The organism is Neisseria mucosa (genome assembly GCA_003028315.1).
Lineage (GTDB): Bacteria > Pseudomonadota > Gammaproteobacteria > Burkholderiales > Neisseriaceae > Neisseria > Neisseria mucosa.
Genome location: CP028150.1, coordinates 1,150,310 through 1,265,652, shown reverse-complemented (window position 1 = coordinate 1,265,652; position 115,343 = coordinate 1,150,310). Strand labels below are relative to the sequence as shown.

Annotated in this window: 97 protein-coding genes and 9 pseudogenes (1 of these 106 cut by a window edge); 44 read left to right on the top strand and 62 right to left on the bottom strand. The window is 51.5% G+C overall.

Going from position 1 to position 115,343, the window contains the following annotated elements:
• Positions 1-125 precede the first annotated feature (125 nt).
• Together NM96_06235 and NM96_06230 are read right to left on the bottom strand one after the other, a co-directional pair.
• Entirely contained in the window at positions 126-602 is a 477-nt protein-coding gene (locus NM96_06235; GenBank protein ID AVR78990.1) for a transcription elongation factor GreA, read from the bottom strand.
• A 199-nt stretch (positions 603-801) separates the two neighbouring features.
• Complete coding sequence (locus tag NM96_06230) at positions 802-3,942, bottom strand: cell division protein FtsK (protein AVR78989.1); 3,141 nt, start codon at positions 3,940-3,942, stop codon at positions 802-804.
• A 148-nt stretch (positions 3,943-4,090) separates the two neighbouring features.
• Between NM96_06230 and NM96_06225 the strand changes: the two genes are divergently transcribed.
• Entirely contained in the window at positions 4,091-4,768 is a 678-nt protein-coding gene (locus NM96_06225; protein AVR78988.1) for a hypothetical protein, read from the top strand.
• Between the two features lie 57 nt (positions 4,769-4,825).
• Here the strand turns inward: NM96_06225 and NM96_06220 are convergent, their stop codons facing one another.
• A complete protein-coding gene (locus NM96_06220) occupies positions 4,826-6,601 on the bottom strand; it encodes an assimilatory sulfite reductase (NADPH) flavoprotein subunit (GenBank protein AVR78987.1) in 1,776 nt (591 codons plus the stop codon).
• Between the two features lie 316 nt (positions 6,602-6,917).
• Here NM96_06220 and NM96_06215 point away from each other — a divergent pair, with 316 nt between their 5' ends.
• A complete protein-coding gene (locus NM96_06215) occupies positions 6,918-7,346 on the top strand; it encodes a hypothetical protein (protein AVR78986.1) in 429 nt (142 codons plus the stop codon).
• A gap of 152 nt (positions 7,347-7,498) precedes the next feature.
• On the opposite strand, the gene NM96_06210 is transcribed toward NM96_06215, so the two are convergent.
• The 4 genes from NM96_06210 to NM96_06195 form a co-directional block, all read right to left on the bottom strand.
• A complete protein-coding gene (locus NM96_06210) occupies positions 7,499-8,881 on the bottom strand; it encodes a phosphomannomutase/phosphoglucomutase (GenBank protein AVR78985.1) in 1,383 nt (460 codons plus the stop codon).
• A 121-nt stretch (positions 8,882-9,002) separates the two neighbouring features.
• Entirely contained in the window at positions 9,003-9,842 is an 840-nt protein-coding gene (locus NM96_06205; protein AVR78984.1) for a hypothetical protein, read from the bottom strand.
• A gap of 142 nt (positions 9,843-9,984) precedes the next feature.
• Positions 9,985-10,419, bottom strand: a complete 435-nt coding sequence (locus NM96_06200; protein AVR78983.1) for a hypothetical protein — start codon at positions 10,417-10,419, stop codon at positions 9,985-9,987.
• Positions 10,412-11,719, bottom strand: coding sequence for a homoserine dehydrogenase (locus NM96_06195; protein AVR78982.1), 1,308 nt, complete (start codon positions 11,717-11,719; stop codon positions 10,412-10,414). The genes NM96_06200 and NM96_06195 overlap by 8 nt, the downstream gene beginning before the upstream one ends.
• A gap of 242 nt (positions 11,720-11,961) precedes the next feature.
• On the opposite strand from NM96_06195, the gene NM96_06190 reads away from it, so the two are divergent.
• Both NM96_06190 and NM96_06185 read left to right on the top strand, forming a co-directional pair.
• Positions 11,962-12,336, top strand: coding sequence for a rod shape-determining protein RodA (locus tag NM96_06190; GenBank protein ID AVR78981.1), 375 nt, complete (start codon positions 11,962-11,964; stop codon positions 12,334-12,336).
• A 152-nt stretch (positions 12,337-12,488) separates the two neighbouring features.
• The gene (locus NM96_06185; protein AVR78980.1) at positions 12,489-12,983 is read left to right on the top strand and encodes a thiol peroxidase; all 495 of its coding nucleotides are present in this window, start codon (positions 12,489-12,491) and stop codon (positions 12,981-12,983) included.
• Positions 12,984-13,215: 232 nt separating this feature from the next.
• Here the strand turns inward: NM96_06185 and NM96_06180 are convergent, their stop codons facing one another.
• The 3 genes from NM96_06180 to NM96_06170 form a co-directional block, all read right to left on the bottom strand.
• Positions 13,216-14,121 (bottom strand): oxygen-dependent coproporphyrinogen oxidase, encoded by a 906-nt coding sequence (locus NM96_06180; protein AVR78979.1) that lies wholly within the window; start codon positions 14,119-14,121, stop codon positions 13,216-13,218.
• A gap of 163 nt (positions 14,122-14,284) precedes the next feature.
• Positions 14,285-15,535, bottom strand: a complete 1,251-nt coding sequence (gene glyA, locus NM96_06175) for a serine hydroxymethyltransferase (GenBank protein AVR78978.1) — start codon at positions 15,533-15,535, stop codon at positions 14,285-14,287.
• A gap of 132 nt (positions 15,536-15,667) precedes the next feature.
• Complete coding sequence (locus NM96_06170) at positions 15,668-16,045, bottom strand: hypothetical protein (GenBank protein AVR78977.1); 378 nt, start codon at positions 16,043-16,045, stop codon at positions 15,668-15,670.
• A 135-nt stretch (positions 16,046-16,180) separates the two neighbouring features.
• On the opposite strand from NM96_06170, the gene NM96_06165 reads away from it, so the two are divergent.
• A complete protein-coding gene (locus NM96_06165) occupies positions 16,181-17,338 on the top strand; it encodes a sugar transporter (protein AVR78976.1) in 1,158 nt (385 codons plus the stop codon).
• Between the two features lie 63 nt (positions 17,339-17,401).
• Here the strand turns inward: NM96_06165 and NM96_06160 are convergent.
• Positions 17,402-17,509: pseudogene (locus NM96_06160) on the bottom strand (transposase).
• A 194-nt stretch (positions 17,510-17,703) separates the two neighbouring features.
• On the opposite strand from NM96_06160, the gene NM96_06155 reads away from it, so the two are divergent.
• On the top strand, positions 17,704-20,151 hold the full coding sequence (locus NM96_06155; protein ID AVR80283.1) for a TonB-dependent receptor: 2,448 nt from the start codon (positions 17,704-17,706) through the stop codon (positions 20,149-20,151).
• A 202-nt stretch (positions 20,152-20,353) separates the two neighbouring features.
• Here NM96_06155 and NM96_06150 read toward each other — a convergent pair whose 3' ends face one another.
• Positions 20,354-20,770, bottom strand: a complete 417-nt coding sequence (locus NM96_06150) for an IS200/IS605 family transposase (GenBank protein ID AVR78975.1) — start codon at positions 20,768-20,770, stop codon at positions 20,354-20,356.
• A gap of 44 nt (positions 20,771-20,814) precedes the next feature.
• Here NM96_06150 and NM96_06145 point away from each other — a divergent pair, with 44 nt between their 5' ends.
• Positions 20,815-21,951, top strand: coding sequence for a transposase (locus NM96_06145; GenBank protein ID AVR78974.1), 1,137 nt, complete (start codon positions 20,815-20,817; stop codon positions 21,949-21,951).
• Positions 21,952-22,117: 166 nt separating this feature from the next.
• Here the strand turns inward: NM96_06145 and NM96_06140 are convergent, their stop codons facing one another.
• From NM96_06140 to NM96_06125, 4 genes and pseudogenes are all read right to left on the bottom strand, one after another.
• A complete protein-coding gene (locus NM96_06140) occupies positions 22,118-22,444 on the bottom strand; it encodes a protein tyrosine phosphatase (GenBank protein AVR78973.1) in 327 nt (108 codons plus the stop codon).
• 71 nt (positions 22,445-22,515) lie between these two features.
• The gene (locus NM96_06135) at positions 22,516-22,731 is read right to left on the bottom strand and encodes a hypothetical protein (GenBank protein ID AVR78972.1); all 216 of its coding nucleotides are present in this window, start codon (positions 22,729-22,731) and stop codon (positions 22,516-22,518) included.
• A 168-nt stretch (positions 22,732-22,899) separates the two neighbouring features.
• Complete coding sequence (locus NM96_06130) at positions 22,900-24,213, bottom strand: replication-associated recombination protein A (protein AVR78971.1); 1,314 nt, start codon at positions 24,211-24,213, stop codon at positions 22,900-22,902.
• An 826-nt stretch (positions 24,214-25,039) separates the two neighbouring features.
• Positions 25,040-25,678 (bottom strand): annotated as a pseudogene (locus NM96_06125) (hypothetical protein).
• Positions 25,679-25,829: 151 nt separating this feature from the next.
• Between NM96_06125 and NM96_06120 the strand changes: the two are divergent.
• The 5 genes from NM96_06120 to NM96_06100 all read left to right on the top strand — a co-directional run bounded on the left by NM96_06120 (position 25,830) and on the right by NM96_06100 (position 30,026).
• Positions 25,830-26,213: a hypothetical protein gene (locus NM96_06120; protein AVR78970.1), complete on the top strand. Its 384-nt coding sequence runs from the start codon at positions 25,830-25,832 to the stop codon at positions 26,211-26,213.
• A 143-nt stretch (positions 26,214-26,356) separates the two neighbouring features.
• Complete coding sequence (locus NM96_06115; protein AVR78969.1) at positions 26,357-27,769, top strand: threonine synthase; 1,413 nt, start codon at positions 26,357-26,359, stop codon at positions 27,767-27,769.
• A 208-nt stretch (positions 27,770-27,977) separates the two neighbouring features.
• Positions 27,978-28,754: a ferredoxin--NADP reductase gene (locus tag NM96_06110; GenBank protein AVR78968.1), complete on the top strand. Its 777-nt coding sequence runs from the start codon at positions 27,978-27,980 to the stop codon at positions 28,752-28,754.
• A gap of 345 nt (positions 28,755-29,099) precedes the next feature.
• Positions 29,100-29,300, top strand: a complete 201-nt coding sequence (locus tag NM96_06105) for a hypothetical protein (protein AVR78967.1) — start codon at positions 29,100-29,102, stop codon at positions 29,298-29,300.
• 45 nt (positions 29,301-29,345) lie between these two features.
• A complete protein-coding gene (locus NM96_06100; protein ID AVR78966.1) occupies positions 29,346-30,026 on the top strand; it encodes an NAD-dependent protein deacylase in 681 nt (226 codons plus the stop codon).
• Between the two features lie 408 nt (positions 30,027-30,434).
• On the opposite strand, the gene NM96_06095 is transcribed toward NM96_06100, so the two are convergent.
• Together NM96_06095 and ribB are read right to left on the bottom strand one after the other, a co-directional pair.
• On the bottom strand, positions 30,435-32,429 hold the full coding sequence (locus NM96_06095) for a DNA mismatch repair endonuclease MutL (protein AVR78965.1): 1,995 nt from the start codon (positions 32,427-32,429) through the stop codon (positions 30,435-30,437).
• 97 nt (positions 32,430-32,526) lie between these two features.
• The gene (gene ribB / locus NM96_06090) at positions 32,527-33,864 is read right to left on the bottom strand and encodes a 3,4-dihydroxy-2-butanone-4-phosphate synthase (GenBank protein ID AVR78964.1); all 1,338 of its coding nucleotides are present in this window, start codon (positions 33,862-33,864) and stop codon (positions 32,527-32,529) included.
• Positions 33,865-34,189: 325 nt separating this feature from the next.
• Here ribB and NM96_06085 point away from each other — a divergent pair, with 325 nt between their 5' ends.
• The 7 genes from NM96_06085 (at position 34,190) to NM96_06055 (ending at position 41,457) form a co-directional block, all read left to right on the top strand.
• Positions 34,190-34,792: a DUF4230 domain-containing protein gene (locus NM96_06085; protein ID AVR78963.1), complete on the top strand. Its 603-nt coding sequence runs from the start codon at positions 34,190-34,192 to the stop codon at positions 34,790-34,792.
• A gap of 182 nt (positions 34,793-34,974) precedes the next feature.
• Positions 34,975-35,814: a protease HtpX gene (locus NM96_06080; protein ID AVR78962.1), complete on the top strand. Its 840-nt coding sequence runs from the start codon at positions 34,975-34,977 to the stop codon at positions 35,812-35,814.
• A gap of 126 nt (positions 35,815-35,940) precedes the next feature.
• Positions 35,941-36,696 (top strand): 5'/3'-nucleotidase SurE, encoded by a 756-nt coding sequence (locus NM96_06075; GenBank protein AVR78961.1) that lies wholly within the window; start codon positions 35,941-35,943, stop codon positions 36,694-36,696.
• A 175-nt stretch (positions 36,697-36,871) separates the two neighbouring features.
• Positions 36,872-37,768, top strand: a complete 897-nt coding sequence (locus NM96_06070; GenBank protein AVR78960.1) for a LysM peptidoglycan-binding domain-containing protein — start codon at positions 36,872-36,874, stop codon at positions 37,766-37,768.
• A 234-nt stretch (positions 37,769-38,002) separates the two neighbouring features.
• On the top strand, positions 38,003-38,341 hold the full coding sequence (locus tag NM96_06065) for a hypothetical protein (GenBank protein AVR78959.1): 339 nt from the start codon (positions 38,003-38,005) through the stop codon (positions 38,339-38,341).
• 150 nt (positions 38,342-38,491) lie between these two features.
• Positions 38,492-39,604 carry a hypothetical protein gene (locus NM96_06060; protein ID AVR78958.1) on the top strand — a complete coding sequence of 371 codons (1,113 nt, stop codon included), beginning with the start codon at positions 38,492-38,494 and terminating at the stop codon, positions 39,602-39,604.
• A 398-nt stretch (positions 39,605-40,002) separates the two neighbouring features.
• Positions 40,003-41,457, top strand: coding sequence for a TolC family protein (locus tag NM96_06055; protein AVR78957.1), 1,455 nt, complete (start codon positions 40,003-40,005; stop codon positions 41,455-41,457).
• Positions 41,458-41,509: 52 nt separating this feature from the next.
• Here NM96_06055 and NM96_06050 read toward each other — a convergent pair whose 3' ends face one another.
• A complete protein-coding gene (locus NM96_06050; GenBank protein AVR78956.1) occupies positions 41,510-42,718 on the bottom strand; it encodes a uracil-xanthine permease in 1,209 nt (402 codons plus the stop codon).
• A 589-nt stretch (positions 42,719-43,307) separates the two neighbouring features.
• Here NM96_06050 and NM96_06045 point away from each other — a divergent pair.
• The 3 genes from NM96_06045 (at position 43,308) to NM96_06035 (ending at position 46,638) form a co-directional block, all read left to right on the top strand.
• A complete protein-coding gene (locus tag NM96_06045; GenBank protein AVR78955.1) occupies positions 43,308-44,195 on the top strand; it encodes a FrpC operon protein in 888 nt (295 codons plus the stop codon).
• Between the two features lie 326 nt (positions 44,196-44,521).
• The gene (locus NM96_06040; GenBank protein AVR78954.1) at positions 44,522-44,995 is read left to right on the top strand and encodes a hypothetical protein; all 474 of its coding nucleotides are present in this window, start codon (positions 44,522-44,524) and stop codon (positions 44,993-44,995) included.
• A gap of 299 nt (positions 44,996-45,294) precedes the next feature.
• The gene (locus NM96_06035) at positions 45,295-46,638 is read left to right on the top strand and encodes an aldehyde dehydrogenase (GenBank protein AVR78953.1); all 1,344 of its coding nucleotides are present in this window, start codon (positions 45,295-45,297) and stop codon (positions 46,636-46,638) included.
• A 347-nt stretch (positions 46,639-46,985) separates the two neighbouring features.
• On the opposite strand, the gene NM96_06030 is transcribed toward NM96_06035, so the two are convergent.
• The 4 genes from NM96_06030 to NM96_06015 all read right to left on the bottom strand — a co-directional run bounded on the left by NM96_06030 (position 46,986) and on the right by NM96_06015 (position 51,562).
• Positions 46,986-47,834, bottom strand: coding sequence for a ferredoxin (locus NM96_06030; protein ID AVR78952.1), 849 nt, complete (start codon positions 47,832-47,834; stop codon positions 46,986-46,988).
• 243 nt (positions 47,835-48,077) lie between these two features.
• The gene (locus NM96_06025; GenBank protein AVR78951.1) at positions 48,078-48,839 is read right to left on the bottom strand and encodes a hypothetical protein; all 762 of its coding nucleotides are present in this window, start codon (positions 48,837-48,839) and stop codon (positions 48,078-48,080) included.
• A gap of 162 nt (positions 48,840-49,001) precedes the next feature.
• Positions 49,002-50,555, bottom strand: coding sequence for a glycosyl transferase (locus tag NM96_06020; GenBank protein AVR78950.1), 1,554 nt, complete (start codon positions 50,553-50,555; stop codon positions 49,002-49,004).
• Positions 50,556-50,602: 47 nt separating this feature from the next.
• Positions 50,603-51,562, bottom strand: coding sequence for a nucleoside hydrolase (locus NM96_06015; protein ID AVR78949.1), 960 nt, complete (start codon positions 51,560-51,562; stop codon positions 50,603-50,605).
• Between the two features lie 88 nt (positions 51,563-51,650).
• Between NM96_06015 and NM96_06010 the strand changes: the two genes are divergently transcribed.
• The 3 genes and pseudogenes from NM96_06010 to NM96_06000 all read left to right on the top strand — a co-directional run bounded on the left by NM96_06010 (position 51,651) and on the right by NM96_06000 (position 53,115).
• On the top strand, positions 51,651-52,616 hold the full coding sequence (locus NM96_06010; protein ID AVR78948.1) for a tRNA-dihydrouridine synthase C: 966 nt from the start codon (positions 51,651-51,653) through the stop codon (positions 52,614-52,616).
• 69 nt (positions 52,617-52,685) lie between these two features.
• Positions 52,686-52,868: pseudogene (locus tag NM96_06005) on the top strand (hypothetical protein).
• Positions 52,869-52,896: 28 nt separating this feature from the next.
• Positions 52,897-53,115: a tautomerase gene (locus NM96_06000; protein AVR78947.1), complete on the top strand. Its 219-nt coding sequence runs from the start codon at positions 52,897-52,899 to the stop codon at positions 53,113-53,115.
• A 194-nt stretch (positions 53,116-53,309) separates the two neighbouring features.
• On the opposite strand, the gene NM96_05995 is transcribed toward NM96_06000, so the two are convergent.
• Positions 53,310-53,768 carry a cytochrome C gene (locus tag NM96_05995; protein AVR78946.1) on the bottom strand — a complete coding sequence of 153 codons (459 nt, stop codon included), beginning with the start codon at positions 53,766-53,768 and terminating at the stop codon, positions 53,310-53,312.
• 126 nt (positions 53,769-53,894) lie between these two features.
• On the opposite strand from NM96_05995, the gene NM96_05990 reads away from it, so the two are divergent.
• Entirely contained in the window at positions 53,895-54,722 is an 828-nt protein-coding gene (locus NM96_05990) for an SDR family NAD(P)-dependent oxidoreductase (protein AVR78945.1), read from the top strand.
• Between the two features lie 61 nt (positions 54,723-54,783).
• Here NM96_05990 and NM96_05985 read toward each other — a convergent pair whose 3' ends face one another.
• The 12 genes from NM96_05985 to leuB form a co-directional block, all read right to left on the bottom strand.
• Entirely contained in the window at positions 54,784-55,452 is a 669-nt protein-coding gene (locus NM96_05985; protein AVR78944.1) for a DUF3108 domain-containing protein, read from the bottom strand.
• A 72-nt stretch (positions 55,453-55,524) separates the two neighbouring features.
• Positions 55,525-56,331: an IS481 family transposase gene (locus NM96_05980; GenBank protein ID AVR78943.1), complete on the bottom strand. Its 807-nt coding sequence runs from the start codon at positions 56,329-56,331 to the stop codon at positions 55,525-55,527.
• 57 nt (positions 56,332-56,388) lie between these two features.
• Positions 56,389-57,426, bottom strand: coding sequence for a hypothetical protein (locus tag NM96_05975; protein AVR78942.1), 1,038 nt, complete (start codon positions 57,424-57,426; stop codon positions 56,389-56,391).
• 37 nt (positions 57,427-57,463) lie between these two features.
• Positions 57,464-58,090: a phosphoribosylglycinamide formyltransferase gene (locus NM96_05970; protein ID AVR78941.1), complete on the bottom strand. Its 627-nt coding sequence runs from the start codon at positions 58,088-58,090 to the stop codon at positions 57,464-57,466.
• Between the two features lie 224 nt (positions 58,091-58,314).
• Positions 58,315-59,136, bottom strand: a complete 822-nt coding sequence (locus tag NM96_05965) for a peptidylprolyl isomerase (GenBank protein AVR78940.1) — start codon at positions 59,134-59,136, stop codon at positions 58,315-58,317.
• A gap of 127 nt (positions 59,137-59,263) precedes the next feature.
• Positions 59,264-59,704 carry a DNA polymerase III subunit chi gene (locus NM96_05960; GenBank protein ID AVR78939.1) on the bottom strand — a complete coding sequence of 147 codons (441 nt, stop codon included), beginning with the start codon at positions 59,702-59,704 and terminating at the stop codon, positions 59,264-59,266.
• A 124-nt stretch (positions 59,705-59,828) separates the two neighbouring features.
• Positions 59,829-61,439, bottom strand: coding sequence for a twin-arginine translocation pathway signal (locus tag NM96_05955; GenBank protein AVR78938.1), 1,611 nt, complete (start codon positions 61,437-61,439; stop codon positions 59,829-59,831).
• Between the two features lie 79 nt (positions 61,440-61,518).
• Complete coding sequence (speD, locus tag NM96_05950; protein AVR78937.1) at positions 61,519-61,899, bottom strand: adenosylmethionine decarboxylase; 381 nt, start codon at positions 61,897-61,899, stop codon at positions 61,519-61,521.
• A 161-nt stretch (positions 61,900-62,060) separates the two neighbouring features.
• On the bottom strand, positions 62,061-63,476 hold the full coding sequence (locus NM96_05945; GenBank protein AVR80282.1) for a DUF4178 domain-containing protein: 1,416 nt from the start codon (positions 63,474-63,476) through the stop codon (positions 62,061-62,063).
• A gap of 377 nt (positions 63,477-63,853) precedes the next feature.
• A complete protein-coding gene (locus NM96_05940; protein AVR78936.1) occupies positions 63,854-64,876 on the bottom strand; it encodes a hypothetical protein in 1,023 nt (340 codons plus the stop codon).
• Between the two features lie 86 nt (positions 64,877-64,962).
• Positions 64,963-65,319 (bottom strand): hypothetical protein, encoded by a 357-nt coding sequence (locus tag NM96_05935; GenBank protein AVR80281.1) that lies wholly within the window; start codon positions 65,317-65,319, stop codon positions 64,963-64,965.
• Between the two features lie 420 nt (positions 65,320-65,739).
• The gene (gene leuB / locus NM96_05930; protein ID AVR78935.1) at positions 65,740-66,810 is read right to left on the bottom strand and encodes a 3-isopropylmalate dehydrogenase; all 1,071 of its coding nucleotides are present in this window, start codon (positions 66,808-66,810) and stop codon (positions 65,740-65,742) included.
• A gap of 133 nt (positions 66,811-66,943) precedes the next feature.
• Between leuB and NM96_05925 the strand changes: the two are divergent.
• Positions 66,944-67,021, top strand: a pseudogene (locus NM96_05925) (transposase).
• A gap of 30 nt (positions 67,022-67,051) precedes the next feature.
• Here the strand turns inward: NM96_05925 and NM96_05920 are convergent.
• The 7 genes from NM96_05920 to leuC form a co-directional block, all read right to left on the bottom strand.
• Complete coding sequence (locus tag NM96_05920; protein ID AVR78934.1) at positions 67,052-67,513, bottom strand: YhcH/YjgK/YiaL family protein; 462 nt, start codon at positions 67,511-67,513, stop codon at positions 67,052-67,054.
• 35 nt (positions 67,514-67,548) lie between these two features.
• Positions 67,549-68,274 carry an SH3 domain-containing protein gene (locus NM96_05915; protein AVR78933.1) on the bottom strand — a complete coding sequence of 242 codons (726 nt, stop codon included), beginning with the start codon at positions 68,272-68,274 and terminating at the stop codon, positions 67,549-67,551.
• A 132-nt stretch (positions 68,275-68,406) separates the two neighbouring features.
• On the bottom strand, positions 68,407-69,048 hold the full coding sequence (gene leuD, locus NM96_05910; protein ID AVR78932.1) for a 3-isopropylmalate dehydratase small subunit: 642 nt from the start codon (positions 69,046-69,048) through the stop codon (positions 68,407-68,409).
• A 76-nt stretch (positions 69,049-69,124) separates the two neighbouring features.
• Positions 69,125-69,262, bottom strand: coding sequence for an entericidin (locus tag NM96_05905; GenBank protein AVR78931.1), 138 nt, complete (start codon positions 69,260-69,262; stop codon positions 69,125-69,127).
• Between the two features lie 32 nt (positions 69,263-69,294).
• Positions 69,295-69,432, bottom strand: a complete 138-nt coding sequence (locus tag NM96_05900) for an entericidin, EcnA/B family (protein ID AVR78930.1) — start codon at positions 69,430-69,432, stop codon at positions 69,295-69,297.
• A 226-nt stretch (positions 69,433-69,658) separates the two neighbouring features.
• Positions 69,659-69,883 carry a hypothetical protein gene (locus NM96_05895; protein AVR78929.1) on the bottom strand — a complete coding sequence of 75 codons (225 nt, stop codon included), beginning with the start codon at positions 69,881-69,883 and terminating at the stop codon, positions 69,659-69,661.
• A 93-nt stretch (positions 69,884-69,976) separates the two neighbouring features.
• Positions 69,977-71,386 carry a 3-isopropylmalate dehydratase large subunit gene (gene leuC, locus NM96_05890; GenBank protein ID AVR78928.1) on the bottom strand — a complete coding sequence of 470 codons (1,410 nt, stop codon included), beginning with the start codon at positions 71,384-71,386 and terminating at the stop codon, positions 69,977-69,979.
• A gap of 267 nt (positions 71,387-71,653) precedes the next feature.
• Here leuC and gshA point away from each other — a divergent pair, with 267 nt between their 5' ends.
• Entirely contained in the window at positions 71,654-73,006 is a 1,353-nt protein-coding gene (gene gshA / locus NM96_05885) for a glutamate--cysteine ligase (GenBank protein AVR78927.1), read from the top strand.
• A gap of 138 nt (positions 73,007-73,144) precedes the next feature.
• The gene (locus NM96_05880) at positions 73,145-75,370 is read left to right on the top strand and encodes a DNA internalization-related competence protein ComEC/Rec2 (GenBank protein AVR78926.1); all 2,226 of its coding nucleotides are present in this window, start codon (positions 73,145-73,147) and stop codon (positions 75,368-75,370) included.
• Between the two features lie 344 nt (positions 75,371-75,714).
• On the opposite strand, the gene clpP is transcribed toward NM96_05880, so the two are convergent.
• The 4 genes from clpP to NM96_05860 all read right to left on the bottom strand — a co-directional run bounded on the left by clpP (position 75,715) and on the right by NM96_05860 (position 81,476).
• Positions 75,715-76,335 (bottom strand): ATP-dependent Clp endopeptidase proteolytic subunit ClpP, encoded by a 621-nt coding sequence (gene clpP / locus NM96_05875; GenBank protein AVR78925.1) that lies wholly within the window; start codon positions 76,333-76,335, stop codon positions 75,715-75,717.
• Between the two features lie 87 nt (positions 76,336-76,422).
• Positions 76,423-77,733 (bottom strand): trigger factor, encoded by a 1,311-nt coding sequence (locus tag NM96_05870; protein ID AVR78924.1) that lies wholly within the window; start codon positions 77,731-77,733, stop codon positions 76,423-76,425.
• A gap of 329 nt (positions 77,734-78,062) precedes the next feature.
• Complete coding sequence (locus NM96_05865) at positions 78,063-78,680, bottom strand: LysM peptidoglycan-binding domain-containing protein (GenBank protein ID AVR80280.1); 618 nt, start codon at positions 78,678-78,680, stop codon at positions 78,063-78,065.
• Positions 78,681-79,091: 411 nt separating this feature from the next.
• Positions 79,092-81,476, bottom strand: a complete 2,385-nt coding sequence (locus NM96_05860; GenBank protein AVR78923.1) for a phosphoenolpyruvate synthase — start codon at positions 81,474-81,476, stop codon at positions 79,092-79,094.
• Positions 81,477-81,894: 418 nt separating this feature from the next.
• On the opposite strand from NM96_05860, the gene NM96_05855 reads away from it, so the two are divergent.
• Positions 81,895-82,716: a kinase/pyrophosphorylase gene (locus tag NM96_05855; protein ID AVR78922.1), complete on the top strand. Its 822-nt coding sequence runs from the start codon at positions 81,895-81,897 to the stop codon at positions 82,714-82,716.
• A gap of 83 nt (positions 82,717-82,799) precedes the next feature.
• Here NM96_05855 and NM96_05850 read toward each other — a convergent pair whose 3' ends face one another.
• A complete protein-coding gene (locus NM96_05850; GenBank protein AVR78921.1) occupies positions 82,800-83,765 on the bottom strand; it encodes an IS30 family transposase in 966 nt (321 codons plus the stop codon).
• Between the two features lie 251 nt (positions 83,766-84,016).
• Here NM96_05850 and NM96_05845 point away from each other — a divergent pair, with 251 nt between their 5' ends.
• On the top strand, positions 84,017-84,856 hold the full coding sequence (locus NM96_05845) for a DUF4198 domain-containing protein (protein AVR78920.1): 840 nt from the start codon (positions 84,017-84,019) through the stop codon (positions 84,854-84,856).
• A gap of 52 nt (positions 84,857-84,908) precedes the next feature.
• On the opposite strand, the pseudogene NM96_05840 reads toward NM96_05845, so the two are convergent.
• Positions 84,909-85,100: pseudogene (locus NM96_05840) on the bottom strand (hypothetical protein).
• Entirely contained in the window at positions 85,081-85,929 is an 849-nt protein-coding gene (fghA, locus tag NM96_05835) for an S-formylglutathione hydrolase (GenBank protein ID AVR78919.1), read from the bottom strand. The pseudogene NM96_05840 and the gene fghA overlap by 20 nt, the downstream one beginning before the upstream one ends.
• A 449-nt stretch (positions 85,930-86,378) precedes the next feature.
• On the opposite strand from fghA, the gene NM96_05830 reads away from it, so the two are divergent.
• The gene (locus NM96_05830; GenBank protein ID AVR78918.1) at positions 86,379-88,091 is read left to right on the top strand and encodes a proline--tRNA ligase; all 1,713 of its coding nucleotides are present in this window, start codon (positions 86,379-86,381) and stop codon (positions 88,089-88,091) included.
• Between the two features lie 133 nt (positions 88,092-88,224).
• On the opposite strand, the gene NM96_05825 is transcribed toward NM96_05830, so the two are convergent.
• The 5 genes and pseudogenes from NM96_05825 to NM96_05805 form a co-directional block, all read right to left on the bottom strand.
• Complete coding sequence (locus tag NM96_05825; GenBank protein AVR78917.1) at positions 88,225-88,665, bottom strand: Sterol-binding domain protein; 441 nt, start codon at positions 88,663-88,665, stop codon at positions 88,225-88,227.
• On the bottom strand, positions 88,652-89,569 hold the full coding sequence (locus NM96_05820) for a U32 family peptidase (GenBank protein ID AVR78916.1): 918 nt from the start codon (positions 89,567-89,569) through the stop codon (positions 88,652-88,654). Before NM96_05820 ends, NM96_05825 begins: the two co-directional genes overlap by 14 nt.
• 11 nt (positions 89,570-89,580) lie before the next feature.
• Positions 89,581-90,588: a U32 family peptidase gene (locus NM96_05815; protein AVR78915.1), complete on the bottom strand. Its 1,008-nt coding sequence runs from the start codon at positions 90,586-90,588 to the stop codon at positions 89,581-89,583.
• A gap of 278 nt (positions 90,589-90,866) precedes the next feature.
• Positions 90,867-91,475 (bottom strand): methyltransferase type 11, encoded by a 609-nt coding sequence (locus tag NM96_05810; protein AVR78914.1) that lies wholly within the window; start codon positions 91,473-91,475, stop codon positions 90,867-90,869.
• A pseudogene (locus tag NM96_05805) lies at positions 91,468-91,660 on the bottom strand (hypothetical protein). The gene NM96_05810 and the pseudogene NM96_05805 overlap by 8 nt, the downstream one beginning before the upstream one ends.
• 199 nt (positions 91,661-91,859) lie before the next feature.
• Between NM96_05805 and NM96_05800 the strand changes: the two are divergent.
• From NM96_05800 to NM96_05790, 3 genes and pseudogenes are all read left to right on the top strand, one after another.
• Positions 91,860-92,066: pseudogene (locus NM96_05800) on the top strand (DNA helicase UvrA).
• Between the two features lie 28 nt (positions 92,067-92,094).
• On the top strand, positions 92,095-93,147 hold the full coding sequence (locus NM96_05795) for a DUF262 domain-containing protein (GenBank protein ID AVR80279.1): 1,053 nt from the start codon (positions 92,095-92,097) through the stop codon (positions 93,145-93,147).
• 36 nt (positions 93,148-93,183) lie between these two features.
• Complete coding sequence (locus NM96_05790) at positions 93,184-93,837, top strand: hypothetical protein (GenBank protein ID AVR78913.1); 654 nt, start codon at positions 93,184-93,186, stop codon at positions 93,835-93,837.
• A 457-nt stretch (positions 93,838-94,294) separates the two neighbouring features.
• On the opposite strand, the gene NM96_05785 is transcribed toward NM96_05790, so the two are convergent.
• Positions 94,295-96,919: an alanine--tRNA ligase gene (locus NM96_05785; protein AVR78912.1), complete on the bottom strand. Its 2,625-nt coding sequence runs from the start codon at positions 96,917-96,919 to the stop codon at positions 94,295-94,297.
• Between the two features lie 228 nt (positions 96,920-97,147).
• On the opposite strand from NM96_05785, the gene NM96_05780 reads away from it, so the two are divergent.
• Complete coding sequence (locus NM96_05780; GenBank protein ID AVR78911.1) at positions 97,148-98,278, top strand: polyamine ABC transporter substrate-binding protein; 1,131 nt, start codon at positions 97,148-97,150, stop codon at positions 98,276-98,278.
• Between the two features lie 250 nt (positions 98,279-98,528).
• Here the strand turns inward: NM96_05780 and NM96_05775 are convergent, their stop codons facing one another.
• Together NM96_05775 and NM96_05770 are read right to left on the bottom strand one after the other, a co-directional pair.
• Positions 98,529-102,839: a 4-alpha-glucanotransferase gene (locus NM96_05775; GenBank protein AVR78910.1), complete on the bottom strand. Its 4,311-nt coding sequence runs from the start codon at positions 102,837-102,839 to the stop codon at positions 98,529-98,531.
• Between the two features lie 278 nt (positions 102,840-103,117).
• Positions 103,118-103,597, bottom strand: coding sequence for a peptidylprolyl isomerase (locus tag NM96_05770; GenBank protein AVR78909.1), 480 nt, complete (start codon positions 103,595-103,597; stop codon positions 103,118-103,120).
• Positions 103,598-104,187: 590 nt separating this feature from the next.
• Between NM96_05770 and NM96_05765 the strand changes: the two are divergent.
• From NM96_05765 to NM96_05745, 5 genes and pseudogenes are all read left to right on the top strand, one after another.
• Positions 104,188-104,545, top strand: a pseudogene (locus NM96_05765) (hypothetical protein).
• A 37-nt stretch (positions 104,546-104,582) separates the two neighbouring features.
• Positions 104,583-105,950, top strand: coding sequence for an FAD-binding oxidoreductase (locus NM96_05760; GenBank protein AVR78908.1), 1,368 nt, complete (start codon positions 104,583-104,585; stop codon positions 105,948-105,950).
• Positions 105,951-106,089: 139 nt separating this feature from the next.
• A complete protein-coding gene (locus NM96_05755) occupies positions 106,090-107,076 on the top strand; it encodes a malate dehydrogenase (GenBank protein ID AVR78907.1) in 987 nt (328 codons plus the stop codon).
• Between the two features lie 67 nt (positions 107,077-107,143).
• On the top strand, positions 107,144-108,316 hold the full coding sequence (locus NM96_05750) for a hypothetical protein (GenBank protein AVR78906.1): 1,173 nt from the start codon (positions 107,144-107,146) through the stop codon (positions 108,314-108,316).
• A 115-nt stretch (positions 108,317-108,431) separates the two neighbouring features.
• Positions 108,432-109,733: an HlyC/CorC family transporter gene (locus tag NM96_05745; GenBank protein ID AVR78905.1), complete on the top strand. Its 1,302-nt coding sequence runs from the start codon at positions 108,432-108,434 to the stop codon at positions 109,731-109,733.
• A gap of 266 nt (positions 109,734-109,999) precedes the next feature.
• Here the strand turns inward: NM96_05745 and NM96_05740 are convergent.
• A pseudogene (locus tag NM96_05740) lies at positions 110,000-110,752 on the bottom strand (IS30 family transposase).
• A gap of 34 nt (positions 110,753-110,786) precedes the next feature.
• On the bottom strand, positions 110,787-112,202 hold the full coding sequence (gene cobA / locus NM96_05735; GenBank protein AVR78904.1) for a uroporphyrinogen-III C-methyltransferase: 1,416 nt from the start codon (positions 112,200-112,202) through the stop codon (positions 110,787-110,789).
• Positions 112,203-112,405: 203 nt separating this feature from the next.
• On the opposite strand from cobA, the gene NM96_05730 reads away from it, so the two are divergent.
• Both NM96_05730 and NM96_05725 read left to right on the top strand, forming a co-directional pair.
• Entirely contained in the window at positions 112,406-112,603 is a 198-nt protein-coding gene (locus tag NM96_05730) for a hypothetical protein (protein AVR78903.1), read from the top strand.
• Positions 112,579-113,493, top strand: coding sequence for a sulfate adenylyltransferase subunit CysD (locus NM96_05725; GenBank protein AVR78902.1), 915 nt, complete (start codon positions 112,579-112,581; stop codon positions 113,491-113,493). Before NM96_05730 ends, NM96_05725 begins: the two co-directional genes overlap by 25 nt.
• 143 nt (positions 113,494-113,636) lie before the next feature.
• Here the strand turns inward: NM96_05725 and NM96_05720 are convergent, their stop codons facing one another.
• Positions 113,637-114,395 (bottom strand): carbonate dehydratase, encoded by a 759-nt coding sequence (locus tag NM96_05720; protein AVR78901.1) that lies wholly within the window; start codon positions 114,393-114,395, stop codon positions 113,637-113,639.
• Between NM96_05720 and NM96_05715 the strand changes: the two genes are divergently transcribed.
• Entirely contained in the window at positions 114,395-114,514 is a 120-nt protein-coding gene (locus NM96_05715; GenBank protein AVR78900.1) for a tyrosine protein phosphatase, read from the top strand. The genes NM96_05720 and NM96_05715 overlap by 1 nt on opposite strands.
• A gap of 199 nt (positions 114,515-114,713) precedes the next feature.
• On the opposite strand, the gene NM96_05710 is transcribed toward NM96_05715, so the two are convergent.
• Positions 114,714-115,343 carry the 3' portion of a phosphoadenylyl-sulfate reductase gene (locus NM96_05710; GenBank protein ID AVR78899.1) on the bottom strand. The gene runs 102 nt beyond the window's last position, so only the last 630 of its 732 coding nucleotides appear in the window; its start codon lies off the right edge, out of view; it ends in the stop codon at positions 114,714-114,716.

Genomic DNA, 115,343 nt, shown 5'->3' with positions numbered 1-115,343 from the left:
TTGTGTCGGAACTTTGATTTATCTTTCCTTTTAAGCAGCAATTAGGGAGAATGCTGAAAAGGTCGTCTGAAAACCATTTTCCTTGATTTTCAGACGACCTTTTATATTAATAATATTCAGGGCAATCAGATATATTGAACCGAAATAATGTCGTATTCGCGTACACCACCAGGGGCTTGTACTTCAGCGACATCGCCTTCCTCTTTGCCGATTAGGGCTCGGGCAATGGGGGAGCCGACGTAGATTTTGCCTTCTTTGATGTCTGCTTCGTCTTCGCCGACGATTTGATAGGTAACGTGTTCTTCGGTTTCCAAATCTTCCAGCGTTACGGTCGTGCCGAAGACGATTTTGCCTTCTGCGTGGATTTCAGCGGGATTGATGATGTGCGCCATGGACAATTTGTGTTCCAACTCGGAAATTCGTCCTTCGATAAAGCCTTGTTTTTCTTTGGCAGCTTCGTATTCTGCGTTTTCGGACAAGTCGCCGTGCGAACGGGCTTCGGCGATGGCTTCGATGATTTCGGGGCGGGCGACGCTTTTGAGGCGTTGCAATTCTTGTTTGAGCAATTCTGCGCCGCGTACGGTCAATGGAATTTTTTGCATGGTTTGTCTTCTCCGCAAAAGCGTTTGGGCTGCTTTTGCTTGGTAAATATGCGGTAAATATAATCCGCAAAAAATGAAAATAAAAATACAAGCCGCCTAAATCTCGGCGGCTTGTCTGTGTAAGAATGAATGGCGGTATTGTACCAAAATCAGGGGAAACTGCAACGGCAATCGGCTTTTTCCCTGCTCTGGTGTGGCTTTAGTCCAAATGTTCGCTGCTTTGCGCCAAAACGGTACGGTTGCCGTTGGTTTCGGCAGGCGAAACGATGCCGTCTGCTTCCATTTGGTCAATCAGGCGGGCGGCGCGGTTGTAGCCGATGCGTAATTGACGCTGAATGCCGGAAATGCTGGCTTTGCGCGTTTTCAGAACGACAGAGACGGCATCGTCATACATCGGATCAACTTCGCTGTCGCTGCTGCGGCTGATACCCGGCAGATCGTCGGTTGTGCCGCTCATCAGAATATCGTCGATGTAATCGGGTTCGCCGAATTGTTTCAAATATTCGACTACGCGGTGTACTTCGTCGTCTGAAGCGAATGCGCCGTGGACGCGTTGCGGATAACCTGTACCAGGCGGCAGGAACAGCATATCGCCTTGTCCGAGCAGGTTTTCCGCGCCCATTTGGTCGAGAATCGTACGGCTGTCGATTTTGCTGGATACTTGGAAGGCGATGCGTGTCGGGATGTTGGCTTTAATCAGACCTGTGATGACATCGACGCTGGGGCGTTGTGTGGCAAGAATCAAATGGATGCCTGCTGCGCGGGCTTTTTGGGCAAGGCGGGCAATCAGTTCTTCGATTTTCTTGCCTGCGGTCATCATCAAATCGGCGAACTCGTCAACCACGACTACGATAAACGGCAGTTTTTCCAAAGGTTCAGGATCGTCAGGCGTCAGGCTGAACGGGTTGGCAATTTTCATGCCTTGTGTGGCAGCTTCCATGATTTTTTGATTGAAGCCAGCAAGGTTGCGAACGCCTACATGGCTCATCAGACGATAGCGTTTTTCCATTTCGTTGACGCACCAGTTGAGCGCATTGGCCGCCAGCTTCATATCGGTAACGACAGGCGCGAGCAGGTGCGGAATGCCTTCGTAAATGCTCAATTCCAGCATTTTCGGGTCAATCATAATCATGCGCACGTCTTCAGGCGTTGCTTTGAAGAGCATAGATAAAATCATGGCATTAACGCCGACCGATTTACCCGAACCGGTTGTACCGGCAACCAACAAATGCGGTGCTTTGCCCAAGTCGGTAACGACGGGCTGACCGGTAATGTCCTGACCGAGCGCGAGCGTCAGCTTGGATTTGGATTCGGCAAACGCGGGCGAATTGAAGATTTCGCTCAGGCGTATCATTTGGCGTTTCGGGTTCGGCAGCTCCAAGCCCATGCAGGTTTTGCCGGGTATGGTTTCGACGACGCGGATAGAGGCAACACCGAGCGAACGGGCAAGGTCTTTTTCAAGGTTTATAACCGAATTGCCGCGCACGCCGACATCAGGTTCGATTTCGTAACGCGTAATCACCGGACCGGAATAGGAATCCACGACTTTGACTTTGACCTTAAATTCTGCCAGTTTCTCTTCGATGGTGATGCTGTTGTTTAACAATTCTTCTTCGGTCTGCGTGGCGGCCGGGTCGAATTGGGGCGGGAGGAGCAGGGCGGTAGTCGGCAGATGGATGCTGTTCGTCTGCGGGGCGGTGAGGTCGTCTGAAGCCGCGTCCCAATCATCGTCGCCGTCAAACCACGGTGTTTCATTGGTTTCAATGTTTTCAGACGACGTTTGCTCGTGTGGCAGGTCGCGTCCGAATACATCCGCGGTATCGTTGTCTGTTTCGGAATCAACGTCCTTAATTGTGTCGCTTGCCGATTCGCGAATCAGGTAATCATGTATAGAGATTTCCGGATTGTTGCTGATGTGTGCGTTAACTTCCGACTCAAATACGGAAACGGACGGATGATTACGGAACACGGGTGGTTCGGGAATGTCGATTTTGTTTTCGGGTAAATCGAATTTGGGCGGTTTCGGAATATCGACCGCAGGTGCCGGTACGGGCGGTACGGGAGGCGGTTCGATGACGGTTGCGTCAGGAGCGGGCGGCCGGGAAATAAAAGTGTTTTCACGAACGGCGCGGGACAGTTTGGCGGGAACCGCCGCTTTTCGGCTGAGAACAGGAGCTTGGCTTCTTGCTGTAAAGGATGAGGTGGGTTTCGCCGTTGATTGTTCAACACTTTCTGCTTCTTGTTTAGACAGTTGACGACGGGTTATTTTTTCTGCGGCAGCTTCGGAGTGCTTGAGTGTGCGGCGGCGGTTTGCAGGCAGTTTCAGATTGGCAAAAATATCTTCATCTTCAATAATTTGAGGCTGGTATCCGCGCACAGGGGCAACGGCTGCGGCAAGTTTGTCGCGAGCGGCACGGCGCATGGCGAGATTGTTTTGGATGTCGATGACGTTGATTTCGTCTTTTTGACCGTAATAGTTGGCCGTAGAGGGGATGGATTCACGTTCGGCAGTACGCAAAGCGGTTTGTGCCGTTTCGATATGGGGACGGCCGGCTTTTTCCAGATGGATGCTATCCACATAAGATTTGACGCGTTCGCGCGTACGGCGTAAGACAGGGTCGTTGAAATCAATGACTTCCAAACCTTTCATCGGTGTAACCGATGTCCGTACCAAACGGATTTCCGGTTCGCTTTCAGTAGTGATGGCAACGGGGTTTTGTTTGGCGGTTTGATGCTCTTCCCATTCTTGGACGGCAGCTTCAGTCAGCGAGCGGGTGGCTTCTTCCAAAGTAATCTCTTCGAAGGCACCGCCTGTTACCAAGCCGGGCGTATATTCCGGCGTATCGGACGTTTCGAACGGTACGATTTCCGGATATTGCTCAGGTTTGTGGGCATTTGGACGGACTTTTTTGGGGGGGATGTCGGGTGTTTGGGGAAATTCAGGCTCGTGGAGGTATTCCGGCTCGAAATCGGTTTCAGACGACGTTTCGTATGCGGGCGATGAATCTGCCGCATCTTCTTGTACGGAAGGGGAAACTTGGAATGCGCCCATAGCCTCCGCCAGCGAGCTTGGAGAGAAAGAGGAGTCGTCTGAAAGCGTTTGCGTACGTTTCTTGTAGTCGTGTTGCGCAGCCAAAAGACGCAGGCGGGCGATGGTTTTGTTGCCTGCGGTTTTTGCTTCTTCCGTAAGTTCGTACGCTGCGTCCGGATTTTCGTCAAAATCCCTGCCGCGTTTCAGACGGACCAGCTCGCGTTTCCAATCTTGTTCTTGTTTTTTATGCAGTAAAAACACGATGCCGATGGCAAGCAATAAAATAATAATCAGCACGCTCCACAACATATTGAAATTTTCCCGAGTCAAAAAAGCAAAGTCCGTTATTCTAACGCTTTTCAGGATGAAACAAAACCGACAAGGCTTTGTTTCCTTTCGGTTGTGCGAATCCACTATAATCAGGTCGTCTGAAACGCTTTTTAAACATTGAGGATATATGCTTTTCCAAACGGGATGGTTTTCGGGTTTGATTTTGGCCGCTGCGTGGTGCGTGTTGGTTTTATTGTTGGCATTATCCGCACCGAAGGCTTATCGTGATTTTCGAAAACATGGCTCGGCTGCCGCATTGGCAGGGATTATTTTGGCGTCGGTCTGGAGCTTGAATGCCACCCCTGATGGCGGGCAGCTTGCGGGGATGAGTTACCATCTTTTGGCGGTCAACCTGATTGCCTTGATGCTCGGTGTCCCGCTGGCATTTTGGGTCTGTGCGTTGCTGTATTTGCCCTATGTTTGGATATTCGGCTCAGATTGGCAGGCTTATCCGGTCAATGCGCTTGCGTTGTTTCTGCCTGCGCTGGCGGTCAATTTGCTGTCACGCGCCTGGGTCAACCGGCTTCCCGCCAATATTTTTATCTTCATTTTCGTCAATGGTTTTTTAGCATCCGCAGCGGGCATGCTGCTGACCGGGGGTGTTTTGGTCGGCATATTGGACAGGGTGCGGGCTTTTCCTGAAACGGCATTGTGGAGTATGGCATTTCCCGTGTTTTTCCTCATTGCATGGGCGGAAGCGTTTTTAAGCGGTATTACCGCTGCTATTTTTATTGCGTTAAGGCCGCAGTGGATTAATACATTTGATGACGGACGCTACCTGAAACCGTCGAATAAGATTTGGTAAAAGGTCGTCTGAAAACCTGATTTGGGCTTTTCAGACGACCTTTTGTTTGGGGCGGTATCAATAAACGTCGCGTTGGTAGCGTTTGTCTTCGCGCATTTCGTTGAGATAGTCTTCGGCATCGTCACGGCTGAGTTTGCCTTGGGTTTCGATGACGTTGATCAGGGCGGTTTCTACGTCGCGTGCCATGCGGGTGGCGTCGCCGCAGACGTAGAGGTGTGCGCCTTGTTGCAGCCAGTTCCAAACTTCGGCGGCGTGTTCGGCGATTTTGTGTTGGACATAGACTTTGTGTTCGCCTTGTCTGCTCCATGCCAAGTCGGCGCGGGTGAGGATGCCGTCTTTGCGGTAATCGCTCCATTCGAGCTGGTAGAGGAAGTCGTCGGCGAGGCGTTGGTTGCCGAAGATGAGCCAGTTTTTGCCATTGTCGCCGTTGGCGTCGCGTTGCTGCATGAAGGCGCGGAAGGGGGCGATGCCTGTGCCTGCGCCTATCATGATGACGGGGGTGTTGCCGTCGGCGGGCAGGCGGAAGTTGGGGTTGGGTTCGACGAAGACGCGTACTTCTCCGCCTTCTTCAAGGCGTTCGCCCAGATAGCCTGACGCTGCGCCGGTGTAGGTGTTGCCGTGGTGTTCGAAGCGGACGACGCCGACGGTCAGGTGGACTTCTTCGCCGACTTCGTCTTGCGCGGAGGCGATGGAGTAAAGGCGCGGGGTTTGGGGGCGGAACAGTTGGAACAGGGTTTGCGCGTCCAGCGGATGGGGGTGGGCGGCGAAGACGCCGACGGGCGGGGTGGCGGCGAGGTAGGCGTCCAATCGGGCTTTGTCGGCGGCTGTGGTTTTGAGTTCTTCGCTGCCGGACAACTCGGCATATTGCTGCACGAGCGCCGGCGTGTTTTGTGTGATGTCGGCGGACTCGGTCAGGGCGGTGCGGATGTCGGTTTCGAGGTCGTCTGAAAGGCGGATTTTTTCTTCGCCGCTTAATTGGTGCAAATCGAGGATTTCTTGAACCAAAGCGGGAGCGTTGAGCGGGAGTACGCCCAATGCGTCGCCTGCCTGATAGTGCAGCCCGGAACCGGACAGGTCGATTTCGATGTGCTCCACGTCTTTCTCGGCAGAGCGGGACGTGATTTTTTGGCGGACGGACAGGGTGGCGGTATAGGGTTTGTCTTTGGTATAGACAGTGCCTGCGGTTTGAAGGGCAGCAGGTGTTGCAACGGATGCTGCGGCGGTTTGCACGGCAAGCTCGGCAACTTGTGGGACGACGGCTTCTATCCACGCGTCGGCGGCGCTTTGGAACTCTAAATCGCAGATGCCCAAGTCGTTCAGACGACGTGCGCCCAGTTCGGCGAATTTGGCGTCAAAGTCTTTGCCCGCTTGGCAGAAATTAGGATAGGAAGAATCGCCCAAACCCAAGACGGCAAAAGTGAGTTTGCCCAAATCGGGGGCTTTTTTGCCGAAGACGAATTTATACAGCGGCAGGGCTTCTTCGGGCGGCTCGCCCTCGCCTTGCGTGGATGTTACCAATAACACGATGTCTTCATCGGGCAGGGTTTTGCTTTTGAAGTCCCCCGCGCTGCTCAATACGGCTTCTACGCCGGCGTTTTTGAGTTTGGCGTGTAAAGATTCGGCAACGCCGCGCGCATTGCCCGTTTGCGAGGCGGATAAGACCAACACGCGTCGCGCGGGGGCTGCAACGGCAGGAGCGGCGGAAACACTCAAACCGCCCGCCGCCCCTTGACTTTGCGCCCAGCAGTAGCCGGAAAGCCAAGCGAGCTGTGTAGGCGAGAGGGCGGCGAGTTGTGCGGAAAGTTCGGTGGGAAGCGGGTTGGCTGGGGTCATGTCGGTTCCTTTGTACGGACGGCTGCTTGAGGCAGAACGTTTGCCTGCGCGGCTTTAATTGTTTGGTTGAATGGTGATTTTTCTGAAAACAGTGGCGATACTGTAAACAGGTCGTCTGAAAAACGGAAAGAATGCTTGGTTTTAATTTAATGCGATTTCGTTATATTCTGGATTGGGAGAGGGGGAGAGGGTTGATATCGGTTTTCAGACGACCCGACTATAATCTTTTGAGATTTTTAAGGGGCAGCAAAAGCGCAGATGTCCATCGGACAACTAATCAAGCAGCTTATATAAAGCTGCCGTCGAAGGTAATCAGATGATTGAATTTAATGATTTCATAAAAGAAGTAAATAAAAAATTTCAAGATGAGCTATGGGCTGATTTTGAATCCAAATTTTTTGGAGATGATTTATTTATTAAAGTAGGAATAGATTTTTCTTATGGCCATCAGTTTGAACTGTATATTCAAAATGCACGCATGAATAAATCGATTGAGGAATGGACGGTAGATTTGAAGAGAAATCAAATCATATATCTGAAAGATAGGGAAATTTATTTTATAACGGATGTCGATGAAAAAATAATGGTAAAAGGGGAAAGGTTTTTTGTTAATGTTTTGACGACTATTTACCATTTGAATCCTTCTGATAGTTTGACAAATTACATAATCAACCCAGAACTGATGGATTTTCCTACTGTTTCAAATGTTACGGTAAGTAACCATTTTGAAGAGTTGCGATTGTAATAAGCGCTAGTCATGACTGACATGAAATTGAATTCGTCTCTAGGGGAAGGGATATTAAATTCAGAAAACAGCAAAAGGCCGTCTGAAAACAGTTTGGCAGTATCTGCATTTCTGTTTTCAGACGACCTTTTGATCTTTAAAGCGTTAACCGTTTACAGCGGCCATTTCAGCGCAGGATTGCTTTCGATGACGGCTTTGAATTGGTTTTGAATCCGCTCGATGGCTTCGTCGGAATCTGCCTCGAAGCGCAACACCAAAATCGGCGTGGTATTGGAGGCGCGCATCAGACCGAAGCCGTCGGGGAATTCTACGCGCAGGCCGTCGATGGTGATGATTTCGGTCGCGCCTTCGAATTTGGCTTTGGCGGCGAGTTCGTCGATAACCTGATGGCCGTTGCTGCCTTCGGGCAGGTCGATGTTGAGTTCGGGCGTGGAAATGCTTTGCGGTAGGCTGTTCAACACTTCGGACGGATTGTCGAAGGCAGACAGGATTTCCAAGAGGCGTGCGCCGGCGTACATGCCGTCGTCGAAGCCGAACCAGCGTTCTTTGAAGAAGATGTGTCCGCTCATTTCGCCGGCAACCAGCGCGCCGGTTTTTTTCATGGTGGACTTGATGAAGCTGTGGCCGGTTTTCTCCATAACGGGTTCGCCGCCGTGTTCTTTAATCCACGGAGCCAGCAGGCGGGTGGATTTGACGTCGAAGATGACTTTCGCGCCGGGGTTGCGGCTCAAAACGTCTTGGGCGAACAGCATGAGCTGACGGTCGGGATAAATAATGTTGCCGTCTTTGGTCACGACGCCCAAGCGGTCGGCATCGCCGTCAAAAGCCAAGCCGATTTCGGCGTCGCTGTTTTTCAGCGCGGCAATCAAATCTTGCAGGTTTTTCGGTTTGGAAGGGTCGGGATGGTGGTTGGGGAAATTGCCGTCCACTTCGCAGAAAAGTTCGGTCACTTCGTTGCCCAAACCTTTGTAGAGTTTGCCTGCGAATGCGCCGCCTACGCCGTTGCCCGCGTCGATGGTGATTTTCATGGGGCGTTTGAGTTTGACGTGGCCGACGATGTGGTTGTGGTATTCGCCGGAAATGTCTTTTTCGGTTACGCTGCCTTTTTTATCGGAAGCGGTCAGTTTGTCGGCTTCGATCAGGGCAAGCAGTTCTTGGATGGCTTCGCCTGCGAGGGTATCGCCGCCGAGCATCATTTTGAAGCCGTTGTAATCGGGCGGGTTGTGGCTGCCGGTAATCATCACGCCGCTGCCGCCGCATTCGTTGATGGCGGCGAAATACAGCATGGGGGTGGCGACCATGCCGACATTGAGGACGTCGATGCCGCTGTCGGTAAAGCCGTGCTGGATGTGTTCCATCAGTTCGGGGCCGCTCAAGCGTCCGTCGCGTCCGAGTGCGATGCGGGTAATGCCTTTTTCGGCGGCTCGGGTGGAGATGGCTTTACCGATAAGGTAGGCGGCTTCGTTGGTCAGGGTTTTGCCGACAATGCCTCGGATGTCGTAGGCTTTGAAGATGTCGCGGGCAATGTTTGCCATGATGGTTTCCTTTGTGATTGTGAATGGAAAACGGGCTTATTCTAACATAGGCAAAGGTCGTCTGAAGGCTTTCAGACGACCTTTGGGGGTTATATCAAATAACCATTCACTACGGTTTCGATCAATTGCCGAAAGTGTTGCATTGATTGATGTCGCCGCTGTCCAAACCGCGTTTGAGCCATGCCATGCGCTGTTCGGACGAGCCATGTGTAAAGCTGTCGGGAACAACATAGCCCTGCCCGTCTTTCTGCAGGCGGTCGTCGCCGACGGATTCGGCAGCCAGCATGGCTTTGGTGATGTCTTCGGCTTTGAAGATATTGTTGTTGACGGCGTAATGCCCCCAAATACCCGCGTAGCAGTCCGCCTGCAATTCGAGTTTGACGGAAAGGGCATTGGCTTCTTTTTTGTCGACCTGCTGCTGCATTCTGTGGACTTTAGGCAGGATACCGAGCAGGTTTTGGACGTGGTGTCCGACTTCGTGCGCGATGACGTAGGCAAACGCGGCATCGCTGGCGGAATTGAGTTTGGTCTGCATATCCCTATAAAAGTCTAAGTCGAGATAGACTTTTTGGTCGCCCGGGCAGTAAAACGGGCCCATTGCCGATTGGCCCATGCCGCAGGCGGTGGATGTGCCGCCGTTGTATAACACCAGCGTGGTCGGGGTGTAGGTCCGTCCGATTTGTTTGAAATAGCTGCCCCAAGCTTTTTCCGTATCGGCGAGGACGACGCGGGCAAGTTCGTTCAGTTCGGCTTCTTCTTGAGGTTTGAGTTGGGAGGTTTGGGTTGAACCCGTACCCATGGAAGGCGTGCCGACCAAGCCGCTCAAATCGACGCCGTAATAAGCGCCGATCAAAACGACGATGATGCCGAGGATGCCGGGCGTTCTACCGCCGCCGCCTCCACCGCTGCTGCCGCGTCGGTCTTCTACGTTTTGACTCTGTTCGCGTCCTTTCCAATCCATCTTGTGTGTTCCTTGTTGTGAAGTGATATGGGCTGATTATACCGTGAAGGGGCGGAGTGATGCCTGCCTATATGAGAAAAGGTCGTCTGAAAACACCAAACGGAGTTTTTTCAGACGACCTTTTTGCTATGTTAAAACCGGATTATTCCGCCTTCAAACCTGTCACACACTGCTTGTCGCGATCTTCAAACGCTTGCGCGCCGCCGAGCAGGTCGAGCTGCTCTTGAGGGCTGAGTTTGCCCAATGAACGGATTTGCTCTTCGGAAAGTTTGTCCAAAGGCTTGTCCCACATACAGGTGCAGTAATCGGTGGCGAGTTTGCTGTTGTTTGAATCCAAGCCCCTTTCTTTCAAATCGTTTTGCCATTTTTCGGCAAAGGGGATGTTTTTCACGCAAGACTCAAAGATGTTCTGCTTTGCCTGCGGTTTGGACATGGCGCATTGGGAGAGCAGGGCGGTGGCGGCGAGCAGCGCCAAAATGACCCACGCCCAAATGCGGATGGTGCGGATTTTGGCTTTTGCCTTTTTACGCGCCGCGGCTTGCTCTTCGGCGGACATTTCGTTTTTCGGTTCAGTCATGCAGGCTTTCCATGCGGATCATGGTGATTGGTTTTTCCACGCAGCTTAATGCTTCGATGGCTTCGATGGCGCGCTTGATGTTTTTCTCGACCGTGCTGTGGGTCAGAATCACGATTTCGGCGGTGGTTTGGTCGATGACGCCTTTTTGGATTAAGGCTTCGATGGACACGTTTTCTTTTGCCAAAAGCGCGGCGATTTGCCCCAGCGTACCCGGTTCGTCTTTGGCTTGGACGCGCAGGTAGTAGCTGCTGGTGATTTCGTCCATAGGCAGGATGGTCTGCGCTTGGACTTGGGCGGGCTGGAACGCTAGGTGCGGCACGCGGTGGCCGGTATCGGCGTCAATCAGGCGGGCGATGTCGATGATGTCGGCGACCACGGCGGAAGCGGTCGGCAGTGCGCCCGCACCCGCGCCGTAATATAAGGTTTCGCCGACCATATCGGCGTTGACGCGCACGGCGTTCATCACGCCGTTGACGTTTGCCAAGAGGCGGCTTTCGGGAATCAGGGTCGGATGGACGCGCAATTCGATGCCTTTGTCGGTTTTGCGGGTGATGCCCAGAAGTTTGATGCGGTAGCCGAGTTCTTCGGCGTATTTGATGTCGCGGCTGTCGAGTTTGCTGATGCCTTCGAGGTAGCAGGCGGGGAAGTTCATCGGCGTGCCAAATGCCAGCGCGCTCATGATGGTGATTTTGTGGCCCGCGTCGTTGCCTTCGATGTCGAAGGTCGGATCGGCTTCGGCGTAGCCCAATGCTTGCGCTTCTTTCAATACGTCGGCAAACGCGCTGCCTTTTTCGCGCATTTCGGAGAGGATGAAGTTGCTGGTGCCGTTGATGATGCCGGCGATGCTGCGGATGCGGTTGGCGGCGAGGCCTTCGCGCAGGGCTTTGATAATCGGGATGCCGCCCGCTACTGCCGCTTCAAATTGCACCATGACGTTTTTTTCTTCCGCCAGCGGGAAGATTTCGTTGCCGTATTCGGCGAGCAGTTTTTTGTTGGCGGTAACGATGTGTTTGCCGTTTTCAATGGCTTTCAATACCGCATCTTTGGCGATGCCGGTACCGCCGAACAATTCGACGACGACATCGACGTCTTCACGCGCGACCAGTTCGAACGGGTCTTTGACAAAGGCTGCGGACGGACAGGTTTGGCGGGCTTTTTCTTCGCTCAAGTCGCATACGGCACTGATGCGCACTTCGCGTCCCAAACGACGGCTGATTTCCGCCGCATTGTCCTGCAACACGGCAGCCGTACCGCCGCCGACCGTACCTAAACCTAAAAGACCGATGTTTACTGGCTTCATTGTGCCTCCTTGTGAGCCGATTCTCTTAAATCAAAAAGTAAAAACAGAAATTCAGAAAGCCCGAAACGCACCGCCGCCGCAGATTGATATAATGCTGATTTTGCAAGGGCGGAAGGCGCAGGCTAAAGTCGCCCATCCTACCTGAAATTGCCTGATTTTGCACCTTTTTTACGGAACGCGGCGAAAGGGCGGCAAGCCTGTTTGAAATTGATATATCAAGCCGAGAAAGAAACGGAAGAAAAATGCTGATTGAAGAAAACAAAACCGATGAAACCCTAAGCCTGACCGCTTATCGGGCGGGCGCAATCGAAGCGGGCGGCAAAACCTACACCGCGCCCATCATCTGGCGCAACGGCAAAATTGAAGCAATGAACGTGCAAACGCCGTCTGAACTGACTGCCGCCGACCTGTTTCAGACGACCTCCGATTCGGACGGCTTGCCCGAAGTCATCATTATCGGCACGGGGGAGAAGCAGCAGTTCCTCCATCCGAAAATCGCCGCCGAACTTGCCGCACACGGCATCGGGTTGGAATGTATGAACACAGCCTCCGCCTGCCGAACGCTGGTGTTGCTGCAAGGCGAAGGGCGCAGCGTTTGGGCTTGGCTGTGGGTGTGAGCGGGCATAAGGCGCATATAAAACAGGTCGTCTGAAATTTTTCAGACGACCTGATTTGAGCATATTGCCCTTAATTATGTATCACTTGGCAAATAGATAAAAACCTTCTATCCTCGTCAATATTTTTCGTCAACCTAAAAAAGGAAACTCTTATGGCTCAAATTACCTTCCACGACAACCCTGTCCACACTTCCGGCGACCTGCCAGCCGTCGGTCAAACCGCGCCTGCATTCAGCCTGACCGCTGGCGATCTATCCGACAAAACTTTGGCGGATTTTGCGGGCAAACGCAAAGTGTTGAACATTTTCCCAAGCGTCGATACCGGCGTATGCGCCCAATCCGTGCGTACGTTTAACCAACGCGCGTCTTCTTTGGATAACGCGGTCGTTCTGTGCATTTCAGCCGACCTGCCGTTTGCCCAAGCACGTTTCTGCGGCGCGGAAGGTTTGGACAATGTTATCAACCTGTCTACGTTCCGCAGCAGCTTTGCCGCCGATTACGGCGTCGCCCTGACCGACAGCCCGTTGCGCGGACTGACTGCGCGTGCCGTTGTGGTTTTGGACGAAAACGACAAAGTCCTGCACAGCGAACTGGTTGCCGAAATCGCCAACGAGCCTGATTACGACGCGGCTTTGGCTGTTTTGTAAACAAGGGTTTTAAAGCTGAAAAAGGTCGTCTGAAAAGTTTCAGACGACCTTTTATCTTTCTTCCTAAACTATTTCGCAGGCGGCTTCAATTCAAACACTTCGGGATGCGCCTTAAAATATTCTACGGCGATAAATCCGCCGCCGATGATGATCACCAGGAACACCGCCATGACAATCATGGCAAGGATGAATTTGTCCGAAGGATGGGCGTCGGGCTTGCGTTTATCCGCCATTATTGGATCTCCGAGAGCCAGTCGCGGGCGGTGAGAAACTCGTTCAGCCGCGCTTCGGGCGAACCTTCTTCGGGCGCGTATTGATACTCGAAACGCACCAAAGGCGGCATGGACATCAAAATGCTTTCCGTGCGCCCGCCGCTTTGCAGGCCGAACAGCGTACCCCTGTCCCAAACCAAATTAAATTCTACATAACGCCCGCGCCGGTAAAGCTGGAAATCGCGCTCGCGTTCGCCATACGGCGTGTTTTTGCGTTTCGCCACAATCGGCAAATACGCTTCGATGTAGCCTTCGCCGACCGCCTTGATGAAATTCAGGCAGGTGTCGAAATTCCAGCGGTTCAAATCGTCGAAAAACAAACCGCCCACGCCGCGCGTTTCGCCGCGGTGTTTCAGGTAAAAATACTCGTCGCACCATTTTTTGAACTCGGGATAAACCGCTTCCCCAAACGGCGCGCACACGTCCCGCGCGACCGTGTGCCAGTGCAAAATATCTTCTTCAAACGGATAAAACGGCGTCAAATCAAAGCCGCCGCCGAACCACCACACAGGCTCGCCGCCTTCCGGATACGCGATAAAAAAGCGCACGTTCGCATGGCTGGTCGGTACATACGGATTTTTCGGATGAATCACCAGCGACACGCCCATCGCCTCAAACGCCGCGCCCGCCAGTTCAGGGCGGTGCGCCGTTGCCGAAACGGGCATTTTACTGCCCTTCACATGCGAAAAATTCACGCCCGCCTGCTCGAATACCGCGCCGTTTTTCAATACGCGGGTTTCGCCCACGCCCAACTTGCCCGTCCATTCTTCACGCGCAAACACCGCCCCGCCGTCTTCTTGCTCAAGCGCGGTGCAGATTTGGTTTTGCAGGTTTTTCAATACGGTTAAAACGGCTTCGGTATGCATGGGTATTCCTTGCTTTTATGATGAGACGGAGTTCGTCGGGTTGATGAGAGAATTTAATTCGGTATTGTAGTCTGAAATGAGAAATTAAGGTCGTCTGAAAACCCTTTTTCAAGATTTTCAGACGACCTTTCCGTGTGACAAGATGCTTAAACGGGCAAGCCGGTTACGCGCCGTAAACGGGATATTTGTCGCAAAGCGCGGTGATTTGTTTGCGGACGTTTGCCAAATTCGCTTCGTCTTCAGGATTTGCCAAAACATCGGCAACGAGGTTGGCGAGGACTCGGGCGTCGGCTTCGTTAAAGCCGCGCGTGGTCATGGCGGCGGAGCCGATGCGGATACCGGAGGTAACGAACGGTTTTTCCGGGTCATTCGGAATGGCGTTTTTGTTGACGGTGATGTTTGCTTTGCCCAATGCGGCTTCGGCGGCTTTGCCGGTGATTTTCATCGGTTGCAGGTCAACGAGGAAAACGTGGCTTTCGGTGCGGCCCGAAACGATGCGCAAGCCGCGTTTGACCAATTCTTCCGCCATCGCTGCGGCATTGATTTTCACCTGTTTTGCGTATTGTTTGAACTCGGGTTGCAGGGCTTCTTTGAACGCAACGGCTTTGGCGGCGATGACGTGCATCAGCGGGCCGCCTTGCAGGCTTGGGAAGATGGAAGAGTTCAACGCTTTTTCATGCGTGTTGTCACGACACAAAATCACGCCGCCGCGCGGGCCGCGCAGGGTTTTGTGGGTGGTGGTAGTCACGAAGTCGCAGAATGGGACGGGGTTGGGGTATTCGCCGCCGGCAATCAGACCTGCGTAGTGCGCCATATCGACAAAGAGGTAGGCACCGACTTTGTCGGCAATTTCACGGAATTTCGCCCAGTCGATTTGCAGGGCGTAGGCAGATGCGCCGGCAACGATCATTTTGGGTTTGTGTTCGAGCGCGAGGCGTTCGACTTCGGCGTAATCGAGGACTTCGTTTTCATCCAAGCCGTAGGTAATGGCATTGTAGAGTTTGCCGGAAATGTTGACGCTGGCGCCGTGGGTCAGATGGCCGCCGTGGGCGAGGCTCATGCCGAGGATAGTGTCGCCGGGTTTGAGGACGGAGGCGTACACGGCTTGGTTGGCTTGGGAGCCGGAATGGGGTTGGACGTTGGCGTATTCCGCACCGAAGAGTTCTTTGACGCGGTCGATTGCCAACTGTTCGACGATATCGACGTATTCGCAACCGCCGTAGTAGCGTTTGCCGGGGTAGCCTTCGGCGTATTTGTTGGTCAATTGCGAACCTTGTGCCTCCATCACGGCGCAACTGACGTAGTTTTCGGAAGCAATCAGTTCGACGTGGTCTTGCTGGCGTTGGTCTTCTTGGGCGATGGCGGCTGCCAGATCCGGATCATATTGGGCTAGGTTGACGCTTTTTGAAAACATCTTCTCGACTCCTTTGTCGGTTGGGAAACGGGGATTGATAAGTGGTGAACAATGTACCAAATCGGTTTGGATTGTCAACGATTTTATCTTTCAGACGACCCCTTAGCGACTTGTGAGGTCGTCTGAAAAGTTTTATTTGAACAGATTGTCCTGTTTTAAATGAAAGTCGATTTTTTCGAGCAGGGCTTCGAGGTCGGTCTCGGCTTGGGCGGCGGCGAGGTTTTTGCCCAACTCCTCCAAAGCCAGCGCATCGAGCCTGCGGCGTTCGAGTTTGCGTGCTTCTTCGTTGAAGATTTTGATGTTGTCGGGCAGGATGAGCGGCGGCACGCTGCCATCGGTCGTATAGAACGCTTCGTCCGCAAACACAAACCCCTCCGGCAATGCGGGTGCGTTGTCGTAGTCGGCATCGTTGACCGGCATCCACTCGGAATGCTGTTCCAACAGGACAAATTGCCCGTTCATGCCGTAAATATGGGCAAAACGGGAGAGCTTGGGGTGTTTGGTGTTCATGCGAAGATTGTATGCTGATGATGCGGGAGCGTCTAGAGTGGAAATTTGCGTCGTCGCAGTAAGAAGGTCGTCTGAAAGTAGTATAATTACAAAATTGATAAATTTTTGAAGACAAATATAAAAAAGGAAACTCCAATGTCAGCAAACACAAACAAACAATGGCTAAGCGTCATCGCCCTGGCAGTCGGCGCATTCATTTTCAACACCACCGAATATATCCCGATTGCCCTATTGAGCGACATCGGTGCGACCTTCAATATGCCGCCGACCGAAGTCGGCATCATGATTACCGTGTATGCGTGGATTGTCGCGCTGCTGTCACTGCCGCTGATGCTGGTAACGAAAAACATCGAACGCCGAAAGCTGCTGCTCGTCCTCTTCGCGTTCTTTACCCTCAGCCACATCGTTTCCTATTTCGCCCGAAGTTTCGAAATCCTGCTCGTCAGCCGTATCGGCATCGCCCTGACGCACGCCGTGTTTTGGTCGATTACCGCCTCGCTGGCGGTACGTGTCGCGCCGCAGGGTAAAGGCAATCAGGCTTTGGGGCTGCTCAGTACGGGGACGGTCATGGCGATGGTAGCGGGCATCCCGCTGGGGCGCGTTATCGGGCAACATTCAAGCTGGCAGTTCAGCTTTTTGCTTATCGGACTTTGCGCGGCAGCGGTCATGGGCATATTGGCGAAAAACCTGCCGCTGCTGCCCAGCGTGAACACAGGTTCGCTCAAAAGCCTGCCCGGATTGCTCAAGCGTAAAAACCTCATGCTGCTCTACGCGCTGACCGTCCTCCTGATTACCGCCCACTTTACGGCATACAGCTATATCGAACCCTTCGTCCTGCAAGCCGGCGGCTTCGCGCCCGAACAAGTGACCATCGTCTTGAGCCTGTACGGGCTGGCGGGGTTTGCCGCGTCGTATCTGTTCGGCAAATGGTTTGCCAAACACCAGCGCGCATTCCTGATGACCTCGGTATCCGTCATTATGGTTTCAACGCTCTGCCTGCTTCCCCTTGCCGCTTACCCGATAGCCGTTTACGCGCTGGTGTTTGTCTGGGGTATCGCCATCGTCGTCTTGAGCCTCGGCATGGTATCCAAAGTATTGGACTTTGCCTCGGATGCAACCGATGTTGCCAACTCGATTTACTCAGGTCTCTACAACGTTGGTATCGGCGGCGGTGCGCTTTTGGGGCATTACGTTACCGTGTGGGCAGGCATTTCCAACATCGGCTTTGCCGCCGCAATCTTAGCGGCGGCAGGATTGGTCGTGTGTCGGATGTTGGTTGAGATGCGGAAATAAGGGGGGTGTATAAAAAAGAGGTCGTCTGAAAACAAACGTTTTCAGACGACCTCTTTTTTATTCTTATAGTGGATTAACTTTAAACCAGGACGGCGTTACCTCGCCTTGCCGTACTATCTGTACTGTCTGCGGCTTCGTCGCCTTGTCCTGATTTAAATTTAATCCACTATATAATTAATTCTTTATGTGTACTTAATAGAATTTTTACCATTCTTTGTAACTATTGACAAAAATCAAAGTTCATAAAGAAAGATAAAGTTATCCGCATTCTAGGTAAAGAAAATGATATATCATATCGCCTTTCGTGATGTGTTATCTAAAAAGGATGAACGGTGAAACAAAATATCTTTTTCAATAAAAATAAAATGTTGTGTGCTGTTTTGGCTGTTTTTTCAGGACAAGTGTTTGCGGATGATGTTCAACAGGTGGATTTGCCTGAAGTTAAAGTCAGTGGAAAAGCACCTTCTAACAACTGGCGTTTGCAGCCTGGGGCAAAAGACTACCTGAAAAACGGTGAAGTCTTGACCACGAATGATCTGAAGACGAAGCGCGCCGTATCGCTCGGACAGACTGTGGAACAAGTCTCCGGCGTTCAAAACAACGCTTACGGTCCGAATACGGGCGTGCCGCAAATCCGCAGTTTGAGCGGTTCGCGCGTGTATGTCAGTGAAAATGGATTGGGTATTTCGGACGCTTCTTCTTTAAGCCCTGATTTGCCGTTGATGGTCAATCCGTTTATGGCGGAAAAAATTACCATTTTGAAATCATCGGCTTCTGTACTGTATGGCGGTAATGCGATTGGCGGTGCGGTCGATGTCGATACAGGCGTGATTGCGAGCCAACTGCCTGAAAAAGACGTGGGCGGCAAAGTGGAAGTGAGCGGCGGTTACAATACGCCGCGCGTCGCCGCGTTCAAATTAAACGGTAAGGTAGGCAATGTGGCTTGGCATTTGTCGGGCGCGGACACCCATTCGGATGATTACCGCATCCCCGGCGATTCCAAGCCGGCAGCCTGTTACGATCCTTCTAATATTTACAGCTCGCGTCTGATGTGGGCATGTCAGGTTACCCCGGACATTAGCGAGACTTTAAATAAAGGCCATTTCCGTTATGTCGCGAAAGATATTCCGGCTTTTATCGCCCAGTGGAAACGCTATAACGATGGGTCGGAGCCTGACGAGTCTGAGCTGTACAAAGTGAATAAGCCATCTTGGGGCGATTGGGTAGAGAATCCGCTTTACGACGGCAGCAAAGATCGCAGGATTAAGGTCGTCAATGCCATGAAGGATGATATGCCTGTTGAAAAAGGTCGTCTAAAAAACAGCCACTTGAGCAATCAGAACTTTGCTTTCGGTTTGAGCCATATCGGCGAGCGCAGCTATGTCGGTTTGTCTGTCAGCCGCTTCTTAAGCAAATCAGGCATTGCCGGATTCGGCTATTACAATTTTGCTTCATCCGGACACAATCATCATGGCGGCTCTTCTAACAAAACCGGACGCGAGTATGCCTCCGTGCGCGCCCAGCAAACCCGTTGGCAGGCTGAGGCCATGTACCGTCCGTTGGCTCAGTGGATAGAGAACATCAAGTTCCAAGCTGCTTATACGCAAACGCCTACCTCAGAATATTTAGGCGATACCAAAATGCAAACGCTGGACAGCAAAACCTTCCAGAGCCGTTTGGAGTTTAACCACAAAGTTGACTCTTGGCTGAAAGGTACGCTGGGCGCGGATTGGAAACAGCGCAGCACGGAATCTTCCGGTATCAACGGCAAACGTACCGGAAACTACGCCTATCTGCCTGATACCGACAGCAAAGAATACGGTATTTTCGCGTTGGAAAACTTCAAGTGGAAAAACTGGGATGCTTCGTTGGGCTGGCGGCACGGACAGGTTCGCCACTCGGTCGATATCGGCGATTACAAACCTGGACGCAACAGCTCGACAGTCAAAGGTTTGGAAGAGCGGGGTCGTCTGAAATACAGCTTGAACCATTATCATGCCGGTATAGGCGTGGATTTATTTGACTTCTGGAAGCTGGGCGCACGATACAGCCGTTCGCAACGCGCTCCTGAAGTCAATGAGTTGTACGCAGGCGGCGATCACTATGCCCTGATGGCTGCCGAATCACACTGGGCGGTCGATGTCCTCCGTCCTGAAACCGCCAGAACTTGGGAATTTAACAGCGAATTCGGTTGGAAAGACGGACGGCTTCGCGCAAGCTGGTACAGAACCCAATTCAAAGATTATGCTTTCTTGGTCGATGCGGCACACGATGGCGGTCAACGCCTTCCAACCAAATATTGGCGCGCCGGCAATACCCAACTTCACGGTTTAGAGTTGGAATTGAATCAGTGGTTTGACCTGAACAAATACGGCACATTGGAAGCACGACTTTTCGGCGATTTCGTACACAACCGCGCCGATTTGGACGACGAGCGCAACACTTCCTTAGAACACGGCAGCCGCGTCCGCAACAACGGCTATTACATGCCCAATATGCCTGTTTCCCGCTACGGAGCAGGTTTGACATGGAACAAAGGCGGCTGGCAAGTGGGCAGCAGCCTGACGCGCTACCGTCCTGCCAAACATACCGGCCATATGGCTGCCAACTACAAAGAGCCTGTGTTGGGCGGCTATACCATGTGGGATGCGTATTTGAGTCATACGCTCAAACACGGCAAGGTAACATCCGAATGGTTTGTCGATGCGCGCAACCTTGCCAACCGCACCGCACGTCCGCAAAACTCCATGTTGAAATATATCGCACCGCTGCCGGGCCGCTCCGTCCGCGTAGGCGTCAGAATGAATTTCTAAGTTTGGAATAAAATAAACCGGATTCCTTTGATGGGAATCCGGTTTTTCTTTTCGATGATTGGATTTTCAGACGACCTTTGGGGTCGTCTGAAACCTTATTTATGCCCTTTACCTTCTTTTATCCGAATGCGCCGTAAAACTTCGCCGTTTACGGCGGAGATATCAGGCGAGGACTGCGAAGCAGTCCTAAAAACGTTCAATTTCAGTCAGGCGTATTTTGCTGCTCAATATATTGCCGAATAATGGAAATAGGTGCACCGCCACAACTACCTGCAAAATAAGACGGCGACCACAACGCACCACCCCAAAGTTTCTCACGAATACTGGGATAATTTTTTTGCCTAATCATACGACTAGATACACCTTTCAAGCTGTTCACGAGTTTTGAAATAGACACTTTGGGTGGATAGTTTACAAGCAAATGAACATGGTCATTTTCACCGTCAAATTCCACTAGTTGTGCCTCAAAATCGGTGCAAACGCTTTCAAAAATTTGTCGCATATCGTCTAAAATTTCTTTTGTGAACACTTTTCGGCGATATTTTGCGACAAAGACTAAATGAACATGTAAGTTAAAAACAACGTGTCTACCACGTCTTAAATCGGTTTCTTTTTCCATAGACCAAGTGTAGAATAATCAAAAATTCCATTATCTACGAAACCATGCAAATACTCAAAGCGTTCAAATTTGAATTAATACCCAACGGCGCACAAGTCCGCAAAATGAAACAATTTTGCGGCTGTTCGCGTTTCGTATTCAATCGCGCTTTGGCGTATCAAAATGAACAATATCAAAAAGATAACTCTTTCAAATTCAGTTACGCCAAAATTGCGAATTTGCTGCCTGAATGGAAACGTGAGCTAGTTTGGCTAAAAGATTGCCACAGTCAGGTTTTGCAGCAATCTTTGAAAGATTTAGAAGCCAGTTTCAAAAACTTTTTCGCCAAACGTTCGGACTTTCCAAAATTTAAACGCAAGGGTGAAAAAGACAGTTTTCGCTTTCCGCAAGGCTGCAAATTGGAACAACAAAATAATCGTATCTATTTACCAAAAATAGGTTGGGTGCGTTATCGCAATAGCCGAGCTATTTCAGGCAGCCTGAAAAATGTAACCGTCAGCCAAAAATGCGGTAAGTGGTATGTTTCCATTCAAACAGAATTTGAGACGGAAACGCCAAAACCCAACGGCGGAGAAATCGGTATTGATATGGGCATCGTTCGTTTTGCTACTTTGTCCAACGGCGAATATTTTGAACCGATTAACGCATTTAAGAACCTAAAAGGCAAATTAGCTAAACTACAAAAACGTTTCAAAAACAAGACCAAATTTTCTAAAAATTGGCAAAAGTTAAAAGCCAAAATTGCCAAATTGCACCATAAAATCAGCAATATCCGTAAAAACTACTTGCATCAAATCAGCAGCCAAATCAGCAAAAACCACGCGATTGTGTACGTTGAAGATTTGCAAGTGGCGAATATGTCTAAATCGGCAAAAGGTAATGCTGAACAACATGGCAAAAATGTGAAACAGAAATCAGGCTTAAATCGGGCGATTTTAGACCAGTCTTGGGCGGAATTTAGGCGACAGTTAGCGCATAAATTGGCTTGGAATGGTGGGTTTTTGTTTGCTGTTCCACCACAAAATACCAGCCGATGTTGTCCTAGTTGTGGACATACGACAAAAGACAACCGCCAAACGCAGGCGAATTTTGAATGCGTAGAGTGTGGCTATCAAAACAATGCCGATGTTGTTGGTGCAATCAATGTGTTAAAACGTGGGCAAGCCATTCAGGCTGCCTGAAAAACAAAAATCAGGGCAGGACGTGTCCGTAGCGCGTGTGAAGTGAACAATGCAGTCAGGTTGTCAGCAGCACGAACCCACCGAAGCGAGTTGGTAGAACATCACTAACCGCCGTAGGAATCTCCTTGCTTTAGCAAGGGGAGGATGTCAATCAGAGCCTTATATGCTAGCTGTCAGACAAATACGGCTCGACGCTTTCCTTCAATATCTCGATCAATTCTTCGTCCATATAGCGGTAATCGTCAGGAATGTCCAAAACAATGATTTCCTTATGCTGCAAAGCGCGGGGAAACTGCGCCGACAGGCGGTTTTTATGCTTTTGTTCCATCACAAAAATCTTATCCGACCATGCGATGTCGTTGATGGAAACGGTGTGCCGTGCGTTAGGGCTTGTGCCTGCGGAACGGGTCTGTACGTTCGGATAGCGTCGGAATACCGCTTCAGCAGTGGGGCTGCGCCATTGGTTGCGGCTGCAAATAAAAAGTGCGTTCATAGAAATTAAAAAAGGCGGAGAAATATCCGCCTTGTGAAAATCATCTCGATTGAGTCGAAATGTGTTTTAAGTTAATCAAACCATTCGGCTTCAAATTCATGCTGCCTGAAGGGGTAAACAAAGCCCAGTTTTTGCGCGCGTTTGACTTTATTCCTGCGGAAATACATCAAATCCCACTTTTTCTCGAGCTTACCCTCAGAAGGGTTTTTGCCGTGTACGCGATGGCTGGGTCGTTTTGCTTGATGCCGCCGCCATGCACGGCTGCGACTGTGGTCTAAATTGTCCATTATCTGCTTTCTAACTTCGTTTCGGAAATCGGGTTCAGCAGCCGCGATTTTTTCTGTGTTCGATTATTCAGCAAGAAAAAGGAAAATCGGATTGTAGCCAAATTAGCTTGACGATACAAGCATTTGACCGTCGTTGTGGAACAGGTCGTCTGAAATGCGAGACGCCATTTACTTCTGCTTATCCAACGCTTCCTCATCCAGCGATTTCAACCATTCCAGCTTTTCGCCGATTTTGATTTCCAGCCCGCGCGGGACGGGTTGGTAGAAATCCGGTTCGTCCAAGCCGTCGGGCATATAGCTTTCGCCGGCGGCGTAGGCGTTCGGTTCGTCGTGGGCGTAGCGGTATTCGCGTCCGTAGCCCAATTCTTTCATCAACTTGGTCGGGGCGTTGCGCAGGTGGACGGGCACTTCGTCGCTGGCGTTTTCTTTGACGAAGCGGCGCATTTGGTTGTATGCCTTGTAGCCCGCGTTGGATTTCGCGGCGGCGGCAAGGTACAACACGGCTTGCGCCAGCGCGAGTTCGCCTTCGGGCGAGCCTAAGCGTTCAAAGGTGGCGGCGGCATCATTGGCGATTTGGAAGGCGCGCGGGTCGGCAAGCCCGATGTCCTCCCACGCCATGCGCACGATGCGGCGGGCAAGGTAGCGCGGGTCGGTGCCGCCGTCGAGCATACGGCAGAACCAATACAGCGCGGCATTCGGATGCGAACCGCGTACTGATTTATGCAGGGCGGAGATTTGGTTGTAGAAACTCTCGCCGCCTTTGTCGAAACGGCGGATTTGCGCGCCGAGGCTGTCGGCGAGAAATTCGGCGGTCAGGGTTTTCAGACGACGTGTGTCGGCGGCGCGTAAAAGTTGCTCCAATAAATTCAACAATCTGCGCGCATCGCCGTCGGCGGTATTGACGAGCAGCTCCTGCGCATCGGCTTCAATCGTGAAATCCCGGTATTCGGGCAATGCCAATACTTTGGCAATCAGTTTCTTGAGGTCGTCTGAAGACAAGGATTGCAAAACATACACCTGCGCGCGGCTCAACAGCGCGGGATTGACTTCAAACGACGGATTTTCCGTAGTCGCGCCGATAAAGGTCAGCAAACCGCTTTCGACATGGGGCAAAAACGCGTCCTGCTGCGCCTTGTTGAAGCGGTGGACTTCATCGACAAACAAAATCGTCGCGCGTCCCTGCTGCAAGGCGATTTCTGCCTTGTCGATTGCCTCGCGTATGTCCTTCACGCCGGAGAATACGGCGGAAACAGGCAGAAACTGGGCATTGAAACTCTGCGCCAAAATCCGCGCCAACGTCGTCTTGCCCACGCCCGGCGGCCCCCACAGCAACATAGAATGCGGTTTCCCGCCTTCCACCGCCACACGCAGCGGCTTGCCTTCGCCGATTAAATGCTGCTGCCCGATAACGTCATCAAGCGTATGCGGGCGCAGGCGTTCGGCAAGCGGCGCATCGGGTTGGCGGGTGAAAAGGTCGGACATGGCGGTTTCCGTGAAAGAGGGTTTTCAGACGACGTGGATTATAGCAGGTCGTCTGAAAGGAGGATTAACGCTCTTTGGGCATAATATCAATATAGTTTTCATTCAAAATTTGCAGGAATTTCCCACTGATAACGATACATTCTGTTGCTAATTTTGCGGCTTCCTTTTTTCCTTTGTTGTTTTCAACAGTTGGTGGGCAGAAGACCTTAGTGTCGCCTAAGTTCCAAGCCATGTAGCCGTATAGGGCGTTGTTGCGTTGTTCGGGGATTGAAGAACAGGTAATGTCTTTTTCTACTTTTTCTTTTTCTGAGAGCACAGAGCATTTAAATTTCTGTTTTAACTTGAATAAGTCATTTTTATCAATCCCACTAGTTTCTTGCAAGCCATTGTTTTGTTGAAAATTATTGTGTAATAAATACCATGAAGAGTTTTGTGGTATTTCTGTAAAACGAACTGGATAAAGCATACGCACAGAAAAATTTTCAGATAGTATTACTATCAAGAGTAATGAAAAAAAAGCAATCATACAAGGAAATATAAGAACTTTCTTATGATCATTTTTATTGTTTTTTTGGTGGCGAATGAAGCGAGAGACTAAGAAGACATTCAATAGCATCATTATGCCGAGAAAAAGTAAGTATAAGTATTGAGTTTCTTCTCCAGGCAACCAATCGTTAGTCATTATTATAAAAACTAAGGAGTATAAAAATGTTGTAGCAGATGAGAGTATAATTATCATTATAAAGAGTATTAATGTAGTAATTTCCTCTGTTATCTTATTTTTTCTTTTTTTATTCTTATTTTTAGAAAAATAATTTTTTAATTTTTTTAAAAAATCAATAATTTTAATTATATATATATTTTTTATATCATTATTTGAAAATATTATTAAATAAATTAAAGCTGGAATAGTAAAAATAATGATTATAGGAAACAAGATCAATGCTGATACTAGGTAGTATATTGCATAGAAAATAAATTTTAATATAAAAATTTCAATATCTTTCCTGTTTTTGATTGTTATTTGAATTAAATATACACTCACAGGGAGAAAAATAGCGATATATGAAATATATTCTAATATGATTTTAGGAAGATCATTGGATAAATATATATATGTAATTATTGCTATAAATGTTAAAGGAGCTATGGATAAGCATGGTAGCAGATTTTTAATAGCTATTTTTTCCTGTTTAACATCTTTCGATAAAGGGATAAGTATGTGAGGGAAAATATATGGGCTAATAAGGGCTATTATTGTTAATACAAATGTGATTAAAATAGATGCTAGACTAGAAGGATTTGATATTGCATCGGTAAAAACACTTGGCTGCCGGATGAAAGATAAGTAGCTGTAGGAAAGAAAGCCGCCTAATATCACTCCTGCTGAAGCTAAAATTGTTATCGATTTGCCGATTATTTCCAAGACTTCAACAAATGAAGATTTTTTCTTTGGTTTGTACATTTTGAATACCACTCCTTATTTCTATAAGATCATTCAATATTTTCCAAATTATACCCCACGTCTCCCAATCCCCCATCTCACACTGCTTACGGTATAATACGCGTTTGTTTAAAGACTTTGCGGGGCGTTTCAGACGACCTTGCGGCAAGGGATGGTTATGAATATGAAAAAGATGGTCGCCGTTGCTTCTGTGGCGGTGTTGTTGGGCGGTTGCGCTTATGATGCTGACTCGGCGTTCGGCGGTTTGGGCGGCGGTACGGGGATTGGCGGCAGCGTGGTGAAAATGGCGGTTGATCATCAATGCCGTTCGGAGTTGAACAAGCGTAATGAGTGGCGTTTGATTGCGCTGACGATGAGCGCGGACAAACAGCGCGAGTGGGAAGACAAAATCTGCGGCTGCGCGAGCGAGGAGGCGCCGAATCAGGTGTCCGCGCAAGAGTTGATGGATGTTTTGAATCCTTCTTCGCGCGATCGTGCGATTGCGTCGGTAACGGTGAAAACCGTCAATGCTTGTTTCAAGCGTTTGTATAGGTAATGTTTTTCAGACGACCTCTGTGTATCGGGGTCGTCTGAAAGTTTATAGTGGATTAAGGTCGGGATAGGGTGGCTTGCGGGATTGTTCGCTGGCAGGTTTCCTGTTTTGATTGGCAATATTTTTGTTTTTATAGAGAAGAAATCATGAAATATATCAGTACGCGCGGCGAGACGGCGCATAAACCATTTAGCGAGGTTTTGTTGATGGGGCTTGCGCCCGACGGCGGTTTGATGCTGCCGGAGCGTTATCCGCAGGTCAGCCGCGAGACTTTGGACAAGTGGCGCGGTTTGAGCTATCCGGAGCTGGCGTTTGAGGTGATGAGCCTGTTTGTAACGGATATTCCGGCGGACGATTTGCGCGATATTGTGAACCGTACTTATACGGAAGCGGCGTTCGGCTCTAAGGAAATCACGCCTGTGCGTACTTTGTCCGACGGTATCAAAATCCAAGCCCTGTCCAACGGCCCGACGCTGGCGTTCAAGGATATGGCGATGCAGTTTTTGGGCAATGCGTTTGAATATGTGTTGAACAAAAAGGGCAGGGAACTCAATATCTTGGGCGCAACCAGCGGCGATACGGGTTCGGCTGCGGAATATGCGTTGCGCGGTAAAAAGGGCGTGAATGTATTTATGCTGTCACCCGACGGCAAAATGAGCGCGTTCCAACGTGCGCAGATGTACAGTCTGCAAGACGAGAATATCCACAATATCGCCGTGAAGGGGATGTTTGACGATTGTCAGGACATTGTGAAGGCGGTGCAGAACGATGCCGCGTTCAAGGAAAAATACCATATCGGTACGGTCAATTCGATCAACTGGGGACGCATCGTCGCGCAAGTGGTTTATTATTTTGCGGGCTATTTCAAGGCGACGCAAAGCAATGACGAGCAGGTCAGCTTCTGCGTGCCGAGCGGCAACTTCGGCAACGTTTGCGCGGGACACATTGCCAAACAGATGGGCCTGCCTATCCGCCGCCTGATTGTTGCGACCAATGAAAACGATGTGTTGGACGAGTTTTTCAAAACCGGCGCATACCGCCCGCGCAACAGCGAGCATACTTATGTTACCTCCAGCCCGTCTATGGACATTTCCAAAGCGTCCAACTTCGAGCGTTTCGTGTTCGACCTGATGGATCGCGATCCTCAGGAAATCAATACGCTGTGGGCGGAAGTCGCGGCGGGCAAGGGCTTTGATTTGCAGTTTGCCTTGGAAAAAGTCGGCGGCAAATATGGCTTTACTTCAGGCAAATCTACCCACGCCGACCGCCTCGCCACCATCAAACAGGTTTACGAGCAAGATAAAGAACTCATCGACCCGCACACTGCCGATGGCGTAAAAGTCGCCCGCGAAGTGCGCGAAGAAGGGGAAACGGTTGTTTGTTTGGAAACCGCGTTGGCAGCGAAATTCGATGCGACCATACACGAAGCCGTCGGCGATGTCGCCATTCCGCGCCCCGCCGCGCTGGAAGGTTTGGAAAAATTGCCGCAACGCGTCCGAGTCGTGCCGAACAATGCAGCCGCCGTCAAAGAAATCATCCGCGAAACGTTAGACAAGTAATGCGTTGACCGAGAGGTCGTCTGAAAAGTTTCAGACGACCTCTGCCAGACAGCAAGCATTGTGATGATAAATATTTTCGTTTAAAATTGCGCGTTTGCTCTAATTCGGCATTATCTATTCACAGGCGAGAGAGGTCGTCTGAAAACCCTTTTAAACCATCATCCGCCCGACCCGCGCGATCAGACGGATTTACCGACAGGAAACTCAAATGGCAGCATTCAATACCCAAAAAGTATTGTCCGTACACCACTGGACGGATGCGTATTTCACCTTTACCTGCACCCGCGACGAATCGTTGCGCTTCGAAAACGGCCAATTCGTCATGGTCGGATTGATGGTGGACGGCAAGCCGCTGATGCGCGCATACAGCGTCGCCTCCGCCAACTGGGAAGAACACCTCGAATTTTTCAGCATTAAAGTTCAAGACGGCCCTCTGACCAGCCGCCTGCAACACCTTAAAGTCGGCGACGACGTGTTAATCAGCAAAAAACCGACCGGAACTTTGGTTGCCGGCGACCTGAATCCCGGCAAACACCTTTACCTGCTGAGTACCGGTACCGGCATCGCCCCTTTCTTGAGTATCACTAAAGACCCCGAAATTTACGAGCAATTTGAAAAAATCATCCTCGTACACGGCGTGCGCTACAAAAAAGATTTGGCGTATTACGACCGCTTCACCAAAGAATTGCCCGAACACGAATACCTCGGCGACTTGGTTAAAGAAAAACTGATTTACTACCCCATCGTTTCCCGCGAAGACTACGAACACCACGGCCGCCTGACCGACCTGATGGTAAGCGGCAAACTGTTTGAAGACATCGGTCTGCCCAAAATCAACCCGCAAGACGACCGCGCCATGTTGTGCGGCAGCCCGGCCATGCTGAAAGACACCTGCAAAGTTCTGGACGATTTCGGTCTGACTGTCTCCCCGAAAACCGGCGTACGCGGCGACTACCTGATTGAGCGCGCGTTTGTGGATCAATAAGGTTTTTGTTTTTTAAGGATAGATAAAGGTCGTCTGAAAAGTTATGAAAACTTTTCAGACGACCTTTTGGCTTTTAAACCGATAATAGGTAAACGAATGAAAGAATCAGGCGGGAGAATTTATATCAAATCGGCTTTGTGATACATTTCATATCTTTACAAACCGCTATATGAAAGGCGGCGGGTAGGCAGTTTGACTGTTTGACAGTGGCTTCAAATAGAAAATATTTGTACCGTGATTGCCGCGGCAGGTATTTCTTATTTGAATTTACTCCTTTCCAATCTGCCGTTTCATTCCCGATTATCGCGCCCTTCATTGTTGCACATCAAAAATACAGGAAAACAAATGTTTTGGTACATCATAGGTTTTTGCGCCTTTGTCGTTTCGCTTCTCGCGCTTTGGGTCAACGCCAGCGCATTCGGTATGCAGGATGACGATACGCCGCAATCGGAATACGAAAAACGCCTTGGTCTGGGAACGAAATTGAAAGACAAGGAAACCGCCGCCAAAGAGCGAGCCGCCGCGCGTTTCCATCCGGACGATTGAGCCGTTTGGCAATATTGGTTTCAGACGGCATAAGGAGTCCGAACAATGAAAAAATGCGTTGTCCTGACCGGCGCGGGAATCAGCGCCGACAGCGGGTTGCTGACTTTCCGCGATGCAGGCGGTTTGTGGGAAGGACATAAGGTTACAGATGTTTGTACGCCCGAAGCTTTGGCGCGCAATCCCAAGCTCGTGATTGATTTTTACAACCAGCGCAGGCTTCAGGCAAATGCCGCCGAGCCGAACGCCGCGCATCTGGCGTTGGTCAAGCTGGCGCAATATTACGATGTGCACATCATTACGCAGAATGTGGACGCGCTGCACGAGAAGGCGGGTAGCAGCAAAGTATTGCACTTGCACGGCGAGCTGAACAAACTGCGCAGCACCGTCGATGAAGAAGAAATCATCGAATTTACCGGCGAGCAGACCGACGATGTGCGCGACAGCCAAGGCAATCCGATGCGCCCGCATATCGTGTTTTTCGGCGAACAAGTACCGATGTTTGACGCGGCGGTCGAGGAAATGCGCGATGCGGATGTGGTCATGATTGTCGGCACGTCAATGCAGGTTTATCCGGCAGCTTCGCTGATTCATTACGCGCCGCCCGATGCGGAACGCTATCTGGTCGATCCAAACCCGCAAGGCGTGGGCGCGGATGTCGAAGTGATTCCGAAACGCGCGGCGGAAGGTGTGCCGGCATTGGTGGAGTATTTGATTGGTCGGGTTTGAGAACTAAGGAAAGGTCGTCTGAAGAAGTTTCAGACGACCTTTGGTATTGTATGGGGCTATCCGGTTGGAGATTGTTTGGCAGGAAGTTTAAATGTTAAGTGTGGATATTGTCTTCACTCTCGCCCCTAGATGACTAACCTATCGTCGTCATTCCCGCGCAGGCAGGAATTTGGAAGTTTAAAGTTATGGCAGCTTTGAAATCATTCCGAAATGCCGAGGCCTGGATTCCCGCCTGCGCGGGAATGACTATGGATAAAGGGTTCCTTTGAGTTTTTTAAAGATAGGTTTGGTGTGGTTTTCGTGGGCAAAGCCCACGCTACGGTTGGTTTTTTTTTTGATTGAATTTGAGATAAAAGGTCGTCTGAAAACCTGAATCCGTTTTCAGACGACCTTTGTTTTTCACCAACTTTATTGTCCGCGTAAAAACAGTGCATCCAGTTCTTTCAGCGTCAGTTTTACCCAGGTCGGGCGGCCGTGGTTGCATTGGTTGCTGCGCGGGGTGTTTTCCATGTCGCGCAGGAGGGCGTTCATTTCGGGCAGGGTGAGCTGGCGGCCGGCGCGGACGGAGCCGTGGCAGGACATGGTGGCGAGGATGTGGTTTTCGTGTTCTTCGATGGTTTGGCTGCTGCCGACTTGGGCGAGTTCGCCCAAGACGTCTTTGGCGAGCGAGACGACGTCGGCTTTGCCGAGCATGGCGGGGACGGCGCGGACGGCGAGGGTGTTGCCGCCCATGTCGGACAGTTCCAGCCCGAAGCCTGCCAGTGCGTCGGCGTGGTCGGCTAGGGCGGCGCATTCTTCGTGGGACGCGGCGAAGGTAACGGGGATGAGCAGGCGTTGGCTTTGCAGGTTGCCGTTTTCCTGCCGCTGGCGTTTCATTTTTTCGTAGTTAACGCGTTCGGCGGCGGCGTGCATGTCGATGAGCAGCAGGCTGTCTTCGGCTTGGGCGAGGATGTAGATGCCCAATAATTGGGCGATGGCGAAGCCCAGCGGCGGCAGTTCGGGTTTGGGGTCGTCTGAAAAGCTGCGTGCGGGGTTTTCAGACGACGTGGCGGACGTATTGCCGAAGCGGGCTTGTTCGAATTGTGCCAGCTCGATATCGGCTTCATCGGCTGCGGTGTTTTTGAAGAGTTCGGCGTAGGTGTTGAGGGCGGCGCGGCTTTCGCGCAGGGACAGGCTGCGCTGCTGCGGCGCGCGTGCTGCCTGATAGGGCATGGGGGCGGTTTTGCCAGAACTGAAGGTGCTGCGCAGTTCGGAGGCGTGTGCGCTGGGTGCGGCGGCGAAAATGTTTTCAGACGACGCGGTCGGGTTTGGGTGAAACCCGCTAGGCTCGTTTTCAGACGACGTTGCCGCGGGACGGATGCCTGTGATTTCGTGCAACACTTCGCCTGCGTTGCCGACGCTTTCGGTCAAGTCGGCGCGGGTGTCTGCGAGGGCTTTGTTGAGGGTGTGGAACACGAGTTGGTGCACCTGCTGGCTGTCGCGGAAGCGGATTTCGGTTTTGGTAGGGTGGACGTTGACGTCGACGGCTTCGGGCGGCAGGTCGAGGAAGAGGACGAAGGCGGGGGTAAGGGCGTTGTGCAATACGTCGCGGTATGCCTGTTTGACGGCGTGGAGCATGACTTTGTCGCGCACGAAGCGGTGGTTGACGAAGCAGTATTGTTTGTCAGTTTTACCTTTGGCGAAGGTGGGTTTGGCGATGGCGCCGTAGAGCCGCAGCGCGCCGTTGCCGCTGTCGATTTCTAAGGATGCCGCCTGAAAGTCTTCGCCGACGATGGCGGCTATGCGTTCGTGCAGGCTTTGGGCGGGGAGTTTGAACACTTGTTTGCCGTCGCGTTTGAGCGAGAAGGCGATGTGCGGATGCGCCAGTGCGAGGCGTTCTAGCATGGTGGCGCAGTGGGCGTATTCGGTGTTTTCGGATTTGAGGAACTTGCGCCGCGCGGGGGTGTTGAAGAAAAGTTCGGCAGCTTCGATGGTGGTGCCGACGGGGTGGGCGGCGGCGGTGGGGCTGCTGAGTTTGCCGTCTTCGGCTTTGACTTGGGTCGCGTGCGCGCTGCCGTCTTGGCGGCTGGTCAGGGTCAGGCGGCTGACGGAGGCGATGCTTGCTAAGCCTTCGCCGCGAAAGCCCATGCTGGCGACGTGTTCCAAGTCGTTTAAGGTTTTGATTTTGCTGGTAGCGTGGCGGTGGAGCGCGAGTTTGATGTCGTCGGGGTGGATGCCGAGGCCGTTGTCGCTGACGCGGATAAGACGGATGCCGCCGCCCGCCAGCTCGACTTCAATCGCCGTTGCGCCTGCGTCTATGCTGTTTTCGACGATTTCTTTGAGGGCGTTGGCGGGGCGTTCGACCACTTCGCCGGCGGCGATTTGGTTGACGAGGTGGTCGGGCAGGGCGGCGATTCGGGACATGGGTTTCTTCCGTTTTCAAACTGGCGGGTATTATAGCAAAAGGTCGTCTGAAAACCGGAATCGGGATTTCAGACGACCTTTTGATAAGACGGGCGGTTTATTTGTTTTCTGCTTCTTCAAAGCCGACGACTTCCAAGCCGAAGCCGGTCAGGCCGGTGAAGGCGGAAGGCTGGCCTAACACGCGCAGTTTGCCGACGTTGAGGCCGGCGAGGATTTGCGCGCCGATGCCGTAGCTTTTGCTGTCCCATTTGTAGGCTTGGTTGGCGCCTTTGGGCAGGGTGCGGTCGAGCAGGGTGGCGCCGTCTTCGGTGCGGTGCAGGAGGATGACGACGCCGCTGTCGGCTTGCTGGATGCGTTCAAGGGCTTTGGGCAGCGACCAGGAATGGCGCGGGTTGGCTTGGATGAAGTCCATGACGCTGAAGGGTTCGTGTACGCGGACGAGGGTTTCGGTGTCGGCGGTGGGTTTGCCTTTGACGAGGGCGAGGTGGGTTTCGCCGGAGAGTTTGTCGACGTAAACGTGTTGCTGGAATTCGCCCCACGGGGTTTGTACGGGGGCGTTGCCCATGTCTTCGAGCAAGCTTTCGGTGCGGCTGCGGTATTCGATAAGGTCGGTAATCGTGCCGATTTTGAGGTTGTGTTCTTCGGCGAACTTCATCAGTTCGGGCATACGCGCCATGGTGCCGTCGTCGTTGATGATTTCGCAGATGACGGCGGCGGGGATGAGTCCGTTCATTTGTGCCAAATCGACGCCGGCTTCGGTGTGTCCGGCGCGTACTAGGACACCGCCTTTTTGCGCACGCAGTGGGAAGATGTGGCCGGGTTGGACGATGTCTTCGGGTTTGGCGGTCGGGGAGACGGCGGTTTGGATGGTCAGGGCGCGGTCGGCGGCGGAAATGCCGGTGGTGATGCCTTGCGCCGCTTCGATGGAAACGGTGAAGTTGGTGCCGTATTGCGCGCCGTTTTTCTGGGTCATCATGGGCAGGCCGAGCCGCTCGACCATGCTGCCTTCCATCGGCAGGCAAACCAGTCCGCGCGCGTGTTTGATCATGAAGTTGATGGCTTCGGGGGTGACGAACTGTGCCGCCATCAGCAAATCGCCTTCGTTTTCGCGGTCTTCCGCGTCGGTGATGATAACCATTTTGCCGGCTTTGATGTCGGCAAGGATTTCGGGGATGGAGGAAATGTGGGGCATGGTGCGTCTTTCTTGATGGTCGGGTTGGGCTGTGGCGTGTTCTTGATCCAGCCACATGGCGGGCATTTGCGCCGCCTGTTCGATTTTGCGGGCTTTTTTCTCGCCGAAGGATTTGTTTTTCAGAAGGGCGGACAATTCGCCTTGGTTGATGGCGATGGCTTCGGCCAAACGGGTTTGCTGGCCGCCGTATTTGTCCGCTATCCATTGCCGCAGGTTGCGGCGGCGCAGGTCGGTGGTGTTCATGATGTGTGGTGTGGCTGAAAGGATGTAGGCGATTGTAGTCTTGTCTTTACCAAAAGGCAAACTGTGTTTGAAGGCGGATTTTTATTACTTTTTGGTAATGTTTCGATAGGAGGTCGTCTGAAAAACAAAAATGGCGTTTTCAGACGACCTTTGCTTGAAATCTGAACATTTGAAAGAATATGGGCGTTATAGTGGATTAAAATAAAAATGAGACAAGGCGGCAACGCCCGCCGTGTACGGGTAGTACATAAGGGCGTTGGCAACGCCGTATCATTGCAATTTTAATCCACTATAAGTTTAACGCAACCGAAAAGGGTCTAACCTGATGAAAATGGTTTACCGATTGATTTTAATATCTATTTTTTGCACAGTCGCAGCAGCGGGCGGCTGGTTTTATGCCCAGCACCGCAACGACAACGCCCATGAAGCGATTTCGCGCGAAGGCGTTTTGATGCAGATTAAGCAGATGAACCGCTTGGAAAGCACGGCTTTTTACATCGACACCATCATCCGCACCGAGAAAAAAGGCGACTGGCGCAGATTGTGGCAGGACTCGCAAAGCGGTCTGTTTATCGTGCGCGGCAAAGTGTTGGCGGGCTTGGATTTGGACAAACTTCACGCCGACAACGTCAATATCGTGGACGGAAAAGTCCTCATCAGCCTGCCGCCCGTAGAAATCCTCAGCGTCGATTTGGAAAATATCGAGGTGTACGACATCCAAACCGGCTCGTTCAACCTTTTGCCCGTGGATAAGGCAGTGTTCAAAACCGTGCAGGACGAAGCCAAAAAACAAGTTCTCGCCAGCGCGTGCAAAGCCCAAATTTTGGATCACGCCAACCGCCAGGCGCAAACGCAGCTTGAAAACCTGTTTGCCCTGACGCAGACGCAGGTATCGGTTTATCCGGCGGCAGTGGGGCAGTGCAACTGAACGCTGGATGACGTTTGACAGCATAATATTGCGAGTGGGTAACCAAAAGTGTATTTGGATTTGCATACCTTTTCCCAATAAGGTGTTTCGGTAGGCGAGACTTTTTGAGAAAATACATTGCCTTTTGCAAGGTATTTGAAGAATTCATTTTTTACATAACAAACAAATTTAAAGGAACACTGGTGAAACGTGTCTTTCTGTTTCTCGTAACCAATATCGCGGTTTTAGTCGTCATCCGGATTGTTTTGGCAGTCCTCGGTATCAACAGTACGGACCAAGTCGGCAGCCTGCTGGCGTATTCTGCCGTCGTCGGCTTTACCGGTTCGATTATTTCTTTGCTCATGTCCAAAACCATCGCTAAAAACTCGGTGGGTGCGGAAGTTATCGTTCAACCGCGCAGCGAAGAAGAAGCATGGCTTTTGGCAACTGTTGAAGCGCAGGCCCGTCAATGGAGTCTCAAAACTCCTGAGGTAGCGATTTATCATTCTCCTGAGCCGAATGCTTTTGCAACCGGCGCGACACGCAACAGCTCCTTAGTCGCCGTCAGTACCGGCCTTCTCGATCATATGACCCGGGACGAAGTCGAAGCGGTTTTGGCGCACGAGATGGCGCACGTCGGCAACGGTGATATGGTTACGTTGACGCTGATACAGGGTGTCGTCAATACGTTTGTGGTTTTCTTGGCACGCGTCGTTTCCGGCATGATTGCCCGCAATAACGACGGCAGCACTTCGCAAGGCACATATTTTATGGTGAGCATGGTGTTGCAGATTGTGTTCGGCTTTTTGGCAAGCATCGTCGTCATGTGGTTCAGCCGTCAGCGCGAATACCGTGCGGATGCGGGTGCCGCCAAGTTGGTTGGTGCGCATAAAATGATTGCCGCGCTGCAACGTTTGAAAGGCAGCACGAGTGATTTGCCCGAGCAGATGAATGCGATGGGTATTGCCAGCGATGCCAAAGATTCCCTGCTGAGTACGCACCCTTCGTTGGATAACCGCATTGCGCGCTTGAAAAATCTGTAATGCGAAAAAACAAAAGGTCGTCTGAAACTAAATTTGGTTTCAGACGACCTTTTTCATGAGTGTTTCGGATAGACGGCCGCAGTATGGGGGCGATACAATAGCATCCCTTTTCAGAGAGCTATAACAATGAATATCTTGATTTCCAATGACGACGGGTACTCTTCGCAGGGCATAGCCATTTTGGCGAGGGTAGCGGCGGAGTTTGCCAATGTCCGCATCGTTGCCCCAGAACGCGACCGAAGCGGCGTCAGCAATTCTTTGACGCTCGACCGCCCTTTGCAAATGAAGCAGGCGGCAAACGGGTTTTATTATGTTGACGGTACACCCACCGACTGTATTCATGTGGGTTGCCATGTGCTTTCGGATTTTAAACCCGATTTGGTTCTTTCAGGCATCAATAATGGTGCGAACATGGGAGACGATACGCTTTATTCGGGAACGGTTGCCGCAGCGACCGAAGCCTTCCTGATGGGCATTCCTGCCGTTGCGTTGTCTTTGAACGATACGCGGGGGCGTTATTGGCAGACGGCAGAACAGGCAGCTTGGATGATATTGGAGCGGTTGTTGAAAAATCCTCCTAAAACGCCTGTCCTTTGGAACATCAATATTCCCGCCGTACCGCCGGATGCGGTACAAGGTATCAAAACAACGCGGTTGGGGCGGCGGCATCATGAGCAAAGCGTTATCCCGATGAAGAATCCCCGCGGTGAGTCTATTTATTGGATAGGTCCCGTCGGCGATATTTCTGATCGGGAGCAAGGTACGGATTTCGGGGAGTGTGAGGCGGGCTTTATCACGGTTACACCGCTGCAAATCGATTTGACTTCCTACCGCCATATGGATGCAGTCAGCGGATTTTGGCAGGACGGTAAAGAGGTATAAGCACACAGATTTCTGTTTTTTTGCCGAGTGTTTTCAGACGATCTTTTTGTTCTGAAACAGGCGCGGCAAGCCGATTTTAACAGTCCCTAACCGCCCCGATACTTGAGGGGCGGGCTTATTTTTATTATGATATGCACCAATCAAGACAATAACCCCGATATAAAGGTCATCGATTATGTTGAAAAAAACCGCATTTTATGCCGCTTTCGCCCTGACATTGGGCGCATGTACCAGCCAGCAACCCGCCCCCGTCGTCGTCGGTAATGCCGGTTCCGGTACTTCTTCCAATCCTTATGGTGCGACCCCTTACGGCACAAATGCGCCGGCAGCCAACGATGCCCCTTATACTCCTCCTTCTGCTCCGGCTGCCAACAGCAGCTATACGCCACCTGTTTCCGGCGGTGCCTATATTCCGTCCTATGCGCCGGTTGACATCAATGCGGCGACGCATACTGTTGTCCGTGGCGATACCGTCTACAATATTTCCAAACGCTACCATATTACCCAAGACAATCTGCGTGAATGGAATGGTTTGACTGACAACAACATCAGCATCGGACAAAATCTGCGCGTCAAACCGGCCGGTTATACTGCCCCTGCTTCGACTGCGGCAGCCAAACCGTCATATTCTGCACCTGCACCCGTTGCCAAGCCTGCTCCTGCACCTCTTAATACGCCGACAGTTGCTACCGGCGCAACCCGTACAGTCAGCGGCATTACATGGCAGCGTCCGACCAACGGTAACGTCCTTGCCAACTTTGGCGGCAGCAATAAAGGCGTGGACATCGGCGGTAATGCGGGTCAGCCCGTCGTAGCTGCCGCAGACGGTAAAGTGGTTTATGCAGGCTCGGGTTTGCGCGGTTATGGCAACCTTGTCATCATCCAACACAACTCTTCATTCTTGAGCGCATACGGACACAACCAACGTCTGCTCGTCAATGAAGGACAAAATGTCAAACGCGGACAAACCATTGCACAAATGGGTAATACCGATGCCAACCGTACTCAACTTCACTTCGAAGTCCGTCAGAACGGCAAACCGGTCAATCCTGCCACTTATATTGCATTCTGATGAACAAATTGAAGGCCGCCCGATTATTCGGGCGGCCTTTTAAATTAAATCCGTTAGGTCTCCCTGTTTCAACAATGATTGTACCTGTACTGGTAATTTATCAAAGGGGCTGTTTGAGTAGAACTTTATACCGATATGCTGCCCTAAATATTGGTTTTCAAGAATATATACTGTGAAAACGGCCATATGTATGTTCTTAATTTTTGAAAATGTAAAAATAGAAAAGGAGCGATGATGAAACAATATACCTTAGATCCCAAAGCCTTGTTGGGCGGGGTGATCAGCAGTGATACTGATCAGGAAATCGTCCAGCTTTCTTTGCAGAAAGACAATGAAATTCCGCCCTATGAAGCCGAAGCGATTATTTTGTTGATTGTGTTGAACGGTAGTGCGCAAATCTCGACGTCGTCTGAAACTTTACATACCGAAGGCCTGCAAATCGTCCGGATCGAACCCGGCGAGACACACAGTATCCGTGCGCTTGAAGATTATACGAATATCTTGGTGATTAAGCAGTTGACTTACGTTGCGGGCTTAAACAAAAAATTGCGTTTCGGAAAATGTTGCCTGTGAAAATTTTTGCAGTATGGCGGTACTGTTGCGGTAAGTTTGGTGATTCCCATAAAGAACCAGATAGTAGGCGATGTACTGTACAAAGGTCGTCTGAAGAACAGATAAGGTTTTCAGACGACCTTCATCCATAGCGTTTAAACAGGAATCCCCATGCGTACCCTGAAAAACATTCTGACCCTGATGCTCAAAGAGTTCCGCAGCGTGCTGACTGATCCGGTGCTGATGGTGCTGATTGGGTATATCTTTACAGCCACGATTTATCAGATGGCGCAGGTGGGCGCGGATTTGAAAAATGCCACCGTCGGCATCATCGACCAAGACCGTTCGGTTTTGTCCATGCGTATCCGCGATGCCGTGCAACATCCGTTTTTCAAACTGGTAGAGGACGTGCGGCGCGAGGATTCGGACGAATTGATGGATAAGGGCGAGTTCACCTTTATTTTGGAAGTACCGCCCAATTTTCAGCGCGACATGGCGGCGGGGCGCAATCCTGATTTGCAGCTTTTGGTTGATGCGACGTCGATGACGCAGGCGGGGGTGGGCGCGTCTTATCTTTCGCAAATTATCAACCGCGAAATTCACGAATTCACCGGTGTGACACGGCCGGAGTTAATCAGCCCCGTCATCAATACTTATTACAATCCCAACGGCGAGAGCTCGTGGTTTATGCCGACTTCGCAAATCGGCTCGATGTCTTGTATGTTGCTGATTTTATTGACGGGGGCGGCGGTTATCCGCGAACGCGAACGCGGCACAATCGAGCATTTGCTGGTGATGCCGGTCAATGCGTTCGAACTGATGATGGGCAAAGTGTTGGCAAATGCCGCCGTGATTTGGGTGGCGGCACTGTCGTCGCTGTGGTTTATCGTGCATTTGAGCATAGGCGTGCCGCTCATCGGTTCGGTGCCGCTTTATGCGGTAGGGTTGGCGTTGTTCCTGTTTTCGGTGGCGTCGCTGGGCATCATGATTGCCACGTTCGCATCGACGATGGGGCAGTTCGGTATGCTGATGCTGCCGGTGTATATCGTGATGAACCTGTTTGCCGGCGGCGCATCCCCGCGCAGCAACATGCCGCACGCGGCGCAACTGATCAGCGAATATTGGCCGCTGACGCAGTTTGTGAAATTCTCGCAAGACATCCTGTTCCGCGGCGCGGGGATTGAAATCGTCTGGGGGCATATGTTGATCATGGGCTGTATCGGCGTAGGATTCTTATGGCTGGCATTGTTGCGGTTTCAAGGGATGCTGGAGAGGCAGGGTTGATGAAGTCATCACGCCAACGATCGCTAAAAAGCGAACCTGACAGCACGCTGCCCTCTCCCTAACCCTCTCTCACGGGAGGGAGATTGAGGATGCTGAAACCCAACCGTGTTTTGGATTTCCGGCCAATTTTGTCCCTTCTCCCCGCGGGAGGGGGAGTTGAGGATACCGAACCTCAGCCACTTTGGGATTTCAGCCAATTTTGCCCCCTCTCCCCGTGGGAGTGGGGTGGGGAGAGGGCGGTAAGCCGCAGGCTTACATTTAGGTTTCTAGGTTTCGCAAAAAATCTTCTGAAAGGTCGTCTGAACGGTTGTCCCGTCGAGAGGCTGCGCACTTTGAAAACGAGCGAAGCAAATTTCGCCAACACGGAACGCTAAAACCTTTTCAAAAAGGAAAATACGATGAAATTCAATCAAATCCATTTATTGTGTATTGCCGCAGTTTTAGCTATCGCCGCCTGTAAAAACACAGAAGTTCCGTTAAACAGTCAGGTTCAATTACCCCAGGTGTTTACGCAGGATGCGGCGGCGAAGGGCGATGCGGACATCGGGGCGTGGTGGCAGCAGTGGAACGATCCGGTGTTAAGCGGATTAATCGCGCAGGGTTTGGCGCAGGGGCATGATGTGAAAATCGCCGTCAGCCGTCTGAACGAAGCCCGTGCCGTGGCGGGGGCGGCGCGTGCCGATTTGGGGCCGACCGTCGGACTGAGCGGCAAGGCGGGGGCGAATTACAGCAAAATGGATAGCCCGCTCGACAGTAATGCCAGGGCGTTGCTCTCGCGTTATCCGCAGGCCTCGTCTTTAAACGGCGATACCATCGAGTCCACAGGCACCAGCCTATACGGCGGACTGACTGCTTCGTGGGAGCCGGATATTTTCGGCAAGAAACGCAGCGATGCCGATGCCGCCCGTTATGCCGCACTCGGACAACAAGAGCTGGCGTATGGCGCGCAAATGCTGGTGGCGGGCGATATTGCCGACAATTATTTCAAAGCGCGTGCGGCGCAAGGCCGTCTGAAAACCGCCGATCAAACCGTTGCCACCTTGCGGCGGATGGTGCGTTATATCGAAGGGCGGTTCAAGGCGGGACATGTCAGCGGCTATGAAGTGAACGAGGCGAAAGTGCAACTGACCGCAGCGGAAGCCAAACGCGCCACGATAGGGGCGGAATACGCTGCTTATGTGCGCAGTATCGCCGTTTTGACCGGCAACGTGCCGCAGACGTTTACGTTGCCCGAATCGTCTGTTGATGCGTTGGCACACCAACCCTCCGCACCAAGCGGACAGACGCCGCAAGGCTTGCTGGAACGCCGCCCCGACCTGCGCGCGCAGGCTGCGCAAGTCAATGCCTACGCCGCTAAATTCGCCAGTGCCAAAGCCGATTTGCTGCCGCGCTTCACCATCAGCTTTATGGGGCAGGGCGGACGCATCGGTGTGGATGGCGACCGTTCGCTGACCGGCTGGGCAAGTTTGCTGTCGGTGGGCATACAGACGCCGCTGTTCACCAACGGCCGCATCAAAGCCAATATCCAAGCCACCGACGCGCGCCTTCAGACGGCATTGTTGGAATACGACAAACGGCTCCTGACCGCGCTGGGCGAAGTCGACAGCGCATATCAAGGCGTGGAGTCGCTAAGCCGTCAAACCGAACTACTGCAAACCGCCCATAATCAGGCGGCACGCCACGCGACCGATACGGAAAAAATGTTCCGCAACGGCTACAAAACGCTGGATGTTGTCCTCAAAGCCCATATCGCCGAAGGCCAAATGCAGGAAAACCTGATTGCGGCGCGGCTGGCAAGGGCGCAGATGCTGGTGTCGCTGTATAAGGCATTGGGCGGCGGCTGGTCGAAATAAAAAAGCAAAAAGGTCGTCTGAAAAATTTCAGACGACCTTTTCAAGCTGATGACTATTGTTCTCTATCCGGCAACAGTATATTCAAAATAATGGCCAATATTGCGCACAAGCCCACTCCGGCAAAGCTCAACGTACCGATTTTGATGACCATGCCGCCGATACCTGTCGTCAACACTGAGCTGACGATGACCAGATTTTTAGGCAGCATCAAATCAACTTTCGAATCAATCAGCGTTTTCACACCCAAAGATGCAATCGTACCGAACAAAAGCAGCATAATGCCGCCCATAACAGGCATCGGGATGGAAGCTAAAAACGCATTGAATTTACCGAAAAACGCCATTGCAATGGCAAAAATCGCCGCCCAAGTCATGATGACAGGATTGCTGTTTTTCGTAATCATCACCGCGCCTGTAACCTCACCGTAAGTCGTTACCGGCGGTCCGCCGATCAAACCGGCTACGCATACGCCCAAGCCGTCGCCCGCCAGCGTCTTATCCAAACCCGGATCTTTCGTATAGTTTTGACCGGTAACATTTCCAATAGCCATGATACCGCCGATATGCTCGATGGCAGGTGCAATCGCTACAGGCAGCATAAACAGCGCGGCCTGCCAGTTGACTTGCGGCGTTTCAAAATGAGGCACTGCAAACCAAGGTGCATTGACGATGGCGGCAGTATCTACCAAGCCCATTATCAAAGCCAATGTGTAGCCAGAGGCCACACCGATCAAAATCGGCACCAGTTTCATCATGCGGCTGCCGAAAACCGACACCACGACCGTTACCGCAAAGGTAAAGCCCGACAAAATCAACGAATCTGCATAATCAATTACCTGTTTGCCGTCAGCCTGCCCCATAGCCATACTGCTTGCCGCAGCGGCTACCGACAAACCGATCACCATAATCACCGGCCCGATGACTACCGGCGGAAGCAAGCGGTGAACCGCCGCCAGCCCGCGCCACCTGATTAAACCCGCGAACACAAAATACATAAAGCCGGCCGCAAATAGGCCAAACATCGTTGAAGGCAGACCCCATTCACCAATCGAGTAAATAATCGGTGCGATAAAAGCAAATGAAGAACCCAAAAAAATCGGCACCTTACGCCGAGTAACCAATTGGAACAACAACGTCCCAATCCCCGCGCCCAACAATGCCAGTGCAGGGTTCAACCCCGTCAGAAGCGGCACAAGCACCATCGCACCGAACGCCACAAACAAAATCTGCGTGCCCGAAACCGCCAATTTAAACTGATTCATCCAAAACCTCGTATATTCGATTCAAACGGCGGGAATTATACTGTCTAGGCAGCCGGATGAACATTGATTTAACGCGGACTTGAGATAAAAACAGATTGGCAAATGGAAATATCCGATTTTGCAGTATTATTTTCCACCTAATATATAACCACCCTGCTTATAGTTGATACACGAAAAAATCGATGAACAGCGAGAATGGCTTTAAATCATCAATCCCTGTATGCAATGAAATGGCAGGCTGACGCTTGTCCTGATTATGTATCTATTTCTGTATGTCTTATTAAAATGGAAGCAGAAATCTGTACATCGTCTTAAATGCTATCAACGGTTATCAAATTTACAAAATTTATCAAAATTAGGTTATAGATGGAAGTGGTAAATATCATATAAAAATAAAATTATAATTTAAGTAATAGTTTTATATAAAATTAATAATTATATTTACTCAGCTGAAACAATGTGTTAAAAATTTTTCAAATATAAAAAGGTCGTCTGAAAAATCTTCAGACGATTTTTTTGTTATGTTTACAGTTGTAATGATACGTTTGCTTGAATTAAATACCATTTATCTGAAATAAATTGCTGGTTTATGAGAATATGGTATTTTTACAGGAATCAGAAATTGATAATGGATTGTATTTTAGCTGGCCTGATTAATCAGAAATATGTTACAGGAAGAGTAAAAGTGGGATGTGGAAAAGATAGGGTATTGAAGAATCTATCAGCTCTAATCGCAGTTTTGGGTTCATTCGCTTTGGCAGCTTGTTATCCATCTTCAGAAAATAAGGAGGAAGTGAAAATGGACAATCAGATACCCATAACGGGTTTTGAAAGAAATATTAAAATTGATTTGAATGGGACGTTGCTAAGCGTGCCTTACGGTTATTTGGCAGGTTCGTCCCGAGATTCGGCAACAAGATGGATGTCGGACGAGGAAAAAATCTATAAGGGCGGTAGGCTTGATATTTACGTCCATGCCAAACGCAAAGGAGATTCTTGGATTTTAGAGCCTTTTAATCGGGAGAATAAAGATAAATTTGTTAAGGCATTGAAGGATGGTCTGCCGATGATAGACACTATTTCGATTCAGAAAAACTCTGAATGCCTTTTAGATCCTAAGTATCTTAAAAAAATGATGTTGAGGTACGGTTCAAAAGAAATAACTTCTTCTTCTAAAAACTATAAAGCATATGAAAGATTTAATGAAGAACCATTCTATCATGAATTTAATTATATTAGGGATGATGAAAATCCAGTAAGAATACAAGTAAAGGATGATGGTAGAAAAAATGGAAAAAGACTTAATGAACCGCATTTTTCAATCGCAGTTGACTCATGCATAAATGGTTTATCAGTAGATTATTATCCTAGTATCAGTGCACATGAATATGGAAATTTTTCTAAGCAGCCTTCTCAACAAGAGTTGATTGAATATCATCTAAAAATAGAGAAATTAATTAGAAGTTTTATCAAGTAATTTTATTTTAGGATTCTAACTTATGATTATTTTAAATGAAAGACAGCAGGCTGAATTAAAAGGATATGCTGATAGAGACAATTATTATGGTGAAGACCTTTGCAAAAATAGTATGCTAACGAAATTTTACGCATAAGAATGTACTAAAAAATTTTCAATTGGCTAAAACTTTTCTGATATTGAGGAAAAAAGTAGAAGAAATCAAGGAGGTTCTTCATTTTAAAAATAGTATTGAGCATAAAATTTTAGTAACTCATGTTATTGCAAAGTCTCTATTAGGCTTTCACCCAAACTTTATTTATTACTTTTCATATATAGGGTAAATAATGAAATTTAAATATTATAGTATTTCTTTATTTTTTTCGTTATTTTGCATTCTTCTAGCATTTATTTTTATTGCTCCCTATGGCTTGGATTTTAAAGGTGAGGAGCAATCCTTCAATGAGGCAACAATGCTGATTTCCTCCCCTAATAGAGGAGAAAGAAAGATTAAGCTTGAAACAGGATTAAGATCATACTGGCTATCTTGTTACGGACTTGATGATTTATGTAAAATGGAAAATATAAATAAAAGATTCCCTATAACAAATGCAAAAATATTATTATTAAACCCCAATGAAACAAACTTTTTAAATGGCGTTTTAGTTTCGTATTACAAAAATGATATATTTTATTCAAACAAAAAAATAACGAAGGATGTGAATTTACTTGCAATATTAGCTTCTAACTCAGTATTTTGTTTAAAGTTGGCAGTATTCTTTTTATTACTTTCTCTTTTCTTTTTCATTAAAAGGATTTGATCAAGGCGCGTTATTCAGAAGGTGCGGCATTTGGGTGGTGAGAACAAGACGGCTGATTCCTCGATAAATTCAGCAGTTTCTACAAAATCAGGGGATGGGAATGGCAAAATTTAAGCGTTATTGGCGAATGACATAAATTCCTTTTAGTCTGGGTTGTCTGTCCGGAAAGGACTGTGTGGAGATGTTCTATCCGAGTTTGCTATATAATCGCGCCATCTTTGATGAACAAACATCGTCTGAAAGAACGTCTTAATTTTCAGACGACCTAAAATAAAACCGACATACAAAGGAGCCGAACCATGTTTCACAGCATCAACGCCTATACCGGCGAAACCCTTTGCCGCCGTCCTGCGCAGGGTTATGCAGAGTTTGCACAAGAATTGGCAGCGTTGAAGTTGCGCCAGCAGGCGTTTGCGCGGTTGGGCGTTACCGGGCGGACTGCTTTGCTGCAAGCCTTTGCCGAGCGTTTGGCGCAAAACAAGGAGCGGCTTGCGGAGATGGTTTGCGAAGAAGTCGGACGCTGCCTGCATGAATGCCGTGCCGAACTGGATAAATCGGTCGAGCTCATCCGATATTACGTCCGCCTTGCCCCCGAGTTGCTGGCGCATAAGACCATTGCTACGCAGGCGAGCCTCAGTCAGGTGCGTTTTGAGCCGTTGGGTGTTGTGCTTGCCGTCATGCCGTGGAACTATCCTGTCTGGCAGGTTTTGCGTTTTGCCATTCCTGCCCTGTGCGCGGGAAACGCTTGTGCCGTCAAACCCGCGCCCAGCGTTGCAAGGGTCAGCGCTGCGCTGCTGGAACTGGTTTCAGACGACCTCCCGTTGATTGGCGCATGGTTGAACAACGACGATGCGTTGAAAGCCATTGAAGACACCGATGCGATGGCGTTTACCGGCTCGACGCGGACCGGCCGCCTGCTCGCCGCCCATGCGGGAATGCACCTCAAGAAAACCGTCCTCGAACTCGGTGGCAGTAACCCTTTCATTGTCATGCCTGATGCGGATCTCGAACGCGCCGCCGTCGAAGCCTGTTATTCGCGTTTCCGCGACGCCGGTCAGTCTTGCAACGCAGCCAAACGAATCGTCGTTACCGAAGCCGTCGCAGACCGCTTCATCCCCTTGTTTCTTGCTGAATGCGCCAAATTGCAAACGGGCAATCCCAAAGACCCTGCGACCACACTCGCCCCGCTGCACCGCGAAGACTTGCGCGCAAACGTACACGCTCAGGTACAGGATGCAGTCGCAAACGGCGCAGAGGTTTTGACGGGCGGTTTCATTCCCGAAGGAACGGGCTGGTTTTACCCCGCCACCGTGTTGGACAAAGTGAATCCCGACTGCCGCGTTTGGAATGAAGAGGTTTTCGGGCCGGTTGCCATGATTTTGCGGGCGAAGGACGAGGAACACGCCGTCGCCCTTGCCAACGATACGCCCTACGGATTGGGCGCCAGTATTTATACCGCCGATACCCGCCGCGCTTGGGCGTTTGCCGAAAAAATCCAAGCAGGCTCGGTGTTTATCAACCGCCATACCAGCAGTGACCTGCGCCTTCCCTTTGGCGGCGTCAAAGCCTCAGGTTACGGACGGGAATTGTCTGAATTCGGGTTGTATGAATTTGTGAACGTGAAAACGTATTGGCAGAAATAAGGAAGGATTGAAAAAGGTCGTCTGAAAATGCTGGGATTGTCTATATTGCGTTTTCAGACGACCTTCTTTTTGTTGAAGCGGAAGCTTGTTTTTCTCAATATTCTCAGTAGGAATGGTGTATTTGGAAATTTCCGATTATTAAATAAGGATTTTCATTTGCACCGGAATGACGGAATCTTTTTTATAGTGGATTAACTTTAAACCAGTACGGCGTTGCCTCGCCTCGCCTTGCCGTACTATCTGTACTGTCTGCGGCTTCGTCGCCTTGTCCTGATTTAAATTTAATCCACTATATAAGGTCGTCTGAAAACCTATTTCAGACGACCTTTAAAGTTTCTCCACCCAAATCACCGTATTTCTTTGGCTGCTTCCTGCTCCGCTTTATAACGGCGCAGGTAGGCAAGCGCAGCAGCTTTTTCTTCTTCGTTGCCATATTTGACATCGCGTTGGGCACGGCGCAATTCGGCGCGCTCTTTGGCTTCTTCGATTTGCCGGTTTTTGAATGCTTCACGGTTGTCGGATGCAACCAGCTTGTCTTGTTGGGATTGTGCTTTCGCCATGGCTTTGGCAATCAAATCCATAGGATTGAAAGTAGGTTTGGACGCAGCTTTGGTTTCGGCTTGAATTTGCGCCTGCTTGGCTTTAACAGCGGCTTCGCGCTCGGCAAGCATGGCTTTGCGTTCCGCCTCGTCGCGCGCTTTGCGTTCGGTGTGCCAATCAAAGCGGCTTTGCGCGTATTCGGCGGCGGCGAAACGCGCTTCGGAAGAACGGCTCAGGCTTCGCGCGGCGGGGAGGTATTCCTGTTCGGAAGGTATCATGTCGATACAGTCCACCGGACAAGGCGGGAGGCAGAGTCCGCAGCCTGTGCATTCGTCGCTGATGACAGTGTGCATAAACTTGCTTGCCCCCATAATCGCATCGACAGGGCAAGCGCGGATGCAGGCGGTACAGCCGATACAGGCGGCTTCGTCTATCAAGGCGACGGCTTTGGGCTGCGTTTTGACCGGCGCAACGCGCGGCTTGCCTAATAAGGCAGCAATATCGACCATCACCGCCTCTCCTCCGGGTGCGCACAGATTAACAGGCGCATCCTCGTGCAACAAAGCTTGTGCATAAGGCAGGCAGCCTTGATAGCCGCATTCTCGGCACTGAGTTTGCGGCAGCAGGCGGTTGATGGCTTGAAGGTCGGTCAGCATGGCGGATAGAGTCAAAATCGAAAAGGCGTATTTTATCGGGAAACGAAGTATAGGGGAATAAAGGGTTTGAAAATAAAAGAGATTCTTCTATCGTTTTGCAGCAAATTCAAGTAGGAATGTGAATGATGTTATAAGTATCCTGTATTTGAACCTCATACGGTGTGGCGGGCAGGAACGTGGATATGGAAGGTCGTCTGAAAATCCCGATTTCAGGTTTTCAGACGACCTTTGGCATGGGTACGGTCAAGGCAGTTTGGGTCTGACTTTGACGCTCAAGGGCAAGTGGTCGGAGAGGCGCTGCCAGTTTTTGCCGTTGTGGATTTGGGAGTCTAAGACTTCCAAGTTGCGGGTATAGACGCGGTCGAGGCTGAGGACGGGCAGGCGGGCGGGGAAGGTTTTGGGGCGTTTGCCGTTGCTGTCCACGAATACTTCGTTCAAGTTCAAGGCGTTGCCTAAGGACAGGGCGGATTTTTGCCGCCAGTCGTTGAAATCGCCGGCGAGAATCAGCGGACTTTGCGGGTCGATGTGATGCACGACGTATTCGAAGATGGCGCGGTATTGTTTGGCGCGGTCGGGTTCGCGCAGGTTGAGGTGGGCGCAGAGGCAGACGAGCGGGGTTTCCCAGCCTTCTGGCAGGACTTCGCAATGGAGTACGCCGCGCTGTTCGAGTTTGTTGACGCTGATGTTGAGGTTGTGGCGGGTTTCCAGCGGCAGGCGGCTGAGGATGGCGTTGCCGTGGTGGCGCTGCGGGTAAACGGCGTTTTTGCCGTAGCTGCGGTTGTAGGAGAGGTGGTCGCCGAGGATATCGTAATGCGGTTTTTCGGGAAAATCGGGCAGCCTGCTGCTGCGGGTCAGGTGTTGACCTTGCACTTCCTGCAAAAACAGGACATCCGAGCCTATGCCGCGAAGCTCTTCCGCCATGCTGTCCACTTGGACTTTGCGGTTGAGCGCGGACATGCCTTTGTGCATGTTGTATGAGGTGATGGTAATCGGGCGGGGGGACATGATGTGTAACCGTAGTGTGTGAGTAGTTTGTCGTTGTATTAATAGTATAACACTGCAAGTGTTTGGTTTCAGTAAAGATTTGATGGTTGAACGGCTGCTTGAAGGTAAAACGTCGTCTGAAAGGTTTCAGACGACGTTTGAGGGGGACAAGCGCAAAACGGTTTATTTTATGAACTCGTCCATGCCGTCTTCGCAGCGGATTTTTTGTTCGGACAGCGTGGCTTTGAGCAGGGCGTCGTTTTGCGGCAGGGCGTCGCGTTCGGCTTCGTGGTGCCAGAGGTGGTAGGCGATGCCGGCAAATTTGAGGTTATGGCGTTTCATGCCGTTATGGAAGAGGCGGGCGACGAACTCGCTGTCTTCGCGTCCCCAGCCGACAAAGCGGTTGTCGAAGCCGTTGACGGCCAGCGCATCGCTGCGGAAAAAGCCCATATTGCAGGTTTTGATGCCTTTGTGTTTGCGGCTGCTTTGTCTGCCGATCAGGGCGGACAGGCTGCGGCAGCGCAGGGCGGAGAGGCGTTTTTCTATGCCTTGGCTGAACGCGGACAAATCGGGCAATTCGCCGGAATCTAAAATTTCCTGGGTGCGGCTTTGGGTCAGGATGACGCGCGAACCCTGTATCAGCCTGCCTTTGCGTGCGAGCTTGAGATGGTCGGCGATGAAGGACGGGTCGAGTATCATGTCGCCGTCGATAAGGATGATGTAGTCGCTTTTTGCCTGCGCTAGCGCGCGGTTGCGTGATTCGGCGGCGCGGAAGCCGTCGTCCGGCCGCCAAGAATGTTTGACGGGGATGTCGGTGTGGCTGCGGATGAACTCGACGACTTCGGCGGTGTCTTGGCGCGAACCGTCGTCCGCGACGATGATTTCGTCGGGCAGGCGGGTTTGAGCGAGTGCGGATTTTAAAACCAGCTCCAGCGCGTCGGGACGGTTGTAGGTGGTTACAATCAGGGCGACGCTGATATTGCGGTTGCGCTCGTAAAGTTTGACATATTTGTAGTACGAACCTTGGGCATTGGCGATGGAAATGGTCAAGCCGTCCGCGCCGTAGGCGAAACCGCGTTTGAGCAGGTAGTTTTTGACAAACGATACGCTGCCGTGCAACAGGGCTTTGAAGGGCGAGCTGTCTTTTTTGTAGCGGTTTTCTTCGGCGTAGAGCGAGCTGTATTGCTGCATTTTTTGAATCAGCCCTTCGGCGTTTTCGAAGGAATAGTGTTTCAGACGACCTTCGAGCGGACGGACGTTTGCATCGGGCGGCAAAATCAGCGATTCATGTACCTGACGGTCGGAAAAACGGGTAAAACGGCGGTGGTAAAGGCGCGGGATAATGTCGGGATACCAGCCGCAGGCTTTGATCAGGCGGCCGTTGTAGTGGTTTAGGCGCGAGAGCGAGAAGATGTTTTGTTCTTTGTTTTCCGCCACGGCTTTGCGGATGGCGGCAATCAGTTCGCTATCTGCCACTTCGTCGCTGTCTATGCTGAATATCCAATTGTTTTGCGCGAGGCGGGCGGCAAGGTTTTTCATTGGGCCGAAGCCGATGAAGTCGTATTTGTAATAACTGACGTTGGTGAAGCGTTCGGCGATTTCAAAGGTACGGTCGGTCGAGCCGTTGTCGAGCAGCAATACTTCGTCGAAGTCTTGAAGCGCGGTCAAAACTTCGTGCAGATAGCGTTCCGAGTTTTTGACCAACATGGCTGCTGTGGCGGGAATTTTCGGGTTCATGATGAGGTCGTCTGAAAAGGGGCGTCTGAAAAATCAAAATCGGGAAATCAAGGCAGTTCGGCAATGGCGGCGGTCAGTTCTTCAAACATACGGTCGGCATCGACTTCGGTTATCCAAAGCGCATTGGGCGCTTTGCCGGTCGTGCCGTGCCAATCGACGGCGCACGCGCCGGTGGACAGTCCGCTTTGCGTCTCCACATCCACACGGCACATCCTGCCTGAAAACAATTCGGGGAACACGGCGCAGATGACGGCGCAAGGGTCGTGCAGCGGGCCGCCTTCCAAGCCAAACTGCTGAATGTCGAAACGTTCGTAACTTTGCAAAATATCCGCCAAACGGCTGCCGTTGGAGTTTTTCAGACGACGTAAGCGGTTCATGCGTTCGGAAGTGATTTGCGCCTTGTGGGTAACGTCCAGCGGCAAAACCGTAATCGGTGCACCGCTTTGCAGCACGATTTGCGCCGCGTGCGGGTCGGTGAAGAAATTGAATTCGGCGGCAGGCGTCATGTTGCCCGCTTCAAAATAATTGCCGCCCATCAAGACAATGCGTTTGATGGCGCGGACGGCTTCCGGCGCGATGCTCAACGCCAGCGCGATATTGGTCAGCGGACCTATCGGGCACAAAGTCATCGAAGCGTCTTCGGCGCGGCTCAAAGTTTCCACCAAATATGCAACCGCGTGCTGCTTTTGCAAAGGACAGCGCGGCTCGTGCAACGCCGTACCGTCCAAGCCCGTTTTGCCGTGTACCGCTTCCGCCGTCTCCAGCTCGCGCAATAAAGGTTTGACTGCACCGGCGTAAACGGGGAAATCTTTCTCGCCCGCCCAATCGCAGACGATGCGCGCGTTTTTTGCCGCTAAATCTATGCCGACATTGCCGGCGACGACGGTCATGCCCAAAAAATCGACCAAGCCGCGCCGTGCCAGACCGTGTGCCGCCAAAATGGCCGCAGCATCGTCCTGACCGGGGTCGGTATCGATAATCAAACGGATTTTTTCGTTCATCGCCATCGCTTGCGCCGTCTATGTGGAAAGCGTGTATTTTAACCGATATACCGCTACAATACGCATTTCCTTTTTTCAGACGACCTCCTCCGATATGCAGCTTATCCTTGCGCCCATGCAGGGGCTGGTGGACGATGTGATGCGCGATTTGCTGACCCGTATCGGCGGCTACGACGAATGCGTCAGCGAGTTCGTCCGCATTACCCACACTGTCCATTCCCGTTCCACCTGGCTCAAATACGCCCCCGAAATCGCCAACGGCAACAAGACCCCCGCCGGCACGCCCTGTACCGTCCAGCTTTTGGGCAGCGATGCCGACAATATGGCAGTCAACGCCTTGGAAGCCGTCCGCTTCGGCGCGGACAAAATCGACCTCAATTTCGGCTGTCCCGCCCCCACGGTCAACAAACACAAAGGCGGCGCCGTCCTGCTCAAAGAGCCCGACCTCATCCACCATATCGTCAAAACCTTGCGCCAACGCCTGCCCGAACACATCCCGCTTACCGGCAAAATGCGGCTCGGTTACGAAGACAAAAGCCTCGCGCTCGAATGTGCCGCCGCCATCGCCGAAGGCGGGGCCTGCGCCCTGACCGTACACGCGCGCACCAAAGTCGAAGGCTACGAACCACCCGCGCATTGGGAATGGATACGCAAAATCCGCGAACACGTCGCCATCCCCGTAACCGCCAACGGCGACGTGTTCAGCCTCAAAGACTATATCGGTATTAAAGAGATGACGGGCTGCAACAGCGTCATGCTCGGCCGCGGCGCCGTCATCCGCCCCGATTTGGCGCGCCAAATTAAACAATACGAAAACGGCGAAACCGTCCGCGATACCGATTTCGCCGAAGTTTCGGTGTGGATAAACCAATTTTTCCATTTGTGTCTCGCCAAAGAAGCGAACAACAAATACCCCGTCGCCCGCCTGAAACAATGGCTGGGCATGATGAAGAAAGAATTTGGAGAAGCGCAGGAATTGTTTGACGCGGTAAGGGCGGTCAAAGACGCGGAAGAAGTCGTGCGGATTTTGGCGGCGTTTGAAGACAAGATGAATGCCTGATAATGATGAGGTCGTCTGAAAGTTTTCAGACGACCTTTAAACCCATCGCCTAAGGCGGAATAAAATAAAAACAGGACGTTTCTAAGCCGTTATAGTGGATTAAATTTAAATCAGGACAAGGCGACGAAGCCGCAGACAGTACAGGTAGTACGGCAAGGCGAGGCAACGCCGTACTGGTTTAAATTTAATCCACTATATTTCTCTTCCTGCACAGGCGGGAGCACAAAGGACGGTATGAATCGGTTTATTTGAATTTACTACATTTTCAGAAAGGACAATGATGCCTTACGTCAATATCAAGGTAACGGGCGGCAGCGAGGCTCCGAGTGCCGAACAGAAAGCCGAGCTTATCCGCGGTGTTACCGAGCTGCTTGCCCGTGTGTTGAATAAAAATCCGCAGACCACGGTCGTCGTCATTGATGAAGTGGACATGGATAACTGGGGTATCGGGGGTGAAAGCATTACCGTGCGCCGCGCCAAAGCGCAAAAATCGGGATAAGCGCGCCTTATCGGGAATAGATGCCGTCATATCAGCTTGCGTCTGCGCGAAAAAGGAAATGACAGCGATACAAAAAGCCGGTTTGGGATACTTGTCCGCAATGTTCGGATATGACTTTTTTCCTGTTCATCGAAACTCAAAAGGTCGTCTGAAACCGGATTTCAGACGACCTTTTTGTGTTTCTGCACAGCGGCTTATTCTTCCGGAGCGCGGAAGGTGTCGTGGCAGGATTTGCAGCTTGCGCCGGTTTCGCCGTAAGCGGCTTTGATTTCTTCCAGCTTGCCGGTTTGCGCGGTGGCGTTCAGTTTTTCAACGGCTGCGGCGAATTTGTCTTCTTCGGCTTTGAATTTGGCCGCATCAGACCAAACCGCAGGCAGGGCGCGGCCGTTGCCTTTGTCGTCAGATTGGAAGAAGGTGAAAGGTTTTTTGCTGCTTTCGGCAAAAGTTGCCGCAGCCTGCTTGAATTTCTCTACGTCGTAAGGCTCTTCGCCTTTTACCATTTTGCCCATGCTGGAGAATTCGGGCATCATGGCTTTGAACGCAGTGGTACGGTCTTCGGAGATCGGGCCTTTGGGTTGCGCGGGTGCGCCGCCACCGCAGGCGGCAAGGGTCAGGGCAGCGAGCAGGGCTGCTGAGAAGAGTTTGGTATTCATGGCTTTTGTGTCCTGTGATAGTATTTTGTTATTCATATTTTTCAGACGACGTCCGAAGAGGTCGTCTGAAAAGTCGTAATCATACCTGAAATGGGTTTACAAAACGAGAAAAGAAAGGAAATAGTTATGGCGATTTTGGTTACCGGCGCGTCGGCAGGTTTCGGTGAGGCGATGTGCCGCACGTTTGTACAGGCCGGTTATTCCGTTATCGGCGCGGCGCGGCGCGGCGAGAAACTGCAGGCATTGGCGGCCGAATTGGGCGAGCGGTTTTATCCTTTGGAAATGGACGTTTCGCGTACCGAGTCGATACGCAACGCGCTCGACAGCCTGCCTGAAAATTTTGCCGAAATCGATTGCCTGATCAACAACGCCGGATTAGCGTTGGGTTTGGAAACGGCGGACAAAGCAGATTTCGGCGATTGGGAAACCATGATTCAAACGAACATTATCGGTCTGACTTTCCTAACGCGCCAAATCCTGCCACAAATGGCGGAGCGCAAACAAGGCTATATCATGAATCTGGGTTCGATTGCCGGCAGCTATGCCTACGAGGGCAGCAACGTGTACGGCGCGACCAAGGCGTTTGTGCGCCAGTTCAGCATGAACCTGCGCGCGGAATTGGCGGATAAAAACATCCGTGTCACCAACATCGAGCCGGGTTTGTGCGGCGGTACCGAGTTTTCCAACGTCCGATTTAAGGGCGATGACGAGCGGGCGGAAAAGGTTTATGAGAACGTCGAGTCCATCCAGCCGCAAGACATTGCGGATACGGCTTTGTGGCTTTATCAGCGTCCGGCGCACATGAACGTCAATTCCATCGAAATCATGCCCGTCGCCCAAACGTTTGCCGGTATGAAAGTCATCCGCAATACGCTGCCCGTGCCCGCACAGGCGGAGAATTTTGAGAAACAGAGTATGTCTTTGTTTGCACGGATTAAGTCGTGGTTCAAATAGGGTTTTGAAAGAAGAAAGGTCGTCTGAAAATGGTTTCAGACGACCTTTTTAGTTAGGGATTTCAGGGTTTGACAGGTTTGCCGTTGATGCTGACGGAAGTCAGTTTCAAATCGTAGGTTTTGCCGTCGTCGGTATAGCTGATTTGGGCGGGGATGTTGCCCAAGGAGGTGGCGAAGGAATAGGTTACAGTGTCGTCGCCGCGTTGTACGCGGTATTTTTCGACGGGTATGGCTTTGCCGTTCAGGGTATAGCTGCCGCTGCCGATTTTGCTCATACCGCTGACGGGATAGATTTTTTTGCCGTTGGTGATGCTCAGGCGGGCGGGCAGTTTCGCATCGTTGGCGGCAAGCTGCCATGCCAGCGTGAATAAATCGCTGATGTTGCCGCCGACGGTTTCGGTTTGCAGCTCGCCTGTTTTACCGTAGGTAACCTGATTGCCTCGGAATTTGGCTTCGGCATAGGTTTTGCCGTCGCGGACATCTTTATAGTAACTCGGGCGGATGGTGTTGCCGCTGATGCTGCCGCCGGATTCGAAACGGATGTGGTAGAGCGGGACTTTGATTCTGGAAACGATGGTGTATTGGTTGCCGCTGCGTGTGAAGGTCATGCTGGCGGGTATGCCGTAGCTGCCGGAGTATTTCAGGGTGGCTGATTGGGGTAGTCCTGCGGCATAGGCGTTTGCGGCGCTTAGGGAGAGGGCGGCGGCGATTAGCAGGGTGGGTGTTTTCATGATATTTCCTCCTGTTTTGGGTCGTCTGAAAGGGTTTCAGACGAGCTTGGTTGTAGAAAATTGTCGCGTTGTTTACACAACAGGTTGAGAAAAATAAGCCTGTAAGACCTCAAACGGCGTATCGCCGTTCAAACTGCGGTGTGGCTTCACAGTGTTATAAAAATTAACAAAGCGGCACAACTCCTTTTGCCGATGTTCCGGACTCTCAAACGACTGTTTCTCATGCCACATCTCCATCAGGGTACGGATAACCCGCTCCGCCTTACCGTTGGTCTGCGGACGGGCAACCCAGGTAAACTTTTGACCAATCCCGTTCTCGTAACAGGCTACACCGAAAGCATGGTTGGCCGAGCCTTTGTATTCCGTACCGTTGTCGGAGTAAACGCACTCAATCAGGTATGGGCAGGGATCAATCAGGTGTTCGGTCAGAAACTTGGCGGCGCTGTCTGCGGTTTTGTCCGGCAAAATGGCGGCGTATAGCTCCCTTGAGAAATCGTCGATGGCGACAAACAGGTAATCCCGCTTATCGGTGGCTTTCTGCCCTTTGAGCAGCGGCAGCCGTTTGGTGTCGAGATGCACCAGCTCTCCGGGGTAGGATTTATTGTAGCGTTTGGCCTGCTTTTTGAGTTTTTCCTGAATGCTGCGTTCTACCTTGGCCAGGCGTTTCATTCCGTACTTTGCCTGTTTGAAACGGTTGTTGGTACTGGTTTGCGGTTTGAGCAGTCTGCCTCTTGCGGCTTTAAGTGCGCGGTAAATGGTGACGCGGCTGACTTGGTAGCGGCGTGCCAGGGAGGTGACGCTTTCCTTCCCCTGCGTGTAGGCCAGCCAAATGGCTTGTCGGTGGTGCGGGGTGAGGCGGGTGTTTTTGTGCATGTTCATGTTTCAGTATTCTCCTGGAAATACTGTAAACAACGCTACTGGTTTCTACAGCTTGGTTTATTGGAGATTGCCCGAACCGAACATAAATTCTATCTGGCTTTGGTAATGGCTGTTGCCGTTGCGTTTGTCGAAGTCGGCGGCAAGCTCGCGGGCATGTTGCGCCGCATCTTCGTCAAAGGGGTAGAGTGCGATGAGGTAGTCCAAATAGAGCATATTGTCGTTTTGGGCATGTTGAATAATGGCGTTGCCGTGCCGGTTCATCAAGTCGAGGGCGCGTTGCGACTGTCCGAGTTTGTAAGACAGTTGGGAGAAGAGGGGAATAAGGCGGACGAAAATTTCGTCTTCTTCGGCGTTGATTTTGTCTATGGCTTCATCCAAAAGACGCTCTGCTTCGGGATATTTGCCCAGCCGTATCATGCTGTCGATGGCGGGATGGTAGGTAATATGCGGCACTTCGGCACAGGTCATTTCGCCCGTTAAGATGGGTTGGGCGGCGTCGATGGCTTTTTGATACTGTCCGATGAAATGGTAGAAGTTGACTTGTTCGGTCTGTTCGCACGCGGGACAGTCGGAAAATTCGTCTGTCGCGGTTTGCTGCCATTTTTGGAAATTTTCTTTGGCGGCGGTGTGGTCTCCGGTCAGGATGTTTTGCAGCATCAGGGTTTTATAAAATGATGAAAGACTAAACCGCATGTTTTCATAGTGGTAGCGCATTGTTTCGTTCGCTTCCTCGATTTCCTTTTTGTCGAGAAAGAGGTCGCGGGCAAGAGTGGGAATGATCCATTTGAATTTCCACTGGCAATCGATTAAATCGTAGAAGCCTTCGGGAAAGCCGTCGTCTTCAGGATGCTGCTCGTAGCTTTCGTCACAGCGGTCCAAGTGATGGTCGATCAGCCAGTTTAGGCAGTGCAGCTTGAAACCGGGAGAAAAGGATTGGTTGCTGAGTACGTCGCCGACAACAAAATTGCACAATGCCAACGTTGTTTCGGGGTCGTTTTTGAGGCTTTGGTTGAATAAATCGATGGCTTTGCTTTGGCGTTGACGGTAGTCGGATTCGGAAATGATATCCAAAAGGGTCAACTGGTTTTGGCTCATGGTTTTTCCTTATGTGGTACTGCTGCTTAGGCGGGGATTACGCGAGCAGGGTTTGTCCTTCGGCGTTGCGTTCTGAATTGAACACGCGGTTGCCTTCGATTTTCAGACGACCTGCGACGAAATCGGCAACGGCTTGCGGGAATAGGCGGTGTTCGACGGTAAGGACGCGGGCGGCAACGTCGTCGGGCGTGTCGCCATCAAGTATCGGCACGATGCCTTGCGAGATAATCGGACCGCAGTCCAGCTCGGGGGTCACGAAGTGGATGGTACAGCCGGCAACGCGACAGCCTGCTTCGAGGGCGCGTTCGTGGGTGTGCAGGCCGGTGAATGCGGGGAGGATGGAAGGGTGGATGTTGATTAAGCGGTTTTGGTAATGGGCGCAGAATTCGGGTGTGAGGATGCGCATAAAGCCTGCAAGGACCACCAAATCGGGTTGGTAGGCATCGATTCTCTCCATCATGGCTTGGTCAAAAGCGAGGCGGCTGGGGAAATCTTTGTGGTTGAGGCTGTCGGTGGCGATGCCGCGCTCGACTGCCCAAGCCAGTCCGGCGGCAGTTGCGCTGTTGCTGAGGACGGCGGCGATGCGGGCGTCTGGAATGGTGGCATTGACGATGGCCTGCATATTGCTGCCGCGGCCGGAGATGAGGATAACGATGTTTTTCATGGTGTCGGGCTTTCGATTTTTTTCAGGCAGTCATTGTATAGCAAAATAAAATCGGAATGCTATGCGTGATACGGATGGGAATCGGATTTGCAAAGGTCGTCTGAAACGGATAAACCGTACCATTGCTGCCTGAAAACAGATAACGGCAGTTGGGAGTTGGGGGGGATTTGTAATGAAAAATGCCCGAAACGGATTAGGTTCGGGCATTGGGTTAAAGCGCGGGCTTATTGGACTTTTTTGATATCAACTTGACCGGGGGCAGGCTGGAAGTCTTCGGGTTTGCCGATTTTAACCAGCTTCACGTCGAATACCAAAGTGGAATTCGGACCGATTTTACCACCGGGAACTGCCTGATCGCGGTAGGCAAGTTTGGACGGGATATAGAATGTGGCTTCGCCGCCTTCTTTCAGGAGCTGGATGCCTTCAGTCCAGCCGGGGATGACTTGGCTGACGGGGAAGGTGGCAGGGCTGCCGCTGGCTTTGCTGCTGTCGAAGACGGTACCGTCAATCAGGCGGCCTTCGTATTCGACAACGACGATGTCGTCTTTGGTAGGCTGTTTGCCTTCACCTTCTTTGGTGATTTTGTATTGCAGGCCGGAGGCGGTGGTTTTCACGCCTTCTTTAGTTGCATTTTCTTTAAGGAACGCTTCGCCTTTCTCCAAGTTGGCTTTGGCGTCAGCTTGAAGTTTTTCTGCGGCTTTGGTTTGTTGTTCGGTCAGGAATTTCATCATGACTTCCTGCGCCTGGGCTTCGGTCATTTTGTTTTCTTTGCCTTCATAAGAAGCCTGCATGGCTTCGATGAAGACTTTCATATCAATTTCCGCACCTTGATCTTTCATTTGTTTTAAAGATCTGCCGATGTCCATACCCATTGCGTAGCTGGCTTGTTGGGCTGGTGTGCCGATAGAAGATGCGTCTGTTGCGGCAGAAGCTGCGGATGCGGGAGCAGAGGCAGCCGCAGGTGTATTAGTGTCTTTTTTGTCGCAGGCGGTCAGTGCCAATGCGGCGGTGATTGCCAATGCGCTGAATTTGAAAGTTTTGTTCATGGTGTTTTCGTCTTTTAAAGGTCAGTAAAAGAAAGTCGGGATTATAGCCCAGTTTGATTCAAAAGGAATCAAAGCTGTTTAAATTTTTGGCTTGGATTGTAAAGCTGTTTTCAGACGACCTTCGCTTTCAGGCTTTTCCGGTCATATTGTGGTGTTCGATGGTAAAGCCGCTTTTTCTGTATGCGCTGAAGCGTTCGCGTGCGTCGGCGAGTTCTTCTAAACTGCTGCCTACGATTTCGAGTACGCGGGCGGGGATGACAGGGGCTTCGTTCCAAAAGTCGGGCGAGAGGTTGAGGACGGTGGCGTTTTCAAGTACGGTGGGCAAAGTATCGCCGAACGCGAGCCATACGGGTGTTTCAGACGACATGGGTTGGTCGGGTTGCCAAATTTCGTGCGGAATGAAACTTTCAGGGATTTGCTGCCAAAGGTCGCGGTCAAGGCGGCGGATGGTCTCGGCAGAATCTGACCACACCAATATCTGTCCGCCGTCGCGTATGGCGCGCGCAATCAGGCGGCAGGCGAAGGCGGCGGGGTCGGCGGCGTGGGTGTAGAAAGTAGCTTTAGGCATGGCGAGGGAGTGGGGTGGGGAAATGGGGATTATAGTGAAAACGGGTTGAAAGGGCTATTGGGCTTCCTGAATTGGATTTCAAACCTTTTGTCTTTGTTTTTTCAGACGACCTTTTTTGCGGCAGTCAGCCCTGTTCCAACACCTTCCGCGCCGCTTCCGCGCCCCAATACAAAGCTTCTTCGAATACCGAATAGCCGCTCAAATCGCTGTGGGCAAACAGCAGGCCTGACGCTCGGTTTCTGATTTTTAACAAAGATTCATCGTTCAGATAACCGACTTTCGGCACACTCATGCCGTGTCCGCGCACCGTAACATCGACGTGTGAAACGTGTTGCCAGAAGCCCTCTCCGTAGGCGGCGATCAAGTCTTTGGCGGCCAAGTCGCGCAGTTCTTCGTCGGAGGCTTCGAGCAGTTGGCGGCGGACGGTTTGCGGGGTGTCGTGGTTTAACGCGGCATAGGCGGTGAAGATTGTGCGCTCGGGGCGGGCGACGCGGATGAGCTGGTTGGTGGCGACGACATAGCCGAGCCCCTGGCTGCCGTAGATGACGTTATCCCACGCAGTTTCGCTGTTGTTTTTTTCTTTAGGGAAACTGTGCAGCTCGAAATTGGCGACCAACCACGGGGCGTATTCGGGAATGTTCAAACCGTATTGTGCGGGATTTTTGATGATGCGGGCGGCGACCATCAGCGGCATGGCGGAGATAACGTGTTGCGCGGTCAGGGCGACGGTTTCGCCGCTTGAATTGTCGCGCAGCCAAACTTCGATACGGTCGTCTGAAAGCGGTTTGATTTTGACGGCGGATGCGTTGACAGAAGCGGATTTTTCGAGGCGGATGCGGTTTTCAGACGACCATTGCCAACCTTCCTGCAAACCGGCATGGCGGCGCAGGTTTTCGGAAAGGCGCGCCAAACCTTCGGGCCAAGTGAGGACGGTTTCCGCGCTGTTGCGGGCGGCGAAGTAATGCAGTCCGGCAAAGGCGGATACTTGCGCTATGCCCTGCCCGTAATCGTCGCGGCAGCAGTAATCGAGATACCACAAAAGTTCGGGCGAGGTGTAGCCCTCTCGCACAAGCCATTGTTTGAACGTCAACTTATCAAGTTTGCGCCACGTTTCGTCTGCCGATGACAGGGCTATCGGAATGGCGAAAATCTTTTTGCCGTCGCTGCCGTAAGCCTGTTTCAGACGACCGATTAAATCAAAAAAACGTTTGGAATCCGCATCTTCCTTCGGCAACAGGTGTTCATGCCATTTATCCTGATACAAAAGGCGCGACTCGGGCGCGTAAACCAAATCGGTTTCCCTGAAACTGCCGTCCGATTGCAAGATACCAAAATCCGCCAGCATCTCGCGCACATACGCGCTCTCTTTTGACGGTAAGGCAAGATAATGCGCGCCGCTCGGTGCTTTCAGGCCGTCTGAAGCGGCGTAGGCGGCATTGTTGCCGTTGCGCTCGAACCCTTCCGCCAACAATACATCACGATGACCGTGTTTTGCCAAATACCACAACGCCCCCAACCCCGCCGCACCGCCGCCGAGTATCAGCGTATTGCATTCGTAACGGCGGCTCGGCGGGCTGAGCAATTTCCCGTCGCGCAACAAATGCCCCAACGGCAGCCCGACGCGGTTGACGGAAACCGGCGGTTTGCGGTTGAGGCGGTTATAAGTCAGCCAAGAAAAAGATGACGCGGCGGCAAGCGCGGCGGTGTAACTGAGGAATTGACGGCGTGTCGGCATGGGGTTGGATGTTGGTTTAGGGTTCTGATAGGTCGTCTGAAAAAATTAAGACGGTTTCAGACGACCATTACAGGTTTTATTATTCTATTGGCGGCTCTATATCGTCCAATATTCCTTCGCCACGTTGCGCAATCGTCCAAACGGCCTGTTCCGCCGCCAATTCCCTGCACAATATTTCCTTCACTCTTTCCAACTTCATGCCGCCGCAGATAAATGCGTCTATGGCGGCGAAGCGGTGTTCCGGCCAAGTGTGGATGCTGATGTGGGATTCGGCGAGCAGTAAGATGCCGGTAATGCCGCCTGCGCCGCCGAAGGTGTGGAAACGTTCGGCGAGAACGGTGGCTTCTGCGGCTTGGGCGGCGGTTTTGAGGGCGTTTTTCAGACGACCTTCGTCTTTCAAGACAGCTTCATCACAGCCATATAAATCTAAAAGACCGTGGTTGCCGGGGATATGGGTCATTTATGGCCTCCGGAATAACCGCTACCGCCGTAATAACCGCCGCCGTAATAGCCGCCGGAGTGCATACGCGAACCGTCGGAATCGGAAGAACCGTAGCTGATGATCATGGAGATGACGATGATGATGGTGCTGAAAATGATGTAAGTGGTTCTCGACATGGTTTAATCCTCGTCCTCGTCTTTTTTGCCCATAGTCCACATTAACCAGGCTCCTATGAAGATGATGGAGGGGGTGGCAGGATTGTCGCTGATTATCAGAGCAGGGAGGTTGACGACAACCAAAATGGCGGTCATTACGATTCTCAGTGATTTATCAATACCGTCTGCCGCCATTTTTGCGGTGTAATGCGGTGCGCGGCTGCTCAGGCTAAATGCCTCGGCAACTTCGCTGTAATCAATTGGCACGCTTTTGCTCCATGCTATTTCGTGCGTGTTCAATTCGGCAGAAAGTTTGCGGTTTTGTCCGTCGCGGTAGTCGCTGTAATAGTTCAAATCGCCCCTTCGGATGCGCCAGTAGAACGCGCCGGCCGCGACTTCGACCCTGCCGCCGTAGTCGTAAAGTTTGCCGCAGCCTTGCGGTTGGCGGTTGCGGTCGAGGCGCGGCCATGTATTTTGGGTTTGGGAAAGGCTCCAGCCGTCATCGGATTCGACCAGCCACAGGAAACCTTGCGTCGGGTTGTAAAGCAGATATTCCGACCATTGGCCTTCGGGCGTGAGCACGCGGTTGGCGCCGTTAAACAGGTTGTCGAATGTTTCCTGTGCGTCGGTTTCGGCGTATCTGACTGCGCCCATAACGTAAAATTCGCGGTTTTTCAGACGACCTTGTCTGCCGACGGGCAGGGTAAACAGGTTTTGCTGCGCCGTGCGCATGGCGTTGGCGGTAATGAGTTCGGCTTTGTCTTTGCCGATTGCCAATTCGCTGCCGCAGCTTGGGCAGTTGAGATGGGAGGTGATGCCGCTGACCCAGTGGACGGACGAGCCGCAGTTGGGGCAGTTCTCAGAGGCGATGCTGCCTTTCAGACGACCTGCGCTTTCTTTGATTTCGTCTTCGCTGCGGGTGTTTTCCAGCTTCAAATCATCTAAATTCACCATGCGGCCGAAGAAGGTTTCGGGGGTGTCGTCGCTGTAATCGAGCGTGATGAAAAGGTCTTCGCAACGCCAGTCGGCGACTTTGTTTTGACGGTCTTCGTCCAAAACAAACGGCAGCTCGCCCTGTGCGGCAGCGCGTTTCAAGCTGATGTGGCGCACGTCTGAGGCGACATAGCGTTTGTTTTGGAAAGTCAGTTCGCTAAATCCCGCCCGAATGTCCTCAAAGCGCGGCGGGTTGTCAGTTTCGACGGGCATGGTCATCACATACAAATCGCCTGCTTCCGAAAGCCAGCCCGTCCTACCGTCGTCAAACAGCGCGTACCATTCGTTCCATGCGCCGTCGTCGTATTGCACCTGAAGCCGTCCGACTAGGGTGAAGCGTTGCGTAAGGAATGTGCCGGCTGTGCCGATTTGCAGCGGGCTGAAATCTTCCAGCAATGCGGAATCGCGGCCGGAATCGACGATGCCGTCATCCTGCCGCACCAGCATGCTGTTGCAGTAGCCGCACACCAGCGTAACGGCTGAAGCGGAATGCGCTTCGACAGGCGCGCCACAGCTCGGGCAGTCGGTTTTGAAGAAGGGGGTGTTTGACATGTTTGCTTTTTCGAGTGGAGAGGAAGGCTTCAGACGACCTTTTTACAGCGCGGATTTGAATAAAAACTTACCGTGTCGTCATTCCCGCACAGGTAGGAATCCATTTTGGAGATTCAGAAACGGTTTTTCAAATCAGGGTTTCTTAAGTTTGACGATGGATTCCCACCTGCGCGGGAATGACGACACTGAGTTTTGATGTAAAAACGAATTTTCAAAACCACCAACAGGTCGTCTGAAAACCCGCAATCTGTTTTCAGACGACCTTCTTAATATCAGCCGATCAACTGCTTCAACACTTCCGCTTTGGCTTTATCGTAATCCTCTTGAGAAATCAAACCGCCGTCCAGCAAAGATTTGAGTTTCGCCAATTTTGCCTGCGGGTCTTCGGAGGTCGTCTGAACGCTTTGCGCGGGTTGGGCTGCCGGTTGCGCCGCGGGCTGCATCATGCCCGCCATCGCGCCTGCCATTGCCTGACCGACGCCTGCTCCCACGCCCAAGCCTGCGCCGATTCCGGCAAGCCCACCTTCGTTTTGCGCGGCGAGCGGGATGGCTTCGGAGGTTTGGTATTGGGTGTAGCGTCCCAAATCACCGATGACGCCCATGGAAATTTTCTTATCCAAGGCTTCTTGGATGGCGGCAGGCAGAGTGATGCTTTCGACGGTGAAGTTTTCCAGCGTCAAGCCGAGTTTGGCAAATTCCGCGCCGAGCAATTCGCCGATCTTTTGCGACAGCAAAACTTGGTTTGCCGCCATGTCCAAAAACGGAATGCCTGAGCTGCCGAACGCCGCCGCGAGTTGGGTTACGGCGATATTGCGCAACTGGGCTTCCAACTCCGCGCCGCTGTATTCTGCCGCTACGCCGCTGACTTCTTTAAAGAATTTTGCCGGATCGCTGATGCGGTAGGCGTACATGCCGAACGAGCGCAACTGCACCGCGCCGAACTCGGCATCGCGCACGGTAACGGGTTGCGACGTACCCCATTTCCGAGCAAGCTGTTGTTTGGTATTGAAAAAGTAAACATCGGATTTAAACGGGGATTCAAAGAGTTTGTCCCAGTTTTTCAGGTTGGTCAGCAGCGGCAGCGTTTGCGTGTTGAGCGTGTAACGCCCCGGTCCGAACACGTCGGCGGTTACGCCTTCGTCGACAAACATCGCCATCTGCGCCTCGCGCACGGTTAGGCTCGCGCCGTTTTGGATTTCTTCATCGGCAATCGGGAAACGCCACATCAACAGGCTGTCGTCGGGATTCGGCCATTGGATGACGTCAATAAACTGTTTCTTGATAAAGTTGAACATTGCAGTTCCTTATTTTGAAGAATGGGATAACACGGAGCGGGGCGGAAATGCGGCCAGCCGTATATTTTGCAAACTGTTTATATAAATCAGGTCAAACAAGCGGCATTCAAGATACCGATGGACACGGACACCGCGCCATAGAGTGCGCCGACGGCGACGTTGTTGCCGATAAGTTCTTCCGTTGCGCCTTTAATCATCATCGTGGCGGCAAAATACACCAAAATCTGAATCACTGCTGCGGCAAGGCCCCACAGGATAAAATCGATGAAACTGACACTGTGGGCAATGCTGGATGCGAGCGTCAGACAAAATCCGACCAGCGCGCCGCCGAACGACAAGGCGCAGGCAAGGTTGCCGTTTTTAATCAGCCGCAACTCTTCCGCAGGCGTAATACGCAGATACACCGCGCCGAAAACGGCAGTCATCGCTACACCCGCAAGCATATATTGCAGGTAAAGCAGGTATTGGGGCAGGGAAATACTCACGATAGGGATTCCTTGTCAGATAATTTTGATGTTTTTGATTATGCCATATTTCAATAGCAAAGGTCGTCTGAAAAGGGTTTCAGACGACCTTTTACTGTTTTTTGCTTTGTTTTGGGTTATCAGGCTGGCGGAGGCAGAAGAGGGAATGAGACTATAGTGGATTAACTTTAAACCAGTACGGCGTTGCCTCACCTTGCCGTACTATCTGTACTGTCTGCGGCTTCGTCGCCTTGTCCTGATTTAAATTTAATCCACTATATAACCTGTCCCGCACTATTCTCGATAAGGCCTCAAAAAGCTATAAAAATCGTCTGAAAAAAATGCGCGGAGTTTTCCGCGCATTTTGCTTAAAACGTACTTTCGTTTTCAGACGGCCTTTTACAAGGCGGCGAGTACTGCGTCGCCCATTTCGGAGCAGGAAACGAGTTTTGTGCCTTCTTCGTAAATATCACCGGTGCGCAAGCCTTGTTGCAGCACTTTTTGGACGGCGCTTTCAACTTGTTGCGCGCGGGCTTCGTCGTTCAGGCTGTAACGCAGCAGCATGGCGAGCGAGAGGATGGTGGCAAGTGGGTTGGCTTTGTTTTGTCCGGCGATGTCGGGAGCGGAGCCGTGTGACGGTTCGTACAGGCCTTTGCCGTTTTCGTCCAGCGAGGCGGAGGGCAGCATGCCGATGGAGCCAGTCAGCATGGAGGCTTCGTCGGAGAGGATGTCGCCGAAGATGTTGCCGGTGGCGATGACGTCGAATTGTTTGGGCGCGCGTACGAGCTGCATGGCGGCGTTGTCCACATACATGTGGGAGAGTTCGACGTCGGGGTATTCTTTGCCGATTTCTTCAAAGATTTCACGCCACAGTTCGGTGGTTTCCAAGACGTTGGCTTTGCCGACGGAACAGACTTTTTTGCTGCGTTTTTGGGCGGATTGGAAGGCGACGTGGGCGATGCGGCGGATTTCGCTTTCGCTGTATTTCATGGTGTTGTAGCCTTCGCGTTCGCCGTTTTCCAGAACACGGATGCCGCGCGGTTCGCCGAAGTAGATGTCGCCGGTGAGTTCGCGCACGATGAGGATGTCGAGGCCTGCGACGATTTCGGGTTTGAGCGTGGAGGCATTGGCAAGCTCGGGGTAGAGGATGGCGGGGCGCAGGTTGGCAAACAGGTTCAGGTCTTTGCGGATTGCCAATAGGCCGCGTTCAGGACGCAGCGGGCGGTCGAGGTTGTCGTATTGCGGGCTGCCGACCGCGCCGAGCAGGACGGCATCGGCTTTGCGGCAGAGGTTTTGCGTGAATTCGGGATAGGGATGGCCGTATTCGTCGTAGGCTTCGCCGCCCAATGGGGCGTATTCGTAGCTGGCGTCCAAGCCTTGGGCGATGAGTTTGTCGAGTACGCGGACGGTTTCGGCGACGATTTCGGGGCCGATGCCGTCGCCTCGGAGGATGGCGATATGTTTGGTCATGACAAAATCCTTATGAGGGTTTGGAAAAGGGGAAGTCGTCTGAAAACGGCAAAGCGTTTTCCATTTGTAAGGATGGTGTTTTCAGACGACCTTTTGTGTCTGTTTGCAGGTCGGTTTGCTTGAACGAGGCTGATTGTACCATTGCGGCATCGAGAAAGCTGCGTGGAAATCATGCAGGCGGATTCGTCGGGAATGCGATGGGCAGCCAAGTTTTACATTAGTTGCGAAGGATTGAAGGAAATCAGTAGCGTTCTGCTTCGATACGGATTTTAAAAACGGCTTTGCGTATGTTTGGCCTGTCGCCGACCAGCGGAGCATGTGCGTCGTTGGGAAAGAAGAGGGCAAACTCGCCCGGTTGGAGCGTGAGCCAGGTTTCCGGTTCGCAGTCGAAAAATTCGATGTCGCGCTTTTCGTCGTAGCCCAAACCGTTTTTCAGACGACCCCTGTCTATCCAGCCGTAGGTTTCTTCCCCGCTGATGGGGACTTGGATGTCGATGTGTTTCAAATGCGCTTCAGGCTTGGCTTCGGCTTTACTCCTCATCGGTTCGCTGCCGACAAAGAGGCGGATATTGGGGTTTGCGCACGGCACTTGTCCGTCGGGCAGGGCGGCGAAATCCAGCGTTTGCAGCAGGCGGACGGCGTCGGCGAAGTCGGGGTGCAGTGCGGCGTAGCGGGTGGCGTTGGTGATGATGTCGGTAATCATGTTTTGCAGAAAGAGATGAAAAGGCCGTCTGAAAATTAAACCTCAGGGTGTAGCGAAGCCAATACGTTCTTCAAGATGCCTTGCCGGAAGACAAATAAGACTTCGGTATAGGCGGCACCATCTCCGATGACGGTCGTTAAGAAAAGGGTGTCGTCTTTAGCGCGGTAGTAACAGTGGCTCAGTTGCGTATTATCGCCTGCCTTTTCAAAATATGGGTCGAACAGGTGGTCATATTGGGCTCGGGGGGCGATTTGTGTTTTACCGTTGCGGAAAAAGGCAATTTCACGATAGTGGCTGAATGGAATTGTACCGTCAGTGCCGAACATTTCTTTTCCGCGATAATGGGAGAGTCCGTATTGATCGTGTGTAAACAGATGTTTTTCTTTCTTATAGTTGAAACGTTCCGATTTAATGCGCACGCCCATGCCGTTTTTTTGACAGGTAAAACCGTCGGCAGTAGCCGTAACGGGGATGCTTTCATAACGCGACAACGGAATCAGTCGCGAAGTATGCACCCAGCCATCCAGGCTTTTTTTGCCGCGCAAATCGTAGGTCATCTGCCAACCGTGTTCTAAATGAAGCTTTCCCTCCATCTCGGGGGTATAAACATGAGTGCCGTTTGGAATTTTGGTCAGGATTCGGCTTTGGGTGTTCGGTTGTTCGCGTAAGTTACTGTATCCGTCAGGATCTTGAATTTCTGAGAATTCCGCATGTGCGGCGAGGCTGATAAAAAGTATAGGGAGCAGGATAATTTTTTTCATGGTGTTGTGTGTGTGAAATTGTTGGGTATGTTTTTCAAATATGATGGTAAAGAGTAACGATCTGATTGTGTGTTAATAAAAGAGGTCGTCTGAAAATTCGCTATACTCGTTTTCAGACGACCTCATCGTTTATCAACTGTTAAACAGCCAAGGCTGGCTTTGGCGGCGTTTTTCTTCGAAATCGCGGATTTCGTCGGCGTGTTGCAGGGTCAGGCCGATTTCATCCAAACCGTTTAAGAGGCAGTGTTTGCGGTGTTCGGTAATGTCGAATTTGAACGTTTCGCCGCTTGGTGTGGTCAGGGTTTGTTCGGCAAGGTCGATGGAGAGCTGATAGCCTTCGTTGGCTTCAACTTCTTTGAAAAGCTGGTCAACTTGTTCTTCAGTCAACACAATGGGCAGGAGGCCGTTTTTGTAGCAGTTGTTGAAGAAGATGTCGGCGAAGCTGGGGGCGATAACGGCACGGAAGCCGTAGTCGTCCAATGCCCAAGGGGCGTGTTCGCGCGAGGAGCCGCAGCCGAAGTTTTTGCGCGTCAGTAGGATTTGCGCGCCTTGGTAACGCGGCTGGTTCAGCGAGAAATCGGGGTTCAGCGGACGTTTGCTGTTGTCCATGCCCGGTTCGCCGTGGTCGAGGTAACGCCATTCGTCAAAGGCATTGGGACCGAAGCCGCTTCGTTTGATGGATTTTAAAAATTGTTTGGGGATGATGGCGTCGGTATCGACGTTGCTGCGGTCGAGCGGGGCGACGATGGCGGTGATTTTGGTAAAGGCTTTCATGTTCTGTACTTTTTCGTTTGTCGAGGATTATAAAATGCCCCGATTTCCGGGGCATTTACGTTTAAATTTTGTTTAGTCAGTAGGTTTTGACATTTTCAGCGGTATTGCTGACAGCAGTACCGGCGGCGCTGACGTCTTTAGCTACGCCTGAAATAGTGTTGCAGGCAGAGAGCAAGGTCATCGCGGTCAGTGCGATTAGGGCAAATTTCTTCATGTATGGATTCCTGCGTGAAATTGGATTTTGGATTAGTAATTTTTTACAGACTCAGCGGAACCGCTGACTGCGTTACCGGCGGCGCTGACATCTTTGCCCATGCCGGAAATGGTATTGCAGGCAGACAGCAAGGTCATAGCGGTCAAAGCAATGAGGGCGAATTTTTTCATTTGAAGCTCCTAATAGTTTGAAAAGTACAGTCTGTGTTACTGTATTACTAATAATATTCGGCATCTTCACAAAAGGCAATAGTTGGTATAAATGAAAAAATGCGGAGTTACATGAATATAAACGAATATAAACGGTGGTTTGAGTAAAGGTTTTTATAACTCTTATTGTTTGCGTAGTAGGCTGCCTGAAAATATATTTTAGGCAGCCTTGTGTAAAGATAGCAGTTTATTCAGTAGCTTCTTCAATTTTTTCGCCGACATGGGTCATGCCGCGGCCAACGACATTACCACCTTTTTTCACGGCAGCTTTGGTTTTGTCCCAGCCGCGCTCGGCAGCGTTTTCTGTTTTATCCCAGTTGCGGCTGGCGTCATCTTTCGCTCCGGACCAAGTGCTGGAGCAGGCAGCCAGGGTAAGGGCAGCAAGGGTGGTTATCAACAGTTTGTTCATCATTGGATTCCTTGATTTAAGAGTTGGAGAATCTCCTTTGCGCGGAGATAGTGGTTACAGCCGGCCTTTGGTGGTTATGCAAGGTCGTCTGAAAGATTATGCCATGGTACGGATGTCGGTAAAGCGTCCGTTGACTGCCGCGGCAGCAGCCATAGCGGGGCTGACCAAGTGCGTGCGCCCGCCGTTGCCTTGGCGACCTTCGAAGTTGCGGTTGGAAGTGGAGGCGCAGCGTTGGCCCGGAGTCAGGCGGTCGGCGTTCATGGCGAGGCACATCGAGCAGCCCGGTTCGCGCCATTCGAAACCGGCATCAATGAAGATTTTGTCCAAGCCTTCCTGTTCCGCCTGCCGTTTAACCAAGCCGGAGCCGGGAACGATTAACACGCGCTGTACGTTGTCGGCTTTTTTACGGCCTTTGGCGACGGCGGCGGCTTCGCGCAAATCTTCGATGCGGCTGTTGGTGCAGGAGCCGATGAATACGATGTCGACGGGGATTTCGTTCAGCGGCGTACCCGCTTCCAAGCCCATGTATTCGAGGGCGCGTTCCATGCCGCTGCGTTTGACGGGATCGGTTTCTTCGGCAGGATTCGGTACTTTGCCGCTGATGTCCAAAACCATTTCGGGCGATGTGCCCCATGTTACCTGTGGTTCGATGTCCTCGGCTTTGAAACGGTATTCTTTGTCGAATACCGCGCCTTCGTCGGAAACCAGCGTGCGCCAGTATTCGACGGCTTTGTCCCATGCTTCGCCTTTGGGTGCGAAGGGTTTGTCTTTGACATAGTCGATGGTGGTTTGATCGACGGCAACCATGCCGGAGCGCGCACCTGCTTCAATCGCCATGTTGCACAGGGTCATGCGGCCTTCCATAGAGAGACTGCGGATGGCTTCACCGCCGAACTCGATGGCGTAACCCGTGCCGCCTGCCGTGCCGATTTGTCCGATGATGTAGAGGGCAACGTCTTTGGCGGTAACGCCCGGTTTCAGACGACCTTCAACGGCAATCAGCATGGATTTGGATTTTTTCGCGGTAATGCACTGGGTCGCCATAGTGTGTTCGACTTCGGAAGTGCCGATACCGTGTGCCAGTGCGCCGAATGCGCCGTGGGTAGAGGTGTGCGAGTCGCCGCAGACAACGGTCATGCCGGGCAGGGTCGCGCCTTGTTCCGGTCCCATGACATGAACGATGCCCTGACCTTCATCCATGAACGGGAAGTAGGCGAGTGCGCCGAACTCTTTGATATTTTTGTCCAAAGTATCGACTTGCAGCTTGGAAATCGGGTCTTGGATGCCTTTGTCCCAATCGCCGGTCGGGGTGTTGTGGTCGGCGGTGGAGACAACGCTGTCGATACGCCACAGCTTGCGCCCCGCCATTTTTAGACCTTCAAATGCCTGCGGGCTGGTGACTTCGTGCACTAAATGGCGGTCGATGTAGAGTAGGACAGTGCCGTCTTCTTCTTCGCGGACGACGTGGCTGTTCCAAAGTTTGTCGTAGAGGGTTTGTGCGCTCATGATGGGTTATCTTTACTTATTAATAATAGGAGTAGATGGTTTGTTTTGATGGGCGGATTTTAGGCTTTTTGCAGGGGTAGCGCAATAGAAATTTGTCTAATTTCTACTTTTTCACATAAAAATCTAAAAATAACTTTCAAAAATTAGACAAATTGTAGAATTGTTGACAAAAAGAGGTATTTTATTTGAAACAATGCTTGTCGTACCGCCTAAAAAAGCACTATCATTTCCATCCGTATCCCACATCCGACAACAGAGGTATAGAGAATGAAATTACCGGTTATGGCTGCCGAACATCTGTCACAACTTCAGGCATTTGAAGCGAAAATCCTGTGCAACCACGCCAAAATCGAAGCATGGTTCCGTTCGCAATGGAACGCGCACCGCCCGCCGTTTTACGGTTCGGTCGACATCCGCAATGCCGGTTACAAAATTTCATCTATTGATATGAACTTGTTTCCCGGCGGTTTCAACAACCTGAATCCGAATTTCATCCCGCTGGCGGCAGTGGCGGCGCAAGACGCGGTGCAACGCGCCTGCGAAACGGCAAAATCCGTATTGATTATTCCCGAAAACCATACCCGCAACACGTTCTACCTGCAAAACGTTTACGCACTCAGCGAGATTTTGCGCTCGGCAGGGTATGAAGTCCGTTTGGGCAGCCTGAATCCGGAAGTTACCGAGCCGACCGAGTTTGAAACCGCACTGGGCGACAAAATCCTGCTGGAACCTTTATTGCGTACCCGCGAGCGCGTCCATCTTGCCGACGGCTTCTCGCCTTGCGTCGTCTTGTTGAACAACGACTTGTCCGCGGGCGTTCCCGACATTCTCAAAGGCATCAGCCAAACCGTATTGCCTCCGCTGCACGGCGGTTGGACGACGCGCCGTAAAACAGAACATTTCAGCGCATACAACCAAGTCGCCGCCGAATTTGCCAAGCTGATTGACATCGACGAATGGCAGATTAACCCGTATTTCGAAAAAATCGGCGGGTTGGACTTCCAAGAGCGCGAAGGCGAAGACGCGTTGGCGGAAGCGGTAGAACGCGTGCTGGCAAAAATTCAAGCCAAATACGACGAATTGGGCATTGCCGACCAGCCTTTCGTTATCGTCAAAGCCGACGCAGGTACTTACGGCATGGGCGTGATGAGCGTCAAATCCGCTGACGAAGTGCGCGGGTTGAACCGCAAAAACCGCAACAAAATGGCGAAAGTCAAAGAAGGCTTGGAAGTCAGCGAAGTGATTGTCCAAGAAGGCATTTATACCTATGAAACCATGAACGGCGCCGTGTGCGAACCCGTCGTTTATATGATGGACCGTTTCGTTATCGGCGGCTTCTTCCGCGTACACGAAGGACGCGGAGCGGACGAAAACCTCAACGCCGGCGGCATGGTGTTCGTCCCGCTGTCCAACAGCATTCCCACCGGCAGCGGCGACAACTCCCAAGAAGCCCCCGAAGCCTGCAAGCGCGTATTCGAACAATGGGACTCGCTCGGTATGCCGCGTTCCGAAAAAGACTGCGACGTGGACAACGAACACAACCGCCTCTACGTTTACGGCGTAATGGCGCGCCTGTCACTGCTTGCCGCCGCGCTTGAGTTGGAGCAAACCACTCCGTAAAGGATTAATTAAAATAGTGAAAGGTCGTCTGAAAACTTGAGATTCAGGTTTTCAGACGACCTTTTTCATGACGTTTGCAGGAAATTCAATTATTATCCCCACCTGATTTCAAAACTAATAATAAAAAGGGAAACAGTTTTGCTGAAATATTATGGATTGCCGTTTTGGGCAGTCGGCGTCATCGCCTCGTTCGCTTTGCCGTCCATACCGCATTGGGCTGCGTGGCTGGCGGCGGCATTGGTTTTGCTGGCGGCTTCGCGGCGGTTTGCAGCGGCGGGAATGATGCTGTGCGTCCTGCTTGGCGCGGCTTACGGCGTGTTTCGGACGGAAGCGGCTTTGTCGGCGCAATGGCCGCTGAACGGGTCTTCGGAGTCGGTGTTGACGGTTGAAGTCGCAGATATGCCGCGCGGCGACGGGCGGCGGGTGCAGTTTGCGGCGAAGGCGTGGACGGAGGACGGGCGGCAGTTTGATTTATTGCTGTCGGATTATCAGAAACGCAATTGGGCGGTGGGCAGCCGCTGGAAGGTGTCGGCACGGCTCAAGCCGGTTATCGGCGAAGTGAACCTGCGCGGGCTGAACCGCGAGGCTTGGGCGTTGGCAAACGGTTTGGATGGCGCGGGCACGCTGGGCAAAGGCAGGAGCTTGGTTCGCGAGGGCGGCGGTGTCGGCTTGGCGGTGTGGCGCGATGCGGTCAGCCGCCGTTGGCAGGCTGTCGGGGCGAGAAGTCCGGATTTTTCGGACGGTATCGGTCTGATGCGGGCTTTGAGCATAGGCGAACAATCAGCGTTGAGGCCCGAACTGTGGCAGGCATTCCGACCTTTGGGTTTGACGCACTTGGTCAGTATTTCGGGGCTGCACGTTACGATGGTGGCGGTGTTGGCGGGTTGGCTGGTCAAACTGATTTTCAGACGACTGCCTTGGATACCGGCAAAACCGCGCGTGTGGATTTTGGCGGGCGGCGCGGCAGGGGCTTTGTTTTATGCGCTGCTGGCGGGCTTTTCCGTGCCGACGCAGCGCAGCGTTTTGATGTTGGCGGCGTTTGCCTGGGCTTGGTGGCGCGGCAGTCTGTCTTCGGGTTGGGCGGCGTGGTGGCAGGCTTTGGAGTTGGTGTTGCTGCTTGATCCATTGGCGGTTTTGGGTGTCGGCACTTGGCTGTCGTTCGGCTTGGTTGCCGCCTTGATTTGGGCTTCGGCAGGTCGTCTGAAAGAACGCGGCTGGCGTTTGGCTGTACGCGGACAATGGGCGGCGACGGTGTTGTCGGTGGTATTGTTGGGCTATATTTTTGCGTCCTTGCCCATCATCAGCCCTTTGGTCAATGCGGCGATGATTCCTTGGTTTTCTTGGGTATTAACGCCTTTGGCGTTGCTGGGGTCGGTGTTGCCGTTCGCACCTTTGCAATGGGTAGCGGCAGGTTTGGCGGAATACACTTTGCGCGGCTTGGTTTGGTTGGCGGAGGTGTCGCCTGAATTTGCCGTAGCCGCCGCGCCTGTGCCTTTGTTGATTTTGGCTTTTGCAGCGGCTTTGCTGTGGCTGTTGCCGCGCGGTCTGGGTTTGCGACCGTGGGCGTGTTTGGTGTTGGCAGGATTTGTGTTTTACCGCCCCGACCGTTTGGACGACGGCTTGGCGCGGATTACTGTGATGGACGCTGGACAGGGTTTGTCGGTATTGGTGCAGACGCGCGACCGCAACCTGCTGTTTGACACGGGTACGGCGCAGGCGGCGCAAACGGGTATCGTGCCAAGCCTGAACGCCATGGGCGTGCGCCGTTTGGACACGCTGATTCTGTCGCATCACGACAGCGACCACGACGGCGGTTTGGACGCCGTTTCCGATATTGAAATCGGCAAAACGCTGGCGGGACAGCCTGAGTTTTATCCGAACGCAAAATTTTGCGCCGAAGCGCAATGGCAATGGGACGGCGTGGATTTCGAGTTATTGAGGTCGTCTGAAAATTCGGGCGGCGAAGACAATGACCGAAGCTGCGTCTTGCGCGTCGTTTCCGACGGGCAGGCATTGTTGGTTACGGGCGATTTGGGCGTCAAAGGCGAAGCAGGGCTGGTAGAACGCTACGGCAGCTCGCTGTACAGCCAGGTTTTGATATTGGGACACCACGGCAGCAATACGGCTTCATCCGGCGGCTTCCTCAACACAGTCGCGCCCAAATACGCCGTTGCCTCCAGCGGCTACGCCAACGCTTACAAACACCCCACTCCCGCCGTCCAAACCCGAGTCCGCGCACACGGCGCGACTTTGTTGCGAACGGATTTGTCGGGTGCATTGGTATTTGAGCTGGGCGGCGATGAAGTCTTTAAAGGTCGTCTGAAAAAGGATAAGTTTTATTGGCAGAAAAAGCCGTTTGAGTAAATGAAACGGGTTTTCAGACGACTTTCTTCAGCTTTATCGGCAAGGCAGGGGATAACGTTTCTGTTGGTTTTTTTATAGTCGAAATATTGGTGGTCATCAGCCCAGATATGGGTTTGTTCGGAGGGATTTGGGGGAGGGAAGGCTGTATCCGACAGGTGGGGGGGGAGCCGTATTTATTTTCTGTTGGCCAGTTTACAGTTGTTCAAAGAAATTGAATGAAACGGCGTAGTAAAAAGTATGAATCTAAAAATAGTGTGTTGATAAAGGGGTTTTATAATAAAGCAAAGGTCGTCTGAAATCTTCAAATAGTTTTCAGACGACCTTTTATTCTGTCAAAAATATTTTTAAGCCTGCAAAGAAGCGCGATTTTCCAAAACTTGGTCAATCAAACCGTATTCTTTGGCTTCTTCGGCAGACATGAAGTTGTCGCGGTCGGTGTCGCGCTCCAAATCTGCCAAGTCGCGGCCGCAGTGTTTCGCCATCAGGCGGTTAAGTTTCTCTTTGATTTTCAACAGCTCGCGGGCATGGATTTCAATGTCGGATGCCTGACCGCCCAAGCCGCCGCTGATTAAAGGCTGGTGGATCATGATACGGCTGTTGGGTAGGGCGAAACGTTTGCCTTTCTCTCCTGCCGAGAGCAGGAATGCGCCCATGCTTGCCGCTTGTCCCAAGCACAAGGTGGAGACATTGGGCTTGATGAAATTCATGGTGTCGTAAATCGACATGCCTGCCGTTACCGAGCCGCCGGGAGAATTGATATAGAAGAAAATATCTTTGTCCGGATTTTCACTTTCCAAAAACAACAGCTGAGCAACCACCAAATTGGCGGACTCGTCGGTTACCGGACCGACCAAAAATACGATGCGCTCTTTCAAAAGGCGCGAGTAAATATCAAATGCACGCTCGCCGCGGCCGCTTTGTTCGATAACGGTAGGAACGAGGTAATTATTGAAATCGAAGGACATTTTTGTCTCCTGTCAATGTTGCGAAAGCACCAAAGGGGTGCTTTGGTGCTTTCAAGTTGTCTGTTTCAGACGACCTTTTGAAGATGATTAGGCTTGTGCGCCCATCACTTCGTCAAAAGACAAAGCTTTTTCGGTTACTTTGGCTTTGCCCAAAACGAAATCAACGACGTTGCTTTCTACTGCCAAAGAAGTCGGACCTTGCAGGCGGGAAGGCTCTGCGTAGTACCAGTCGATCACTTCTTGAGGATCTTCGTAGCTTTCTGCGAAGTTGGCAACAACGGCTTTAATTTGCTCTTCAGTCGGTTCCAGTTTGTTTTCTTCAACCAGTTTAGCCAAAATCAGACCCAAAGATACGCGGCGTTCGGCTTGCTCTTTGAACATGTCCAAAGGCAGATCCAAGTTGGCAGCGTCAGCCATGCCTTGGTTGACGAAGTTTTGTTTCATTTCGTTTGCCAAACGGGCGGCTTCTTCATTTACCAAAGCAACAGGCGCTTTCAGCTCTACGGCTTTGAGCAGCGCGTTCATTACAGATTCTTTGGTTTGTTCGTTTACGCGGCGTTCAACTTCGCGGCCTACGTTTTTCTTCACTTCTTCGCGCATTTTGGCAACGTCGCCGTCGGCGATACCCAATGCTTTGGCGAAGTCGGCGTCAACTTCAGGCAGGGTGGGTTCGGATACGTTGTTCAATGTGATAGTGAAGACGGCAGATTTACCGGCAACGTCTTTACCGTGGTAGTCTTCAGGGAAGTTGACGGTAACGTCTTTGCTTTCGCCTGCCTTCATGCCGACTACGCCGGCTTCAAATTCAGGCAACATTTGACCTGCGCCCAATACGAAGGCGTAGTTTTTGGATGCGCCGCCGGCGAAAGGTTCGCCGTCGATTTTGCCTTCGAAGTCGATGATGACGCGGTCGCCGTTTTGGGCTTCGCGTTCAACATGGTTGAAGCGGGTGCGTTGTTTGCGCAGGATTTCTACGGTTTGGTCCACTTCGGCATCGCCGACGGAAGCGGTTACTTTTTCGACTTCTTGTGCAGACAAATCGCTGATAACGACTTCAGGGAACACTTCGAAAATCGCAGCGATTTTCAGGGATTCTTTATCGTCTTGTTCTTCAACGCCTTCGAAACGCGGATAGCCGGCAACTTTCAATTCTTGGGCAACGGCAACATCGTAGAAGCGGCGTTGGACCATTTCATTGATGACATCATTTTGAGCGCTTGCACCGTACATTTGTGCAATCATTTTTAAAGGTGCTTTACCCGGACGGAAACCGTCGATTCTTGCACGGCGTTGGGTTTGTTTCAGTTTTTTATCGGTTTCTGCGTTGATTTCGGACCAAGGCAGAGACAACACTACTTTGCGTTCCAGATTTTCTAAAGTTTCAACAGTTACGCTCATCGTAAGACCTTAATTTGTTGTGTTAAATAAAAAATGGGAATCCTTTTGCCAATGATGACTGCAAAAGCGGCTCCGACCCATCGGGGCTTTTATCGTCCGTTGCTTGCAAAAGGCAGGAAAATTAGCTGGCTAGTATATCACAATGTTTGATTGACTGGATAATATAGTGAAATCATTGCAAAACGGTTGCCACATCTGTCCGCTCCGGCTTGGAAAAAGTAGTTGGATGGGAGATAGATGGCGGCATTCCGATAAACTTATGCGGAGCTACAAAGGTCGTCTGAAAGTCGGAAGAGAGTATTCAGACGACCTTTTGAAGTTTGAGGATGTTAATTGGGCAAGTATGGCATAGGATTGACGGCTTTGCCGTTCAGACGGACTTCGAAATGCAGCTTTACGCTGTCGGTGTCTGTGCTGCCCATCGTTGCAATCTGCTGACCGGCTGCAACCTGCTGGTCTTTTTGTACCAGTAAGGCATCATTATGTGCATAAGCTGTAATCGCATAATCATTGTGGCTAATTAAAATCAGTTTGCCGTAACCCCGTACTTCTTCTCCGACATACAATACTTTCCCCGCAGCTGCAGATTTTACAGGCTCTCCGGATGTACCTGCTATATCGATGCCTTTGTTGGTTGTTCCGTTGTACTGCTTGATAACGGAGTTGCGTCCGTTTTCGACAGGCCATAGTAAGTTCAGGCGGTTGATCGGTGCGACAGCCTGAGTTGCTTGGTTTGATTGGGAAATAGGGCGCGTATTGCGTCGGATACGTAATACTTGACCTACTTCGATTTTAGAAGTGTCTTGCAAGTTGTTCCAAGATGCCAAGGTATGGATGCTTTGGCCGTGGCGTTTAGCAATCTGGGATAGCGTATCGCCAGGCTTGACTCTGTAATAGCCATCGGGAACCGCACCCGTCGGTGAACCACTTTCGGCGCAGGCAGCCAGAAAAAGTGTCAGACAGAAAGGGCTTAATCGTTTGAAGGTCGTCTGAAAAAAGGGAATGGTATTCATCATATGTCTATTTAATAAAAATCAGCGAATGAATTGTCTTCAGACGCTTTATCTGGGTGAAGGTTCATCGGCTTTCGAGATGTTTTATGTGCGCTAAATGGCGGCGGAATTTTATCTTTTTGATTAGAAGCATATTTTACTCAGCGTAAAATATAGTGGATTAACTTTAAACCAGTACGGCGTTGCCTCGCCTTGCCGTACTATCTGTACTGTCTGCGACTTCGTCGCCTTGTCCTGATTTAAATTTAATCCACTATAAAGTCAAATTATATCTGCCGTTAGATGGCTAAAACAAATCCCCCGTCCGCTTTAGGGATGGGGGATTTTTAGATTTTATAAAAAATCTTATTTATTCAACTCATTAGCCAAATACAGCCAAGTTTCGATGACGGTATCCGGATTCAGGGAAACGCTTTCGATGCCTTCTTGAACCAGCCATTTGGCGAAGTCCGGATGGTCTGACGGGCCTTGACCGCAGATACCGACGTATTTGTTTTGTTTGCGGCAGGCAGAGATTGCCAAATGCAGCATCACTTTGACGGCAGGGTTGCGTTCGTCAAACGATTCGGACACCAAGCCGCTGTCGCGGTCGAGGCCGAGGGTCAGCTGGGTCATGTCGTTGGAACCGATAGAGAAGCCGTCGAAGTATTGCAGGAATTGTTCTGCCAATACCGCGTTGCTCGGCAGTTCGCACATCATGATCAGGCGCAGGCCGTTTTTGCCGCGTTCTAAACCGTTTTCTTTCAAGGCTTTGACGACGGCTTCGGCTTCGCCCAACGTGCGGACGAACGGAATCATGATTTCGACGTTGGTCAGACCCATTTCGTCTCGGACGCGTTTAAGGGCTTTGCATTCGAGCGCGAAGCAGTCTTTGAAGCTTTCGGCAACGTAACGCGCTGCACCGCGGAAGCCTAGCATCGGGTTTTCTTCGTGCGGTTCGTAAATGCTGCCGCCGACCAAGTTGGCGTATTCGTTGGATTTGAAATCGGACATACGGACGATGGTTTTACGCGGATAAACCGATGCGGCCAATGTTGCCACGCCTTCGGCGATTTTATCGACGTAGAAGTCGACAGGGGAGGCGTAGCCGGCGATGCGGCGGGTAATTTCCGCTTTCAATTCATCGTCTTGTTTGTCAAATTCCAACAAGGCTTTCGGGTGGATGCCGATTTGGCGGTTGATGATGAATTCCATGCGTGCCAAGCCGATGCCTTCGCTCGGCAGGTTGGCGAAGCTGAATGCCAGTTCGGGGTTGCCGACATTCATCATCACTTTAACCGGCGCTTTGGGCATATTGTCCAAGGCAACGTCGGTGATTTGTACGTCCAGCAGGTCGGAGTAGATAAAGCCTGTATCGCCTTCGGCACAGGATACGGTAACTTCTTGACCGTTGCTCAGCAATTCGGTTGCGTCGCCGCAGCCGACTACGGCAGGAATACCCAGTTCGCGCGCGATGATGGCGGCGTGGCAGGTGCGGCCGCCGCGGTTGGTAACGATGGCGGAAGCGCGTTTCATTACCGGCTCCCAATCCGGGTCGGTCATGTCGGTAACGAGTACGTCGCCTGCTTCAACGGAATCCATTTCGGAGGCGTCTTTCACCAAACGGACTTTGCCTTGACCGACTTTTTGACCGATGGCGCGGCCTTCACACAAGACGTTTTTGTCGCCGTTGATGTCGAAGCGGCGCAGGTTGCGGCTGCTTTCTTCTTGGGATTTCACGGTCTCGGGGCGGGCTTGCAGGATGTAGAGTTTGCCGTCCAAGCCGTCACGGCCCCACTCGATATCCATCGGGCGGCCGTAGTGTTTTTCGATTGTTAGCGCGTAGTGTGCCAACTCGGTGATTTCTTCGTCGGTAATGGAGAAGCGGTTGCGGTCTTCTTCAGGAACATCGACGTTCATCACGGATTTACCGGCTTCTGCTTTGTCGGTAAAGATCATTTTGATTTGTTTCGAACCCATGGTTTTGCGTAGGATGGCAGGTTTGCCTGCTTTCAGCGTGGGTTTGAATACATAGAATTCGTCGGGGTTGACCGCGCCCTGCACGACGTTTTCGCCCAGACCGTAAGATGAAGTCACGAAAACGACTTGGTCGAAGCCAGATTCGGTGTCGAGGGTGAACATGACGCCGGACGCGCCGCTGTCGGAACGCACCATGCGTTGCACGCCTGCGGAGAGGGCGACGATGTCGTGTTCGAAGCCTTTATGTACGCGGTAGGAGATGGCACGGTCGTTGTACAAAGAAGCGAATACATGGCGCATGGCTTCTTTGACGTTTTCCAAGCCGTTGATATTCAAGAAGGTTTCTTGTTGACCTGCAAACGATGCGTCGGGCAGGTCTTCGGCGGTTGCAGAAGAACGGACGGCAACGGAAATATCCGCGCCGCCTGCGTCTGCAACCATTTTGTTCCATGCCGTTTCGATTTCGGCATCCAGTTGTTCGGGGAAGGGCGTATCCAAAATCCATTGGCGGATTTCTTTACCGACGCGCGCCAGTTCGGCGACATCTTCCACATCCAGTTGTGCCAGTGCGGCGGAAATACGCTCGCTCAGTCCGTTGTGCGCCAAAAATGCGCGGTAGGCTTCGGCAGTAGTGGCAAAGCCGCCGGGGACGCGGACGCCTTTTTCAGTCAGCTGACTGATCATTTCACCCAGGGAGGCGTTTTTGCCGCCCACGCTTTCAACATCAGTCATACGCAGGTTTTCAAACCAAATTACGTAGTTGTCAGCCATTTGTGTGTCCAATCCAAGATATGTTAAAAAAGAAACGAATACGCTTTGTTATTTTAAGCGATTCAAACGACCGCTGTCATGCTTTTTCTGTCTCGATTTATTTGCGGGTCGTCTGAAAAATTGCGGGCTTCAGGCGTGTAGTCAAATGAAATCTGATGGGGAAGCCATTATTCCCATTGTCTATTTCTTTGTAAAACATAAGGTTTGAAATAGATTAATGACTGATTGGTAGAGTTTGGAAAGGTTTTGGATGGGTATAAAATTTTAAGATAATTTAATTATTGGAATAAAAATGCGTTTATAAAGTAGTTTGATTTTGGCGTAGTTGGGTGTAATTTAAGCGTATTCCCTTTATTTAGAAGGTTTCAGCTGCTATGATGACTGCCTGCAACCATTTAAAATTTTAGAGGATAACCGAATGACCGCCCCGCGCCATGTGTTTTATATTTCCGACCGTACCGGCCTGACTGCTGAAAATATCGGTGAGGCACTGCTGAATCAGTTTGGCAGAATCGAATTCAAACGCCACACCTATCCTTTCATTGATACGCCTGAAAAAGCGCGTACCGTCGTCGAAATAGTCAACCGCAACGCTCAGGAAAACGGTTTGCGCCCGATTGCCTTCGTCAGCGTCGTTAATGACGAAATCCGTGAAATCATCAAAAAAGCGGGCGCTTTCCATATCAATTTTTTCGAAACCTTCCTCGGGCTTTTGGAAAAAGAACTCAACACCGAGGCGGTTGCCGCCGAGCAGGGGCACCACAGTATCGGCAATACGCAACGCTACGATGCGCGTATGGAGGCGGTCAATTTCTCGCTCAACCACGACGACGGCGTCAGCGATAAAAACCTGAAAGAAGCCGATGTGATCCTGATGGGCGTATCGCGTTCGGGCAAAACGCCGACCTGTCTTTACCTTGCTCTGCAATACGGCATCCGCGCCGCCAATTACCCGCTGATTCCCGACGATTTGGAATCCACCGACCTGCCGCGCATGGTCAAACCTTACAAAGACAAACTGTTCGGCCTGACCATTCAACCCGAACGCCTGCAGGCCATCCGTCAAGAGCGCCGTCCGAATTCGACTTATGCCAAAATCGATACCTGCCGCAGTGAAATTGCCGATGCGCAAAATATGTTCAAACGCCACGGCATCCCGTTCACTAATACGACGGATAAATCGGTGGAAGAACTTGCCGTCCATATCCTTCAAGCCTGCAAATTGAAGCGGCGTTTTTGATTTTCTTAAAGTATGAGCAAGAGGTCGTCTGAAAAGCAATTTGGTGTTTCAGACGACCTTGGATTCGGATTTCAAGTGCAACACTAGTGTATCAGTGGTTTGAACAGATTCAAGAATAAAACACTTGGCGTTTCGTAGCCAAGTGTTTTTCTTGGCCGGTGGTTCAACTCATCTTGAACCCTGCGTATCTCCCGATCGCTGATGTTTCGGAAATCGGTTTGTTTGGGGAAATATTGGCGGATGAGTCCGTTGGTGTTCTCATTCAGCCCTTTCTCCCAAGAATGGTAGGGGCGGCAAAAATAGGTTTTCGCTGCTAATGCTTTGGCTATTTTGGTGTGCTGGTAGAACTCTTTGCCGTTGTCCATGGTGATGGTGTGCACTCTGGCTTTATGTGCCTTTAATACCCTAATGGCTGCTAGGGTAGTGTCTTCGGCTTTTAAGTTCTTCAATTTGCAGATGATGGTGTAGCGGGTAACGCGTTCGACCAAGGTCAGTAATGCGCTTTTCTGTCCTTTGCCGACGATGGTGTCGGCTTCCCAATCGCCGATGCGTTTTTTTTGGTCGACGATGGCGGGTCGGTTTTCTATGCCGACACGGTCGGGCACTTTGCCTCTGGTCCATGTGCTGCCGTAGCGTTTGCGGTAGGGTTTGCTGCATATTCTGAGGTGTTGCCACAAAGTGCCGCCGTTGTTTTTGTCTTGGCGAAGGTAGCGGTAAACGGTGCTGTGATGGAGTGTGATACCGTGGTGTTTGCGCAGGTAGGCGCATACCTGTTCGGGACTGAGTTTGCGGCGGATAAGGGTGTCGATGTGTTGAACCAGCTGCGAATCGAGCTTATAGGGTTTTCGCCGGTGCTGTTTGGTCAGCCGGCTTTGCTTCTGTGCTTTTTCGGCGCTGTACTGCTGTCCTTGGATGCAGTGCCGCTTGATTTCTCGGCTGATGGTGCTTTTGTGGCGGTTAAGTTGTTTGGCGATTTCGGCGATGGTGCAGTGGCGGGACAGGTATTGGATATGGTATCGTTCGTCTTGGGTCAGTTGTGTGTAGCTCATGGCAATCTTTCTTGCAGGAAAGGCCGTATGCTACCGCATACTGGCCTTTTTCTGTTATGGAAAGTTGCACTTCAAATGCGAATCCGCCGACCTCTTGTTTTCTGTTGTCCCTTTAAGGATTTCTAGTTCTTTGTAACTAAAAACAATCATCAATAATATTTACATTTTGAAATAAAAAGAGTAAGGTTGCCTTGCTTTTCGGGCTTTCCGTTGGCTTTTGAACCGTAAACAATCAAATTTGAGGAAGAAACATGAAAAAATTATGGATACTTGGCGCATTGGGCTTGAGCATGGCGGCGCAGGCGCATGATTTGTGGGTGTCGGCTCCGGTGCGTTTGGATTCGGGCAGTACGTTGAAAGCGGATTTGGGTTACAGCCATGATTTCCCGAATGTTGAAAAAATCGCCGACGACCGTGTGCATATTTTCAAACCGCTGCAATTAACGGACAAATCCGGAAAAACGGTCGATTTGACGAATAAAGGTGAAAATTACCAATATGTTTCCAAATCCCGCCTGAAAGACGGTTCGTATTGGGTCGGCGCGGTGTACAAACCGACGTTCTGGTCGCAAAACAGCGAAGGCTGGAAACAGAAAACCTTGAAAGACCTGCCCGGCGCGACTTATTGCGAACAGGCTCAGATGTTCGGCAAAGCGTTTTTGCAAGTGGGTGGCGCAGGCTTGGATGAAAGCGTATTGACCCGTCCGGTCGGTCATGAATTGGAGCTGGTTCCGCTGAAAAATCCGAATGAAGTCAAGGTAGGCGGCCTGCTGCCGATTAAAGTGCTTTATAAAGGCAAACCGTTGGCAAAAGCGACGGTAACGGCAAGCTCGGATACGCTGGCGGAAATGGACTTGGCAGCGACACACGACCACCGCGAGCCGCAAGGTTTCTCAGGGAAAACGGATAAAGACGGCGTCGTCAACGTGATTCCTTTGATTGAAGGTTTGTGGAAAATCAAAGCCGCCCATCAGGCGGATTATGCCGATAAAAGTGTTTGCCAACAAGACAATGCCTATGCAACGCTGATTATGCCCGTCGGAACGAAACGCGCGGCTGAACGGCATGAACACCATCATCATCAACACTAATTGAGTGTGAAAGATCAAAAAGGTCGTCTGAAAAGGTTTTCAGACGACCTTTCTTTATATAGTGGATTAAATTTAAATCAGGACAAGGCGACGAAGCCGCAGACAGTACAGATAGTACGGAACTGATTCACTTGGTGCTTCAGCACCTTAGAGAATCGTTCTCTTTGAGCTAAGGCGAGGTAACGCCGTACTGGTTTAAAGTTAATCCACTATAAGTGGCGGATTTACAAGCCCAATGCCTCAGCGTGAAACTCGATATGCGAGTCGATAAAGCTGGCGATGAAGAAATAATCGTGTCCGTAGCCGGGGCGGACTTTATATTGCACGTTAAAGCCGTTAGCGCGGGCGGCATTGACGAAGGCTTCGGGTTGTAATTCGTCGGGGAACAGCGGATCAATGCTGCCTTGGTCGATGAGTATCGGCAGCTTGCGTGAGGTCGTCTGAACGAGCGATGCGCTGTCGTAAGCCTGCCAAGCCTCCGATTCCGCGCCCAGATAGGCGGCAAACGCCTGCTTCCCACCCCGGCTGGCGGTCGGATGGCACAAGGGTGCAAACGCGGAAACGGCGACATAGCGGCTGGGGTTTTTCAGGGCGATGGAAAGCGCGCCGTGTCCGCCCATGCTGAAACCTGCGATGCTGCGTTCTTGGGTGGCGGGGAAATGCCGTTCCACCCAATCGGGCAGTTCGCGGCTGATATGGCTGTACATCTGATAATGCGCCGCCCACGGCTGTTCGGCTGCATCGACGTAAAATCCCGCGCCCTGTCCGATAAATTCGTTCGCGCTGTCGCTAATATGGCTGCCGCGCGGCGAGGTGTCGGGGAAAACGACGATGATGTTCCATTGCGCGGCGAAACGCTGGATGCCGGTTTGGCGTATCAGTTCCGAGCCGTCGCCGTGCAGTCCCGACAAGAAATACAAAACCGGCGCGGGATAGCCTTTCAATACCTGCGGCGGAAGGTAGATGCCGAAGGTCATATCGGTTTGGCAGGTTTCGGAAAAGCAGCGGTATTGTTCTTGATGGCCGTTGAACATTTTGGCGCGTGAAAGCAGGTGTAATTCGTGTGCGGACATAGATAGTATGGCGTGAAAAAAGCGAAGGCATCATCTTAACAGAAAGACCGCGTTACGGGCTTTTAAAAACCTATCGAACGGTATGGTTTCAGACGACATCAATCTATACACAAACTCTGTGGATAAGTTTGTTGATAAGCTTTGGGTAATCGGAATTTTTGCTTTTGGAACAACCCAAGCCTTTCGGTGCTTAAAAAATAGTCAAATAAAATACAATAAAATCAATTAGTTATAAAAATAAAAAATTTCAAAGCCCTTATGGGAAAAATCTATAAGCAAAACAAGCCAATGCGAAATTGTGTATAAAAAGTGATTGACACGCCCGATAAATGTCAGATGAATCGACTCAAAAAGAAAGACTGCGGCGGCTCCCGCATAGGGAAAAACTTCAATCCCCCTGCCTTTCGCGTTACAATACGCGCTTACTTTTTTACACAGAAAAACACACCATGAAAGCCAGCCAATTTTTCATTTCCACCCTGAAAGAAGCCCCCGCCGAAGCCGCGCTTGCCAGCCACAAGCTGATGATTCGCGCCGGTCTGATTAAAGCCAACGCGTCCGGCCTTTATACTTGGATGCCGATGGGGTTGCGCGTGTTGCGTAAAGTCGAAAACGTCGTGCGCGAAGAAATGGCGCGCGCGGGCAGCGTGGAGTTGCTGATGCCGGTGGTGCAGCCTGCCGAGCTGTGGCAGGAATCCGGCCGCTGGGAATTTTACGGTAAAGAACTGCTGCGCCTGAAAGACCGCCACGACCGCGATTTCTGCATGGGACCGACCTGCGAGGAAGTCATCGCCGACATCGTGCGCAAAGAAATCAACAGCTACAAACAGCTGCCGAAAAACTTTTACCACATCCAAACCAAATTCCGCGACGAGGTGCGCCCGCGCTTCGGCGTCATGCGTGCGCGCGAATTCGTCATGAAAGACGCCTATTCCTTCCATGCCGACTACGCCTCGCTTCAGACGACCTATGATGCCATGTACGATGCTTACTGCCGCATCTTCACCCGTCTGGGCTTGGAATTCCGCCCCGTCGCCGCAGACACCGGCAGCATCGGCGGCACCGGTTCGCACGAGTTTCAAGTGTTGGCGGAAAGCGGCGAAGATGTGATTGCATATAGCGACACTTCCGATTACGCCGCCAATATCGAGCTGGCTCCGACCTTGCCGCTCAAAGGCGAACGCGCAGCCGCTCAGGCAGAGCTGGCCAAAGTACACACGCCGAACGTCAAAACCATTGATTCATTGGTTGACTTCCTCAGCATTCCGATTGAAAAAACACTGAAATCCATCGTGGTCGAAGGCGAAAACGAAGGCGAAATCGTCTTATTGCTGTTGCGCGGCGACCATGAGTTCAACGACATCAAAGCCGAAAAACTCGCAGGCGTGAAATCGCCGCTGACCATGGCAGACCCTGCCGCCATCCGAGTGCAGTTCGGTGCAAACGGCGGCTCGCTCGGCCCTGTCGGCTTCACAGGCAAAGTCTATGCCGATTTCGCCACCGAAAAAGGCGCAGACTGGGTTATCGGCGCGAATGAAGACGACTACCACTATACCGGCTTCAACTTCGGCCGCGACGCCGCCGAGCCTGAATTCGTCGATTTGCGCAACGTCGTCGAAGGCGACGAAAGCCCCGACGGACAAGGCCGTCTGAAACTGGCACGCGGCATCGAAGTCGGACATGTCTTCCAATTGCGCGACAAATACACCCAAGCCATGAACGTAAACTTCCTTGACAACAACGGCAAATCGCAAATCATGGAAATGGGCTGCTACGGTATCGGTATTACTCGCGTTGTGGCCGCTGCCATCGAGCAAAATAACGACGAAAAAGGTATTATCTGGACCAAAGCAATGGCGCCGTTTGAAGTCGTTATCGTGCCGATGAACTACAAAAAATCAGACTCCGTACGCGAAGCCGCCGACAAAATCTACGCCGAACTGCTGGCCGCAGGCGCGGACGTCCTTCTCGACGACCGCGACGAACGCGCAGGCGTGTTGCTCAACGACTCCGAGCTTCTGGGCATCCCGCACCGCATCGTCATCGGCGACCGTGCCTTGAAAGAAGGCAATGTCGAATACGCCGAACGCCGCGACAATCAGGCACAAACCGTGAGCCTGAATGAAATCGCCGACAAAGTTTTGACTGCATTGAAAGACTAATGACGGTTTAAAACGGATGTAGATGAAAGAAGGTCGTCTGAAAACTGGAAACAGGTTTCAGACGACCTTCATTATTGTGAAATCAGAAGTTTAATGGATGAACGCTTTGCTTCATTCTTGCACGAACCGGCATTCAATCGGACAACTGCCGTTTCAAAAACCAATCGCCGAACGGCCAGTCCACGCTGTCGAGCAGATTTTTGGTAATCAGCCCCAGTTCAGTATCGCCTTCGATTTGCAGTTTGCGGTTGAAAAACAAAGTATCCGGATCTTCCTCGCGCATCATCATGCGCATAAAGTCGATACCGTTGGCGGCAAGGCGCAAATCGGGCGTGCCGAAAAAATCCGCATCAATAAATTTCTCGGCATTGGCGGTGAAACGCACCTTGATGCCTGCGTCCAATACGTCGATTTCGAATTTTTTGCCGTCAAACAGACTCATGTCGGCGGGCAGCAATCCGCGTTTGAGCATGGTGTTGAGGGCAAAAACCAAAGCGAAACGCGGCGGCCTGCCCGGCAGTTTGCCGCCGATTTTTCCCGCCCATGCGGGCAATACGATTTCAGGCAACGCCATAATATTCCTCCTTCACGGCTTCGATACCCGGCTGGCCGTGCCAATAGCCGTCCACCAGCGTTCCGGTGGTCAGTCTTTCCAATTCGGGCAGCGCGTCCGCCAAGGCGGTTTTGCCGTCCAATACGTCGCGGTGGATACGGACGATTTCCGCCATGCCGTGCATTTGCGGCGACAGGCGCAGCATGTTTACGCCGATTTGCCGCAAATCCTCATGGTGCGGCAGCAGGTTTTGGCAGCCGTAAGACATGGTTTGGATGCCGTTGATGGTGAGGAACGGCTGGCCTTCGCGGGTGTTCATGGTGAGGCCGTGTTCGTGGTCGAGGCAGCGGAATTCGCAGCCGTCTTTGTTCAGGTTGTAATGCCGCGCGGTAAAGCAGCGTGAAGAGTACGCCAAAGGCATTTTGCCCCAAGCAAACAATTCCGTTTCGATGTCGTCTGAAGCCTTGATGATTTCAGCAACTTTGTCGCGGCTCAACTCAGACGGCGCAATCCAGCGGTATGCGCCCAGTTTTTGGAACAGTGCCAGCGTGCTTTCGTTGTAAATGTTCAGGCTGGCGCCGGCGACAAACGGAATGCCGTGTTCGCGCGCCAATTTGACCGCGCCCATGTCGTTGGCTTCGACTTTAAATTTGTCCTGCCCTGTGATTTTGCGCAGGCGTTTCAAATCGGATTCGCTTTCCAGCAGCACCTGAGACGACAAAATAATTTCCTTGCCGCTTTCCGCCAAGTCTTCCGCCAAGCTGACCCAATCGGCAAAACGCATTTTCTGGCGGCGCGAACACACCATTTCGCCCAAATAAATGGTATCCACCGGCGCATCCAGCATGGCGGCGTAAAATTCCAGCAGCGCTTCCTTCTGCCAGAAAAACAAAACCGGCCCCAATGATAGTTTCATCGGATTCATTTTTTCCCCCCTTATTTCCACGGACGACTGTATGCGCCCAAGGTCGTCTGATGCCCTTCCGAAACCTTGCTCAGCGCATTGTTCCACACCGGATTAACTTTGAAATGCGCCGGATCGGCAGCGGCTGCGTCCAAAGCCTGCCGCAGAGATTTGGTTACTTGTGCCGTGTACATCGGGCTGCGCTGGCGGCCTTCGATTTTGATGGCGGACACACCGATTTTGATGAGTTCGGGCAGCATTTCCAAAACGTTCAGGCTGGTCGGCTCTTCCAGCGCGTAATAGGTTTCGTCGTTTACCTCAAAACGGCCTTTGCACAAGGTCGGATAGCCTGCCGGTTCGTCCGGTTTGTACTGGTCGATTAGCACCTGATTCAGCCGCACGTTCATGCGGTCGGGCAACTGCTCCCAGCGCACGGCCTTCGCCGGCGAACACACGCCTTGCATATTCGGTGATTCGCCCGTCGCATAGCTCGATAAAATGCAACGTCCTTCCACCATCACACACAAACTGCCGAAACCAAACACTTCGATTTCCACATCCGTATTGTCAATCACATGCTTGACCTGATCGACCGTCAAAACGCGCGGCAGCACGGCACGGCGGATGCCGAACAGCTCCTTCATCATATTGATGGCTTCATAATTGGTCGCCGAACCCTGCACCGACATGTGCAGCCTCAAATCAGGATGACGCTCGGCGGCATAAGCCATAATCGCAGGGTCGGCGACGATTATCGCGTCCGCACCCAGTTGCACCGCCGTATCGACAGCCCGATGCCACCGCTCGATTTGCCCCGCCTGGGCAAAAGTATTGATGGCCATCAGCACATTGCGGCCGCGCGCATGGGCGTAAGCCACCCCTTCCTGCGCCGATTTCATATCGAAATTCAGCCCCGGAAAATTGCGCGCATTTGTCGCATCTTTCAGCCCCATATAAACCGTGTCCGCGCCATTGTCCACCGCCGTCTTCAAAGCGGGCAGATTACCGGCGGGACAAACCAACTCAGGGATTTTCGGCATTTTGCGTTCCTCGACTCTTACAGTTTGTTATTCGAAAATCAATATCTAGTATGATTTCGGGTATTTTAGAGATTTGGACACAAGATATTATGATTTAAATCAACTGTGAAATCAGGTTTGGATAGCGTATGTTTTGGTTAACATAATTTAACCATATCAAATATCAAGTTAATCAGCGGGTTATCTTTTCTAGCTTGATAATATGAGATTAGTTATTATCTATTAAATTTATAGATTTTTACAATAAAAGGTCGTCTGAAACCTGTTTCAGACGACCTTTATTTAGGCGGAAGCAGACGGCTGCTTGCTTTGAAATTCAAAGTAAAATTGCGTTCGCTGCCATATTCATCCGCCGTCTCAAACCCGTTTTGCCGCATCAACTCGCGTAATTCGGCGCGGCTCGGTTTATCGGGGTCGCCTGCCGTTTCGGAAACCGACAGCAGCCCGTCAGGACGAAGCAGCCTGCGGAACTCCGCCAAATACTCGGCTTGGTTGGCGACTTCGCCCAACACGGTAATCAGCACAATGCGGTCAAACGATTGATCGGGAAAATCAAAATGCGTGCCGTCGCACAGATAATAATCGACGTTGCCGATATGCCTAAGGCGTAAACGTTTTTCGGTATAAGCCAACATTTCCGGCTGTATATCCGCTGCTACCAATCGTCCTTGCGGAACTGATTGCGCCAGTGTCGGGCTGAAATAACCAGCTCCGCAGCCTACTTCAAAAATGCGGTGGTGCGGCGCAAGGTGCAGCCGTTGTACGATTTGTTGCGGCGAAAGCGCCCAGTTGCGCAAAGGAATCAGCAGCGTGAATGCAAGCTGATGCGGGAAGATTTTGCCTTTTTGCGTAAGTCCCTGCCAAATGCTTTTGAGTGTTTTAAACATAAGGATTCCTTTGGGTAATGTTGTTTTGCATTGTGTCTGCACAATATACAGTATAAAAATAGCGTGCGTTTTTCCAATCATCACAAAAAGCAGCCTGCACTTCGATTTTTGAACGTGCAGGCTGCTTTCGATAGAGAGGCCGTCTGAAAATTATTTTTCAGACGGCCTTTGATATTACAAGTAATATGAGGATTTCATTGGACTATGAACCAAGCTGCGTTTGCTGCCGACCGTATTACGGCATGGTTTGAAATCATTCGGTAGCAACAAAAACCGCGTGCGTGCGTACCGCACACATCCTACACCTCAATCTTAAGGTTTGCGTCACCCGCAGGTAGGGTGTGGGGCGTAGCCACGCACGCGGTTGACAGGGGTGCGGGCTACGGCTTGTTGAAAGGCAAAGGCAACTAAATTGTGATTATCGAGCATAATCTGGATGTGATTAAAACCGCCGATTGGATTGTCGACTTAGGGCTGGAAGGGGAAGATGGTGGTGGGAGGATTATTGCCTAAGGGAGTCCTGAGATTGCAGCAACAATCGAGAAAAGTTATACTGGCAATTATTTGAAAAGTATTATCAAAAATCATTAGGAATTAACATATGGATAAAATGGATAAAATGGATAAAATCGAGAAAGAAATTATTGATCAGCAAAAAACTGTTGATTTCGATACGCGTGAGTTTACAATCGAAATTATGGTCAATAAGTATTTGAAAAACCTTGAAGAGGAAAATAATGAATTATTTGTTCCAGATTACCAAAGAGAATTTGTCTGGGATACAACACGACAATCAAGATTGATAGAGTCAATTATTTTAGGATTACCTATTCCTATTATTTTCGTCGCAGAAAATAAAGATGGAAGACTGGAAATTGTTGATGGTTCTCAACGTATTCGTACATTAAGTGCTTTTTTAAGTGGTGATTTAACTTTAGAGGGCTTAGATAAATTAAGCTTACTTAATAATTTAAAATTTCAAGATCTATCTATATCTAGACAAAGAAAAATCAACAATACTCCTATAAGAATGATTGTTTTATCAGATAAGACCAGTGAAACTGTAAAAAATGATTTATTTGATAGAATTAATCGTGGCAGCGATTTACTTTTAAATATGGAAAAGCGGAAAGGTATTTATAAGGGTAAGTTCAATGATTTTATTTATGATAAATGTGCAAAATTAGAGTTATTAAAAAAACTTGCTCCCTTATCAAAAGTAGTAGAAAAAAGACAAGAACATGAGGAATTAATTTTGAGGTTTTTTGCTTTAGCTGATAATTATCCAAAGTATAAGACTCAGTACCAAGGTATTGGCGCTTATTTGGATGAATATATGAATGCCAAAAATAGCACATTCACCTCAGAAGAAGCTGACGAGAAGTATACTTCATTGATAAAAGTTTTAGAATTTGTTAATGAAAATTTTGAAAATGGCTTTTCAAAAAAGAGAAATCAAGGTGTTTCACGAGTATTTTTTGAGGCAATTTCAGTTGGTACTTTTTTGGCATTAAAAGAAAAGCCAAATTTAAAAGTAAATAAATCAAATATACAAAATTGGATTCAAAATAAGGAATTTAAAGCAATTACCTCTGGGAAGTACAAAACCCACGTTCCAGAGAAAATTTTGCAACGAATTAATTTTGTTAAGGAAAAACTTTTAAATTCATAGTTCAAATCTATAAATATAAATAATAGAGGCTATTTTATGTTACAACTTCGGGAAGACTTTAGAAGTAAGTTTGATGACTTAGAGTTATTTTTAGATTTCACAGAAAAACTGCAATACTCTGCACAAAGAAATCCAATTCTAAAAGCCTCCATTATTTTAATACTTTACAATATAGTTGAATCGACCCTAACTTCCTTGATTATAAGAGTCCACGATGAACTACAGCTATATCCTTTTAGTATATTAAATGAAAACTTACAGAAAAATTTTTTATACTATCACTTCAGCAAATTAAGTAATGAAAATGATTTCAAAAGAAATATCGATGTAATAAGTAATTTATCTCTAAGTGCTTTGTATTTCCCAAAGTTTGAAGAATATTATGCAAAAAAAACTCTATTTTCTGGAAATGTTGATGGAAAAAAAATAAATGAAATTTTTAAGAAATACTCTATTAAACAAGTTACAAAAGAAAAATCTTGTTTATTAAAAATAAAAAGTTTACGAAATATATTAGCTCATGGAGAAAAAACATTTAATCATGTGGGTAGAGAAATTTTAAATGCAGAATTACGACAAGTGTCAAATTTAACCAAGACTTGCCTACTAGAATCAATTGATAATGTCTGCGATTTCCTTACATCAAAAACTTATTTAAACTCAAAACAAGCAAGCCGTAGCAAGCCGTAGCCTGTATACCCAACCCACCGTGTGTGTGCAGCACGCACGTGGTTATTTGATTGGCGGTTTTCTGTTTTGAGTTTTCAGACGACCTTTAAAGTTATCTAAAAGCTTCAGCTATCAAAACAATACAAATTTCTTTGGTTATCATCCCCGAACTTTAAATCGGGCTAAATGACAAAATATTTTTTTGTGATTGCAAAGATTGTCTAAAAGACAGTTTTCGTAAAACTAAAACCTTGTTTCAGACAGCCTTTCGTTTACTTTTAAACACTTCTTACTGCCTGAAACCAACGTGTAAAGTGCGTCCCTATGATATGCAGTGAGGGCTTATCTATCTTTCCATAAACTCAAAAAAGCAGCCTGAGACCTTTGCAACCTATTGTAAAAATGAGTATCACAGACTGTACAAAGAAGGTCGTCTGAAAAATTTTCAGACGACCTTCTTAACATCTACATACTCCTATTAAACCAGCTTACTGTTCACCCAACCTTCCACACTTCCCAGCATTTCAGTTAGTTTCGCAGCATCCGTCCCCCCTGCCTGTGCCAAATCCGGTCTGCCGCCACCTTTGCCGCCGACTTGTTCGGCTGCAAATTTGACCAAATCGCCTGCTTTTACTTTGCCGGTCAGCGGTTTGGATACGCCGGCGCACAGGGAGACTTTGCCGTCGTTTACTGCCGCCAAAAGAATCACGGCGTTGTCGGATTTGCCGGTTAAATCGGTAACGATTTCGCGCAGGGCGGCTGCGTCGGCTTCGATTTGGGCGGCGACGAGTTTGGCTGCGCCCAAGTCTTTTGCGTTGTCCAAAAGTTTTGCGCCTGCGTGGACGGCGAGTTCGGCTTTGGCTTTTGCCAACTCTTTTTCCAAGGCTTTGGCGTTTGCGGCGTTGGCTTGAATTTTGGCGAGTACGTCTTTTTCGGTTTGTGCTTTGACTTCGGCGATGATGTTTTTCATCAGGCTTTCTTGGTTTTGCGCCCATGCCAGCGCGGCAAGGCCTGTGATGGCTTCTACGCGGCGGATGCCTGCGGCGATGCCGCCTTCGCTGATGATTTTGAAGAAGCCGATGTCGCCGGTGCGGGCGACGTGGGTGCCGCCGCACAGTTCGGTGGAGTAGTCGCCCATGGTGATGACGCGGACGAAGTCGCCGTATTTTTCGCCGAAGAGCATCATGGCGCCGGATTTTTGCGCGTCTTCAATGGACATGGTTTCGACTTTGACGGGCACGTTGGCGATAATCGCGGCGTTGACGCGGCGTTCGACTTCGGCGATTTCTTCCGCGCTGATGCCTTGCGGATGGGAGATGTCGAAGCGGGTCAGCTCGGCGTTTTGCAGGCTGCCTTTTTGTTCGACGTGTGTGCCCAAAACATCGCGCAGGGCTTTGTGCATCAGGTGGGTAACGCTGTGGTTGCGCATGATACTGTCGCGGATGTCGTTGTCGATTTCGGCGGATACGGCATCGCCCACTTTCAGACGACCTGATACGACTGCGCCGAATTGTCCGTGTACGGCGGCTTTGATTTTCTGCGTGTCTTCAACGCGGAAGCGGTTTTCGCCTGCGAAGATGAAACCTACGTCGCCGACTTGGCCGCCGCTTTCGGCGTAGAACGGGGTTTGTTCCAAAACGACCACACCTGCTTCGCCTGCCTGGAGTTCGTCCACGGCTTCGCTGCCTTTGTATAAGGCGATGATTTTGGTGTCTTGGCTGCGTTTTTCGTAGCCTGTGAACTCGGTGTCCGTGCCTGTGTAGTCCAGTTGCGCGTTGGCTTTGAAGTTTTGCGCGGCACGAGCGCGGGCGCGTTGGGCTTCCATTTCGCGGTTAAAGCCTTCTTCGTCCAAGTCGATATTGCGTTCACGGCAGATGTCGGCAGTCAAATCGTATGGGAAGCCGTAGGTATCGTAGAGTTTGAAGATGATTTCGCCGTCCAATTTGTTGCTGCCTTTGGTCAACGCGTTTTCCAGCAAAGCCATGCCGGTTTCCAAAGTTTGGGCAAAGCGGCTTTCTTCATTTTTCAGGGCTTCTTCGATTTGGGCTTGTTTCTCTTTCAACTCAGGATATGCGTCGCCCATCGCTTTCACCAAATCGGGCACGAGTTTGTAGAAAAACGCCTGTTTCTGACCGAGTTTGTAACCGTGGCGAACGGCGCGGCGGATGATGCGGCGCAAGACATAGCCGCGGCCTTCGTTGGAAGGCATCACGCCGTCAGCAATCAGGAAGGAGCAGGAGCGGATGTGGTCGGCAACGACTTTCAGGCTGGGTTCGTTCATGCTGAACGGCGCGCCGGTTTCGCGGGCAATGGCTTTGAGCAGGTCTTGGAACAGGTCGATTTCGTAGTTGCTGTGGACGTGCTGCATTACTGCCGCCATGCGCTCCAAGCCCATGCCGGTATCGACGGACGGCTTGGGCAGCGGGTTCATATTGCCTTGCTCGTCGCGGTTGAACTGCATAAACACGCAGTTCCAAATTTCAATCCAGCGGTCGCCGTCTTCTTCGGGGCTGCCGGGAATGCCGCCCCAGATTTCTTCGCCGTGGTCGTAGAAAATTTCAGAACACGGGCCGCAGGGGCCGGTGTCGCCCATCTGCCAGAAGTTGTCGGACGCGTATTTCGCGCCTTTGTTGTCGCCGATGCGGACAATACGCTCGGCAGGCATACCGATTTCGTTCAGCCAGATGTTATAGGCTTCGTCGTCTTCGGCATATACGGTCGCCAAGAGTTTGTCTTTAGGGATGTTGAGCCATTCGGGGGAAGTGAGGAATTCCCAAGCGAAGTGGATGGCGTCGCGTTTGAAGTAGTCGCCGAAGGAGAAGTTGCCCATCATTTCGAAGAAGGTGTGGTGGCGGGCGGTGTAGCCGACGTTTTCCAAGTCGTTGTGTTTACCGCCGGCGCGTACGCATTTTTGCGCGGTGGTGGCGCGGTTGTATGGGCGTTTGTCGAAGCCGAGGAATACGTCTTTAAACTGGTTCATACCGGCGTTGGTAAACAGCAGCGTCGGGTCGTCGTGCGGCACGAGCGAGGAAGAGCGGACGATGGTGTGGCCTTTGGATTCGAAGAATTTTAGGAATTTTTGGCGTAGTTCGGAGGTTTTCATGATGTTTCGATGTCTCTACTAAAAAGGTTTCAGACGACCTTCCCGGCCGTATGTAATTGTGAAAAGAAAATGGGTGCTATATTACCGCAAAACCTTGTTTCTAGCTATTGAATCAGGGACTTTCAGACGACCTTCCGACTATCGCCCCAATGGAAATTGCTATCAGATAGTGCGTGCCTGATTTATAATCCCTTACTTTCCCTTCCACCTGATATGCAAGGAATGATAATGACCAAACATCTGCCACTCATCGCCCTGACCGCCGTCATGCTCGCCGCCTGCGGAGGTTCGGATAAAAATACCTCCGACAAAGCGGGTCAGGCGGGAAACCAAAATGTATTGAGGATTTACAACTGGTCGGAATACGTCGATCCCGAAACCGTCGCCGATTTTGAAAAGAAAAACGGTATCAAGGTAACTTACGACGTGTACGACAGCGATGAGACGCTGGAAAGTAAAGTATTGACCGGAAAATCAGGCTACGACATCGTCGGCCCGTCCAATACCTTCGTCGGCAGGCAGATTAAGGCTGGGGCTTATCAAAAAATCGACAAATCCCTGATTCCCAACTATAAAAACCTCAATCCCGAACTGATGAAACTGATGGAAGGCGTCGATCCGAGCCACGAATACGCCGTTCCGTTTTATTGGGGAACCAACACCTTCGCCATCAATACCGAGCGTGTGAAAAAAGCCTTAGGCACGGACAAACTGCCGGACAACCAATGGGATTTGGTGTTCAACCCCGAATACACATCCAAGCTCAAACAATGCGGCATCAGCTACTTGGACAGTGCGGCGGAAATTTATCCTATGGTGTTGAATTACATGGGTAAAAACCCCAACAGCAACGATACCGAAGACATCAAAGCGGCAACCGAGCTGCTCAAGAAAAACCGCCCCAATATCAAACGCTTTACCTCGTCCGGCTTCATCGACGACTTGGCGCGCGGCGACACTTGCGTCACCATCGGCTTCGGCGGCGACTTGAACATCGCCAGACGGCGTGCCGAAGAAGCGGGCGGCAAAGAAAAAATCCGCGTCATGATGCCCAAAGAAGGCGTGGGGATTTGGGTGGACTCTTTTGTCATCCCGAAAGATGCGAAGAACGTCGCCAACGCCCACAAATACATCAACGATTTTCTCGATCCCGAAGTCGCCGCGAAAAACGGCAATTTCGTCACCTACGCCCCTTCCAGCAAACCCGCACGCGAATTGATGGAAGCCGAGTTCAGGGACGACCACACCATTTTCCCGAGCGACGAAGATTTGAAAAACAGCTTCATCATGGTCCCTATCCAGCCCACCATTTTGAAATTCATGGTCCGCCAATGGCAGGGTGTGAAAGCCGGCAAATAATTTGATACAGATAAGCAAAAGGTCGTCTGAAAACTTGAAATACAGGTTTTCAGACGACCTTTTGTTATATCCGTTTGTCTTTACACAATGTCTCTTACCAGTCAAAACTAATGTCATCAGGCATATCGAACTTTATCCGCTATCCCGAAAAATTTCAGACGACCCCTTCATCTCAAAAGGTCGTCTGAAACAGACAAAGCGGTTGGTTTGAACCTGTCTTTCTACGTTCAAAAACAAGTTCAGCCCAAACTTACGCTTCGCCTTCTGCCTGATCGGCTGAGTCCGTTGCACTCGGCTGGGCGGCTTTGTAGAGGTAAACCGTTGCCAGCGGCGGTACTTTGACGGCGAGCGAGTTGGGTCTGCCGTGCGACCAGATTTCTTCAGTTTGCAGGGTTTGTCCGGCGGATACGCCGCTGCCGTTGTAACCGGGGTCGTCTGAATTGAGGATTTCACGGTATTCGCCGGCTTCGTTCACGCCGAAGCGGTAGCTGTCGTGGACGACGGGCGTGAAGTTGCTGATGACGATGACGCGGTTGCCTTCGCGGTCGCGGCGTTCGAAGACGAAGACGGAATTGTTGCCGTCGTCGGCGACCAGCCATTCGAAGCCTTCCGGCCATTGGTCGAGCTGGTAAAGCGGTGCGGTGTCTTTATAGACGCGGTTCAAATCGCGCACGAAGTTTTGTACGCCTTTGTGCCAGCCGCCTTCTTGGTCGAGCAGGAACCAATCCAGTCCTTCGTTGTAGTTCCACTCTCTGCCCTGTGCGAACTCGTTGCCCATAAACAAAAGTTTTTTGCCGGGGAAACCGTACATGAAGCCGTAGTAGGCGCGCAGGTTGGCGAATTGCTGCCAGCAGTCGCCGGGCATCCGTCCGAGCAGCGAGCGTTTGCCGTGTACGACTTCGTCGTGCGAGAGCGGCAGGACGAAGTTTTCGCTGTATTGGTACATCATGCCGAAGGTCATTTTGTTGTGGTGGTATTTGCGGTTGATGGGGTCTTCCATCATGTAGCGCAAGGTGTCGTTCATCCAGCCCATGTTCCATTTGTAGCTGAAATTCAAGCCTTCTTGGCGGGTTACGTTGGCGAACGAGGTGGATTCTTCGGCGATTTCGGTGGCAGACGGGACGACCTCTTTCAGCATGGTGTTGGTATCGCGCAGGAAGGCGATGGCCTCGAGGTTTTCATGGCCGCCGTATTGGTTGGGTATCCATTCGCCGTCTTTGCGCGAGTAGTTGCGATAAATCATGGAAGCGACGGCGTCCACGCGGATACCGTCGAAACCGAAACGCTCTATCCAATACAGGGCATTGCCTTGCAGGAAGTTTTTGACTTCGTTCCTGCCGAAGTTGTAAATCAGGGTATTCCAGTCTTGATGGTAGCCTTCGCGCGGGTCGGCGTGTTCGTACAGCGCGGTGCCGTCAAACTTGGCAAGCCCGTGGTCGTCGGTCGGGAAGTGTCCGACCACCCAGTCGAGGATGACGCCGATGCCTTCGTCGTGGGCGGCTTTAATCAGGGCGCGCAATTCGTCGGGCGAACCGAAACGGCTGGTCGGCGCATACAATCCAGTCGCCTGATAGCCCCACGAGCCGTCAAACGGGTATTCGGAAACGGGCAGGAATTCGATATGGGTGAAGCCCATGTCTTTGACGTATGCGACCAATTCTTTGGCGAGCTGTTCGTAAGTCAGCCAGAAGTTGTTTTCGGGATTGCGTTTCCACGAACCCAAATGCACTTCATAAATGCTGATAGGTGCGTCAATGGCGTTGGCGCGGGCGCGGAAGTCGGGTGTTTCGACTTTTTCCGGCAAACCGCGCACGACAGACGCCGTATTCGGACGCAACTCTGCGCCGAAGGCATACGGGTCGGTTTTTTGCCGTACATTGCCGTTGGCATCGCGGATTTCAAATTTGTAGAGGGCGTTGAGTTTGACGGCGGGGATGAAGATGTCCCAAATGCCGTTGTCGCGGTGGAAACGCATGACGTGGCGGCGGCCGTCCCAGTGGTTGAATTCGCCGATGACGGATACGCGCTGCGCGTTCGGCGCCCATACTGCAAAGCTCACACCTTTCACGCCGTCCACTTCGGCAAAATGCGCGCCCAAAGTTTCATAAGGACGCAGGTGTTTGCCTTCCGCCAGCAACCAAGAATCCATATCTTTTAAGGCAGAGCCGAAGCGGTAAGGGTCTTCTTCACGCACAGGCTCGGCATCTTCGGCATAACGGACGTTCAACGCATAATCGGGCGCACCTTCGGGCAACACGGCAACAAAAAATCCGCGTTCATCGACTTTTTCAGACGACGTAATCAGTTCGCCGCTCTCACGGTTGACAATATCCACGCCCCAAGCGTTCGGAATCAGGGTCCGTACGACCTCGTCGCCTTCGGCAAGGCGGTGTCGTCCCAAATAGGCGAACAAATCGCTGTGGGTGGCAAGAAACAGGCTTTCGACCGTGTCGCGTTCGACTTGGTCAAGCTCGTGATAAGGCTTCATCCGGCTGTTTTTCTTCATGCGTACCTCTCCAATCATGGCAAGTTGGCCGCCCATCAGGCGGTTGTGGGGAAAATCTTCAAGCGCGACGGGCATTTTGCGCGCCCAGTTGGGATAACCCTCGGAAACGCCCGGCACATTCAGGTTGTCGCTCATGCCCAGCAGGTTTTCCAGCTGCACCGCATACAGTTTGCTGCGGCTCATGGCGGCATACCGGTGCAAGGCGGTTAACAGCGTTTCGTCAATTTCAGACGACATCTCGGCGTCGGCAGGCAGGCAGCCGGCGTGTTTCAACTTATCGAACAAATCCGCCTTGTCGTGTTCGCGCGCTTCCAAGGTCGTCTGAAAAGTTTCCGCATCGGGAATCGTACCCAAGCGGAACATCAAATCTAAATCCTTGCCCGTCCAATAGCCCGCCAAGGGCGCGACATCGTGCGTGCTGACCACCGTAATCGCCTGTTCGGGATATTCTTCGGGCAACTCAAAGCCGTGCCAGCCTTTGCTGAAATACACGACCTTATAAGAAAACACCTGATAGCGGTTCAGCAAATACCGCGCCTGATCGGGTACCGTTCCCAAATCCTCGCCGATGACCACGCATTGATTCCGCCTGCTTTCCAAAGCCAGGATGGCAAACATCACATTTGCGTCGTAATGCACATACGCGCCAAAGTCCGCCGTCTCGCCCGCAACCCACCACAGACGGCACAAAGCCATCACATGATCAATGCGCAAGATGCCGTAAAGCCGCATATTTTCACGCAACAGTCGGACGAACTTCTCATAACCCGTGTGCTTCAACATCATCGGATTAAGCGGCGGCAAATCCCAGTTTTGCCCCGTCGGGCTGAATGGATCGGGCGGCGCACCGACCGCCATATCCATGCAGTAATCGGCGCGGTTAAGCCAAGTGTCTGCGCTGCCGCGTGCTACGCCGACCGCCAAATCGCCGTAAATCCCCAGCTTCACGCCGCGCGCCGCAGCCGCCTCGTTCACTTCGCGCAACTGCTCCGCGCAAAGCCATTGCAGCCACATATAAAAACGGATTTCGCGGCGATGACCCTGTGCAAATCTTTGAACTGCCTCGCCATGCGGATCATGAAACTCCGCCTGCCAAGACAGCCAACCCACTTCGCCGGAGCGGTTGTAATACTGATCCAACGCCTCAAACAAACCGAAGCCTTCCAAAGCCCAGCCGCGTTCTTCGACAAAGGCGTCAAATGCCGCCCGCTCTTGTTCGGCGGCTTCGCATCCGTCGTTTTCAAACGCGTCAAACGCCCTCTGCAAAGCATCGCGCTTGAACGCCCAAACCGCCGTATAAGCGACCGTTTCCGTAATCCGCAACGCCGCGATGCGCTGGCAGATATTCGGCTGCTTGAGCCAGTTTTTCAGCTTTTCGTTATAGGAGAACGCGCCGACCTTCTCCACATCCAGATAAATCGGATTGAGCCATTCGCGCGAAGACGGGCTGTACGGGCTGGCAAAAGCAGGCTTGGCACTGAAAAGCGCGTGCAGCGGATTGATGCCGACGAAATCCAGTTGCTTATCCGCCGCAAACGCCATCAAATCCAGCAAATCGGTAAAATCCCCAATGCCCCAGTTCCGTTGCGAACGCAGGCTGTACAGATGCGTTGTCAGCCCGTTCATGCGCAAACCGTGTTCCAGCATTTTCGGCTGATAAACCGACTGCGGCGCAACCACCAGCCGCACCTTGCGGACGTTGCCTTCCACTTCCGCAGACAAAGTGTAATAGCCGCAAGCCAAAGCCGGCAGCACAACCCAAAGCGCGCCGTCTTCGCCATGGCTCAACACCAAAACCTGCCGTCCGCCCGCTTCCTCTTCCAAGCAAACTTCAGCCGCGCCATGAAACTCAGCAGGCAGTCGCAAAGATTCCCGACCGTTTTCATGCGCCACCAAAGTATCCGCATAAAGGCCGTCTGAAAAACCGTCCTGCTGCAAAGCCTTAATAATCCCTTCCAAAACCTCGGGCTTGGTCGCATGATAAATTCCACCGATGTCGTGAAAACCCAAATCAATACCCAAGCCCGCAGCCTGCTCTTCCAAATGTTCGCTCATGACACAATTCGCCTGTTTACAATAAACCGAATCTTAATATAAATAAGATTGAATGTTTCCCATAATTCAGAGAAAACAACCGTTCAGACCAGAATTTCCCTGCTTAGTTTGACTTATCCCAAAATTTTTGGGCGATAGGGGGGGCAGCTCAATTTTGATGGTTGTCGGAATGTTTCATCTATATTTGGGTATGGGTTTGCAGGATATAAAAAGGTCGTCTGAAAACAGAAACCCAATCCTGTTTTCAGACGACCTTTTATTGTTTCAAATTAGATTAATTAGTGATGATGACCGTGCGGACCGTGAACGTGGCCGTGTACGATTTCTTCTTCAGTCGCATCGCGCACGCTGTCAACTGTCGCTTTGAACAAGATTTTCATGCCGGCAAGCGGATGGTTGCCGTCTACTACGGCTTTGCCGTCTGCTACATCGGTTACGCGATAAACCAAGACATCGCCGGTTTCAGGATCATCGGCTTCGAACATCATGCCGACTTCCACTTCAACCGGGAATACGCTGACATCTTCGATACGCACCAGGCCGGGATCTTGTTCGCCGAACGCATCATCGGGAGACAGCGCGACTTCAACGGTATCACCGACGTTTTTCTCGTGCAAAGCTTCTTCCACCAAAGGGAAAATGCCGTCATATCCGCCGTGCAGATAGGCGATGGGTTCTTCGGTTTTGTCCAGCAGTTGGTTATCCGCATCGTACATTTCATAGTGAAGCGAAACCACGGAATTTTTTTTAATAGCCATTCTTTATCCTTTATCATGACCGTTTATCAAAACAGGCTTTATTGACAACCCTCTGCCAACAAATCCAAAACATTTTAACACACCGCCGTCATGTACGGAGATTTATCCTAATATTCACAAATTAACAACCGTTAATTCAGATAAATAATATTTAACCTGCGACAGACGGAAGTGTAAATTTTGATAATTTTTATAATTGTGTAACTTTTTTACAACTTGTATTTCTATGCATAATGGTTTTATGCAGGTTATTCAAACAAATCAGAAATAGAGGCAGATTGTGCATTATTTAATTATAAATACATGAAATCAATAAATTTTACTATACAGTTTATTTCAAATGTACCCTAGGTAACAATCTATGTGGATTAGTTTCTTCCACAACTTTCGTCCATTCCGGATTGATTAGAAGTTACTAAAAGATTACTAATTCGTCTGTATCGTTGCGCCGAGCCATCCTGTGGGGCATAATGCAGGAAATTCAGCAATGAATTTTTACTCTAAGGGAACGGCTTTATGCCGTTTTCAATCGTTCCGTTTTTATTTAAATCGATTTAAAGAAGGTCTCAAAATGAAAAAATCTCTGATCGCTGCTGCTTTGTTCTCTTTGGCTCTGGCTGCTTGTGGCGACAAAGCTGCTGACACTGCTGCTTCTGCCGCTTCTGAAGCTGCATCTGCTGCTACCGAAGCTGCCTCTGCTGCTACTGAAGCTGCTGCTTCTGCTACCGAAGCCGCTGCTTCTGCTACCGAAGCCGCTGCTACCGAAGCCGCTTCTGCTGCTACTGAAGCTGCTTCTGCCGCTACCGAAGCTGCCTCTGCCGCTACTGAAGCCGCTTCTGCTGCAAAATAATATTTTTACAGTTAAAAAAGCAGGATACGGATTGTATCCTGCTTTTTTGTTTTTCAGACGACCTTTACCGTTTTTCGCTTCCCTTATCCGCTATATAATCCTCCGTACACACATAAACCATCCTTGCTGCCCGTTATGCCCAATCTGTACGACCGTTTTCTTGAATTCCTTTCCCCCGCCGAAATTCTCGAAGCCACTCCGGCCTTGTTAAACGACCAGCGCCGCCGCTTTGTTTCCGAACCGGACATCATCTTGCAACCGCATTCTATAGAAAATGTACAAGAAATCATGCGGTTTTGTTTTAAACACCGTATCCCCGTTACCCCTCAGGGTGGCAATACCGGTTTGTGCGGTGCAGCGGTAGCTTCCGGCGGCGTACTGCTCAACCTTTCCAAAATCAACCGCATCCGAGAAATCAACCTTGCCGACAACAGCATCACTGTCGAAGCGGGCGTAATCCTACAGAACGTCCAAAAAGCGGCATCCGAAGCGGGCAGACTGTTTCCCCTCAGCCTTGCCAGCGAAGGCTCGTGCGAAATCGGCGGCAACATCGCCTGCAACGCCGGCGGATTAAACGTTTTACGCTACGGCAGTATGCGCGACTTGGTATTGGGTTTGGAAGTCGTCCTGCCCAATGGCGAACTTGTTTCCCATCTCCAACCGCTACACAAAAATACCACCGGTTACGACCTGCGCCACCTCTTTATCGGCAGCGAAGGCACGCTCGGCATTATCACCGCCGCCACGCTCAAACTCTTCGCCCGTCCGCAAACCATAGCGACCGCATGGGTAGGTTTGGACGACATCGAATCTGCCGTACAACTTTTGACTGCGGTACAAGGGCATTTTGCCGAACGCCTCACCAGTTTCGAGCTGATCAGCCACTACGCTTTGGCATTGTCTTCCGAATTCAGTCATCTGAAACAGCCGACCGATGCAAACTGGCACGTTCTGCTCGAACTGACCGACTCTGTTCCCGATGCCGCGCTCGACGAAAAACTTGCCGAATTTCTCTATCAAAACGGCAAAGAAAACAGCATCATCGCGCAATCCGAACAAGAGCGCCTCGATCTGTGGACGCTGCGTGAAAACATTTCCGCCTCCCAGCGCAAGCTCGGCACCAGCATCAAACACGACATCGCTGTCCCGATTGCCCAAGTCGCCGCCTTTGTCCGTCAATGCGCCCCCGCCTTAGAAACCCGTTTTCCGGGTATACAAATTGTCTGCTTCGGACATTTGGGCGACGGCAGCCTGCATTACAACACCTTCCTGTCCGACGTCTTGAGCAACGAAGCCTACCGTTACGAAGATGCCGTCAACAGCATCGTCTATGAACACATCCTCGCCTGCCACGGTACCATCGCGGCGGAACACGGTATCGGCACCATCAAAAAACACTGGCTCCCCAGCGTCCGCACCCCGTCCGAAATCGCCTTGATGCGCGCCATCAAAGCCCAGCTTGACCCGCACGGCATCATGAATCCGGGCAAGCTCCTGCCGTAAGCAATATTTCAGTATTTGCCAAAATCGAAAAGGTCGTCTGAAAATCTATTCCCAGTTTCAGACGACCTTTTCATTCTCTAATACTCAATGCTGTTATAATCCGCAGACCAAGTAAAACAACGACTTCAAAAGGAAAAACATGACACTCAAGCCTCCCGTCCGCATCGCCGTTACCGGCGCCGCAGGGCAAATTGCCTATGCGACCCTGTTCCGTATCGCCGGCGGCATTATGCTCGGACGCGACCAACCCGTTATCCTGCAATTGCTCGACCTGCCACAGGCGCAGCAGGCATTGCGCGGCGTGATTATGGAAATGCAGGATTGCGCTTTCCCGCTCCTTGCCGACATCTTCGCTACAGACGACCCCGAAGTCGCCTTCAAAGATGCCGACATCGCCCTCCTAATCGGTGCGCGCCCGCGTACGCAAGGCATGGAACGCGCCGACCTGCTGCACGCCAACGCCGAAATTTTCAAAGTACAAGGCGCGGCGTTGAACAAAGTTGCCCATCGCGACGTCAAAGTCCTCGTCGTCGGCAACCCCGCCAACACCAATGCCTACATCGCCATGAAATCCGCGCCCGACATCCCGCCGGAAAACTTCACCGCCCTGATGCGTCTCGACCACCACCGCGCCGTCAGCCAAGTCGCCGAGAAAATCAACCGCCCGATTCCTTCCATCGAGCAAATGTGCGTCTGGGGCAACCACAGCCCGACCATGTACGCCGACTACCGCTACGCCACCAGCAACGGCGAGTCCGTCAAAGACATGATTACCGAACCCGATTGGAACACCGAAGTCTTCATGCCGAAAATTGCCGGACGCGGTGCCGCCATCATCGCCGCGCGCGGTTCGTCGTCCGCCGCCTCCGCCGCAAATGCCGCCATCTACCACCTGCGCGACTGGCTGCTCGGCAGCAGCGGCAAATGGATAACGATGGGCGTTCCTTCCGACGGCTCTTACGGCATCCCCGAAGGTTTGATTTTCGGTTTCCCCGTCATTTGCGACGCAGGCAGCTACCGCATCGTCCAAGGCTTGGACTTGTCGGATGAGTTCAGCCGCCAACGCATCGCCGCAACACTGGCGGAGCTGGAAGAAGAACGCGCCGCCATACAAGATATGCTTTAAAAGATCGAGGTCGTCTGAAAACCAGTTTTCAGACGACCTCGACTGACATGAATACCACGGAGTCCCCATGACCACATTGGCCAACAAAAAACTCGCCGTCCTCATCGACGCCGACAACGCCCCCGCCGACATCATCGACCGCCTGCTCGAAGAAGTTGCCAAATACGGCATCGCCAGCGTCAAGCGCATCTACGGCGACTGGAGCCACGGCCTTTCCAAATGGAAAGCCGCCCTCCTGCCCCACGCCATCATCCCCGTCCAACAATTCGCCTACACCAAAGGCAAAAACGCCACCGACATGGCGCTGGTCATCGACGCGATGGATTTGCTATACAGCGGCAACTTCGACGGCTTCTGCATCGTATCCAGCGATTCCGACTTCACCCGATTGGCAAGCCGCCTGCGCGAAAGCGGGCTGACCGTGTACGGTTTCGGCGAAAAGAAAACGCCCGAAGCCTTCCGCAAAGCCTGCGACAAATTCATCTACACCGAAATCTTCCGTCCCGAAAAACAACGCCAAGAAAAAGAGAAGAACAGCGGCAAAAACACCCCAGCCGCCGCCCCTGACGCGCTATCCCTGCTCAAACGCGCCGTGCGCGAAAACGCCGACGACCTCGGCTGGGCAAACCTCGGTCCCATCGGCAGCTACATCAGCAAAATCAATCCCGATTTCGACTCAAGGCTTTACGGTTACGGCAAACTCTCCGACCTCATCAAATCCTTCGACATCTTCGAACACCGCACCGACAACAACCAACTCCAAGTCCGCCGCCGCAAATCCGCCGACAAGCCGACAGAGAGGTCGTCTGAAAACCCGGTGGCAACCCATCATGCAGAAGAAACCGTTTCAGACGACCCCAACGCCGCTCAAAAACGCAAAACGCGCGGCAAAAAAACCAACCCAACCAAAAACGAAAACACCGCGCCAAGCCCAACGACAGACACCGCGCAACCGACACCTGTCAAACCCGAACCTGCCGCCAAAAGCAGCAAACTGCCCGTTACCCGCGTGATCCCCGCCGTACAGCAGGCAGTCGATACCCACGCCGACGAACAAGGCTGGGCGCGTTTGAGCGACGTATCGAAGCAACTCGCCGCACAAGGCACCGACCCGCAGCAATACGGCTTTGAAACCATAAACCACCTCATCCACGCCATCTACACCGACTGGCTGGAAATCAAAAAAGCCGGCCGCGGCGAACGCCTGCGCGTCAACAAACGCTTTACCGCCAAAGGTTAAACCATCCGTTTGAAGGTGAAAGACAATCTGCCGCCTAATCTAAAAGGGTCGTCTGAATTTTTCAGACGACCTTTAATGCTAAAATGTCTTCTGTTTGCCACACACACTGTTTTTCATGAATATTCTCGAAGCCTTATTACTATTGTGCCTGCTGATCGTCATCAGCGCATTCGTTTCCTGTTCCGAACTCGCGCTTGCCTCGGCGCGCAAAATCAAATTGCAAGTGATGGCAAAAGACGGTGGCGACACGCGCGCGCTGGATGTGCTCAACATGCAGCAGCAGCCGGGCAGTTTCATCACCGTCGTCCAAATTGGTTTGAATGCCGTCGCCATTCTCGCCGGTATCGTCGGCGAAGCGGCGGTGCGCCCTTATTTCGGCGGTTTGTTGGCAAACGCGGGCAGTTGGGGCAGTACCGCCGCGTCGCTGCTGACGTTCGCGCTGGTCACGGGCAGCTTCATCCTGATTGCCGACCTGATGCCCAAACGCATAGCAATGACCCATCCCGAAGCGGTGGCGGTACGCATCGTGCGGCCAATGATGTTTTTGATTTTTATCCTAAAGCCTTTCGTTTGGACATTTGACGGACTGGCGAACGCGATATTCAAACTCTTCAAAATTTCCACCGTCCGCCAAGAGCAACTGACTTCGGAAGACATTTACGCCGTCGTCGATGCGGGCGCACAGGCGGGCGTATTGAAAGAGCAGGAACACTACCTGATTGAAAATATCTTCGACATGCAGGCGCGCACGGTGACTTCCACCATGAGCACGCGCGAATACATCGCCTATTTCGATAAAAATGACGGCAGCGATACCGTGTTGGAAATCATGTCGGAAAAACCGCACAACAAATTCTTGGTGTGTGATGGCGATTTGGAACGCGTCATCGGCTACATCGAATCACACACGCTGCTGACTTTGTTTTTAAAAGAAAAAGACGTCCGCCTGACTGACAAGCGCGTGTTGCGCAAAGCCTTGTTCATCCCAGACACGCTGTCGCTTTACGATGTATTGGAAACCTTTAAAACTTCCGGCGAAGACTTTGCCGTGGTGGTGAACGAATACGCGCTGGTGGTCGGCGTAGTAACGCTGAAAGACGTGATGAGCATCGTCATGGGCGAGCTGGTCAATACCGAAGAAGAGCCGCAAATCATCCGCCGCACCGAAGATACCTGGCTGGTGGACGGCGCGACCCCGCTCGCCGACGTGATGCGTGCGCTGGACATTGAGGAATTTCCCAATTCGGAAAACTACGAAACCATCGCCGGCTTTATGATGTATTCCCTGCGCAAAATCCCGAAACGCACCGATTTTTTGGTTTACGCAGGATACAAATTTGAAATCATCGACACCGAAAATCTGAAAATCGATCAGCTCTTGGTGTCCAAACAAAGCGATACAGTAGAAAAAATATAGTGGATTAACTTTAAACCAGCACGGCGTTGCCTCGCCTTAGCTCAAAGAGAACGATTCTCTAAGGTGCTGAAGCACCAAGTGAATCGGTTCCGTACTATCTGTACTGTCTGCGGCTTCGTCGCCTTGTCCTGATTTTTGTTAATCCACTATATGTAACCACAGCCAAAAGGCAAAAGGTCGTCTGAAACCTGAACCGCCCCCAAAGTTGGACAACCCATCCAACCACAAGGGGCGGTTCGTCGTTCAGACGACCTTGGATTCGGATTTCAAGTGCAACACCAGGGTACCAGTGGTTGGAACAGATTTAAGAATAAAACACTTGGCGTTTCGTAGCCAAGTGTTTTTCTCGGCCGGTGGTTCAACTCATCTTGAACCCTGCGTATCTCCCGATCGCTGATGTTTCGGAAATCGGTTTGTTTGGGGAAATATTGTCGGATGAGTCCGTTGGTGTTCTCATTCAGCCCTTTCTCCCAAGAATGGTAAGGGCGGCAAAAATAGGTTTTCGCCTTCAATGCTTTGGCTATTTTGGTGTGTTGGTAGAACTCTTTGCCGTTATCCATGGTAATGGTGTGGACTCTGGCTTTATATGCCTTTAATACCCTAATGGCCGCCCGGGCGGTGTCTTCGGCTTTTAAGTTCTTTAATTTGCAGATGATGGTGTAGCGGGTAGTGCGTTCGACCAAGGTCAATAACGCGCTTTTCTGATTTTTGCCGACGATGGTGTCGGCCTCCCAATCGCCGATGCGGGTTTTCCAGTTGACGATAGCAGGTCAGTTTTCTATGCCGACGCGGTCGGGCACTTTGCCTCTGGTCCATGTGCTGCCGTAGCGTTTGCGGTAGGGTTTGCTGCATATTCTGAGGTGTTGCCACAAAGTGCCGCCGTTGCTTTTGTCTTGGCGGAGGTAGCGGTAAACGGTGCTGTGATGGAGTGTGATCCCGTGGTGTTTATGCAGGTAGGCACATACTTGTTCGGGACTGAGTTTGCGGCGGATAAGGGTGTCGATGTGCTGAATCAGACGACCTTTTGTTTGTTTAAACGGTTTGAACAACGCTTCAGGCGGCTTGTTCGTGCAGCGTGTGAAGGCAGCTTTGCGCGGGGTTTTCTTGAAACCACTTCAATTCGTCGCGCAAGGAAACGACTTCGCCGATAACAATCAACGCGGGGCGTGGGGCGTTTTCTGCCAGCTCGGGCAGGTTTTTCAGACAACCTGTCACGACGCTTTGGTGCGGAAGCGTGCCGTTGGAGACGATGGCGACAGGTGTGTCGCCGCTGCGTCCGTGCGCCATCAGTTTTTCGGCGGTTTCGGCGGCTTTGAGCGTGCCCATATAGACGACCAGTGTTTGGTTGCTCAGGGCGAGCGTGCGCCAGTCGGGTTGGTGGCCGTCGTGTTTGCTGTGTCCGGTCACGAAGAGCGCGCTTTGGGCGCAGTCGCGGTGCGTCAGGGGGATGCCTGCGTAGGCGGTCGCGCCCAGTGCGGCGGTGATGCCGGGGATGATGCGGTAGGGGATGTTTGCCTGCCGCAAAACTTGGGCTTCTTCGCCGCCGCGCCCGAAAACGAAGGGGTCGCCGCCTTTGAGCCGGACGACGCGCAAACCTTGGCGGGCGTATTCGACCAGGAGGCGGTTGGTTTCTTCTTGTTGGACGTGGTGCGAGCCTGCGCGTTTGCCGACGCTGATTTTGTCCGCGTCTTTGCGCACCATGCTTAAGACGTCGTCTGAAACCAAGGCATCGTGGAACACGACATCCGCCGCCTGTATCGCCTGCAAAGCGTGCAAGGTGAGCAGCCCTGCGTCGCCGGGGCCTGCGCCGACAAGGACGACTTCGCCTTTTGCCGCGCCGAAGCCGTCAAGCTGCGCGGCAAGCTCTGCTTCGGCGGCATCAAGGTTGCCTTGGGCGGCGAGCGCGTTAAAACGGCTGTCGAACAGGTTTTCCCAAAAACGGCGGCGGTTTGCCGTGCCTTTGATTTTGGCTTTGACCGCGTTGCGCCATTTGCCTGCGAGCGCCGCCATTTGACCGGTGTGCAGCGGGATGAGCGTTTCGATGATTTGCCGCCACTTGCGCGCCAAAACGGGGGCGGTCGCGCCGCTGGAGACAGCGATTTTGAGCGGGCTGCGGTCAATGACGGCGGGGACGGTGAAGGAACACAAATCCGCGGTATCGACGGTGTTGCACAGCTTCGCCCGCTGCTCCGCCGCTTGGAAGATGCGGCGGTTGAAAGCGTAATCGTCGGTGGCGGCGACGGCGAAAAACACGCCGTCTAAGTCGTCCTCGTGAAATTCGCTGCCCAGCCATTCGATTTTGCCTTCGTCCGCCCATTTTTGGAAAACGGGATTGAGTTCGCGGGCGACAACCCTGACCGCAGCCCCTGCCTGCAACAGGCTTTCGGCTTTGCGTTCCGCCACTTTGCCCGCACCCGCCAGCAGGACGGGGCGGCCGTTCAAATCGGCAAACAGGGGATAATGGTTCATGGCGTGTTCTCTTATTAAGCTATCGTGCCGCCCATCTTAAAATCCCGCAGGCTTCGGCGGAAAGAATGGTTTTTGCTTATCTTATCGAGTTTGGTTATATGGTGGATTAAATTTAAATCAGAACAAGGCGAAGAAGCCGCAGACAGTGCAGATAGTACGGCAAGGCGAGGCAACGCCGTACTGGTTTAAAGTTAATCCACTATATGTGCCGTTTCCGTTGCCGCGCGGCAAAGGGGTCGTCTGAAAACGCCAATCCCTTTTCAGACGACCCCGCCAATATAACGAAATCATCTTTGCTTCAAACAAACCATTCTTTCCGTTTTTCAGACGACCTCTTTAGAGTACCGCCTATCCGAGTTTTGCTAAAGAGAACAATATGTCCATTCAAAACCACCACCTAGACTGGCTCGAAGCCGAATCCATCTACATCATCCGCGAAGTCGTCGCCGAAGCGAAAAATCCCGCGCTGCTGTTTTCCGGCGGCAAGGATTCCGTCGTTTTGCTGGCGCTGGCGGTCAAAGCGTTCAAACTCGAAGGCCGCCCGCTCAAGCTGCCGTTCAAGCTGCTGCATGTCGATACGGGGCACAATTATCCCGAAGTGATTCAGTTCCGCGATGAAACCGTCGCGCGCACGGGCGTGCAACTGGTGGTCGGCAGCGTTGAAGACTCCATCAAAAAAGGCACGGTTGTCCTGCGCCGCGAAACCGATTCGCGCAACGCCGCGCAGGCGGTTACATTGGTGGAAACCATTGAAGAACAAGGCTTTGACGCGCTGATGGGCGGCGCGCGGCGTGATGAGGAAAAAGCGCGGGCGAAAGAGCGGATTTTCTCGTTCCGCGACGAATTCGGACAATGGGACCCGAAAAGCCAGCGTCCCGAACTCTGGTCGCTCTACAATACGCGGCTCTTTAGCGGCGAAAACATGCGCGTGTTCCCCATCTCGAACTGGACGGAACTCGACATCTGGCAATACATCGCCCGCGAAAAACTCGCGCTGCCGCCGATTTATTACAGCCACAAACGCGAAGTCGTCGAACGCGGCGGGCTGCTCGTCCCCGTTACCCCGCTGACGCCGAAACGCGAAGGCGAAGTTTCCCAAATCCGCGACGTGCGTTTCCGTACCGTCGGCGACATTTCCTGCACCTGCCCCGTCGCCAGCACCGCCGCCACGCCCGAAGACATCATCGCCGAAACCGCGGCAGCCACCATTTCCGAACGCAGCGCCACGCGTATGGACGACCGCGTGTCCGAAGCGGCGATGGAAGAGCGCAAAAAGGCGGGGTATTTTTGAGCGGAGCTGCTGGCAAAATCGGTTTGAGTTGAAACCCAAGCCGATGACTTTGTTCCGGAAACATTGTGATGAAGAGCGAAAAAAGTCGTCTGAAAAACCAAATTTAGGTTTTCAGACGACCTTTTCGTTTACGGCTTTAACGTTTATTCGATGACAACGCGCGCGTTAAGTGGCTGGACGGGGCGGTTGTTGTGCGAGCCGATGGCGCGGGTGAATTTTTCTGCCTGCGCCTGATCAATGTAGTCGTAGGTTTTCAACAGCAGCCACGATACGCCTTCGCTGCACGGCGGCGTGGTCAGTGAGCCGGCAAAGCGGTAGTATTTCAGCCGTTTCGGCAGCAGGGTGCCGGCGTCGAAAGCTTTGTCGAGGTTTACCTTTCCTTCCTTCATCGGCATCACGTTCCATATAGGCGCGAGGCGGTCGTTGGTTTTGCCAGGTTCGTACAATACTGCCAATACCAAAGGCTGGCGGTTTTCGTCCAAGTGGACGAAGTGGGCTTCCATCGGGAAGGTGCGGCCTTTGATTTGGTTTTCACTGGGTACATGGAAATGGAATTGTTTCAGGGTGTAGGTGCGGCCGTTCACGCTGAGGGTATTGCCACCTTCCTGGTAGTTGACTTGAATGGTGTGGCCGTTGTTTTCCACGTTAACCGCGCTCGGCTTGTAATTGACTTTGATGGCGGGCAGTCTGCCGGAGACGGTTTCGGTGATGTTGACGGGGGATTGGTTTTTGCCTGTGGAGCATAAACGGAACTCTTCAGAAAGCTCGCCCCAGCTTTCGGGAGAGTCGTGTCCGGTGTAACCCCAATGGGTGTGGTTTCCGTGTGCGGCGGCGGAGAATGCTGCGAAGGTGGACAGCAGGAAAACAGTCAGACGAGGCAACGTACGGGTCAAGCAGGGCATTGCAATATCCTTTCTGTAAGGAGGAGGGGAAAAAGCATTGCGGTGCGTGTATAGAATATTGTTATTTTTTATTGAACCATAGCTATATTAAATCATCAGGTCAAGTCTTCTTTTGCTAATTAATTTAAGGCTATGAAGTTAAAGCGAATTCATTTTTTAAAAAACGATATTGTCGTTTTAGGAATGGATAATAATTCGAAATGGAAAACTTCCGTTTTTTACACCTTAAAAATTTAAGGAATGCCGCCTCATGAAAAAGGTCGTCTGAAAACCTGAATTTGGTTTTTCAGACGACCTTTCTGTTATGCCTGCCGAGGGTTATTTGTGCAACCCGCATTCTTTGCTGTCTTTGCTTTCCCACCACCAGCGTCCGGCGCGGATGTCTTCGTCTGCTTTGACGGGGCGGGTGCAGGGTTCGCAGCCTATGCTCGGGTAGCCTTGGAAATACAGGGCATTGAGCGGGACGTCGTAGGCTTGCGCGTATGCCCAGACGTCGTTTTCTTCCCAGTCGAAAATGGGGTTGAACTTGACGATGTTGCGGCTCTGGTCGGTTTCTTCAAAATCCAATTCGCTGCGGGTTGCCGATTGGCTGCGGCGTTGTCCGGTCAGCCAGGCGGGGGCGTTTTTCAGGGCGCGGTTGAGCGGCTCGATTTTGCGGATGTGGCAGCAACGGCGGCGCAGCTCGACGCTGTCGTACATGGCGGTTGCGCCGAATTCCTGCTCAAACTGCCGCGCGCTTTCGGGATCGGGGTGGAAAACTTCCAGCTCGATTTGATAACGGACGTTGACGGCGGTAATCAGGGCGGCGGTTTCGGGATTGAGCTTGCCGGTGTCGAGGGTGATGATGCGCAGGGGGAGTTTCAGGCGGCAGATGGCGTCGGTAATGATCATGTCTTCGACGGCAAGGCTGGAGGCGAAGACGGCTTGCGGATAGCGGCGGGCGATGTG

Excerpts from the sequence above, each read along its gene's own strand:
- NM96_06235 (AVR78990.1), bottom strand. The coding sequence starts at position 602 with ATGCAAAAAATTCCATTGACCGTACGCGGCGCAGAATTGCTCAAACAA.
- NM96_06230 (AVR78989.1), bottom strand. The coding sequence starts at position 3,942 with ATGTTGTGGAGCGTGCTGATTATTATTTTATTGCTTGCCATCGGCATC.
- NM96_06225 (AVR78988.1), top strand. The coding sequence starts at position 4,091 with ATGCTTTTCCAAACGGGATGGTTTTCGGGTTTGATTTTGGCCGCTGCG.
- NM96_06220 (AVR78987.1), bottom strand. The coding sequence starts at position 6,601 with ATGACCCCAGCCAACCCGCTTCCCACCGAACTTTCCGCACAACTCGCC.
- NM96_06215 (AVR78986.1), top strand. The coding sequence starts at position 6,918 with ATGATTGAATTTAATGATTTCATAAAAGAAGTAAATAAAAAATTTCAA.
- NM96_06210 (AVR78985.1), bottom strand. The coding sequence starts at position 8,881 with ATGGCAAACATTGCCCGCGACATCTTCAAAGCCTACGACATCCGAGGC.
- NM96_06205 (AVR78984.1), bottom strand. The coding sequence starts at position 9,842 with ATGGATTGGAAAGGACGCGAACAGAGTCAAAACGTAGAAGACCGACGC.
- NM96_06200 (AVR78983.1), bottom strand. The coding sequence starts at position 10,419 with ATGACTGAACCGAAAAACGAAATGTCCGCCGAAGAGCAAGCCGCGGCG.
- NM96_06195 (AVR78982.1), bottom strand. The coding sequence starts at position 11,719 with ATGAAGCCAGTAAACATCGGTCTTTTAGGTTTAGGTACGGTCGGCGGC.
- NM96_06190 (AVR78981.1), top strand. The coding sequence starts at position 11,962 with ATGCTGATTGAAGAAAACAAAACCGATGAAACCCTAAGCCTGACCGCT.
- NM96_06185 (AVR78980.1), top strand. The coding sequence starts at position 12,489 with ATGGCTCAAATTACCTTCCACGACAACCCTGTCCACACTTCCGGCGAC.
- NM96_06180 (AVR78979.1), bottom strand. The coding sequence starts at position 14,121 with ATGCATACCGAAGCCGTTTTAACCGTATTGAAAAACCTGCAAAACCAA.
- glyA (AVR78978.1), bottom strand. The coding sequence starts at position 15,535 with ATGTTTTCAAAAAGCGTCAACCTAGCCCAATATGATCCGGATCTGGCA.
- NM96_06170 (AVR78977.1), bottom strand. The coding sequence starts at position 16,045 with ATGAACACCAAACACCCCAAGCTCTCCCGTTTTGCCCATATTTACGGC.
- NM96_06165 (AVR78976.1), top strand. The coding sequence starts at position 16,181 with ATGTCAGCAAACACAAACAAACAATGGCTAAGCGTCATCGCCCTGGCA.
- NM96_06155 (AVR80283.1), top strand. The coding sequence starts at position 17,704 with ATGTTGTGTGCTGTTTTGGCTGTTTTTTCAGGACAAGTGTTTGCGGAT.
- NM96_06150 (AVR78975.1), bottom strand. The coding sequence starts at position 20,770 with ATGGAAAAAGAAACCGATTTAAGACGTGGTAGACACGTTGTTTTTAAC.
- NM96_06145 (AVR78974.1), top strand. The coding sequence starts at position 20,815 with ATGCAAATACTCAAAGCGTTCAAATTTGAATTAATACCCAACGGCGCA.
- NM96_06140 (AVR78973.1), bottom strand. The coding sequence starts at position 22,444 with ATGAACGCACTTTTTATTTGCAGCCGCAACCAATGGCGCAGCCCCACT.
- NM96_06135 (AVR78972.1), bottom strand. The coding sequence starts at position 22,731 with ATGGACAATTTAGACCACAGTCGCAGCCGTGCATGGCGGCGGCATCAA.
- NM96_06130 (AVR78971.1), bottom strand. The coding sequence starts at position 24,213 with ATGTCCGACCTTTTCACCCGCCAACCCGATGCGCCGCTTGCCGAACGC.
- NM96_06120 (AVR78970.1), top strand. The coding sequence starts at position 25,830 with ATGGTTATGAATATGAAAAAGATGGTCGCCGTTGCTTCTGTGGCGGTG.
- NM96_06115 (AVR78969.1), top strand. The coding sequence starts at position 26,357 with ATGAAATATATCAGTACGCGCGGCGAGACGGCGCATAAACCATTTAGC.
- NM96_06110 (AVR78968.1), top strand. The coding sequence starts at position 27,978 with ATGGCAGCATTCAATACCCAAAAAGTATTGTCCGTACACCACTGGACG.
- NM96_06105 (AVR78967.1), top strand. The coding sequence starts at position 29,100 with ATGTTTTGGTACATCATAGGTTTTTGCGCCTTTGTCGTTTCGCTTCTC.
- NM96_06100 (AVR78966.1), top strand. The coding sequence starts at position 29,346 with ATGAAAAAATGCGTTGTCCTGACCGGCGCGGGAATCAGCGCCGACAGC.
- NM96_06095 (AVR78965.1), bottom strand. The coding sequence starts at position 32,429 with ATGTCCCGAATCGCCGCCCTGCCCGACCACCTCGTCAACCAAATCGCC.
- ribB (AVR78964.1), bottom strand. The coding sequence starts at position 33,864 with ATGAACACCACCGACCTGCGCCGCCGCAACCTGCGGCAATGGATAGCG.
- NM96_06085 (AVR78963.1), top strand. The coding sequence starts at position 34,190 with ATGAAAATGGTTTACCGATTGATTTTAATATCTATTTTTTGCACAGTC.
- NM96_06075 (AVR78961.1), top strand. The coding sequence starts at position 35,941 with ATGAATATCTTGATTTCCAATGACGACGGGTACTCTTCGCAGGGCATA.
- NM96_06070 (AVR78960.1), top strand. The coding sequence starts at position 36,872 with ATGTTGAAAAAAACCGCATTTTATGCCGCTTTCGCCCTGACATTGGGC.
- NM96_06065 (AVR78959.1), top strand. The coding sequence starts at position 38,003 with ATGAAACAATATACCTTAGATCCCAAAGCCTTGTTGGGCGGGGTGATC.
- NM96_06060 (AVR78958.1), top strand. The coding sequence starts at position 38,492 with ATGCGTACCCTGAAAAACATTCTGACCCTGATGCTCAAAGAGTTCCGC.
- NM96_06055 (AVR78957.1), top strand. The coding sequence starts at position 40,003 with ATGAAATTCAATCAAATCCATTTATTGTGTATTGCCGCAGTTTTAGCT.
- NM96_06050 (AVR78956.1), bottom strand. The coding sequence starts at position 42,718 with ATGAATCAGTTTAAATTGGCGGTTTCGGGCACGCAGATTTTGTTTGTG.
- NM96_06045 (AVR78955.1), top strand. The coding sequence starts at position 43,308 with ATGAGAATATGGTATTTTTACAGGAATCAGAAATTGATAATGGATTGT.
- NM96_06040 (AVR78954.1), top strand. The coding sequence starts at position 44,522 with ATGAAATTTAAATATTATAGTATTTCTTTATTTTTTTCGTTATTTTGC.
- NM96_06035 (AVR78953.1), top strand. The coding sequence starts at position 45,295 with ATGTTTCACAGCATCAACGCCTATACCGGCGAAACCCTTTGCCGCCGT.
- NM96_06030 (AVR78952.1), bottom strand. The coding sequence starts at position 47,834 with ATGCTGACCGACCTTCAAGCCATCAACCGCCTGCTGCCGCAAACTCAG.
- NM96_06025 (AVR78951.1), bottom strand. The coding sequence starts at position 48,839 with ATGTCCCCCCGCCCGATTACCATCACCTCATACAACATGCACAAAGGC.
- NM96_06020 (AVR78950.1), bottom strand. The coding sequence starts at position 50,555 with ATGAACCCGAAAATTCCCGCCACAGCAGCCATGTTGGTCAAAAACTCG.
- NM96_06015 (AVR78949.1), bottom strand. The coding sequence starts at position 51,562 with ATGGCGATGAACGAAAAAATCCGTTTGATTATCGATACCGACCCCGGT.
- NM96_06010 (AVR78948.1), top strand. The coding sequence starts at position 51,651 with ATGCAGCTTATCCTTGCGCCCATGCAGGGGCTGGTGGACGATGTGATG.
- NM96_06000 (AVR78947.1), top strand. The coding sequence starts at position 52,897 with ATGCCTTACGTCAATATCAAGGTAACGGGCGGCAGCGAGGCTCCGAGT.
- NM96_05995 (AVR78946.1), bottom strand. The coding sequence starts at position 53,768 with ATGAATACCAAACTCTTCTCAGCAGCCCTGCTCGCTGCCCTGACCCTT.
- NM96_05990 (AVR78945.1), top strand. The coding sequence starts at position 53,895 with ATGGCGATTTTGGTTACCGGCGCGTCGGCAGGTTTCGGTGAGGCGATG.
- NM96_05985 (AVR78944.1), bottom strand. The coding sequence starts at position 55,452 with ATGAAAACACCCACCCTGCTAATCGCCGCCGCCCTCTCCCTAAGCGCC.
- NM96_05980 (AVR78943.1), bottom strand. The coding sequence starts at position 56,331 with ATGAACATGCACAAAAACACCCGCCTCACCCCGCACCACCGACAAGCC.
- NM96_05975 (AVR78942.1), bottom strand. The coding sequence starts at position 57,426 with ATGAGCCAAAACCAGTTGACCCTTTTGGATATCATTTCCGAATCCGAC.
- NM96_05970 (AVR78941.1), bottom strand. The coding sequence starts at position 58,090 with ATGAAAAACATCGTTATCCTCATCTCCGGCCGCGGCAGCAATATGCAG.
- NM96_05965 (AVR78940.1), bottom strand. The coding sequence starts at position 59,136 with ATGAACAAAACTTTCAAATTCAGCGCATTGGCAATCACCGCCGCATTG.
- NM96_05960 (AVR78939.1), bottom strand. The coding sequence starts at position 59,704 with ATGCCTAAAGCTACTTTCTACACCCACGCCGCCGACCCCGCCGCCTTC.
- NM96_05955 (AVR78938.1), bottom strand. The coding sequence starts at position 61,439 with ATGCCGACACGCCGTCAATTCCTCAGTTACACCGCCGCGCTTGCCGCC.
- speD (AVR78937.1), bottom strand. The coding sequence starts at position 61,899 with ATGACCCATATCCCCGGCAACCACGGTCTTTTAGATTTATATGGCTGT.
- NM96_05945 (AVR80282.1), bottom strand. The coding sequence starts at position 63,476 with ATGCTGGTGCGGCAGGATGACGGCATCGTCGATTCCGGCCGCGATTCC.
- NM96_05940 (AVR78936.1), bottom strand. The coding sequence starts at position 64,876 with ATGTTCAACTTTATCAAGAAACAGTTTATTGACGTCATCCAATGGCCG.
- NM96_05935 (AVR80281.1), bottom strand. The coding sequence starts at position 65,319 with ATGCTTGCGGGTGTAGCGATGACTGCCGTTTTCGGCGCGGTGTATCTG.
- leuB (AVR78935.1), bottom strand. The coding sequence starts at position 66,810 with ATGACCAAACATATCGCCATCCTCCGAGGCGACGGCATCGGCCCCGAA.
- NM96_05920 (AVR78934.1), bottom strand. The coding sequence starts at position 67,513 with ATGATTACCGACATCATCACCAACGCCACCCGCTACGCCGCACTGCAC.
- NM96_05915 (AVR78933.1), bottom strand. The coding sequence starts at position 68,274 with ATGAAAAAAATTATCCTGCTCCCTATACTTTTTATCAGCCTCGCCGCA.
- leuD (AVR78932.1), bottom strand. The coding sequence starts at position 69,048 with ATGAAAGCCTTTACCAAAATCACCGCCATCGTCGCCCCGCTCGACCGC.
- NM96_05905 (AVR78931.1), bottom strand. The coding sequence starts at position 69,262 with ATGAAGAAATTTGCCCTAATCGCACTGACCGCGATGACCTTGCTCTCT.
- NM96_05900 (AVR78930.1), bottom strand. The coding sequence starts at position 69,432 with ATGAAAAAATTCGCCCTCATTGCTTTGACCGCTATGACCTTGCTGTCT.
- NM96_05895 (AVR78929.1), bottom strand. The coding sequence starts at position 69,883 with ATGATGAACAAACTGTTGATAACCACCCTTGCTGCCCTTACCCTGGCT.
- leuC (AVR78928.1), bottom strand. The coding sequence starts at position 71,386 with ATGAGCGCACAAACCCTCTACGACAAACTTTGGAACAGCCACGTCGTC.
- gshA (AVR78927.1), top strand. The coding sequence starts at position 71,654 with ATGAAATTACCGGTTATGGCTGCCGAACATCTGTCACAACTTCAGGCA.
- clpP (AVR78925.1), bottom strand. The coding sequence starts at position 76,335 with ATGTCCTTCGATTTCAATAATTACCTCGTTCCTACCGTTATCGAACAA.
- NM96_05870 (AVR78924.1), bottom strand. The coding sequence starts at position 77,733 with ATGAGCGTAACTGTTGAAACTTTAGAAAATCTGGAACGCAAAGTAGTG.
- NM96_05860 (AVR78923.1), bottom strand. The coding sequence starts at position 81,476 with ATGGCTGACAACTACGTAATTTGGTTTGAAAACCTGCGTATGACTGAT.
- NM96_05855 (AVR78922.1), top strand. The coding sequence starts at position 81,895 with ATGACCGCCCCGCGCCATGTGTTTTATATTTCCGACCGTACCGGCCTG.
- NM96_05850 (AVR78921.1), bottom strand. The coding sequence starts at position 83,765 with ATGAGCTACACACAACTGACCCAAGACGAACGATACCATATCCAATAC.
- NM96_05845 (AVR78920.1), top strand. The coding sequence starts at position 84,017 with ATGAAAAAATTATGGATACTTGGCGCATTGGGCTTGAGCATGGCGGCG.
- fghA (AVR78919.1), bottom strand. The coding sequence starts at position 85,929 with ATGTCCGCACACGAATTACACCTGCTTTCACGCGCCAAAATGTTCAAC.
- NM96_05830 (AVR78918.1), top strand. The coding sequence starts at position 86,379 with ATGAAAGCCAGCCAATTTTTCATTTCCACCCTGAAAGAAGCCCCCGCC.
- NM96_05825 (AVR78917.1), bottom strand. The coding sequence starts at position 88,665 with ATGGCGTTGCCTGAAATCGTATTGCCCGCATGGGCGGGAAAAATCGGC.
- NM96_05820 (AVR78916.1), bottom strand. The coding sequence starts at position 89,569 with ATGAATCCGATGAAACTATCATTGGGGCCGGTTTTGTTTTTCTGGCAG.
- NM96_05815 (AVR78915.1), bottom strand. The coding sequence starts at position 90,588 with ATGCCGAAAATCCCTGAGTTGGTTTGTCCCGCCGGTAATCTGCCCGCT.
- NM96_05810 (AVR78914.1), bottom strand. The coding sequence starts at position 91,475 with ATGTTTAAAACACTCAAAAGCATTTGGCAGGGACTTACGCAAAAAGGC.
- NM96_05795 (AVR80279.1), top strand. The coding sequence starts at position 92,095 with ATGGATAAAATCGAGAAAGAAATTATTGATCAGCAAAAAACTGTTGAT.
- NM96_05790 (AVR78913.1), top strand. The coding sequence starts at position 93,184 with ATGTTACAACTTCGGGAAGACTTTAGAAGTAAGTTTGATGACTTAGAG.
- NM96_05785 (AVR78912.1), bottom strand. The coding sequence starts at position 96,919 with ATGAAAACCTCCGAACTACGCCAAAAATTCCTAAAATTCTTCGAATCC.
- NM96_05780 (AVR78911.1), top strand. The coding sequence starts at position 97,148 with ATGACCAAACATCTGCCACTCATCGCCCTGACCGCCGTCATGCTCGCC.
- NM96_05775 (AVR78910.1), bottom strand. The coding sequence starts at position 102,839 with ATGAGCGAACATTTGGAAGAGCAGGCTGCGGGCTTGGGTATTGATTTG.
- NM96_05770 (AVR78909.1), bottom strand. The coding sequence starts at position 103,597 with ATGGCTATTAAAAAAAATTCCGTGGTTTCGCTTCACTATGAAATGTAC.
- NM96_05760 (AVR78908.1), top strand. The coding sequence starts at position 104,583 with ATGCCCAATCTGTACGACCGTTTTCTTGAATTCCTTTCCCCCGCCGAA.
- NM96_05755 (AVR78907.1), top strand. The coding sequence starts at position 106,090 with ATGACACTCAAGCCTCCCGTCCGCATCGCCGTTACCGGCGCCGCAGGG.
- NM96_05750 (AVR78906.1), top strand. The coding sequence starts at position 107,144 with ATGACCACATTGGCCAACAAAAAACTCGCCGTCCTCATCGACGCCGAC.
- NM96_05745 (AVR78905.1), top strand. The coding sequence starts at position 108,432 with ATGAATATTCTCGAAGCCTTATTACTATTGTGCCTGCTGATCGTCATC.
- cobA (AVR78904.1), bottom strand. The coding sequence starts at position 112,202 with ATGAACCATTATCCCCTGTTTGCCGATTTGAACGGCCGCCCCGTCCTG.
- NM96_05730 (AVR78903.1), top strand. The coding sequence starts at position 112,406 with ATGTGCCGTTTCCGTTGCCGCGCGGCAAAGGGGTCGTCTGAAAACGCC.
- NM96_05725 (AVR78902.1), top strand. The coding sequence starts at position 112,579 with ATGTCCATTCAAAACCACCACCTAGACTGGCTCGAAGCCGAATCCATC.
- NM96_05720 (AVR78901.1), bottom strand. The coding sequence starts at position 114,395 with ATGCCCTGCTTGACCCGTACGTTGCCTCGTCTGACTGTTTTCCTGCTG.